Origin of the sequence: Acinetobacter sp. NS-4 (genome assembly GCF_037402435.1) — a bacterium.
Taxonomy (GTDB): domain Bacteria; phylum Pseudomonadota; class Gammaproteobacteria; order Pseudomonadales; family Moraxellaceae; genus Acinetobacter.
On sequence record NZ_JBBEUE010000005.1, the window covers coordinates 115,344 to 212,741 of the forward strand.

Below are 97,398 nucleotides of genomic sequence, written 5' to 3' on the forward strand. Positions count from 1 at the left end.
TGATTGTAGCGCTGGGTGTGTTACTGCCGAGTATTTTCTTGTGTTTGGCGAAATCCTTGCAATATGCCGGTATTGTAAAAACTGAAATCGCCCAGCGTTTATCTGTAGTCTTGTCGCTGTTGGCAGCATTTTTTATTTTTCAGGAACAGTTTAATACCCTGAAAATGGTCGGTATCGGTTTAGGTATTGCAGCAGTGTTGAGTATTCTATTTTCACATCATCAGGCACAGTCGGGTCAATCCGTTGCCACTAGGCAAGGCATGTTTTATTTGGCATTGGTCTGGTGTGGATATGCCTTGATTGATGTGTTATTGAAATACACCACTGGGTTGGGTGTGCAGTTTGCCGTGGCACTGAATTTAATGTTTATCTGTGCCTTTATCTTGTCTTTGAGTTATATCCTCATGACCTTAAAAACAGTGGGCAGTAAAAAAAATATGCTGGCTGGAATGGGGCTGGGAATGTTGAACTTTGCCAATATTGCCCTTTATGTTCAGGCACATATTTTATTAAAAGACACACCTGCAATTGTGTTTGCAGGCATGAATATTCTGGTGGTGCTATTGGGGGCTTTCAGTGGTGTAATACTGTTTAAAGAAAAAGTAAAACCTGCAACTGCATTCGGTCTGGCTTTGGGTTTGGCGAGTGTTATTTGCTTAGCTTATGCCATGTCTGTTTAAGATAACCGGATAGAAAAATGAGTGGGTGCTGAAAAAAATCTTTCGGCTCCGCTATACCCATCAGCAAACCATTGTTATGGCAAGCAGGGCAGGCAGGATAGTGGTGATCTTCTTGTTGATAGAGGTGAATATAACATTGCCGGCAGTGATGGCATTCAAATTTCATTGGCATAGGTATAAACAAAGACATGCTGAACCCTCTTAAAAATTTTAATCGTTATAGGTGGGTATGTAGCAAAAAGCAGACCATAAAATAGTCAGTGCAAAAAAATAAATTAAAAATACAGCGCATCTAAATACGCTATATTTGCAGGTTGTTAAGGCTTATAAAATAAGGGCATTGACTTAATTATGAGCGTTGAAACCGTTGTAAGGTATCTTGCAAATAGTAATGAGCCATAGCGATAGGATGCTTGAATACATCTTGCATTTCAATTGTGCCCTGAAGTTGACCAGGCTGCTGACAATGAGGGCATGTGGGATATGAAGTCAAAATAGCATCTGGGCTGTATTTGTGTATGTAAACCGTTTTACAAGATTTGCATTCAAATTTTATTGGCATTTTAATAGCTGGAGGCATGATCGGGAATTACCGTTTATTATTTTTGGGCAAATATACCGCAATATTGTTGCAAAAATAAGTCCCGGAATGACATAAAAGGGGCTTTTTAGCCCCTTTTATTGTAATTTTTTTTAATCAAAGCTTGGTAAAAATTTCTTCACGACTCAGACGTGATTTGGGTAACTGAGCATTGAAATCACTTTCACTGCGATAACCCAACGTCATAATGACTGATGGAATTAAACCTTTTTCATCTAATTCCAATTCTTGACGGATGATTTGTTCATCAAAGCCACCAATAGGAGTGGCATCTACACCTTCAATACCGGCTGCCAGCAATAATTGGCCTAGTGCAATAAAGGTCTGATTTTCTGCCCAGCGTTGAATATCACCTTTTTCATTACGGTAATAATCCACATAACCGCTACGGCTGTCTTTTTGTCCTTGTTTGGCTTTTTCATCTTTAAAACGGCCGCTGACATCATCGTGGGTGAGTAGGGTATCTAAATGCTGTTCACTGATATCCGCTTTGGTACAGAACAGAATGGTGTGAGAGGAATCTAAGACTTTAGGTGCATTGTAGGCATATTTACCCACTAAAGCCTTGGCAATGCGCTCTTTGGCAACTTGATGATCGGCAATAAAAAAATGCCAGGGTTGAATATTGATAGAGGATGGCGTGAGACGCAGAATTTCCAATAAACGTTCAAATTGCTCCTGTGGAATTTTTTTTGAAGCATCGTATGCTTTGGTGGTGTAACGTGTTTTTGAAACGTTTAACAAATCCATGAGTGACATTTCCACTATTAAATTTTTTATGATTTTACCTGATTCATGGCTGAAATAGCTTAGAAGAATTTTTTGATAACTTATATTTTGGCGTAAAGAATACCAATATTTATTGTAAATTAGAGGAAAAAACTGAATAAAATGAATTATTAATAGCTATATACAATGACAAAATACGAAATCAATATTGGTACTTTTTGCCAAATCACGTTTAATCAAATCAACATGTAGCCATTGGGTGTGGAGTAAGCAAATGATAGATGATACAAACCATTTTAAAAGAAGACTAAAAACCCAACAGCAGATTGGCTTATGGGTCGGTCTGGCAGATGCTTACGGCACTGAAATTGCGGCTAATGCCGGCTATGACTGGTTACTCATTGACGGTGAACATGCACCGAGTGATTTAAGAACCACACTCTCTCAATTGCAAAGTATCGCAGCGTATCCATCACAAGCTGTGGTTCGTCCACCTATTGGCAGTGTGCAGCTGATTAAACAACTTTTGGATATTGGTGCCCAGACTTTACTCATTCCTATGGTGGAAACGGTTGAACAAGCTGAACTGATGGTCAAAGCTGTGCGCTATCCACCAGAGGGTATTCGTGGTGTGGGCGCGGCACTGGCGCGTGCAACACGCTGGAACAGCATTCCTGACTATTATGCAAAGGCTCATGAAAATATTTGTCTGCTGATTCAGATTGAATCTGTAACAGGTCTGGAAAATCTGGATGAAATTCTCAAAGTAGATGGTATTGATGGGGTATTTATTGGTGCAGTAGATTTGTCTGCCACCATGGGCTATCAGGGTAATCCTAACCATCCGGAAGTACAAAAAGCTGTTATTGATGCCATTCAGCGCATACGTGCTTCAGGTAAAGCAGCGGGGATTTTATCTACCCAACATGAAGCTACACAACAGTATCTTGATTTGGGTACCGAGTTTGTTGCGGTGGGTGTAGATACCAGTGTATTGATAAATTCTCTACGCGAGCTTTTAGCGAAATATAAAGATGGAACTGAAGTGGTTAAATCTGAAGGTGGGTATTAATTTTTAATATTTTATATCAGCTTCTAAATTGTACCTGATGGACTCCTACCATTTGTAATTGTAAGGTCAGGAGTTCTGTGTGTTGCTTTGGTTTTGCCTTGAAAAGCATTGCTTGGTAAGACTAAAGGCATTTGTCATTCACAAAGCCTGTTTTACTTTTGGTCAGCTAAATTTTTTCATCGCAGAAACATTACAGCGTAGTTCTCGACAGATTGTGAATGACATAGTCGAGGGATAAAAGTTAATTATGAAAATTTATATTTAATAAGCCCAGGTCTTTAATTCTAATTTTAGAGGCTTTTGTTCAGGGTTAATTTCCAGAATCCGTGCTTCATGTGCACGCCAGTCGCCCAGAACAATTCTTTTTTTATCGCGTAGTTCATGAATGGCAGCACGATGGGTATGTCCATGAATCAATACATCAACATGTTCTAAAGCAACTTTCACAGCAAACTGATTCACATCCATGATGTCATAAGACTTCACTTGCTTGGTTTCTGCGCTTTTTTTACGGAAACCATTGGCCAGTTTTTGCCGAAAGCTTAAAGGCAGGCGTTTTAAAAAACCTAAAAGCAATGGATTGCGAATGATTTTACGGAACTTTTGATATGACACATCATCAGTGCAGAGCAAGTCACCATGTTCTAGGCGATATGTGGTTTGGGATATTTTTAAAATTGCTGGTTCAGTGAGTAATGTGCCATTGAATTGTTTTAGGAATTTTTTACCTAGCGCGAAATCACGGTTGCCGGCCTGAAAATAAACATGATTGCCAGCACGATTGAATTTTTGCAGGGCATGCACGATTTCATCTAGCCAAGGCGCGGTGTAGTCATCGCCAATCCAGGCATTAAACCAGTCACCCAAAATATAGAGCTGGGTATTTCTATCTTTATAACTGTCTAATAAATCCAAAAACCCCCGAACGAGTCGAGGGTGTTCAGGTGACAAATGTAAATCAGAGATAAACAGATAGGTCACTAATTTTCCTTTTTGATAATCCCTCCCGACCTCCCTTTTTTAAAGGGAGGAGACTTTCCGTTTCAAGGGAGTCTAGCTCCCTCCTTTAATAAAGGAGGGATGGGGGAGGATTTAAAAATTATTCAGAAATGATTTTTGCAGATTCGATTACAACGTTTTCTAATGGAACGTCAGCGTGGTAGCCACGGTTACCGGTACGAACGCCTTTAATTTCGTTAACTACGTCAAGACCTTCAGTCACTTTACCAAATACTGCATAGCCCCAGCCTTGAGCATTTTTGCCAGAGTGGTTCAGGAATGCATTATTACCCACGTTAATGAAGAACTGAGCAGATGCAGAATGAGGCGCTTGAGTACGTGCCATTGCAATAGTACCCAAATCGTTAGTTAAGCCGTTATCCGCTTCATTTTCAATCGCGTCACGTGTTGCTTTTTCTTTGAAGTTTTCATCCATGCCACCGCCTTGGATCATGAAACCGTCAATAACACGGTGGAAAATTACGCCATCATAAAAACCGTCACGAACGTATTCCAAGAAGTTTGCAACAGTTTTAGGTGCTTTTTCTGAGTTAAGTTCTAGAACAATGCGTCCTTTATTGGTGTTTAATTCGACTTGAGGAAAACTCATTCTATAATCTCCTGATCATGGACTAAAAAAGCCATGGGTTTTTGGTTGAGAGAAGCATAAGCAAACTGTAAACTACAAGGCAAGCAAAAACGTTATTTTCTTTGTTAAAAATAGAGAAAAGCGTTTTAATTATCCTATTTTATCTTATAGAAGTGATTTATCAACTATGAAGCCGAATGATGTTGTTTCATCCCTGCCAAATAACCCGACAACAAGTACTCAATCTGTCGATGCTGCGCAGCAAGAACAACAGCCGGGCTTAGACTTTGTACGCCAAGTGATTACTGACGATTTGGCAGCAGGCCGTACACAGCAAGTGATTACACGCTTCCCACCGGAACCGAATGGTTATTTACACATTGGTCACGTGAAAGCGATTTGTTTGAACTTTGGTATTGCGCAAGAATTTGATGGCGTATGTAACCTGCGTTTTGACGATACCAACCCGGATGCAGAAGAACAAGAATATGTAGACGGTATTGCCAACGACGTAAAATGGCTCGGTTTTAACTGGAATGGTGAACCGCGCTATGCATCAAGTTATTTCGATCAACTGTACACCTGGGCAGTACAACTGATTGAACAAGGTGATGCTTATGTCGATTTGCAAACCCCTGAAGAAATCAAGTTAAACCGTGGTTCATTTGTAGAACCGGGTAAAAACTCTCCCTTCCGTGAGGCGACTGTAGAAGAAAACCTGGCGCGTTTTGAACAAATGCGTAATGGCGAGCTGGGTGAAGGTCAGGCTGTACTGCGTGCCAAGATTGATATGGCTTCTCCAAATGTGCATATGCGTGACCCGATTATGTATCGCGTACTGCATTCAGAACATCACCAGACTGGTGATAAATGGAAAATGTACCCAATGTATGACTATGCTCATCCATTGTCAGATGCCATTGAAGGTGTGACTCACTCTTTATGTACTTTGGAATTCCAGGATCACCGTCCGTTCTATGACTGGATTGTGGAGAAGGTGAAATCACCAGCAGTTCCGCACCAGTACGAATCGAGCCGTCTAAATGTGGACTACACCATTACCTCTAAACGTAAGCTGCGTAAGCTTGTAGAAGGTGGTTTTGTGAATGGCTGGGATGATCCACGTATGCCAACAGTAGTGGGTATGCGCCGTCGTGGTTTCACACCTGAAGGTTTGCGCGATTTCTGTAAGCGTGTGGGTGTCTCTAAAGTTGATGGCAGTATTGTTGATGTGGCAATGCTGGAATACTGTATCCGTCAGTCTTTGGAAAATACCGCTGCACGTGGTATGGCGGTGTTAAATCCACTGAAAGTGACTTTGACTAACCTGCCTGAAGATATGGATTTGACTCATGCGCGTCATCCAAACATCGACATGGGCGACCGTATTATTCCTTTGACTTCTGAAATTTACATCGACCGTAAAGATTTTGAGGAAGTGCCACCGAAAGGCTTTAAACGTTTAATTCCTGAAGGTGAAGTACGTTTACGTCATGCTTACGTGATCAAGTGCGATGAAGTGATTAAGGATGCTAACGGTGAAGTGGTTGAACTGAAATGTTCAATTGACCCGGAAACTTTAGGTAAAAATCCTGAAGGTCGTAAAGTAAAAGGCGTGGTGCATTGGGTATCTGCAACTAAAGGTATACCGGCTGAAGTTCGTGTTTATGATCGTCTGTTCACTGAATCTGATCCAGAAGTGGGTGATGATTTCTTGGCGAACTTGAACCCGGAGTCTTTAACTGTATTGCAAGCGGTGATTGAACCGGCTTTAGCTGAAGCGAAGCCTGAAGACCGCTTCCAGTTTGAACGTGAAGGTTATTTCGTGGCAGACCAATATGATCACACAGCAGCGAAACCGGTGTTTAACCGTATTCTGGACTTAAAAGACAGCTTTAAGCCTGGAAAATAACATTGTTTATGCTCTAGGATGATTCACTGTTGAGTCAAAAATATTTAGATCAAGCTCAACTTCGGTTGGGCTTTTTCATGACAGCTATTTTATAAACATTGAAGCGACTAGGTTTCATGAGGGGAAATTTGTGATTATTCGAGATAAAAATAATAGCTTTATGCTGTTATTCGCATGGCATGGCACAATTTTACCTAAAGTGATGCCAGCTCTAGCGGTTGTAGTCAGTTTATCGGCACTGTTGGTTTATTTAAGTGCAGCACATTTCCTGACTATGCCAGAAGTTCCTGCGATTGGCTTTACCATCTTCGGTGTGATTCTTTCGATCTTCTTAAGTTTTAGGAATACGGCCTGTTATGATCGCTGGTGGGAAGGGCGCAAACTTTGGGGCACACTGATTGCCAATACGAGGCATATTATTCGTGATAGTCATGTGCTGGAAGATTCTCAACGTCAGATTTTGATGTATCGGGTTATGTTATTTTGCTATCTACTACGCGACCGATTACGTCATCAAGCGCAAGATATTCAACATTTCCGAAATTATGTCAATTTAAACGATATGCAATGGCAGCAATGTGCTGAACATATCAATGCGCCGCAGTATTTACTTGAGATCATACAAAAAGATTTGGTACTGTTTTATAAACAAGGTCAAATCAGCGACATTATCTATAGCACGTTGACTCGACATACGGTTGCCATGGGCGATATTCATGCAGGCTGTGATCGTATTATGACTACGCCATTGCCATTTTCTTATTCAGTCTTATTACATCGGGCAGTTTATTCATTCTGTTTAATTTTGCCGTTCAGTATTGAAGCGAGTTTCGGTATTTGGACACCTGTAATTGTGGCATTAATTGCGTATTTATTTTTAGGTTTGGATGCGCTCAGCGCAGAGTTGGAAGAACCATTTGGACTTCAGGAAAATGATTTACCACTCAATTCGATTGTGCGAAATATTGAACGGGAAATGTTAAGTTCATTAGGGGCTGAAATTCCACCAGTACTTTCAAGCTATAAAGGTAATTTAAGTTAAGTTTAAAAAAATAATTTTTGCCTCTACACGGCGCCGTTCAAGTCTTTAACAATTCAGTGATAGCCATTAATTTCAGATGTGTGCTATCACTAAGAAAAATAAAAAGGAAGACCTCAATGAGCGTAGTCATAGAAACCCAGATGTTAATTCGAAAACCGGTTGAGGAGGTCTTTAATGCCTTTATTGAGCCTGAAATCACCAGCAAGTTTTGGTTTACTTCATCTACCGGCCACTTGATTGAAAACAGAACGGTAGACTGGTATTGGGAAAAGTATGAAGTAACCACCAGTGTGTATATAGAACAGTTGATTAATAATGAACTGATTCAAATTCTCTGGGGAGAACCCAAAAGCACGGTAGACTTTATTTTTGAGAAAATAACTGAACAAGAAACTTATCTGCGCATTCGCAATTATGATATTTCTTTGGACGGTTCCGCCTTAGTTGCTTTCGCGATTGAGCAAACAGCAGGGTTCACCACTGTGCTGGATGGCTGTAAAGCGTATCTGGAATATGGGGCACAGTTAAATCTGGTTAATGATAAGTTCCCGCCTTTTGTTTAAATGAGAGCTAAAAATTTGCAAATATTCGTCATTTTTCAAAGGGGCGAAAATAAAAATTAAATTGTGCAGATTGAGCGTGAAAGCAAATCTATTATTGCTTTCTGGGATTTTGTTGTTTTAACAATAAATAATGTGGAATTCGTTTTTTCGCTTTATCCCGTAACTTTTTCTTGATGTAGAGCACTAAAGCAAAACACGTGGTGGTGAGGGTCAGTAACATGCTGTTCATAAAGCTCATGAGAGAACTGACATAACCAATGGTGGTTAAGCGGTTCATCATGTGAATGACCTGTGGACTACTTTCGATGCCGGTAATTGCCCAGGTACATAAATGTTCGCAATTGTTAATAATCAGATGATACTGGTTTTCTTTCATGCGCGAACGCATACGCCGTACTACCTTGCGACCTCTAAATTTGGGATTGCTATAGTGCTGGACGATGATGGTTTTACCAAAGCTGAACTTTTCCAGTGAGGTGATCTCAATGGGACGTTTCTTGAATAAATGGGCAAAACCTGAATAATGGATGACCCGACCACGACCTGCATAGATGCCGTGATGAGAATATCCAAAGTGTTTAACAATAAGATGTGTCCCTAAAGGAAATCGTATTTTCTGCTGTTGCATGTAGACGTTTAACCAATAAAGTTACAAATATATTTTATTGACATAGTTTACTGCTTCTTTATAAAAGAATCGACTATTTCACTCAACCGATGGTCTTTTATATTAAAACGATAGCGCAGTATAAAATGTTGGAAGTCGTGTAGTGATGGGGAGAAGGTATGAAGAGCAGCGTATTTTTTAAATGTGTAGTTGTTGCTGTGTTCAGCTTTAACTCAATCTGCTATGCACAGATTGAGAGCAGCCATTTTCAGAATGATGTGCTCGATGTCGATATTGTAAAAATAGATCAGCCACAAAACTTGCATTTATTTTTAAATGATCGCCAAACACATCAACCACTGCGTAAATTCAAGGCTGTTGCAAAGCAATTAAAGCCGTGTGAAAAGCTGTTATTTGCCATGAATGCCGGGATGTATCATGCAGACTATTCTGCGGTAGGCTTATATATTGAAGCAGCTCGGCAACAGCAAAAACTCAACATGGTAAAGCAGGCATATGGCAATTTTCATCTGCAACCCAATGGTGTATTGGCCTGGAATCGGTATTACAGCCTGATCGCAAAGACCGAAGATTATCAAAAGCTCAATTTTAATGCCGAATACGCGACGCAATCTGGACCTATGCTGGTGATTGACGGGCAGATTAATCCCCACTTTTTTAAAGATTCAGATTCCTTTAAGATTAGGAACGCCGTCGGGATTAAAGATCAAAGCTTATATTTTGTCATCAGTCGAAATGCAGTCAGTTTTTATCAATTTGCACAGTTTTTTCAACAACAACTTAAAGTGCAACATGCCTTGTATCTGGACGGTTCAATCTCCAGTGCCTATATTCCGCAGTTAAAACGTTCAGATTCATTGTTTAATCTGGGACCGATGGTGGCCTATATCGATCAACAGAACTGTTCTACTTAATAATGAAGTTCGCCAGCCATTAAAACCTGTAGCCAATTTTTAAACCATAGCCTATCGCATGGTTGTTGTTAAATTCACCTGCCTGTGAAGTTTCAGATACCCTGCGAAGGGGAAGATAATAAGTGCCATCTTGTGCAGTTGCATCACCAAGCCAGTAGTATTTGATGCCGCCTGAAATAAAATAGTTGGATTCAGGATTAAACTGTAATCCCAGACCAGTACTGCTGTAGCCTTTAGTAGGATTCAAAATCGATGCGGGATTGCCTGTGCCTGAATCCCAGCCAAGATCAAATGCAGCGGACCATTTCGTGCTCAGTTGTCTTGCAATGCCTAGGGTTACACTCCATTGGTTCTTGTGATAATCATCCAGATTAAAGCCTTCGCTATAACTGCCATTGCTGAGTGTGGTGGTGGAAAGTGCCGATAATGCGCCGAACTGGGTAGGACGTATCACAAAATCTTTCCAGTTGACCCATCGAATGTTCGAGTACAGTAAAGTTCCGCTCATGATACCGGTCTGAAAATCCAGATTGACCGATTGTGGGGTAGAAATTTTGGTTTTAGCATTATCTATCAGAAGTAATGGAGTGCCCAAAACGTTTTCTTCCACATTGATTTTGTGATTAATTCTAGAGTGATAGGTCAATGCGGCTTTTAAGGCTAGTTCGGGAACCTGATAGGCAAAACCGGCTTTCCAGCCGAGCGCAGCGTCTTGTTTAAATTTGGCGTTATAACCATTAAATTCAGCATATACTAGTCCACGTAGTGCAACATGACCTTTTACGGTTTGATAGGCAGGACCCGCATACAGATTAATATTCTTGAAAGGTTGATAACCTAAAATAAAACTCAGATTCTGGCTGTCGACATTGACTTGGGTACCTTGCTGGCTCAGTGCGGTATCGGAAAAACTGCCATTGTCTTTTAATGGATAGTGTAAATCCGAGCCAAATGGCTGATCATAAAGAATACCAAAAGAGAAATTTGGAACGAATTGCAGTTTCAGCGCGGCACTATGGTACTGAAAATTCTGGGCAATATTATCGGTTGTATAATCAGTACTGTCAGAATTAACCAGGTCTGGGCGTGAACCGAGGGTATGACCCGACACTTCAGGATCGGCAGCAGTAATCGTGGCTTCAAAATAATGGCCGGTCTCAAGAAAAGGCAGCACAGACTGTCCTGATTGGTCCATGGCTGCCGCCAGACTATGGCTGGAGATTAGGCTGCATAATATTGCCAGTCTAGGATAATACGGTTGCATATATTTTCCTTTTTAGGCTTATTGTTATTTTTTGCTTTTGTTGTTTTTTATCTTTTATTTTTACTTACTTACTTACTTACTTACTTACTTACTTACTTACTTACTTACTTACTTATCTATTTGTGTTTATACGTTTAGTAGAGCACTTTTAAAATGTGCGGAATAGCAAATTCTGGATGAATTGCGAAAACTATGTTTCGAAGTATTAAATTCTAGAAATATCTGGAAATAAACTGTTTTTATGGACAAATAAAAAAGGCATTTAGTTAACTAAATGCCTTTATTTAGAGGGTTTAGACTCTACTATTGAAGTGGTAGATGCTGTAATTCATTTAACTCTTTACGGCTATAACCTCGTGAAGCTAAAACCTTTCTAATTCCAATGATGACTTTTTCATCTGTCGCTTGAGCTAAAGCCTGGATCAATTGTTCATTCGATTTACAAGAGCAATCATTTTCGACACAAGTGATTTGATTCTTGTGTTCGTTTTGCTGTTGATTAGCAGAAAACAGCTTTTGCCAAAAACTCATAGAGCCTTCATACACAACCTAACATAGATCGAAATATATCCAGTTTTTTGAGGAATACAAGTCTACCAAAGCCATAAAAGGAGCAATTGAACCTTCAATTTTCCGATAGTAATTGAACACTTTAACGATATTATGAGATTTACTATTCAGAATTATTTATAAATGATTCATTTTCAATGAAATAAAAATGAAGCTCAGTTGAGCTTCATTGAGGTAAAAACACATCCAGACTTTACAATGAAATAAATTGTTTAAATCTTTTCCAAGAGTACACCCGATTCGACATGATGAGTGTAGGGGAACTGGTCAAACATCGCAAATCTGGTGATTTTATGTGTCGTTGACAAGGTTTTCAGGTTGTCGTGCAAGGTATCAGGATTACAGGAAATATAAATGATACGTTCAAAGCGTTGAATCAGTTTCAAAGTTTCATCATCAATACCTGCACGTGGCGGATCGACAAATACCGTATCAAAGTCATAACTGGTGATGTCGATTTCTGCTTCCTGCAAGCGACGGAATTCACGTTCCCCATTATAGGCCTCGGTAAATTCTTCAGCTGATAAACGTGCCACCTGAATATTGTCAATCTGGTTCTGTTCAATATTCCACTGCGCCGCATAGACCGATGATTTAGCCAATTCGGTTGCCAGTACGCGATTGAATTTTGTTGATAAAGGCAAGGTAAAGTTACCATTGCCACAGTACAATTCGAGCAAGTCTTTATCGGACTGTTCAGCTGCATTGCATGCCCATTCCAGCATCTTCTGGCAGACTTGTGCATTCGGCTGGGTAAAGCTGCTTTCGATTTGCTTGTATTGATAAGTACGATCGAATACTTGCAATTCTTCAACCACAAACTCATCACTTAATACCAGTTTTTGACCGCGGCTACGACCAATCAATTTGATATTCAGTTTTTCAGCCAGTTGTTTGGCCAATGTTTCCCATTCGGCATCCAGCGGGCAACGATAAATCATTGACACCAGCATTTCGCCTTTTAAAGTCGCCAGAAAATGAACTTCAAATAATCGTTTAGACAATACCGGATTGCTTTTGAGTTCTTGCAGTAAAATCGGCATCAATTGATTAATGCTTTTATCTGCAATCGGGAATTCGTCAATGCGAATCACCTGTTTCTGGTTATCTTCACTGCGTTCAAACATCGCATAGAACATGTCATCTTCAGTATGCCAAATACGGAATTCTGCACGCATACGGAAGTTTTGTTCAGGGGACTGAAATACTTCTAAAGAAGGAGGATTAAATTCGGCAAATTGAGCAGAAATACGTGCAATCTTGGCATCAAGTTGTAACTGATAAGCTGAAGTCATATGCAGTAAAAATCACAAACACATTGAAAACAGGGATGGTAACAAAGTTTGAATCAGATGACTAAACTTATTGCCCATTCAGCGGCAGAAATATTGTTTGTGCTGAAATTTCAGGTCGATCTTCAGATTACTTATTTATAGCCATTTAAGGCTTGCCCCATCAATTCAATAAAGCGTCCCTGAATTTGGGGATTAAATACAAAAAGAAACCAAGTCAACCAGACCAGGGAGAAGTTGACTTGGCAAAGAGGAAACGACAGCTGGATAGTTGTCCAGCGATAAAGCTATTTAAATTTAAGTTGAAGTTGAGCTTTTAATTTAAGGTCATCAGGCTGGCATTACCTCCTGCGGCTGCGGTATTGATACTGATCGCGCGTTCAATTACTAAGCGCTCTAAAGGAATATCGTGATCAAGCGGTTTTAAATGGGTGATGCCGATAATCGCACCTGAACGGTCAGCAATTTGAGTCTGTAAGCGTTGCAATTGGGCTTTGCTTCCATGATGCAGCACGGCATCAAAATCATCTGTTTCGATGTTCTGGATCACGGCAAAACGCTGCGCAATTTCTTTCGGCATTTTAGAAAGATATTTGAGCACAAAAGTATTTTCAGCCAGCACCACTGGTTGACTGCCAACCGCAAAAATTGCCGCCAATTGCTGAATCTGATCCTGTTCCTGCTCTGCCAGAGACAGCACGCGTTTTCTTGGCAACACCACATATTGATTGCTTTCACCGGTCGGGCCTTGCAATTCATAATGATGGCCAGAACAGAATGCAGGGCACGGTGTCAACTGATATTGCGGGAAGGTCAGTTCTGCCCATTGATAAAACACTTCATATAAAGGCTGATGTGCTGGCTGTGTAACCTGTGTCTGAGTCGCAAATGGTTGAGCCAATTTTTTCACAGAGCAGTGCTGCATCAAACGATACAGATAAATTGGGCCGCCGGCTTTAGGACCTGTACCGGACAAGCCTTCACCGCCAAAAGGCTGAACACCGACCACCGCACCGACAATATTGCGGTTGATGTATAAATTGCCGACTTCTGCATGTGCAATCACGGTCTGAATGGTTTCATCAATACGGGTATGTAGTCCCATGGTCAGGCCATAACCTTTGGCATTGACCTGTTCAAGCAGCTGTTCCAGTTGACCGTATTTGTAGCGGATGAGATGTAAAATTGGACCAAATACTTCACGCTGCAAATCGTCCAGATTCGGCAATTCAATCAGGGTAGGCGGAATGAAAGTCCCTTGTGCCAGGCTTTGATCCTGTCCAGGATTCAACATCAGCTGATGTACGGCATGACCTTTAATCCGCATTTGATCAATATGTTTCTGAATATTGCTTTGTGCTTCAAGATCGATCACCGGGCCGATATCGGTTGTTAACAGCAACGGATTGCCTACGCGCAGTTGCTGCATCGCGCCTTTCAGCATATTGATGACACTATCTGCATTATCTTCCTGTACACAGAGTACACGTAAGGCAGAGCAACGTTGCCCGGCGCTATCATAAGCCGAACTCACCACATCCAGAATTACTTGTTCAGTCAATGCGGATGAGTCGACAATCATGGCATTTTGACCACCCGTTTCCGCAATCAGTGGAATAGGCTGACCCGAAGTGCTCAGTCTTTGCGCAAGGGTCTTTTGCAAAATTTTAGCCACATCAGTTGAACCGGTAAACATGATCCCCTGAATACGCGCATCAGAACTTAACTGCGCACCGACTGTTTCACCTTGACCCGGCAGTAGTTGTAACACGTCCTGAGGAATACCAGCTTCCCACAAAATCTGGATTGCTTGTGCGGCAATCAGTGGCGTCTGCTCAGCAGGTTTGGCAATCACGGTATTGCCTGCCACCAACGCCGCAGAAATTTGTCCGGTAAAAATCGCCAAAGGGAAATTCCATGGACTAATACATAGCACCGTGCCCAAGGGTTGAATCACGGCGTCATCATCCAGATCTATCATTTGCGTGGCGTAATAACGCAGGAAATCGATTGCTTCGCGAACTTCGGCAATGGCATTGGCATAGGTTTTGCCACTTTCACGACAGAGTAAAATCATCAATTCTTGCAAATGTGATTGCATGATATCCGCTGCACGCTGTAAGCAAGCGGCACGTGTGTCTTTAGGAGTATTGCTCCATTCAGCTTGTGCATTCACGGCATTATCCAGGGCCTGATTGACCTGATCAACGCTTGCTTCCTGTACCTGACCTACGACATCTAGATGATCAGCAGGATTTACAATAAGAAGTGACTGTGAACTTGCATCAGTTGAGCCATCTTCAAGACCGAGGCTTTTTCCCAAGGCCTCCGTCTGCCATTGATGCTGACTCAGGTTGTGTGCAGTCTGGTTGAGGTCGGTCAGGTCATGATCATTGGCTAAATCCAGACCCGCTGAGTTTGGACGGATATCACCGTATAAATCAGGTGCTAAGGGAATAGCAGGGTGCTTTTGACCCACCTGTGATTTATGGGCTGCATTTTTCAAAATCTCTGCATGCGGATTTTCAATCAGATCTTCAATTTTTAGGCTTTTATCTGCAATACGATTCACGAAAGAGGTATTGGCGCCATTTTCCAGTAAACGTCTTACCAGATAAGCCAGTAAGGTTTCATGATTCCCTACAGGGGCATAGATACGGCACGGCACACCCAGTTTGTTATCTGTTTTATTGCCCACCACCTGTTCATACAGCGGTTCGCCCATGCCATGCAGACACTGGAATTCATATTGACCGTTATAATATTGGTCCGGATTGGCCAGATGGTAAATGGTTGCCAAAGTCTGGGCATTATGTGTCGCGAACTGCGGATAAATCTGTTCTGGCGCAGCCAAAAGTTTTTTGGCGCATGCGATATAAGAAAGGTCAGTATGCACTTTACGGGTAAATACCGGATAGTCGGTCATGCCATCAATCTGAGCTTTCTTGATTTCGCTATCCCAGTAAGCCCCTTTGACCAGACGGATCATCAAGCGTTTGTGACTGCGCTTGGCCAGATCCACCACATAGTCGACCACGTAGAAACAGCGTTTTTGATAGGCCTGAATCACAAAGCCAATGCCTTTCCAGTCAGCAAGACTAGGCTCAAAACACAGACGCTCTAATAATTCTAGGGAAATTTCCAGACGCTCAGATTCTTCGGCATCAATGTTTAAACCAATATTGTAGCGCTTCGCCAGTTCCGCCAATTGCAGCACTTTTGGATAGAGTTCTTCATGCACACGGTCAATCTGCGCACGCTGATAACGTGGATGCAGGGCGGAAAGCTTGATGGAAATGCCTGGGCCATCATAAACATCTTTGTCTTTGGAAGCCTGACCAATGGCATGGATGGCATTGCTATAATCCTGGAAATAACGTTCAGCATCATGTTCGGTCAGCGCGGCTTCACCGAGCATGTCGTAAGAGTAACGGAAGCCTTTATCTTCTAAAGGTTCTGCATGTTCTAGCGCTTCCTGAATGGTTTCACCGGTGACAAACTGTTCGCCCATCATCCGCATGGCGACATCGACAGCTTTACGGATAATCCCGCGACCACTACGTGCTAAAAGACCAGTGAGTATGCTGGACAAACTCTTTTGTTTCGGGGTTTCCATCAGTTTACCAGTCAGCATGAGGCCCCAGGCAGCGGCATTGACAAACATCAAGCTACTTTGCCCAAGGTGTTCTTTCCAGTTGCCCTGATTAATTTTGTCGCGAATCAGCAAGTCACGTGTCGCGCTGTCCGGAATCCGCAGCAAGGCTTCCGCCAGACACATCAGCGCAATACCTTCTTGCGAAGACAAGGAAAATTCTTGCAATAAACCTTGCACAATTCCAGCTTTACCATTCGAGCTTTTACGTTCACGCAGGGTGTGGGCAAGGTTGAACGCCAGGTCATAAATACGCTGATTCAGCTGTTCAGAAATCTGGCTATGTTCAAGCAGGTTTTCAACACACTCGGGTTCAGCACGGCGCCAGGCAGTATTTACCTCAACTTCATAATCATTCTTTTCTTTGAATTCAGTAATATATTCAAAGTGAGGTTTTGCCGGATTGAGGCGGGTTTCTGTATCCATCATATTCATGCCAACGTCCTGTGACTGCCAATATTTTTGTTGAGTGAAATACCTTATATAATTTATGATTACAGAAAGGATGCCAAATAACTCACTATAATTTTTATTCATTTTAGAGAATAATTCAGATGACGAGCCCGATTTTTACCTTGGACAGAACAGATATCAAAATTTTAGATATTCTGCAAAATGATGGACGAATTTCAAATATAAAACTGGCTGAAGCGGTGAATTTGTCCCCGACTGCAGCTTTGGCACGGGTGCAGAAACTGACCAAGGATGGCTATATTTTGGGCTATGAAGCCAAGCTAAATCCTGACATGCTGAATGCCAGTTTCGTGGTCTTTGTCGAGATTTTACTGGACAAAACCACTCCCAATGTTTTGGAAGCATTTTCCGATGCGATCATGCAATATCCTGAAATTGTGGAATGTCACATGATCAGTGGTGGTTTCGATTTTGTGGTGAAAATTCGCTGTGCCAATATGGAAGAGTTCCGCAGAATTTCAGGACAGGTGCTCTGGCAATTGCCTGGGATCAAAGAAACACGCAGTTATCCGGTAATGGAAGTGATTAAAGAAAGTTCGAAAATTCATCTTAAAAATAAAGGGCAAAAATAAAACAAAGGGCATAAGCTACTGCTGTCCCATAATTTAAATTTGATGTTAATACTGAACCAGCATGATGATTTGTTATCTTTAAATATCTGATATTTATATTTTTCACAGCCTTGTCTTTTCTTTAAAGGTTTAAATGGTTTTGTGTAGGCTAAATCCTACTTTTGACAGACCAAAAGTAGGCAAAAGTCTTTATTCCCCATACACGACATCCTGTCATGATGGGGAATGTGTGGCATCCCTGCCACACTCGCGAATCTAATAGATGGACTTTAACTATAGGACAGCAGTGGGGCATAAGCCCCTTATATCGCATTCAAATTTTGATACAACTCATCTGAAATTTATAGTGAATTTTCAGGTTGAGCCGGTATTCCATTTTGCAACTCTGCCATTTCTTTCTTGTACAATTCATCTGCCTGCTCAAAACGCTGAATGACTTCTGGTGAAGGCACTTTTTCTAATAAGCTCACTACCACAATCCCCACAAAGGACAGAATGAAACCGGGAATAATTTCATACAGTCCCGTACTGGCCATAGTGTTCTTCCATAAAATAACCGTCACAGCACCGACAATAATGCCCGTGATTGCGCCGTTTAAGGTCATGCGTTTCCAGAATAAAGACAGGATAATGAGTGGGCCAAATGCAGCACCAAATCCTGCCCATGCATAAGCCACCAGACCGAGCACTTTACTGTTCGGGTTGCTTGCCAGAATAATGGCAAGTACTGCAATCGCCAGTACCATCAAGCGTCCAACCCAAACCAATTCCTTTTGCGAAGCATTTTTGCGCAAGAACGCTTTATACAAATCTTCCGTCAGGGTGCTTGAGCAGACCAAAAGCTGACAGCTCAGGGTACTCATTACCGCAGCCAAAATTGCCGCCAAAATCACGCCTGCAATCCAGGGATTAAACAAAATTTTGGTCAGTTCCATAAATATAGTTTCAGGATTTTGCGAAACTACAGCAGATAATTCAGGATGTTGCTGAAAGTAGGCGATACCGATATAACCTGCACCCATGGCACCGCCTAAACACAAAATCATCCAGCTCATGCCAATACGACGTGCAGCAGGAATGGTCTTTACAGAATCGGCCGCCATAAAACGCACCAGAATATGTGGCTGACCAAAATAGCCTAAGCCCCATGCAAGGGAAGATAGGATGGCGACTGTACTTAAACCTGAAAGCATATTGCTGGCATGCGGACGAGCCGTTTCAATCATGCTTGCAAACTGCTGACTGTGATCACCCAGTGCCAGATAAGCCATAATGGGTGTAAGCAGCAGCGCAAAAATCATCAGTCCTGCCTGGAAAGTATCTGTCCAGCTAATCGCCAGAAAGCCACCGATACAGACATAACTAATTGTTGCAATGGCACTGATCCAAAGGGCAGTAGTATAAGACATGCCAAAAATACTTTCGAATAATCGAGCACCTGCCACCATGCCGGACGCACCATAAATCGAGAAAAACACCAGAATAACCAAAGCCGAAATAATTCGTAGTACACGTTTGCGATCAGCAAAACGACTGGTGAAATAATCCGGCAAGGTTAAAGCATTATTCTGAACTTCGGTATGCACCCTTAAGCGACCTGCAACCAGCAGCCAATTCAGCCATGCGCCAATAATCAGCCCAATGGCAATCCAGGCTTCAGATAAGCCCGAAAGATAAATCGCTCCAGGCAAGCCCATCAGCAGCCAGCCGCTCATATCGGAAGCTCCGGCAGAAAGGGCGGTGACCACGCTGCCCAGACTGCGTCCTCCGAGAATGTAATCTGAAAAGTCGGAGGTGGCTTTATAGGCATACAGTCCTATACCAACCATGGCAATAATATAAAAAATAAATGTGATGAGGGTGGGGTTAAGTTGACTCATGGGCGCATCCTTATGTCCTTATGAATAACATCTTTCCAAGATGAATTTTTGTGCAGGTTCAGTCAGGCGCTGATTCAACCATAAAATTGAAATTACCTTCTGTAACATTTCTAAGGGATTTAATCACGTGTTATGTAGCGGAATGTATTTTCAGATACAATTGATAAAAATTTAATAAAATAAATAACTTATAAGTGTGTAACTTAATGTCATTCATCTTGTGCGAATAATTGTCTACTGTGAATTAGAAATAACGCTCAAAAATTTTTGCGCCTGATTTTTTTAAGGATGAAAATTGGAAGAGGTAAGATAGTTACAAATGCTTACATTCGCTACAGAGTCCATGTATTTAGTTAAAGAGCATTGCCAAATAAATATCTTTTTACAATATTTAAAATAGTGTAAAGCCTTAATATTTTTTCAATTGCACAATTCTAGTGCATACATGTGAGTATATTTAAAGTGACAACAGTTCAACCCGACAATACAAGAATAGAGCGTGATTTATTGGGAGCAAAAGAAGTTCCCGCCGAGTGTTATTATGGCATTCATACGGTAAGGGCTCTGGAGAATTTCCAGATTTCTAATCAGAAAGTTGGAAGCCAGCCGCATTTTATTCGGGCTTTGGCGCAGGTTAAAAAAGCTTCGGCACAAACCAATTTAAAATTTAGCAAAATTTCGGAACAAGTCAGTCAGGTGATTCAGCTGGCATGTAATGAACTCATCGAATTTCCAGAAAAATGGAGTGAGGCTTTTCCATTAGATGTGTATCAGGGCGGAGCTGGAACATCTATTAATATGAATACCAATGAGGTATTGGCCAATATTGCCTTAGAGCATTTAGGTTTTCATAAGGGGCAATATGAACATATTCATCCCAATGATCATGTCAATAAATCCCAATCCACCAATGACGTATATCCAACCGCGTTACGCTTGGCGACCTATTATAGTCTGGATGATTTATTGCTTCAGATGCAAAAATTGATTGATACGCTGCATATCAAGGTTGTTGAGTTTCAGTTTGTTTTAAAAATGGGACGTACCCAATTACAAGATGCAGTTCCCATGACGTTGGGGCAAGAGTTCCGGGCTTTTGCAACTTTGTTAAAAGAAGATATCCGTTTAATTCAGCGTACCCGTGAGCTTTTACTGGAAGTGAATCTGGGGGCTACAGCTATTGGAACAGGAGTGAATACCCCTAAAGGTTATGCGCATGAAGCGATTCAATCTTTAAATAAAATTACCGGGCTGAATTTAATGGGGGCGGAAGACTATGTTGAAGCCACCAGCGATTGCGGTGTATTTATTATTTTATCCAGTGCGCTGAAACGTCTGGCAGTGAAACTTTCAAAAATATGTAATGACTTACGTTTACTAAGCTCGGGGCCGCGTACCGGTTTGGCGGAAATTCGGTTACCTGAATTGCAAGCCGGCTCATCCATTATGCCAGCCAAAATTAATCCGGTGATTCCTGAAGTGGTGAATCAGATCGCCTATAAAGTGATTGGCAATGATTTAACCGTGACCATGGCTGCTGAAGCAGGCCAATTACAGCTTAATGTCATGGAACCGGTGATTGCTGTTTCAATTAATGAATCGATTGAATTACTGACCCGAGCCATTAAAAGTTTGGATACTAAATGTATAAAAGGCATCCAAGCCAATGAGCAGGCGTGCCATGACGCCGTGATGCGTAGCGTGGGCATTGTGACTTTACTCGATCCAATTTTAGGGCATGCCAAATGCGATGAAATTGGCAAGCAATGTATTGTGGAAAATAAAACCATTCAACAGGTGGTTTTAGAGCAGGCATTGCTAACTCAAGAGCAGTTAGATGAAATCTTTGCTTTCAGTAATCTGGTTTCAGAAGTGACAACACCACATGAACTATTGTCACAGGTGAGTTAATACAGAAGATGTAGCTTCTATTATCTATTCCTTTAAAGGAGTAGCAGTTAAATCGCTACTCTTTAATGAAAAATAGGGGTGAAGATGGTGCAGCTCAGGGTTAAAATGGTTGGAATTTTTTCTATGTACCATGCCCATGCTAAATAAACTTGCCGGACTATTTACAGGTTCAGGACTGTTTAAAAGTTCAAACCCTTCTCCTGAACAATTGTTTCTCCAAGAAAACAATATCCAGTTCGATCAGGAGCAGGGCTATATTGTTGATGGAATAGTGGTCAATCAATTGTCAGAACGCTTGGCTTATTTCTCTAATCGCAAACTAAATAACTTTGACGATTTAAAAGCCTTGTATTTTACCGCTATTCTCATCAATGAAAAAATTGATCTGGAAATCGCTAATCAGCGCTTTGTAGCCCGATTAGGCAATAACGAAGAAAACCTGTTGCAGTTGAAACAAATCATCAAAAAGCTGAATGATTACTATCGTAATTTTCTGCGCGAAAAATAATGCGATAGATGCTTGTACATTCGGCATCCAAAAGGATTTGGATGCCAGCATGAGCTGCATATAAAAATAACTCAACCAAGAAAAAACCCATGTTAAGATACAGCTCATGTCATTTAGACCAAAAGCTATATACATGTTCCAACAAGAAATTTCTCAACTGAATCTGCCACAATTAAAAGCAGGCGAAAAACGCTGGGTCGGTAATTTACAAGGCTCATCTGCCGCGTTATTGTTCAAAAAAATTGCCACGCAAAGCAAGCAATTATTCATTATTGTTGCCAGAAATAATCAGCATTTGGGACAGTTGGAAAGTGAACTGGAATTTTATGGCATAAAACCGACCATTTTCCCGGATTGGGAAATTTTGCCTTATGACCGTTTATCTCCACATCAGGATATTGTGTCAGAACGCCTTTCCATTTTGTCAAATATGCCACAGCAGGGCGTATTGCTGCTTTCTGCATCGACTCTGGCACAGCGTGTTGCACCGACCTCATGGATATTGGGCGAACATTTTGATATTAAAGTCGGGCAAAAATTTGAACTGGAACAACAAAAATTGCGTTTAATCCAGGCAGGTTATCATCTGGTCGATAGTGTATATGACCATGGTGAATTCGCTGTGCGCGGCAGCATCATGGATATTTATGCATCCGGTCAAAGTGCACCAATTCGTATTGATCTGTTTGATGATGAAATTGAAAGCTTAAAGTTTTTTGATCCTGAAACGCAAAGAACCACTCAAACGCTGCAACAGTTTTCGGTTTTACCCGCCAAGGAATTTCCCCTTAAAGAAGGACGCGCAACGTTCCGTGATCGTTATGCAGAAAGTTTTCCTCAGGCAAATCCGAAGAAAAATCCAATCTATCAAGATGTTTTAGAAGGCATTGCATCGCCGGGTCTAGAGTTCTATTTCCCTTTATTCTTTAGTAAGCAGGCCATGGATACGCAAAGTACGCTGATGGCATACTTACCCAAGAATGGCATTGTCATTACAGATAAGCATCTGGATGAAGGTTTAACCAGTTTTTGGAAGGATGTGGTTCGCCGTTATGAAGATCGCCGTCATAATGTCGATCATCCTATCTTGCCGCCAGAAGATATTTTCCTGCAGCCGAATCAGGTTTTAGAGCAGCTGAACCAGTTCGCCAGAATCATCGCCTCAGCTGAAGAATTTGTCGAAAAAACCGGTGTGATTAATTTCAACACGGAAACTCCTCCGCGTTTACCGGTGGACCCAAAACAGGAAAAACCATTTTCAGCGGTTAAAAAGTATATTGATGTGGCCAATCATCCGGTACTGTTGGTGGCTGAAAGTGCAGGCCGTCGTGAAACGCTCAAAGATGCCTTGCGTCCAGCGCTGGGGGACATTCCCAATGTTGAAAACTACGCGCAATTTAGAAGCTCTTTACATGCAATAGCCATTACCAGTGCACCACTGGATCGTGGTCTGGTCATTCCGAATCAGCTCACCGTCATCTCGGAAAACCAGCTTTATGAACATCGTGTGGTACAGCGCCGCCGTAAGCGTCAACAAGAAGTATCTGAAGAATTCCTGATTCGCAGTTTAACAGAACTGAGTATCGGTGCACCGGTGGTGCATATTGATTATGGTGTGGGACGTTATGCAGGCTTGGTCACTTTAAGCATTGATGATCAGGAGCATGAGTTTTTACAGCTTGATTATGCTGATGCGGCCAAGGTGTATGTGCCGGTCACCAATCTGCATTTAATCAGCCGTTATAGTGGCGGTGATCCGGATTTAGCGCCTTTGCATAAACTGGGTACCGATGCCTGGAACAAGGCAAAACGTAAAGCGCTGGAACAGATTCATGATGTTGCCGCTGAACTGTTGCATATTCAGGCACGCCGTCATGCCAAACCTGGCTTTAGTTTTGAGCTGGAGCAAAGTCCTTATATGCAATTTTCCAGTGGTTTTGCCTATGAGGAAACTCTGGATCAGGCCAATGCGATTGAAGCAACGCTGCACGATATGCAGCTGGCCAAACCGATGGATCGTTTGGTATGTGGCGATGTAGGCTTTGGTAAGACCGAAGTAGCGATGCGAGCTGCATTTTTAGCGGTACAAAACAACAAGCAGGTGGCGGTTCTGGTTCCGACGACTTTGCTGGCACAGCAGCACTATGAATCCTTTAGAGATCGTTTTGCCGACTGGCCGATTCGTATTGAAGTGCTTTCACGCTTTGGTTCAAGCAAATCACATAGCAAAACCATTGAAGACCTGGCTGAAGGTAAAGTGGATATTGTGATTGGTACGCATAAAATTTTGCAGGAAAGTATCCAGTTTAAAAACCTAGGCTTGATGATTGTCGATGAAGAGCATCGTTTTGGCGTACGGGATAAAGAACGTATAAAAGCTATGCGTGCAGATGTCGATATGCTGACCCTGACGGCTACGCCAATCCCGCGTACTTTAAATATGGCTTTTAGCGGGATGCGTGATCTGTCGATTATCGCCACACCGCCAGCACGCCGTTTGGCTGTGAAAACCTTTGTGCAGGAACAGACCAATGAATCTATTAAAGAAGCAATTCTGCGTGAATTGCTGCGTGGTGGGCAGGTTTATTTCTTGCATAATGAAGTCGACAGTATTGAAAGAGCGGCGGAAAATATTCGCGAGCTGGTGCCTGAAGCGCGGGTAGCGGTTGCCCATGGACAAATGCGTGAACGTGAACTGGAGCAGGTGATGCAGCAGTTCTATCACAAGGAATACAATGTTCTGGTCTGTTCAACCATTATTGAAACCGGAATTGATGTACCCAATGCCAATACCATCTTGATTGAACGTGCCGACAAATTAGGCCTTGCACAGTTACACCAGTTGCGTGGTCGTGTGGGACGCTCTCATCATCAGGCTTATGCTTATCTGTTAGTGCCTTCACTCAAAGGCTTAAAAGGTGATGCAGAAAAACGTCTGGATGCGATTCAGCGTGCATCGAATTTAGGTGCCGGTTTCATGCTGGCGACGGAAGATCTGGAAATTCGTGGTGCGGGTGAGCTTTTAGGCGAGCAGCAAAGTGGTTCCATGCAGGCGATTGGTTATAGCCTGTATATGGAAATGCTGGAAAAGGCGACCAAAGCCATTCAAAAAGGCAAAACTCCGAATTTCGATGCACCATTGTCCTTAATTGCGGAAATCAATCTGCATATGCCGGCGCTGATTCCAGATGAGTATCTGGGAGATGTGCATCAGCGTTTACTGTTCTATAAACGTATCAGTAATACCGATACTCAGGAAAAACTCGACAATATCCGCATGGAACTGATCGACCGGTTTGGTGTGCCACCTCAGCCAGTGAAACAGTTATTTGCTGTGCATCAAATTAGGTTAAAGGCAGAGCAGCTGGGCATTACCAAAGTTGATATCAGTTCGCATGGTGGTCATATTGAATTTTCACCCGATACGCCAGTACAGGCCATCAGCATTATTCAGATGATGCAAAAACATCCGACTTTTTTCCGTATGGATGGCGGACAACGTTTAAAAGTGATGGTGATGCTGGAAGATTATCAAAAACGTATCCAGTTCATTGTCGATTTACTGGATAATTTATTAAAAGAAATTCGCTGATCTGCTGCAGGGTGCATAAATATTATGCACTCATTTTTAAAATTGCCCGGATTTGAATCATTCTAGTCATGAAGCACTTGATTTTTTAAAGAAATTTATTAAATTCAAGCGTGTTAGCATGTTCAGTGCAAATAGTGGTTTATTTGTAATGAAACCCATTGCATAGAATATTCACGTCCCATTGTATGTGATAGTATTAGCCATCATTCTAATTTTGCATAATTTATAAAGATATGTTTAGTTTGCATCCACAACTTGCTCAAGATACTTTTTTTGTAGGCGACTTTCCACTGTCAACATGTCGTTTAATGAATGATATGCAATTTCCGTGGCTCATCTTGATTCCACGCGTACCTGGTGTAAGCGAATTATATGAATTAAGTCAGGCCGACCAGGAACAATTCCTGCGTGAATCTAGCTGGTTATCCAGTCAGCTTGCACGTGTATTCCGCGCAGACAAGATGAATGTTGCGGCACTAGGAAACATGGTTCCGCAATTGCATTTTCATCATGTGGTTCGCTACCAAAATGACGTGGCTTGGCCAAAACCAGTTTGGGGTACACCCGCAGTTCCTTATACCAATGAAGTTCTTGCGCATATGCGTCAAACCTTGATGCTTGCATTACGCGGTCAGGGTGACATGCCATTTGATTGGCGCATGGATTAATTTCTGGTCATCGAAAAAGCCATAGTATGGAATTTATGGTGTAAAGGCTTGGATCAGGAGGAATTGAGTGTCATTAGACGACTGGATTAGAAAAGAACAAAGACAATTTGAATATTTTCATCGTTTGATGGGATATATGATGTTGTCTTTGCTGATGATTGTCTATCATTACACGGCATCTGACACTCAATACCAGATTTATATTCCTTTTTTTCTGTTGGTTATTTTTCTGGTCACGCCGAAATTATCGACCTGGTTACAGTATCGTTATAATTCCAATATAAAACGCAGTGTCTTATTTATTACTGATGTTATTGTTATTTCAGTTATTTTATCTGCTATTCATTTAAACCTGGTTCTGACTTTTATTTCACTGTTTGTCATTTTATATACGGCAATCACTAACAAGATTTCTTTTTTAGTGGTCTCATTGGCAAGTTTAATCGGAATAGCAAATTTTTATCTGTGTAATATTCTGATTTTTGGTTTTGGTGAGTATTTTGAACAAACCACCGGTGAATTAACTGTACTTGGCTTTATTTGTTTAATTACTTTTTTCGGTGTTGGCAGTTTTTACCAAAGCAGCCAGATTCAACATATCAGTAATCGCAAATCCTATTATTATGATCAAATGAATCGTTATATGGAGTTTGCCAACCAGCTTAGCCGCTATGCACCTGTGCAGTTGTGGCAGTCGATTATGAAAGGGGAATCGGAAGCCAAAATTGAATATAAACGAAAAAAAATGACTATTTTCTTTTCAGATATTCAAGGTTTTACCGAACTTTCAGAAACGCTGATTCCTGATGATTTAGCATTCTTGCTGAATGACTATCTCAGTCATATGACGGAAATTGCCAAGCAGTATGAAGCGACAGTCGACAAGTTTATGGGTGATGCCATTCTGATTTTCTTTGGTGATCCAATCTCGCAAGGTGCCGAACAAGATGCAAAAACTTGTCTGGACATGGCGATTGACATGCGTCAGCAAATGAAACTGCTCAGAGAGCGCTGGATTAAAATGGGTTATCCGGCCTTGCATATTCGTATGGGGATCAGTACCGGATATTGTCACGTGGGTAACTATGGTGCGGCGCATCGTATGGCTTATACCATTGTTGGCCGGGATGCCAATTTGGCAGCACGATTACAAAGTGCGGCAGCGGTAGATGAAATTTTGATTTCAGATGAAACCTATAATTTAATCAAAAATGATTATTTATGTGCGCCTAAAGCACCAATCAGACTTAAGGGTATTCAAGGTCCAGTCAAGACTTGGCAGGTCATGGAAAAATATACTTCGCGTAAATCAGATTATCAGCGCTGGTTTGATTATGAATATAAAGGCTTTCATTTATTGCTGAATCTGGATGAAGTGCAAAATTATGAATATCCAGAGCTGATCCAGGTATTGGAAAAAATGATTAAGCGCATTGAAAAACAGCAAAAAATGACCAATTCAGAAGGGATTGTAAAGCTGAGTCTGGAAGATGTAGTGGAAGATCGGAAAGACCAGCAGTATCACTAGAAATATTTATTTAGCCTCAGCTTAAATATAAAAAACCACGCTATTGCGTGGTTTTTTCATCTCTAAATCAATTAATTATTTTCAGAAGCATGGTTAATTGTATATTTGGGAATTTCAACTTCCAGGTCTTCATCGACAATTTTAACTTGGCATGAAAGACGGGAATCCGGCTCCAAGCCCCAGGCGCGATCAAGTAAATCTGCTTCGACATCCGTCATTTCTTCCAGACTGTCAAATCCTTTACGAACAACAACATGACAAGTGGTACATGCACAAGACATATCACATGCATGTTCAATCTTGATGCCATTTTTTAGCAGGCTTTCGCACAGGTTGGCATCCTGTTCAACTTCAAACTCAGCACCATTAGGGCAAATTTGCGCATGTGGAAGAACTTTAATACGTGGCATAATTTTTTCCTATTTATTTGTCCGAGTTTGACCAGTCATCAAGTTTAGTGCCTTTCAATGCTGCATCAATATGTTGATTCATGCGTGCAGCTGCAAAAGCGTCACTGTGTATTTTAAGCTGTTCTACAGCCTGTTCAATAGCTTTGACATCTGTAGTTTCGAGTTGAACTTCAAGCTGAGCTTTGGTTTGTTGTAACTGTGCCAGCTGATCTGCAGATAACAGTTGGGCATCCACTTTTAGGGCTTGTTCCAGTGCTTCAAGTTCACGTTTTGCTTCAACCTTGGTTTCTTGCACATGACGAAGATTTTTATCTTCTTCAGCGTATTTGAAACCATCAATCAGTAAGCGTTCTGTATCGGCATCCGATAAACCGTAGGATGGCTTAATGTCAATTTGTGCATGTACACCCGAAGTGGTTTCTTTGGCAGCAACAGTCAGCAAGCCATCGGCATCCACCTGGAAGGTGACTTCAATACGTGCCTGACCAGCAGTCATCGGTGGAATACCATGCAAGACAAAACGGCCCAAGCTGCGGCAATGCTCTACCAAGTCACGTTCACCTTGTACCACGTGAATCAGCATGGCAGTTTGACCATCTTGATAAGTGGTAAATTCCTGACGTCGTGCTACCGGAATGGCAGTATTACGTGAAATTAAACGTTCCACCAAACCACCCATGGTTTCAAGACCAAGCGAAAGAGGGGTTACGTCCAATAATAAAGAACCATCTTTGGAGTTGCCAATCAGTTGATTGGCTGTAATTGATGCACCAATTGCAACTACTTCATCTGGATTAATCGTACAAAGCGGTTCTTGATTAAATACATCACGCACGGCTTTTTGCACGGCATAAGAACGGGTTGAACCACCGACTAGAACGACATTTTTAATATCGTCTAGTTCAAGTTTGGCATCACGCATCACGCGTTTGCAGACACTGATAGTTTTATCTAATGCAACTTTGATGATCACTTCAAAGGTTGCACGATCTAGCGTTAAGCTTTGATCCAAAATTTTCAATTCAACCGATTCAGCATCAGACAGCGCTTCTTTGGCTTTACGTGCTGAAACAATGAAATGCGCATATTCGGCATCATCTAAAGTTTCAACATTGAGCTGTTTTTTAGCCCATTTCACAATTAAACGATCTAGGTCATCACCACCTAGTGCGGTATGACCACCGGTAGCCAGAACCTCAAATACGCCTTGCGAGAAACGCAGAATAGAAACGTCGAAAGTACCGCCACCTAGGTCATAAATCACATAGTTTTGATTATGTGCCAGATTGGTTTCCTGATCTAAACCATAAGCCACAGCCGCAGCCGTCGGCTCATTGAGCAAACGTAAAACGTTTAAACCGGCCAGTTGAGCCGCATCACGGGTTGCCTGACGTTGTGCTTCATCAAAATAAGCCGGTACTGTAATGACAGCACCATTGACCGGATTATTTAAGCTGCTTTCTGCACGGTCTTTCAGCTGTTTTAAAATTTCAGCTGAAATTTCTACCGGGGTTTTACGACCTTGAGCCGTTTCAAAAGCGGGCATTTCATTTGCTTCACCCACGAGTGTGTAGGGGTGCTGGAATTTAATGTCGGCAGCCGAGCGACCCATAAAACGCTTTACCGAAACAATGGTGTTTTTAGGATCTGTAGTAATAAAAGATTTGGCTTCATCGCCATAATGGGTATTGTTATGACTATAGTGCACAATAGAGGGAAGTAACACGCGACCTTGTTGGTCGTTGAGTACTTTGGCTTTACCTGAAAGTACTGTGGCAACCAATGAATGCGTTGTACCTAAGTCAATACCAATTGCGATGCGATGTTCATGCGGTGCACTTGATTGACCGGGTTCTGCAATTTGCAAGAGAGCCATTGTGTTACATCCTTAGAACTAAAAATTAAAAAATAAAATCAAAACGAATTAAAAATCATCATCTAAATCAAAGCTGTCATCATCAAGGAAACGATCTTCAGCTTTGTCGATGTCAGCCAATACCTTGACAAAGAAACGCAATTTACGCACGGTATCGCGAGCTTCGCCCCAGTCTTCATCTTCATAGTCAATTTTAAATTCACGGACTAAACCGTCAATCCATTGCTGAACTTCGTGCTTTAAGGAAACCAGATCCTCAGCCGATGCAGCTTCATCCAGCTGTTCACGAATTTCCAGTGCAGACTGTAAAAATTCGAAATCCCCAATTGATTGATCCAGATGATAATCTTGTTTTTTCAGACTCAAGAGATAAGCAGCGCGGCTATCAACATTGGATAAAGCCTTGAATGCCTGATTGATCTCGCTCGATTTAATCAGCGCCTGATCTTTGTCTTCGGCTTTATCTGGATGATATTGTTGCTGCAACTTTAAAAATTCATTTTTTAAAGCGGCCAAATCAATATCGAGTGCTACAGGGAGGTTGAACAACTCAAAATGATTCATGGGAGATTGGATCCGCGCGATAGATATGCAAAAATTGACTGCTTAAATGCAATTAAAACAGTGCATTTTACACTGTTTTAATCACCAAAAGAGAGGGGGTTGGGTGTTTAAACGGTGAAAGATTCACCACAGCCACATTCGCCTTTTTTATTCGGGTTGTTAAATTCGAAGCCTTCATTGAGACCGTTTTTCACGTAGTCCATCTCCATACCTTCAAGATAAACCAGGCTTTTCGGGTCAACAAAAACTTTAACGCCAAACTGCTCAAACATCTGGTCATGTGTATCGACTTCATCGACGAATTCGAGTACATAGGCCAAACCAGAACAGCCGGAAGTTTTCACCCCAACGCGAATGCCTTCACCCTTACCGCGATTCTTTAGGTAATTGCTGATATGAGTTGCAGCATTTTCAGTTAAATGGATCATGAAAACTCCGTTAATCTTTTATCAAAAACTTGAAACACTTAAGCTTTTGTTTTTTTGCTGCGATAGTCTTCAACAGCAGCTTTAATCGCATCTTCAGCAAGTACAGAACAGTGTACTTTTACTGGAGGTAGAGCCAGTTCGGTCGCAATGTCGATGTTCTTGATGGCTTGTGCTTCATCAAGGGTTTTGCCTTTTAACCACTCGGTTACAAGTGAGCTAGAAGCAATAGCTGAACCACAACCATAAGTTTTGAAACGTGCTTCTTCAATTACACCTTCATCATTCACTTGAATCTGAAGACGCATTACATCACCACAAGCTGGTGCACCGACCATACCTGTACCAACATTTTCAGCATTTTTGTCTAAAACACCAACATTACGAGGGTTTTCGTAATGATCAATTACTTTTTCGCTATAAGCCATGATGCTTCTCCAAACCTCGGGGTCAGCCTTAAGATTCTTAAAATTAATATGGGGGTGAAATTACGTTTATCAACGAGATAGCTTTAAATTTTAAAGCTATCTCCAGACAATGAATTAGTGTTCAGCCCATTCAACAGTTGAAAGGTCGATACCTTCTTTGTACATATCCCAAAGCGGAGAAAGTTCACGCAATTTCTCAACAGCAGCTTTAGTCACTTCAAGAACGTGATCGATATCTTCTTCAGTGGTGTATTTGCCGAAGCTGAAACGGATCGAGCTGTGTGCAAGTTCATCAGAAAGACCTAAGGCACGAAGTACATAAGACGGCTCAAGTGTTGCAGAGGTACATGCTGAACCCGAAGATACCGCAGCATCTTTTAATGCCATCATCAATGATTCACCTTCAACAAAGTTGAAGCTCACGTTGAGATAGTTTGCAACGTTTTGAGTAGGGTGACCATTTAGGAATACTTGTTCCAGGCCTTGTAAACCGTTCCATAATTTGTCACGGAGTACGCGAATACGTTTTTGTTCAGATTCAAGGTTTTTGCCTGCAAGTTCAAAAGCTTCGCCCATACCTACGATTTGGTGAGTTGCAAGCGTACCGGAGCGCATGCCGCGTTCATGACCGCCACCATGCATTTGAGCTTTAAGACGGACACGTGGTGAACGACGTACGAATAATGCACCAATACCTTTAGGGCCATAAATTTTATGAGCAGAGAAGCTCATTAAATCTACTTTTAAAGTTGAAAGATCAATTTCTACTTTACCTGCAGCTTGAGCAGCATCAACATGGAAGAAAATTTTGTTGGCGCGAGTAATTTCACCAATTGCAGCAACGTCAGTCACAGTACCAATTTCGTTGTTCACCATCATTAAGGAAACAAGAATAGTATCTGGACGAATAGCTGCCTGAACCATCTCAGGGGTAATTAAACCTGTTTGAGGAAGGGGTTCAAGATAAGTAATTTCGAAACCTTCTGCTTCTAATTCACGACAAGTATCTAAAATTGCTTTATGTTCAATTTTACTTGTAATGATGTGTTTGCCTTTAGAGGCATAAAACTGAGCCACACCTTTAAGCGCCAGGTTATCAGATTCTGTTGCACCTGAAGTCCAGACAATCTCGCGTGGATCTGCTTTGACCAAGTTCGCAACTTGTTCACGTGCATATTCTACTTTTTCTTCAGCCTGCCAACCGTAAGCATGAGAACGAGATGCAGCATTACCGAAAGTACCGTCAAACGTTAGGCATTCCATCATGCGTTCTGCAACTTGAGGGTCTACAGGAGTGGTTGCTGCATAATCAAGATAAATCGGACGTTTCATGTCAAATACCTGTAACCGATAAAAAGGCTGAATCAAAAGATGCTGTATTTTGGCGGATTGCAACGGTTTGTACGTTGTCTCGTGCTACTAGATCAGCAAGGGAGATTTTTGCTAGATAATCGGCAATGTGGTGGGAGAGTTCTTGCCATAAATCGTGAGTCAAGCACATTGCACCATTTTGGCAGTTACCTTTATGGTCACAACGGGTCGCATCAACTGTTTCGTTTACAGCTTCAATAATTTCTAATACTGTGATTTCTTCAGCGTTACGAGCCAGGTGATAACCACCGTTGGCACCACGAACACTAGAAACTAAGCCGTGGCGCTTGAGTTTCGCAAATAACTGCTCAAGATAGGCAACAGAAATAGTTTGACGAGCTGCAATTTCAGCAAGCGTGATCGTTTGTTCAGTTGGCTGCAAAGCTAAATCAAGTAGAGCAGTCACTGCGTAACGACCGCGAGTAGTAAGACGCATGATTCGATACACATATTAAGACTAGATGTGTTGATTTTATGAATCCTGACTAAAATAGTCAAGTTTTTTATTGGGCTTTCATTTTTTTTGTTTTATAAGAAAATTAGATATTTATGCAATCCACCAATTATACACTAATAACGCAACTAATAGCACGATAGTTAGACTAAAAGCCATATTGATTCTTTTCTGTTTTTGTTGAATACGACGAATGCGATTCTTATATTGTTTAACTTCTACCTCTAAAGTATTGATCTTTGAACGTTGCTGATCAATTTTTTCTAATAGGGGCACAATGCGCTTTTTGGAGGCAATAACATCTTGCCCATCAATAGGTTCGCTGAGCCATTGTTTCCAGTCCGATAAAACTTTGGGAAAACTAAAAAGAAGGGTTAAATCGCGAAACTCATCTTTAAGGGTGATGTCACCATCAATGCGCATTTTTTTAATACTGCGGCGATTGGCAAAGACAAAAACTTTAATCAAATCTGTAAGTGTAGTGCGAACATCCAGATCGACCATTTTCTCGGGAGCTTTGGTGTCAAACAATACGCCATGTTCCGTGAAAACCACATAAAAATCAAAATAAGGTAAATAGCTATTAATTTTAATGGAAATTTTTTGGTCTATAAATTTTTTAGCCTGCAAGCCAACGACCCGATCATGTTTTAAGATGAAGGTAAAGATTGTCTCCAAAACAATCATAGTCATTGTGAGCAACAAATGCGGTTGATTTTGACCTTGTTGCGATTCACTCATAAAACTTAATCCTTACCTGAAAGGAGCATCCGATGCTCGAAAATCTGTTCAGGGCTTATCACAAATATATTAATCTTGCTTTGTAGAACAGTTTAGCAAATCGATCAAGTGTTTAATTTGCTATTATAGCTGTATTTTTTAAGTAATTATATTTAAGTTGTATGGAAAATAAGCAGGAGATGGTGTGAATGGATAAATCGACAAAAGATCAAGAGATTGATCAACAAAAAAATGAAAATGCTGATAAAACAAAGAATAAAGCACGTTCAGGTCGTAAATCGGCTTTGGATTTTCGTAAATATACTCAACAAATATGGCTTGCTGGTTTGGGGGCTTTTTCGCGTGCGGAAGAAGAAGGGAATAAATTATTTGACTCTTTAGTCAAGGTGGGGGAAGAACTGGAATCCAAAACCACAGAAATTGCCGATCAAACTGTAGAAAAGGTTTCGGAAAAAGCCAAAGAGTCGGTGAGTGACACTAAAGATAAAGTAGAAAAATTATTGGATCATAGCGTGAACCATTCTTTAAACAGAATTGGTCTGGTGACGGTTAAAGATATTCAACATCTAGAAACCCTCATATTACAACTACATAGCAAGGTCGATTTTTTGATCGAAGAAAATAAGATTTTAAAAGCGCAAATTGTAAAAAAATGAAACATTTTTGCTTTTTCTGCATTTTTCAACAATTTTTTTCGCAAATATTTTGCAGAAAAGCATATTCAGAGTATTGCGTTTTGCCCCAAAGCATTGATATAAAGGTGCTATGGAATCCTTAGACCTTAAATAAACGATATTAAGAGGACATAATCTTCATGAATAAATCAGAATTAATCGATGCAATTGCAGAGAAAGGGGGATTGTCTAAGACTGATGCAGGTAAAGCCTTAGATGCAACAATTGCTTCAATTACTGAAGCACTTAAATCTGGTGATACTGTTACACTTGTTGGTTTTGGTACATTCAACGTTAAAGAGCGTGCGGCACGTACAGGTCGTAACCCGCAAACTGGCGCAGCTTTAGAAATTAAAGCAAGCAAAGTACCAAGCTTTAAAGCAGGTAAAGGTTTAAAAGATTCTGTAGCTTAATCTTTTTTGATGCCGATAAACGCGCCCTAGAAGGCGCGTTTTTTATTAATAATGCCGATTACAGTTTGAACTCATTCATTCACAGCAGGTTTTCAGGTAAAATCCCCCACAAATAAAATATTGGAATACTTATGGAATCTTTTCGTAAAGTTATTAAAGGTTGGTTGGGCAAAGCTTTGCTCATTTTGTTTTTGACCCCTTTAGCACTTGTAGGTATTGAAGGATATTTTAGTGGTGGAAAGTCAGAAGACACGGCAAAATTGGTTAATGGCCAAGAAATTTCTAAAAAAGAATTAGAATCATTGACCAAAACATTTAAAGACCAATACTTGGCTTATGCCAATGGCGACGAAACTTTATTGAATCAATCTTTCATTGAAAATAAAGCGATGGATAGCCTGGTTGCTCGTACCTTGTTATTGCAACAGGCCGAAGAGTTGGGTATTTCTTTGAGTGATGCACAAATTGAACAGATGGTTGCTCAACAACCGAGCTTTCAGGAAAACGGTAAATTTTCTGAAGCCTTGTACTCAAATTATTTACGTTCAGTGGGTATGACCAGTCAGGCTTTGATTGCAAACTTGCGTAAAGATCATGCCCTTAAAATGTTGACTTCAACATTTATGGACTATGCATTGGTGAGCAAGCTTGATATTCAGCAAATTGCCAACTTGCAGACTGAACAGCGTACTTTACATCTAGCGAGCATTAAGCTGGATGAGTACAAGAAAAATGTAAATGTAACAGCACAAGATATTGCAGCCTACTACAACAAGCATCAAAAAGCCTTTAAACAAGTAGCAAGTGTAGATGTTGACTATGTGGTGTTAACGCCTGCCAATGTGGCTCCTGCGAATACGCAAGTGACAGATGCCGAATTGCAACAAGCTTATGCTGCCTTTGTCGATTCGCAAAAGCAAAATGCCAAGCCACTGGTAAAACATATTTTAATTACTGCAGACACCCGTTCAGATGCTGAAGCGAAAAAATTAGCGACCAATGTTGCTGCGAAAATTAAAGCAGGCATGTCCTTTGCTCAAGCTGCAGCACAATATTCGGATGATACCGAATCTAAAGCTAAGGGTGGTGTGGTAGAAGCTTATGCAAAAGGCGTGTTTGGTGATGCATTTGATTTAACAGTTGCTTCTTTAAAATCAGCACAGGTTTCAGCGCCAGTTAAAACCCAGTATGGTTATCATTTAATTGAAACAGAAGCAGCGGTAGTGAAGTTGCCTTCATTTGAAACTGAAAAACCACGCTTGCTGGCCGAGTTGCAAAAGAGTAAAGCTGCCAATTCATTCTCTGATGCGGTAAATGGCCTGAATGAAATGGTGGTGGGTAGCGATGCACTGGATGTGGTGGCCCAAGAAGTTAAAGGGGTAAGCGTTCAGTCTGTAAAAGGTATGACTTTAGCTACTCAGCATTCTGTACTGAGCGATGCTAATGTTAAAGTTAAGCTGTTTAATGATGATGTGAAAAATGGTGACCGCAATGCGTCTAGCAGCATCCAGATGGCAAATGGTAATACCGTTTGGGTGAAAGTGCGTAATTATCATGCGGCTGGGGTGCAAACTTTGGCTGAAGCAACACCAGGTGTAAAAGCGAAACTCATCGAACAGAAAGCATTAAATGCAGCGAAAGCGAAAATCCAGGCTGCGCTTGATGGCTTTAAATCACAACCTGCGGCAACAGTAGCGGCGAAAAGTGAAATTGCGTTTGAAAGTGCAGGTGTTTTTGCACGTTCACAAGGTTTGAAACGTGAAATTGAACGTGCAGCATTTAGCGTTCCAGCACCGAAAGCAGGCATGTGGTCGGTCACAACTGCTGCATTGCCAAATGAGTTGGTGGTGGTTGCTGTATCGAATGTCAACAAAATGGCTTCCAGTGCTTTAAGTGATGAGCAGTTAAATGAATTGTCCAAGTTGTACCAGCAACTTCGCGGTCAACAAGAACTGGATGATTACACGCAATATCTAAAATCACATGCAAAAATTAAATAATCTGCTGTAAAGAAAAAACCTGCGTTAACGCAGGTTTTTTTATGGCTGAATTAAAGCTTATTCGGCACGGATTTTAAGCTCATAGCCTGAATATTTGCGGATATTAATGACACCTGTATCTAAAATCAGATACTGTCCTTTAATGCCTTGTAACTTGCCGCGAATAGTAGGAGTTTTGTCGAGATTATGCGATTTGATTTTTTCTGGATATTGTTCAACCGGATAAACAAACTCACGTGGCAGCTCATCTTCCATCACTTCAATGGTTTCGTTAAATTCCAGATTCTGGCTAAATTCATCACGTATGGTCTGAATTTTCGGTGCAAATTCTTCAATCAGCTGTTCACGCACCTCAATCAAATTCAGCGGTTCAGCTTCGCCTTTGAGCAGTTTACGCCAATCGGTCTTATCGGCCACTTGAGTTCCAAACATAATTTCCAGTTGACCTGAAAGACGGCGGGAGCCAACTTTCATAATCGGTAAGGCTTGAGTTGCGCCCTGATCCAGCCAACGCGTTGGCATTTGTCCCATACGGGTAATTCCGACTTTTAATGCACTGGAATTGGCCAGATAGACAATATGCGGCTGGAAGCACACCTCATGGGCAAAGCTGTCTTCACGGCAAGTACCGAGGTGATAATGACAGGTTTCCGGTTTCATAATACACATGTCACAAGATGCTTTGGTTTTAAAACATTTAAAGCAGTGACCCTGTGAAAAAGATTTGTTGGTTTTGCTACCACAAGATATGCAATAGATATTGCCGGTCCATTCGATCTCGATTTCCTGGCCTAAATTGAATGGCAGGTCAACTTCTGAGCGATCTAGAATAAATTTATATTCAACATTTGCCTTGTGTGTATGTTGATCAGTTACACTAAGGTCCTTAAGACCTGCATGCATTTTATGGCAAATGCCTTGTAGTTCCATACAGAATACTCTCTTCAATAATAAGGATGCAGTTATGGCTGAACAGAATGTCATCACTTCTATGCTAGACGATTTATCTAAAGAACAGCCTATTCAAACTGCATTATGTATTGGTCAAAATCTGGATCAATACAACAATAATCAATCAATTCAATGGCACTATTTTAACGTAACTGAGTTTTTAAATCTGCCTTTTGCCCGGCGATATGACCTGGGTTTTGTGGTGATGGACTCACAAGAGTTGGTCGCACTTTCTGATGTGCGGAAGTCGCAACTGTTGGTGAAACTGCGTGATTTAATGGCAAAACGGATTGTAGTAGTTAGCAGATTGCAAGATGAGAAATTATTGCGTTCTTTGGGCTTTACTCAACTGATTGACAAAACCCAACATGATAGCGATTTTGCTTTGTGGCAATTCAATATTTTAACTTATAAACATGTACCGGACTGGTTTAATTCCAAGTTTTGGGCAAACCCGGAAAACTGGAATAAATTTCGTTGGTAATTTATTGATTTATATAAATATATATAATTTAAAAACTTAACAATTCATATTTAGTGATTGCTTTAAAAGCGTCGTATTCTTTTATTAAGCTCATAAAAGGATAATGCAATGACTAATCTGAGCAATATCGTTGAAATATTCGCTAAACAGGCTTTGGGCGGAAAGCAGCAACAATCTCAGCAAGGTGGCTTAGGTGATATTTTAGGTTCGGTATTTGGACAAATGAGTGGTAATAATACTCAGCACAATCAACAAGGCCAACAAAATACGCAAAACCAGCAGCGGCAACAAGGCGGATTGGGTGGAATTCTGGGAGCAGTGCTGGGCCATTTAAGTGGTCAACAGAACCAGCAACATAAACAAACTCAGCAACGCAGTAATGTCGGATCAAGTAATACCAAAACCTTATTAATAGCCGTGCTTCCCCCCTTGGTACTTGCCTGGATTCAGAAGCAGGGTGGCATTCAGGGAGCATTGGATAAATTAAAAGGTATGGGGCTAAGCAGTCAGGTGGATGACTGGGTCTCTACAGGACCGGGTGAAAATGCCAGTGTAGATCAGCAGCAAGTTCAAGGGCTGTTTGATGAGCAGGAAGTAGAGCAGGTCGCACAAGAAACCCAGGTGCCTACGCAGGATATTTATGGCGCTATTTCCAAAGTGTTGCCGCAAATTATCGATTCCCTCACCCCGCAAGGTGAACAGACCAATAAACAGGAAGCCAATGCTGATATTCAGCAGGTGATGAACCTGGTTTCTGGTTTTCTGAAACGCTAAGATTTTTAAACCAGTTGAGTAAATAATTCAGCTGGTTTTTTATCATTTTAAATAAAATAGCAGGTAGTAATTGAGTATTATTGATGATTGTCCATGCTAAATAAACTATTGGATTTAGATATTTTTTTAGCGATATAGTGGGACTTTTTTAAGCGAATTAAAATAATTTGCGATTGAAATTCCAGTTCACCAAATTCAGGCTCGACCTGTACATAATGTAGTTGTCCAAAACTGTCCCGTACCCGTGCCTGTGCGGAAAATCCCGGACGGGCATTACCGCTGGAAATGGTCGCCAAACGTCCTAGCAGACTGACCTGTTGTTTGGTAAGCGTTGGCTTGATGACCTGGTCAAGACAATGAATCATAAATACAGTGAAAAACACCGCAATGATCAGTGCAGGGATAATCAGGTAATAAGCAGGCAGGAATTTTTGCTGCTGTGAAAATACGCAAAGTTGCAGAAAATAGCCTGAAAAACTGAAGTTCATCAGTAGAAACACCACAATCAGTGTCTTGGAAAATTTAACATTGAGAAACGGTGAGTCGGTGAGTTTTTTAGGTGAAAGTGCTTTTAGAAATTGAGTCGGACGAATATTGAAGTAATAGCCAATGGTTTCTACCATGCTGAGTAAAATTAAAGCCAATAAACTTAAATGAAACGGGATTAAGTTATAGTCTTGCAGAAACTCAAGCATGGCAAATTCCATTGGGTTTATTCTTCTTTCAGGTAAATTCCACCATCAGAATGCACGGTAATTTCAACTTTTTCAAGTGATTGCCCTTGGCATGGACCAGAAATACATTCGCCGCTTTCAACCAGGAACAATGCACCATGGGTAGAGCATTCAATATATTCCTGATCACGGTCTAGAAACTGGTTTTCCAGGAATTCCAGTTCAACTTGTAAATGCGGGCAGAGATTCTGATAAGCATAAAATGAACCATCACGCTGAGTAATGAAAATAGTATCACCATTCGGCGTTTCGTATGAACGTGCTTCACGTTCAGGAATCTCTTCCGTCATGGCAATTTTAATCATTATGCACATTCCTTCTGGAAGTTGTTTAATAATTCTGCGTAATGTTCGACGCTCAGGCGCGGACCAAATTGTGAAACCACTTCACTTGAAATCAGGATTGCCAATTCGGCAGCCGCTTTCAGGCTTAGTCCAATATTTAATGCATACAAGAATGCACCGGCAAATGCATCGCCTGCACCATTGGCATCAACTGCTGTTACTTTACGCCCTGGAACTTTTAAGGTCTGTTCAGAATCGGAAATTAAAGCGCCTTCTGCAGATAATGTAATGACAGTGTATGTGCTTTTTAATTGCAATTTAGCCAATGCTGCTTCAATTGAGTCGGTTTCTGTATACATTAATGCTTCATGCTGATTGCATAACAATAAATCAACGCCATCATCAATTAACTCATCCAAACCTTGACGTGCATATTGCACCATGGCTGGATCAGATAAAGTTAGTGCAATTTTTACCCCATGCGCTTTTGCAATTTCACGTGTCTGTTTAACGGCAAGTCTTGCTGAGTCACTGGTAGATAAATAGCCTTCAATATACAGCCATTTTGCAGTTTTTAACGGTTCAAAATCGATTTGTGTTTCACTCAGTTCAGCGGTAATACCAAGGTAAGTTTGCATGGTACGTTCAGAATCCGGACTCACCAGAACCATACATGTTCCGGTCACACCTTCACTGACGGATTGTTCTGCAGTTTGAATGCCGGCATCATTTAAGCCTTTCAGGTAAATTTGACCAAGTTCGTCGTTACCCACGCGGCAAGCATAAAATGCTGTGTTGCCCAAGGCACTAAATGCAACGGTGGTATTTGCAGCAGATCCGCCTGATGCTTGACCTTTGTATACTTGCGTTTCTTTTAAATTATTATATAAATTTGCTTGTGTTTCACCATCAGTCAACTGCATAGTGCCTTTTTGCAAATTTTGTTGAATCAGGAAATCGTCAGAGACTTTAAATTCTTGGTCGATTAATGCATTACCAATTGCAAAAAGATCAACAGTTGTCATGTCTTTCATTCACATTTCAAAATAAAACGCTAAGTTTACACCAATGCTCATGATTGCTGTAGATTGATGAATAAAATTCAATATATGACTGATGCTCGTACAAAATGCACTATAGGAAAAGATTAGGAAGGTTCGATGAATATCACGATTGCAAAAGCTGAACAATTACCTGCACAAATCACAGAATTAGCCAAGCAAGCTCAGAAAGAAGGATTCCAGCTTATTGATCAACTGATTGAAGAGTATGAAAGTGGCAAAAACAGGTTTGATCAACCTGGGGAATTTCTTCTTTTTGTTTATGATGATGAGAAACTGATCGCCTGTGGTGGTTTAAATCAGCAGTGGAACGAAAACGAAATTGATGCCCGTATTGGTCGTGTACGTCGTTTTTATGTCTTGCCTAAATATCGTAAGCATGGCGTGGGCAAGCAATTGTTACAACAGCTGGAAAAAGAGGCGCGTGCCAACTTTTCAGCACTGTGCCTGAATACCGACACCAAAAATGCGGCACATTTCTATCAAAAGCAAAACTATGTGTTTGTAGAAAATCATCCCAATTATAGTTATTTTAAATATTTGATCTAGTGACAGCATTTGAGCCAAAAAAGTACCATCAGCACTTCGATGGTACTTTTTTTTATTCGCAATCCCACAAAATAAGCTTGAGTTTTAATTTTCGGTTAAGTCTTGCAGAGAATGATGATGAAATGACCATTAGATTATCAGTTCCTCATGAAACAGCTTGAATTACAACAACATCTGATAAAAGTTCCTGCAATAACGGCACTATTCTGGTTGACCAAGATTTTTGCCACAACTTTTGGTGAAACAGGCGGAGATGCGCTGTCTATGTCGCTGAATCTGGGGTATTTGCTCAGTACCTTTATTTTTGCCGCGCTATTTATTCTATTGCTATTTTTTCAAATACGGGCAAAGGCTTATCATCCGTATTTGTATTGGTTCACTATTATTGCCAGTACCACCGTGGGCACAACCCTGGCAGATTTTGTCGATCGATCCTTAGGGATCGGCTATGCAGGTGGCACGAGTATATTACTCGCTCTGGTGTGTGTGTCTTTATTTATCTGGTATAGGGTAGAGGGAAGTATCTCACCCCATACAGTCAATTATCCTCGTGCAGAAATTTTCTATTGGCTCACCATTACATTTTCCCAAACCTTGGGTACGGCTTTAGGCGACTGGTCGGCAGATAGCATGGGCTTGGGTTATAGTGGCGGTATTGCAGTTTTTGTCACACTCATCTTAGTGATTCTATTGCTGTACTTATTTAGCACAATTTCACGAACATTCTTATTCTGGAGTGCCTTTGTACTCACTCGTCCCTTGGGTGCAGTAGTGGGTGATTTTCTGGATAAACCTATTGCCTCGGGTGGTCTGGATTTAAGCCGCTTTGCCGCTTCAGGGGTGATACTTATTGCAATATTGTTGTGTATTCGCTTTAGCCATCAATCTGCTGCCAAAATGGACTTAAAGATATAGCCATCTGCGCTGAGATTTAAAAAATAGCCATTCGTGGCTATTTTTTTTGTTGTGTAAATAGAGCCTGTTTTCAAAAAAGCGCCAGCATAAACTTGACTGAAATGCTTGGAATTTCGTAAAGCTGTGAATCCAAATAGCGCAATATTCAGGTATAATCAAAACCATCTTATAAATATGTAAATGTCGGAGATCACATGACTGTAGATGTCACTGAAACCATTTCTCAAACTGTTCATCCTGCGTTTCAGTTGATACGTCAACACCATGTTGAGGCCTTAGATATTCGGGTGTCTGAATATAAGCATAAAGTCACTGGTGCCATACATTATCATCTGGCCAGTGATCTGGATGAAAATGTCTTTCTGGTTGCGTTCCGTACCCAACCGATGGATTCAAAGGGTGAAGCGCACATTTTAGAACATACTGCACTCTGCGGTTCGGAAAAATTCCCTGTTCGTGATCCATTTTTCCTGATGATCCGTCGTTCATTGAACACGTTTATGAACGCGTTTACCTCGGCGGACTGGACAGCCTATCCTTTTGCCACGCAAAATAAAAAAGACTTTCAAAATTTACTGGAAGTGTATTTGGATGCTGCTTTTGCCGCGAATTTAAATGAACTGGATTTTGCCCAGGAAGGGATTCGTATTGAGCTGGAAGATGGTCAGCCGGTATATAAAGGCGTGGTGTTTAATGAAATGAAAGGGGCGATGAGTTCGCCTTCAGATCAGCTGTATCATCAATTGGCACATCATTTATTCCCGCACACCACTTATCATTACAATTCAGGTGGCGATCCTAAAGATATTCCAGATTTAACTTACTCAGAGTTAGTTAATTTCTATAAATCACATTACCATCCAAGTAATGCGGTATTTATGACCTTTGGTAATGAATCTGTCTATTACTTGCAGGAACAGTTTGAAACTTTGGCTTTATCCAAATTCGAAAAAGGCCAAACTCTGCATTCCACTCCGGAAACTCGCTTAACAGCGCCAATTGAAGTGACTGAGACCTATGCGGTAGATGCAGAAGACCTGAAGGATAAAACCTATCACGTGATTTCATGGTTATTGCCCCAAGCCAGCGATATCAAATTGCGCTTAGGAATGCGTTTGGTGGAAGGTATTTTACTAGAAGATTCGGCTTCGCCTTTGCGCCATTATCTGGAAACCTGTGGTTATGCCCAGTCGACCGGTCCAATTATGGGTGTAGACGATTCCAACTTTGAAATGACTTTCTATTGTGGTGTACAGGGTTCAAATCCTGAACATGCTCAAGAATTTAAAGAAGGTGTATTTAAGATTCTTGAAGATGTGGCCTCTAAACCCGTAGATGCTGAAATGGTTGATGCCATTTTGCATCAGATTGAATTGCATCAGCGTGAAATCAATGGCGATGGTATGCCATATGGTTTAAGCCTGATTCTGAATGGTTTGAGCAGTGCGATTCATCATAGTGATCCGGTGCAGGTTTGGGATGTGGATAGTGCGATTGAGCAAGTCAAGGAGGAGCTCAAAGACCCAATGTGGTTATCCAACCTGATTAAACAATATCTGTTGGATAATCCGCACCGTGTACAAATGACTTTAGTGCCGGATGCAACTAAATCTGCCAAGGAAGCCGAAGCGGAAAAAGCACGTTTGGCAGCGATTGGTGCCCAGCTGACAGAAGAACAGAAAGCTGCCATTATTCAGCAGACTGAAGCACTCAAAGTCCGTCAGGATACTCCGGATGATTTGAACCTGTTACCGAAAGTGGGACTGGAAGATGTACCGGTAGACCTGCATATTGTACAAGGTCAATTGCGTGAAATTATCAGCAATAATCTGGATACACCGTTGAATTTGTATCATGCTGGAACCAATGGTCTTTACTATCAGCAAGTGACCATCAAAATTCCAGACCAGGTGGTGCACTCGCCATATTTTAACCTGCTCTCTATTTTGTTGGGTGAAGTGGGTGCAGGCGAGTATGGTTATCTTGAACTGCAACAACTGCAAACCGCCGTGAGCGGTGGCGTGGGGATGGGGGCATCACTGCGTTCAAAAATTGATGATAAAAATAAAATTAGCGCATGGCTAACTTTGACCACCAAATCATTGGTGAATAATTTTGAAGCCATCCGTTTGTTGAAGCTGGCATTTGAACAACTGCGTTTTGATGAAAAAGACCGCATTATTGAGTTGCTGCAACAACGTAAAACACGTTGGAATTCACGTATTTCGGGTTCAGGTCATAGCTATGCCATGCAAATTGCAGGGCGTAATCATAGTGCCTTGGCACAACGTGATTATCACAATACCGGTTTGGGAGCATTGAACTGGCTAGGTGATCTGGTCACTAAAATTGAAAAAGATGAAGCCGCTTATGATGCCTTAATTGCAGAGCTAAAAGCCATTCATCGTCTGCTTTTACAGGCACCAAAACAATTCTTGCTGGTGTGTGAAGAACATCACTCTGATCGTTTAATTGAAGAAGTTCAAGAGGTTTGGGACAAGCTTGCGGTTGATCAAACAGCTGTAGAATTAACACCCATTGTCACAGAAAATAGCAATCATGACGAAGCTTGGTTAATTCAAGCCAATGTTCAATTCTGTGCAGCTGCATATCCTGCGGTAGAAGTGTCTCATCCCGATGCTGCTCCGCTCATGATCTTGGCGGCTTATTTACGCAATGGCTTCTTGCACAGTGCGATTCGTGAAAAAGGTGGCGCTTACGGTGGTGGGGCTAGTTATGACGGCAATGCATGTTCATTCCGTTTCTATAGCTATCGCGATCCGCGTCTGGCAGAAACCTTTAAAGATTTTGAAGCCAGTATCCAGTGGTTGTTGAATAGCGAACACAAACCGCATCAACTCGAAGAAGCTATTTTGGGGTTAGTTGCAAGCATGGATAAACCGGGCTCTCCAGCAGGAGAAGCGATTAGTGCTTGCTATGCATTACTGCATGCACGTACACCGGCTGTTCGTAAGCAATTACGTGCGCGTTTACTTGTTGTGACACTGGATGATCTAAAACGGGTAGCAGAACAATATCTGGTTCAGCAAACACCAGTAAAAGCTGTGGTGGCACCAGTAGCGAAGCGCGATGCCTTGATTGAACTTGGCTTCAATATTCAACAAGTGAATTAAAAGATAGGGGTGGTTGATATTTCATCAAATGGCTTGCGCTAAAAACAGGACACGGCTTAGTTTCTAGCGCAAGGGACGAGCATTTTTTACTTTTATTTCATTACCAAGCAGTTGTTTAGAATGACTAAACATCCTGCTCCGTAGCTTATATTTGCTAAAAAATTGGCATGGTCACAAACCATGATGAAAAGTTTTTACAGCCCCACGTTTGAGGTAAAACCCTATGGCGTTTAAAACGCTGGAACGCATACCTTTGCAACTGAGCATGATCATGCTCAGTTCTTTGTATGTGACGAATATTCATGCACAAACCCCACAATCTTTAATTACACCTGCAAGTCCCGAAGCATGCGTGGCATTAGAATCCAATGCGGATCGTTTGGCCTGTTATGACACTTTGTTCAAGGTGCCTGAGGCTGAAAAAACTGCACTGGTGTCTGAACGTCAGGCAGCCAATCAAATTGCACCTGCACCGACTGAACCGGAAACGATAAAAGAAAAAATCAGTCATAGCGTGAGTAACATATTTGCTGTTGAGGGACCAAAAATCGATCCCAATACGTCCTTGCTGGACAAGCGTTGGGAGCTGGCACCTGAAAGTAAGCTTGGAACCTGGAATATTCGTGCCCACCAGCCGGTTTATTTACTGCCGGGATTCTGGACTTCTGACAAAAATGAACGTCCTTCCAGTCCGAATGTAAATAACACTGTGACAGCAGATCAAGAACAAAACCTGAAATCCATGGAATCCAAGTTTCAGCTGTCTTTAAAAACCAAAGCAGTTGAAAACCTGTTTGGTGATAATGGCGATATCTGGTTGGGTTATACCCAGTCATCACACTGGCAGGTTTATAATGCAGATGCCTCGCGTCCTTTTCGTGAAACCAATTATGAACCTGAAGCCAGTCTGGTTTTTCGTACCAATTATGAAATTTTGGGCTTAAATGCACGCCTGCTTGGTGTAACCTTTAACCACCAGTCCAACGGTCGTGCTGATCCTTTATCGCGTAGCTGGAACCGGGTCATATTTAATGTTGGACTTGAGCGTGATAACTTCGCACTGATGTTGCGTCCCTGGTATCGCATTGAAGAAAATGCCAAAGATGACAACAACCCGGATATTAAAAACTATATTGGCCGTGGTGATTTAACCGCATTTTACCGCAAGAATGATCATGAATTTTCACTGATGCTACGTCACTCGCTAAAAGGTGGCGATGATGCACACGGCGCTATGCAGTTTGATTGGGCATTCCCGATTAGCGGTAAATTGCGTGGTCATTTTCAATTATTTGATGGCTACGGTGAAAGTCTGATTGATTATAACCATCGTGCCACTTATGTCGGTTTAGGCGTGTCCTTGATGAATTGGTATTAAAATTTATCCATGAATGATAAAAAACCACTCTTTATGAGTGGTTTTTTATTGAATCGGGTTTAACCAATTTGAATATCTGCCGGTGGATGTTTTAAACGGCTTTTTTTCGGGGTAGCAATCAGGTAGGCCAGAGTCAGTGGCCCCAAACGACCCGCAAACATCAGTAAGATTAAAGCAAACAGACTTGCTGGTTGTAATTCACTGGTAATGCCACGTGATAATCCTACCGTACAGGTGGCAGAAACTGCTTCGAAGAGTAAATCCAGGAAGTTTTTGCTTGGCTCCAGAATAAGAAGCGTAAATAATCCTAAAAATATCAGTATGGCAGTAATGGAAACCACGGCTAAGGCTTTAAATGAGGTGGTTTTAGAAACTGAGTGATTGAATACGGTTAATTCTTCTGAGCGTCGTAAAAAAGTGATCACACTTAATACCACGATAATAAAAGTACCCACCTTAATACCGCCAGCCGTGCTGAGTGAACCGCCACCAATAAACATCAGGATCATGGTGACTAAGGTGGAAGCATCGGTCATGTTCGCCATCTCCAGGCTGTTAAAACCAGATGAGCGCGGAACGGTAGCATGGAACCAGGCATTTAGGGCTTGATCGCCCAGACTCATATTCGCCAGGGTTAGGGGGTTATTGGCTTCCAGTACCCAAATCACAATAAAGGCAAACAGGTTCAAACCTGCAATGGTAGAGAGTATTAATTTGCTATTGGCACTTAATTTTTTCCAGCGACGAGAGCGCTGGATATCCATCAGTACTACAAAGCCAATTCCACCAATAATGTAGAGCATGCTAATGGTAAAGGTAATCAGGTGCTGGTCTGCAAAACTCATTAAACTGTTTGGGAAAAGCGAGAAACCACCATTATTAAAAGCCGAAACACTGTAAAAGGCGGCATAAAAGAACGCGTGGGCCAGATCGTATTCTGGCATCCAGGCAATGGTTAAAATCAATGTGCCAATCGCCTCAAAAAACAGGGAATATAACAGCACCCCTTTAATAGTGAATGACACTTTGGCCAGGCTGGTTTGACCAATGGTTTCCTGCGCCATCATTTGCTGTTTGAGCCTGATATTGGAGGAAAGACTCAGTGCAGCCAGTATGGCAAAGGTCATAAAACCCAAGCCGCCGCTTTGCAATAACAGCATAATGACGATCTTGCCAAAGGTGGTATAGGCTTCTCCGACATTGACCACAGACAGCCCGGTAATGGTCACGGCAGAAGTTGAAGTGAACAGGGCATTCAGCCAGCTTAATTCACCATGATGTGAAATCGGGAGTTTGAGCAATAAAGTTCCGACAACGATAAAGCTCAAGAAACCCAGAGCCAGTAAACTGGGTGGGCTTAGATTGACCGTATTAGGATTTTTATTTTGCGCTTGATTCATATTTTATTTAAACCGGGCAGACAGTTTTCTTAAGGGTTCAATTTCCCCTTCCACGACTAAGATATCACCTTCTTGCATGATTAAATTAGGATCAACGCTATATGAAACTTGCTTGCCGCGTTTGTGCAGAATAGTTTTAATTTCAGGAACATGACTCATAAGCTGATGAAAGCGTTCTCCCTGTTGACTCTTTTTAATTTCAATTTTAACGATGAAATGATTGTCTTCTAAACCCATATAACGACTGACCATCGGGTAGCTTAATGACTGGGCAACCCGATTACCCATATCTTCTTCAGGATGAATGATTTTATCCACGCCAAGATGGGTCAAAATCATGTGATGGGCTTGCGATTTGGCCTTAGCCCAAATTTTATTAATCCCCATATTTTTTAGATGTAAAACACATAAGATACTGGCTTCAATGTCTTCGCCAATAGCTACCACCACAGCTTCACAGTTTTGAATATTCAGTTCTTTGAGCACATGTTCATCTGTGGCATCGGCAATGACTGCATGAGTCAGCTGATCAGAAATGGTTTCTACATATTTTTTATTGCTGTCTATACCAATTACATCATGGTTTAAAATGGCTAATTTAGTTGCGACGGTTGCACCAAAACTACCCAAACCAATCACTGCAAACTGTGCCATGTGTTTTTAATCCTAATTCGTTTTCAATTTTTACATCATATTTCAACGACTATGATGCCACTAAATTTTAGAGTTTGCGTGTTAAACTTTAGCTTAAGTATTGAATAACGTCATTCAACTGAATTCTAAACAGGGAATGATTAGCTCAAGATTATAAAATAGTCCATGTACAGCTTTCGATTGATGTGATTTGTCTAACTATTTTTTAATAACGAGAGTTAAATGCAAAAAAATAGCCTGTATGAATACAGGCTATTTCAGGTAATGCTAAAAAATTATTTCAAGAAGCGTTGATAACCCAGGTTATTGGTAATTTCCGCATATGGATAAGTAATACTTTCCAATGTTTCAATTAAACCATCCGGATTCTGTTTCGCGTCGCTTGCTTCCAAGCCAACCAGAACACGACCTTCAGCCGCACCATGGTTACGGTAATGGAATAGGGTAATGTTATGCGTTGGTCCTAAACGTTCAAGGAAGGTTAATAATGCCCCTGGACGTTCCGGGAATTCCACACGGAACAGGCGTTCATTTTCGATATCTGCATGACCACCGACCAGATAACGAATATGCAGTTTTGCAACTTCATCATCAGACAAGTCATCTACGTCATACTGAATTTTTAAGGTTTCATAAATGTCATGACGCTCTTTTTCGCCACCTTTTAAGCTAATGCCGACAAACACTTGTGCGGCACTAGAAGTGCTGGCACGGTAGTTAAATTCGGTGATGTTACGGCCTTGCAGGGCGCGGCAGAAGTTCAGGAATGAACCTTTTTCTTCCGGAATGGTGACTGCAAAAATGGCTTCTTTACGTTCACCAAGTTCTGTACGTTCAGCAATATAACGCAGGCGGTCAAAGTTCATGTTGGCACCACAAACAATCGACACCATGTTTTTATTTTCTAAGCCATGTTCAGCAACATATTTCTTGATTCCTGCAAGTGCCATGGCACCAGAAGGTTCAACAATGCTGCGGCATTCGTCATAGGTATCTTTAATCGCAGCACAGATTTCGTCTGTGTTGACCAAGACTACATCACGCTCAACAATTGGGCCGGAGTTATCCGATTTTTGTAATTGGATCACTTCAAACGGTTTTGCACCAATTTGAGCGACCGCAGTACCATCAGCAAATAAACCTACAGAAGGTAAAATTACACGTTCATTGGCTTCAAAAGCAGCTTTCAAACAGGCAGATTCATCATATTCCACAGGAATAACTTTCACATGTGGAGCAACATCACCCAGATAAGCAGCAACCCCAGCAATTAAACCGCCACCGCCTACGGCAACGAATACATACTCCACATCACGCCATTGACGCAAAATTTCATTGGCTATGGTGCCTTGACCGGCCATCACCAGTTCATCATCGTATGGCGGAATAAAAGTCATGCCTTCATCTTGCGCACACTGAATTGCATATTTATTGGCAACGTCAAAAGAGTCGCCGTGTAATACCACTTCACCGCCTAGACGTTTTACAGCCTGAACCTTAATGTCTGGTGTAGTTTTCGGCATCACAATAATGGCGCGAATTCCCAGTTTTTTACCAGATAGAGCCACGCCTTGAGCATGGTTACCCGCTGAAGCCGTAATAACGCCACGTTGCAACTGAGATTTCGGTAATTGACTAATACGGTTATAGGCACCGCGTAGCTTGAAGGAAAAGACAGGTTGTAGATCTTCGCGTTTAAAGCGAATGTTATTATTTAGTTTTTCACTAATTCGTGGCGCTGCTTCGAGTGGGGTTTCGATTGCAACGTCATACACCGTTGCCTGTAATATTTGTCGAACCAAACGAGACAGCATGTTAATTTTCCATCTAACAGTTTAAAATAGGCCTTTATTGTAACAAACCCCTGTACATTTGGGCTGTTTAATCAGCAACAAATGTCAAAAAATAGTTGAGCCAAGTTATGAGTCTGTATGCTACCCAAGATGAAAAGAAACAAGCTGCTGCAAAAGCTGCTTTAAAACACTTGCCTAAAGGCGGTATTTTGGGTGTAGGTACAGGAAGTACAGTAAACTTCCTCATCGAATTATTGCCAGAATTACAATTAGAAGCTGCAGTGGCAAGTTCTGAAGCCACTGCGCAGCGTCTGAAAAAGTTAGGTGTTGAAGTGGTCGACATGAACTCTGTAGGCGGCTTAGATGCCTATGTGGATGGTGCGGATGAAATTGACCGTCATATGCACATGATCAAAGGTGGCGGTGCTGCACTGACTCGTGAAAAAATTGTCGCTTCAATTGCGAAAAAATTCGTTTGTATCGTCGATGATTCTAAATGGGTAGAACAATTGGGTCATGATTTCCCATTGCCTGTAGAAGTCATTCCAATGGCGCGTTCTGCTGTAGCCCGTAAAATTGTTTCTTTAGGTGGTGATCCGGTTTACCGTGAAGGCGTGGTAACAGATAACGGCAATGTAATTTTAGATGTGCATAATCTGAATATCTTGAATGCGCTGGAACTTGAAAAAACTATTAATGACATTCCAGGTGTGGTGTGTAACGGTATCTTCGCGATTAATAAAGCCGATATCGCTGTAGTTGCAACTGATAATGGCATTGAAGAACGTACTGCAGTTTAATCTATATGAACTTTTTATGTAAATTGAGTTTCGATTTATATTTTAATTTCTAATGGAAGTTCCCTTTCCTTTGAAAGGAGAGGGTTAGGGAGAGGATTTATATGAAGAATGCCCTCATCCTAACCTTCTACCTGAGGGAGAAGGAACTTTTCAATATTAATTTCACTACCATTATTGAATATTTAGAATTCCTTTAAAGCATTCTCTTAGAAAATGTGAGATGTGAAGTTCCGTTAGGAGGGGGAATTTAAATTATAAAATTATAGATAAATGACCTCAAACTTACCCAAAATTCAAATCACTCGAAAATTACGCGCAACACGCTTGAGACTGCGCGTAGAGCCGACACAAATTAAATTAACTGTGCCGCAGTTTTGCACACAGCGCCAAGTTCAAGACTTCTTAAAACAATCAGAACAATGGATGATTGAAACATGGCAGAAGCAGCAGGAAAAAACAGGGCAGATTGATAAAAGCTTACCCACCAAATTGAAGCTTTTTAATTTGGATCAACCTTTACAGATTATTTATCGAACTCAAAAGCAGTCATTTATTTTTGATGATGAAAACTTACAACTTTTGATTAGTGATCGCCAGCCTGAACAATATCTAAAAATTTTTGTGATTGCTTATGCCAAACAGCATTTACCTGTTTATTTAGATCAGACTAGCCAAGCATGTAATCTGAGTTTTGGTAAATGTACGATTCGCCAGCCAAGAACTCGCTGGGGCAGTTGTTCTGCCAGACATGACATTATGTTGAATAGTGGTTTGGTACTATTTCCTGAAAATATTACCCGTTATGTGTGTGTACATGAATTGGCCCATACCAAACATTTTGATCACAGTCCGCATTTCTGGGCGGAAGTTCAGAAACATGATGCAAATTTTCAACAGCATCGGAAAATGCTGAAAACAACGCCAATGCCTTGGTGGTGGGGTGTTATCTGAGGTGTTTTTTTCTTTGATGCAAAATTTAATGCAAAACACGATAACTTCTGATTAAGCAAAATATTATAAAAATGAGTATCAAAAAGAAAAAATATTCAACTGAGAATGCTTCAGCAAGATAGAGTTTGTAATGAAGAATAATACAAAGAATTATGATAACCGCAATGATATAAAGCATAGTGGTGTTTTTTTTGGATATATATTGATGATTTTAAATGAATTTAATGGTATTGCAAGTTCAGAAGTATTTTGAGGTATGGATGGTTTAAGATTAAAATAATAAGCGATAAATTTGAATATTTATCAAGTACAGTCACAATTTAAATAAAAATTTAATCTATATCAAAACAGTTCAGAAAACCAAAACTTCCTGTCATACTACGCAGTTACGAAATGAAAACTTTAGATTTGAGGTAGTGATCGTGATTACTGTTGGTATTGTCGGTGGTACAGGTTATACAGGCGTTGAATTGTTGCGTCTTTTACTACGACACCCAAATGTGCAGGTTAATGTACTGACATCACGTACTGAAAATGGTCGCCGTGTAGATGACATGTTCCCAAGCTTACGCGGTCATACCGATCTTCAATATTCAGATTTAAACATCGATGAACTGAAAAAATGCGACGTGGTATTCTTTGCAACGCCTCATGGTGTGGCAATGAAACATGCGGCAGAACTGGTTGCAGCAAATACTAAAGTCATCGATCTGGCAGCAGATTTCCGCTTGCAAAACTTAGAACAGTTTGAAAAATGGTATGGTCTTGAACATGCCTGCCCAGATATTTTAAAAGATTCCGTTTACGGTCTGTCAGAACTGAACCGTGACAAAATTAAAAATGCCAAGGTGATTGGTAACCCGGGTTGCTATCCAACAACTGTACAGCTCGGCCTTGCTCCATTATTCAAACAGGCTGAAGCTTTGGTTAAACCGGAAAGCATTATTATTGATGCTAAATCGGGTGTTTCGGGTGCAGGTCGTAAAGCCAGCCTGGGCATGATTTATTCTGAAAATGCCGACAACTTTAAGGCTTATGGCGTTGCAGGTCACCGTCATCATCCTGAAATTGTAGAAGCCCTGGAAAATATTTCCGGTCAAAAAGATGTATTTAATCACATCGTCTTTGTACCGCATTTAGTGCCAATGATTCGTGGCATGCTCAGCACCATCTATGTCGATTTAACCGATGCGGGTGATGCTGTGGACTTGCAAAGCCTGTATGAACAGTTCTATGCCAATGAACAGTTTGTGGATGTCATGCCAGCCAACAGCTCGCCAGAAACACGTTCTGTGCGTGGTGCAAACCAGCTTCGTATTGCGCTATATAAACCGCAACCGAAAAAATTGATTGTGTTATCTGTACAGGATAATCTGGTGAAAGGTGCAGCAGGACAGGCAGTACAAAATATGAACCTGATGTTTGGATTTGCAGAAAATGCAGGCCTTGCAGGAATTGGTTTATTACCATAAAAAACGTTTTTCAGCTTCACACACATTTGGATTTGGATTTAAATGTGTGTTTTGAATGAATCAAAATAAGAGATGACGATGCCGAATTCTGACTCAAATACTCCGTCACAACTGTCCTTGCTCAGTAAAAAGCCTTTTTTAAAGGGTAATTTACCGCTAGGAATTAGTGCTGCCATTCTTGTTCTGGGAAGTGGTTTGCTGGGCTATTCAGTTGGGCATCGGCAAGGTTTGACTGTGGTAGGCTATGAAGCGGATGCAGAACAACTGGTAGAAGTTGTGCAAAAGCAAAAGACGAGTTTGCAAACACTGAATAAGAACTTGAATTTGGCTGTGCAGGAACGTGATGTTGCAGTCAGTAATTCAAATGATTTATTTACTGCATTAAATCAGGCACGGGAAGATAAAACCCAGTCTGAAGGTTTAAGTGCAATTTACCGTGAAGTATTGCGTCAGCGTGGCGGTTTAAGCCTGACTATACAGAATATCGGTATTAAACCCTTACCTGAAAATGCTTATGAATATCAACTTGATCTGGTGCAAATCAGTCCAAATAGACGTGGTATTTCCGGAACTGTAGAGTTGCGTTTAATTCAAGGTACTGAAGTTTTGGTTGTTCCTATGGAAGACAAGAACTTTAATTTTGAAGATTATGAACGTTTAACCGGACGTTGGACCATGCCTAAAGGCTTTACACCACAATTTATTGAAGTTCGTTTAACTGGCGCTACAAGCACACCGGTAATTAAGCGTTTTAGTTGGGGTCGTGGTAAACCTATAGAGAGTCAATCGGCATTTATTTCTGAAATCCCTCAAGCAGAAGCAAATGCGCAATAAATGTGAATTAAAAATCCTATGCGAATGAATAAGCGTCAAAATTGTTTAAATACCATCAAAAATTCTTTTCATCAATCAGGATATGTCGATTGGCATATTAGTCCACGCTTAGGAAATGACTTGCAGGATGAATCTGAAGGGGATATTGCTGTGCAAACAGCACCCCCTGAGTTAAAGCGTCCCCCCCCTGTATGCTGTTGTTTTAATGAATGACGATTACACCCCTATGGATTTTGTAATTGAAATTTTACAACAATACTTTGCTTTGAATCTTGACCAAGCCACACAAGTAATGCTAACTGTACATTATGAAGGGAAAGGTGTTGCAGGCGTTTATCCACGAGACATTGCGGAAACGAAAGCGAACCAAGTCAATAATTATGCTCGGTCTCAAGGTCATCCATTACTTTGTCAGATTGAGCCAAAAGATTAAGGGGATTACATGCTCAGTCGTCAATTAGAAGTATCTTTACGTTTGGCTGTTAGCATGGCTCGTCAAAAGAGACATGAGTTTCTCACGGTTGAACATTTATTGTTGGCTTTACTTGATAATGACTCTGCTGTAAATGCGCTAAAAGCGTGTGGAGCAGATATCATCGTGCTCCGTAAAGAGCTAGAAGAATACGTTGAACAACACACCCCTAAACTGGCCGAACATAGTGATCAGGCACCCCATCCGACTGAAAGCTTTGATCGCATTCTGCAACGTGCAATTTTCCATGTGCAATCAAGCGGTGGTGATCGTACGGTAGAAGGTGCAGATATTTTGGTTGCAATGTATTCTGAACGGGATTCTTTTGCGGTTTATTTACTTAAACGTCACCAGATTAATCGTTTAACATTAACTCAATATTTATCGCATGGTACCCGTAAAGAAGACGTACCTGCTGAAGAAGAAGTGGAAGAGTTGGATGGAGAAACATCAAGTTCGTCAAATGCAGGTCCACTGGATTTATACACCACCAATTTGAATGCAGAAGCCCAAAAAGGGAAAACCGATCCTTTGATCGGGCGTGAAAAAGAAATTGAACGTACCGCACAAATTCTATGCCGTCGCCGTAAAAATAATCCTTTGCTGGTTGGTGATCCGGGGGTTGGTAAAACCTCGATTGCAGAAGGACTGGCTTGGCTGATTGTTAATGGTAAAGCACCGAAGCCATTAGCCCATGCAGAAATATATAGTCTGGATATTGGAGCTCTGGTTGCAGGAACCAAGTACCGTGGTGACTTTGAAAAACGCTTGAAACAACTATTGAATGCGTTGAAAAAGAAACCGGAAGCTGTGCTGTTTATTGATGAAATTCACATGATTATTGGGGCTGGTTCAAGCATGGGCAGTACCATGGATGCATCAAATTTAATTAAACCGGCTTTATCGAATGGTTCGTTACGTTGTATCGGTTCAACCACGTTCCAAGAGTATCGCCAAGTTTTTGAAAAAGATCATGCCTTGTCACGTCGTTTTCAAAAAATTGATGTCAATGAGCCTTCAATTTCTGAAACCATTGATATTTTACGTGGCTTGAAATCGAAATTTGAAGATTTTCATCATGTCAAATATGATGATAAAGCACTGGTTTCAGCGGTAGAGCTATCAGCCAAGTTTATTAATGACCGTTTCTTGCCAGATAAAGCAATTGATGTAATTGATGAAGCAGGTGCTCAGCGCCATTTGAAAGCCGAGCAAGACGATACGTTAATCACGGTTGAAAATATTGAAGATATCATCTCCAAGATTGCCCGTATTCCACCGAAAACAGTATCGAAAGATGATAAAACAGTGCTTTCAAATCTGGAACGTGATCTTAAACGTGTGGTCTTCGGTCAGGATGAGGCAATTGAAGCCTTGGGCTCTGCAATTAAATTGTCGCGTGCAGGGCTAAAATCACCGGATAAACCGGTGGGTAGCTTTGTCTTTGCAGGTCCTACCGGTGTGGGTAAAACTGAAGTGACCAAGCAGTTGGCAAAACTGTTGGGTGTGGAACTGGTTCGTTTCGATATGTCGGAATATATGGAGCGTCATGCCGTTTCACGTTTAATTGGTGCACCTCCAGGTTATGTCGGTTTTGATCAAGGCGGGCTACTCACAGATGCGATTCATAAGAACCCACATTGCGTATTGCTATTGGATGAAATAGAAAAAGCACATCCAGATGTGTTTAATTTGTTATTGCAAATTATGGATCATGGCGCATTGACCGATAATAATGGTCGCAAGTCAGATTTCCGCAATGTGGTTCTGGTTCTTACCACCAATATTGGGGCTGAAAGTATTTCACGCGCCAGCATTGGCTTTAGGGAGCAGGACAACAGCAATGATAACCAGGAAGCTATGAAAAAAGCATTCTCTCCAGAATTCCGTAACCGTCTGGATGGTGTGATTCAATTCAAGGCATTGCCAACGACAGTCATTGAAAATGTGGTTGATAAATTCCTGACTGAACTTCAAGCACAGCTTGATGAGAAGAAAGTGATTCTGGAAGTGGATAAGAGTGCACGTGAATGGATGGCTGAAAATGGCTATGACCGTTTGATGGGTGCTCGTCCAATGCAACGTCTGATTCAGGAACACTTGAAGAAGCCACTTGCCGAGATGATTCTATTTGGTGAGCTTGCAGAACATGGTGGTAATGTCGCAGTATCTGTGAAGAAAGAAAATGGTAAAGCAGTAGGGCTTAAACTGGAAGTTTTTGAAGATCAGACTGCTGAACCAGCTTAATCAAACTTAATTAATCAAATAACCCGTGTTCACACGGGTTATTTTGTTTTTTATTTTCATTCTGACATTTTCCTAAAGATAGAAAAACTGACCAATTAAAAATTATGGATATCCAGCTTAATAAAGTTATCACCACATTTTTATTATTCTTAGTCTCTGCTGTGATGGAAATTTTAGGCTGCTATTTCCCTTATCTGATTCTGAATCAAGGGAAATCCCAGTGGTTATGGTTGCCTACTGCTCTGGCATTGGCGGTGTTTGTCTGGTTGCTGACTTTGCATCCTGCCGCATCAGGTCGAATTTATGCAGCTTATGGCGGTATTTATATTTTTACTGCTTTAATGTGGCTACGTTTCGTTGACCATGTAACTTTGACACGTTGGGATATGTTAGGGGGATTAGTCGTCATACTTGGTGCGATGATTATTATTTTACAGCCGCAAGGTTTGATACGTTAGTGCATGAATATATTCACTACTAACGTATCCAATTATGCTGTTAGAAAGTACATTCACTATTTTTGATTTTAAAGTCATAACTTTGACTTTCAGCTGAAAGTTTTAGCTCAACCTTATATGGATTGACCCGCTGAAATTCATTTTCAAACAACAAATTACAACTTTGCAGGATATTTTTTCTAATCAGCTTTTTGACTTCTTTTTCACCCACATCTTGTGCAAACTGGGAAAAATCAGCTGTGGTGATAATACCTTCAATTTCTACTTTATTCGCACTCATTTTGTATTTTTCCATCAGCATGTTTTGATCAATCTGGAAAGGCAGCGTGCGTGAGTCTTCATCACTAATCACATCTAAAATTTCATCGAGTGCTTTACTGTTTTGGATTTTAAATGAGTTGTCTAAAATCTGTTTCTTAACTAAATATTGATCAAGTTCTGTGGCTTTGGCTTGAGCTGTATGGAGCATGAAAAAAGTACTTAAACATATAAATATTTTTTTTAAAGGCATCGTTATAATCACTTAAAAAGTTTATGGCTTAAATTAAACTTTTTATACGCATAAAAAAAGCACCCGAAGGTGCTTTTTTAGAAAACTTTAGTCTGAAAACTTAATCTTTCTTTAAATTTTCATTGATCAAGAATTCGACCAGCGCTTTTTGCGCATGCAGGCGGTTTTCAGCTTCATCCCAGACCACAGCATTTTTGTGGTCTAGCATGTTTTCTGAAATCTCTTCGCCACGGTGAGCAGGCAAGCAGTGCATGAACAGGCAATCAGGATGTGCTAAATCCATTAAACGCTCATTCACCTGATAATCAGCAAAGGCTTTTTCACGGATTTTTTGCTCTTCTTCCTGGCCCATGCTTGCCCAAACGTCAGTCACGATTAAGTCAGCATTCACGGCTGCATCTTCAGCAGAATCCACAAGTTCTACGCAATGGGCAAATTCAGACAAGAATTTTGCTTGTGGTTCATAGCCTTTGGGGGCAGCAATTTTGAGTTTAAAGCCCCACATGTGTGCAGCTTCAATATAAGAGTTGCACATGTTATTGCCGTCACCAATCCAGGCCACGGTTTTTCCTTCAACTGAACCACGGTGTTCAATAAAAGTTTGCATGTCAGCTAAAAGCTGGCAAGGGTGATGATCATCAGTCAAGGCATTAATTACCGGAACTTTTGAATAAGAAGCAAAACGTTCCACGATGTCATGGCCAAAAGTACGGATCATAACAATATCAAGCATGCTTGAAATCACACGTGCCGAATCTTCTACAGGTTCACCACGACCCAATTGCGAGTCACGTGATGATAGGAAAATTGCGCTACCACCAAACTGGCTCATACCTGCTTCAAACGAAACACGCGTACGGGTGCTCGATTTTTCAAAAATCATGCCCATGACTTTGCCAACAAAAGGTTGGAAAACTTCGTTGTTATGTTGCTTACGTTTGAGTTCAATCGCGCGTTGCAAAATTTGATTCAGTTCTAAAGTCGATAAATCGCGTAAAGTTAGAAAATGACGTAGAGCCATGGTTACTCCACAATAATTGCTGAATAGAAAAAAACAACAATTAGTTGTTGGTTGGTTAAATGGAAAGGGAATCGATTAATATACTATATGCAGGGAGAATTGCAAAAAAACTAGACCTGTTGATGGCCTTCCAGAAAACGATCTACGCAATAAGTGATGTAATTGATGGTTTCCTGATCATTTTCACGGATCGGAACACCCATGAGCACGCACCATTCAATATTGCGGATAATTCCAAAATACAGTTGAGCAGAATAAATCGGTTGTTTACATTTAATAATGCCGATTTCATCGGCTTTGGTTAGAGCATTGGCTATGGCCATTTGAATATGCTTTGGACCCTGTTCATGAATGTATAGAGCAAGTTGTGGACTGCGCTGTGTCTGTTCAATGATTAAGCGAAGGAAGGCTGCATTCTCTGGAAGCATTAAATGTTGCTTAACATTCATCAGGGTCTGAATTAAATAGGCACGAAGATCGTCTTTGCCGTGTTCAAAAGGTATGCAGATATCTTTAAAAAACAGTTCACGGCGATAATCACAGATTGCGGTAAATAGACCTTCTTTATTGCCAAAAAATTTGTAGATTGAAGCTTTGGAACCACCGGCATGATTGACAATATCATCTAAGGACACGGCATCGTAACCATGTTTCAGAAATAGCTCGTTGGCACTGAGTAAAAGCGCCAGACATCGTTCATGACCACGTTTTGTTTGTGGTGTATCACGAGCGAGCGGTTCTAATTGAGCGAGTTCTTGCATATGGCGTATTAGTGTCAACAATCAAAAAAATTAATTCAATTGCAATCATAGCAAAAATATGTACACATTTCTTGAAATAACGGCTTTGTCTTATTTAGAAACAATTATGAAGAAACGAAATATTACTATAGTTTTGGTGAATATTTGACTAAAGTTATAGAGTAAAGATTCTAAATAGTCATGGCCAAACAGGGGTTTATGGATATACTCAAACTTCGATAAATAAAGTGAAACTGTGGAAAGGAAGATGACACAACAAATGTCTGCAGGCTTAAGATTTAGACAAGCACTGGAAGTGGAAAAGCCATTACAAATTATCGGCACAGTGAATGCCTATGCAGCCATGATGGCGAAAGAAGTGGGTTATAAAGCCATTTATGTATCGGGCGCAGGAGTTGCCAACTATTCTTATGGCTTGCCTGACTTGGGTATGACCAGTTTAGATAACGTATTAGAAGATGTGCGTCGTATTACCGAACGTGTAGATACGCCATTACTGGTAGATATTGATACAGGATGGGGCGGTGCATTTAATATCGCACGTACTGTGAAGCAGATGATTGCAGCAGGTGCTGCAGCTGTACATATTGAAGATCAGGTGGCACAAAAACGCTGTGGACACCGTCCGAACAAGGAAATTGTAACCCAACAAGAAATGGTCGATCGTATTAAAGCTGCGGTAGATGCCAAAACTGATTCAAACTTTGTAGTGATGGCGCGTACTGATGCCTTACAAAAAGAAGGTCTGCAAGCCGTGATTGACCGTGCATGTGCATGTGTTGAAGCGGGTGCAGATGCCATTTTTGCAGAAGCGATGACAGATATCACCATGTACAGAACAGTGTGTGATGCGGTGGGTGTTCCTGTATTGGCCAATATCACCGAATTTGGTGATACACCTTATTACACAGTGGATGAGTTGGGTGAACAAGGCATTCGCATGGTGCTTTATCCACTCTCTGCTACGCGTGCAATGCAGAAAGCAGCTTTGGAAGTGATGCGTTCTATTCGTGAAAATGGTACGCAAGTTAACGTATTGGATAAGATGCAACAGCGTAAAGAACTTTACGAATTCCTGGATTATCATACGTTTGAAAATACTCTGGATAAACTGTTTAAATAAATAATTCAAAAAGGAGAATTAAAATGGCTGAAGGAAAAGTACTGACAGGTGCAGGATTGCGCGGACAGGTTGCAGGTAAAACCGCACTTTCGACAGTAGGTAAGAGCGGCGCAGGTTTAACCTATCGTGGTTATGATGTGCAAGATTTGGCGGAGAACTGCCAGTTTGAAGAAGTTGCTTACCTGATTTTCTTTGGTGAATTGCCAACGACTGAACAGCTTGCAGCTTATAAGGCGAAGCTGAAATCGCTTCGTGCATTGCCTCAAGCATTGAAAGAAGTATTGGAACGTATTCCAGCAGATTCACATCCGATGGATGTGATGCGTACTGGCGTTTCCATGCTGGGCAACCTGGAAACAGAAAAGTCTTTTGCTGAGCAGCAAGATGTTGCGGATCGTATTTTAGCGACCTTACCTGCGATCATTTGCTATTGGTATCGTTTTAGCCATGATGGCGTGCGTATTGAAGAAAATACCGATGATGATTCTATCGGTGCGCAATTCCTGCATTTACTTCGTGGTGAAAAACCAAATGAATTGCATGAACAGGTGATGAATGTATCATTAATTCTTTATGCAGAGCATGAATTCAACGCATCAACATTTACGGCACGTGTATGTGCTTCAACATTGTCTGATATGCACTCATGCATTACCGGTGCGATTGGTTCACTGCGTGGTCCATTACACGGTGGTGCTAATGAAGCTGCTATGGAAATGATTGAAAACTGGACTTCTGCCGACGAAGCTGAACGTGAAATGCTGGGCAAGCTTGAACGTAAAGAAAAGATCATGGGCTTTGGTCATGCCATCTACAAAGACAATGATCCTCGTAATGGCATCATCAAAATCTGGTCTGAACGTTTGGCGAAAGATGTGGGTGATACGGTACTGTATCCGGTATCAGTACGCTGTGAAGAAGTGATGTGGCGCGAGAAGAAATTATTCTGTAATGCTGACTTCTTCCATGCTTCTGCTTATCACTTTATGGGTATTGCAACCAAACTGTTTACGCCAATCTTCGTGATGTCGCGTGTAACAGGTTGGGCTGCGCATGTAATGGAACAGCGCGCGGATAACCGTATTATTCGTCCAAGTGCGGATTATACCGGTCCTGAACTACGTAAAGTGGTTCCAATTGCCGAGCGTAGTTCTGCTGCTTAAGTCTGATAGTGTTGAATCAAAAATAAAGCCTCATTAGAGGCTTTATTTTTTTGCAGTCAATAACACCGGATCTTCAATGCTATAACCAGTTTCATAAGGCAGGCCCAGATATTTAACCACTGCTAAAATTTTCTGTTGCTGAGGAACTTTGTAGGCTTGAGAGATGTTTAATCCATAGCGGTAATCAATTGCTTGGTGGATCTGGCTTTTAAAGTTTTTACTGCTGAGCTGGTATTTATAAGTATATTTAGGAATATATTGTTTAGGGTCATACCATGACTGTTGTTTTGAGGTGGTTTTATTTAACACCTGAATCTTGATGCTCGATTTGGGTATAGGCGCGAGGGGATTAAGCCGCTTTTTAATTTTCGCTATTTCCTTATCGAACTGCCGACTATCTTGGTCATAATCAATTTTCTTGGTTTTAGGATTGATATACAGTGAACTCACCTGAATCAGTTTTTCAGGCTGTTTGTTGTTTTTTAATTGATAATAATAGAGTTGTGGCAGGCGACCACGACCATCCAGATAATGTTTAAGCAGATAAACTTTTTGTTCTTTGCCTTCATACCCCAGAACTTCAATATTTTGAGGGCCGCCTACGGTTGCAAAACAGGTGCAGGGCAGTAGTATGAGGCTAAATGCGAAAGTTTTAATGTTAAACATTATTAAATTCCCTGAATGAGTTTGGTTATTTCATCTGCAATATATTGGGTTAAAACAGCCAGCCGTTGTAACGGTGTTCCATCAATAAAATAATGAAAGTTATGAATTTTATTTAGGTATAAAATTGAGGTGAAAAATGTGCCTTCAGGTTTGCTTTCTGTTGCGCTACCACCAGGTTTGAGTAAACCGGTACAAGCAACAATAATATCGGCTTGAGTAAAGAGATTTTTTCCTTGCCTTGCCATTGCCTCAGTAACTTCGGCTGATTCGGCCGTATATTTTTCAATAAGTTCAGCATCAATATTCAATATATTAATCTTGATAGAGGGATCATAACTGACCAGTCCGCCAAGCAAAATTTCTGCACCGCTGTTCTTGCAAATAGAAAATTGACTGGAAAGATAGCCTGAGCTTGCGCTTTCAATAAAGGCAATTTTTAATTGATTGAGCTCAAGTAAGGCACAACATTTTTTTATCATGTTTTTACATTATTAATAAATATTCATTTATTTTAGCTTAAACTGAGTAAATTAAAATGATTATATGATTCATATTATTTTTTGTATATGTGATGTGGTTAACTATTGGGTTTGTTTTTAATTAAAACAAAAAGTTAATTTCAAATTATCTTTTATAAAACAATTTAAAAAATACATTATAAAATGTTATAATGTTTTGATTGATATTTTTGAGGAATTGATTTGTGGATATTTTGAAATTCATTAAAAGTTTTAATAATGTAAATACGTACTTATTAATATCAATCTTGATTTTAATATTTTTTGTTGTGTATTTTTATTATATTAAACCGGTTTAATGGATTGTGGGGGGTAATCATAATTTTATTTATTATGTTGGTTGATATCTATAAAATAATAAAAACCCAGTGATTTTACTGGGTTTTTATATATAAATAAAATTTAGTTTTCAAGTGCAGGAGTTGCAGCCGCAATGGCAGCAGCAACGGCATCATCTTCAGATTGTGCTTCATTATTAGATTTAGCTGATGCTTCTGAAGTCGGCTTTGGTTCGGCTTTCGGAGCTTCAGTTTTAGGGGCTGCTTCAGTAGCCGGCTTTTGTTGCGGTGCGTCACGTACTTCACGACGAATTTCAGTCGTGGTATTTGCTGTTTCCTGACGTTCAACTTCTACCTGTGTTGGAATTTGGGTTTCGTTATTTTCAACAGCTTCTAAAGGTTCTGCTTGTGCAGGTTGATCCAATTGTTCAGTTTGTTGAGTTGTTTCAACCTGTTCTTGCTCATCTTCCTTTGGTGTTTCTTTTTTTACACACGCTGTTAAAAGTAAACCTGCTGCAATGGCACCACAAAGTAAAAGTTTCTTATTCATAATCGCACAAAATAAAGCATTAATTGGATGTTGCCATTATAACAGCAATTACGAATATGAAAATCCTATGAAGTTACTCTAATTTTTTATCGGAAATGCTGATAGAATAACCAATTGTTTATTGTTCTATGAATTGATGCGGAATGACTTTGCTTTATTGGTACAGAGTAAAGTAAAATCGCACAACATTGTAGGCCAATTTAGGCTCCATTGTACGAGAAACTTAATGACCCATTTTATTTTCGTTACTGGTGGTGTTGTATCATCACTAGGTAAAGGTATTTCAGCTGCATCTGTGGCTGCGCTTTTAGAAGCCCGTGGTTTAAAAGTGACCATGGTCAAAATGGATCCATACATTAATGTCGATCCAGGGACGATGAGTCCGTTCCAACACGGTGAAGTTTTTGTCACAGAGGATGGTGCGGAAACTGACTTGGACTTGGGTTATTACGAACGTTTCTTACGTCGTGCGAAAATGACCAAATTGAATAACTTCACATCAGGTCGTGTTTATCAGGATGTTTTAAATAAAGAACGCCGTGGTGACTATCTGGGTGGTACTGTTCAGGTTATTCCACATATTACTGATAATATTAAAGAACGTGTGCTTCGCGCTGGCGAAGGTTATGATGTTGCCATTGTTGAAATTGGCGGCACAGTAGGTGACATTGAATCTCTCCCATTCATGGAATCTGTACGTCAGTTAATGGTAGAACTTGGTCATAAACGCACGATGCTTATGCATTTGACCTTACTTCCATACATCAAGTCAGCAGCAGAGCTCAAAACCAAGCCTACCCAACACTCTGTAAAAGAGCTGTTGTCTATTGGTATTCAACCAGACATCCTGATCTGCCGTACCGAACATGATGTTGATGCCGATACCACTCGCAAAATTGCGTTATTTACCAACGTTGAAGCGCGTGCAGTTGTGGTATGTAAAGATGCCCGTTCTATTTATCAAATCCCGCGTACCTTCTATGAACAAAACGTTGATGATTTAATCTGTGAACGTTTTGGCTATAACGACCTTCCAGAAGCAGACCTTTCTGACTGGGATCATGTTGTAGACGCGTTATTGAACCCTGAATACACTGTGCGTGTTGCAATGGTTGGTAAATACGTTGAGCTTCCAGATGCATATAAATCTGTAAACGAAGCACTTTTACACGCTGGTATTAAAAACCGTGTGAAAGTTCAAATCGACTATGTCAATGCTGAAGAACTTGAAAGCCAAGATGTAAGCGAAGTATTGAAAGATGCTGATGCAATCCTGGTTCCGGGTGGTTTTGGTGAACGTGGTACTGAAGGCAAAATGCAAGCGATTAAATTCGCACGTGAAAACGGTGTGCCATTCTTGGGTATCTGTTTAGGTATGCAGTTGGCTGTAATCGAATACGCACGTAATGTTGCAGGTATTCCTGATGCTACTTCTACTGAATTTAACCGTTCTACTAAATCACCTTTAATTGGTTTGATTACTGAATGGTTAGATGAACGTGGTGAAGTTCAACAACGTAATGTTGATTCAGACCTTGGCGGTACCATGCGTCTGGGTGCTCAAAAATCTGAACTGGTTGTGGGTACTAAAACTTGTGACGTGTACGGTTCAGCAGAAATCATTGAACGTCACCGTCACCGTTACGAAATGAACAACCGCTATATTCCAGTGCTTGAAGAAAAAGGCATGAAGATTTCAGGTTATTCACCAGTACAACATTTGGTAGAAACAGTTGAAATTCCTCAACATCCTTGGTTTATTGCTGTACAATTCCATCCGGAATTTACAAGTTCACCACGTGATGGGCACCCATTATTTGCCAGCTTTATTGATGCTGCGAAAAAACAGTACCAAAAAACCAAATAATGGCTGGGCAAGACTAAACTAGGAAAGTTTAAATGTCGCAATTAAAACCACAAGAAATTGTACGTTTAGGCGATATACAAATGGCAAATCACTTGCCATTTGTATTATTCGGCGGAATGAATGTACTTGAGTCAAAAGACCTCGCTTTTGAAATTGCAGAAACTTATGTAGATATCTGCAAACGTTTGGACATTCCTTACGTGTTTAAAGCAAGTTTTGATAAGGCCAACCGTTCAAGTTTGAACTCTTTCCGTGGCCCAGGCCTGGAAAAAGGGATTGAATGGTTAGCAGACATTAAAAAACACTTTAATGTACCCATCATTACCGATGTGCATGAGCCATATCAGGCTGCTCCTGTGGCAGAAGTTGCTGACATTATTCAGTTGCCTGCATTTTTAAGTCGACAGACTGATCTGGTTGAAGCAATGGCAAAAACAGATGCCATTATCAACATCAAAAAAGCACAATTCCTTGCACCGCATGAAATGCGTCATATCATGAACAAGTGTTTGGAAGCGGGTAATGATAAATTGATTTTATGTGAGCGCGGCTCAGCATTTGGTTACAACAATCTTGTTGTCGATATGCTTGGCTTTGACACCATGAAACAAATGAATGTCCCAGTGTTCTTTGATGTCACCCATGCGCTACAAACCCCAGGTGGGCGTGAAGACTCTGCTGGCGGTCGTCGTGCGCAGATTGCCACATTGGCACGTGCAGGTATGGCAACTGGTTTGGCTGGTTTGTTCTTAGAAGGACATCCAGATCCGGACAAAGCCAAATGTGATGGTCCATGTGCATTACGTATGTCACAACTTGAGCCATTCTTGGCGCAATTGAAAGAATTAGATACTTTGGTGAAAGGCTTTCAAAAGCTCGACACACACTAAACTCAATTTACATTGATGCGTCTTTTTGACGCATCATCTTTATTAATCAACTGAGGAATTGTTCATGAGCCAAATCGTTGACATTCGTGCACGTGAAATTTTGGACTCTCGTGGTAACCCTACCATCGAAGCTGACGTAATCTTAGCCTCTGGCGTAGTAGGCCGTGCATGTGCACCATCTGGTGCTTCAACTGGTTCTCGTGAAGCTTTAGAACTTCGTGATGGCGATAAAGCACGTTATTTAGGTAAAGGTGTTAAAACTGCGGTTAACAACGTAAACACTGTAATCCGTGATGCTTTGCTTGGTAAATCTGTATTCGAACAAAAAGACATCGATAACACGATGATTGCTTTAGACGGTACTGAAAACAAAGAAAAACTAGGTGCTAACGCAACTTTAGCGGTGTCTTTGGCTGCTGCACGTGCTGCTGCTGATGAAAAGAAAATTCCTCTTTTCCAATACATCGCAGACCTTCGCAACAACTCAATCTTGACTATGCCTGTACCAATGATGAACATCATCAATGGTGGTTCACATGCAGACAACAACGTTGATATTCAAGAGTTTATGATTGAGCCTGTAGGTTTCACTTCATTTGCTGAAGCGTTACGTGCCGGTGCTGAAATCTTCCATTCTTTGAAATCAGTATTAAACAAAAAAGGTTTAAACACTGCTGTGGGTGATGAAGGTGGTTTCGCGCCAAACCTTCGTTCTAACGAAGAAGCGATCACTGTAATTCTTGAAGCAATTGGTCAAACTGGCTACAAAGCAGGTTCTGACATCATGCTTGCGCTTGACTGTGCATCTTCAGAATTCTACAAAAATGGTCAATACATTCTTGCGGGCGAAGGCAACAAGGCTTTCACAAGCAACGAATTCTCTGACTATTTAGCTGGTTTAGTAAAACAATACCCAATTATCTCTATTGAAGATGGTTTGGATGAGTCGGACTGGGAAGGTTGGTCTTACCTGACTTCAATCTTGGGCGATAAAATCCAGTTGGTTGGTGATGACTTGTTCGTTACAAATCCTAAGATTTTACAACGCGGTATTAATGAGAAAGTGGCTAACTCTATTCTTATTAAATACAACCAAATCGGTACTTTGACTGAAACTTTAGATGCAATCTACCTTGCGAAAGCAAATGGTTACTCTACAGTGATTTCACACCGTTCTGGTGAAACTGAAGATTCAACTATTGCGGATCTTGCAGTAGGTACTGGCGCTGGTCAAATCAAGACTGGTTCACTTTGCCGTTCTGACCGTGTAGCGAAATATAACCAATTACTTCGTATTGAAGAATTGACTAATGCTGCTTATCGCGGTAAAGCTGAGTTCAAAGGTTTGAACTAAGCGACTGAATGCCATTTATGTTAAATGTATTCGACTCTTTAATGAGTAAAGTATTATTGGGCCTTGCGATCATTTTGATCGCAGGGTTTCAGTACTTGTTTTGGTTTGGTGAAGGTGGTTACCATGACCATCAGAAGCTGGCACAAAAAATTCAACAACAAACAGAATTAAATACCGAACTCAAAGAACGTAATCGAGTTCTGGCTGCAGAAGTCTATGACTTGAAAAATGGTATTGAAGCCATTGAAGAGCATGCACGTTTAGATTTGGGCTTGATCAAGCCACATGAAACTTTTGTGCAAATGAGCACCATTGGTACTCACTATAAACCGATTTATATTGATCCAAATGCCAAAGTTGATTTAAGAACAAATGAGAATGACACTGGAGCACCAGTCGAAGATGAACCCTAAAATATGGGCAGTCATTCCTGCTGCTGGTTCCGGAAGTCGTTTTTCTAAAACAGAACTTAAACAATACCAAGTCATTCAAGATCGAACCGTACTTGAACATACCGTTGCGCGTCTGAATCAGTTGCCTTTGGCAGGTTATGTTCTTGCTATTGGGGCACAGGATGATGTTGCAAAAACCTTAACATTTTCAAATCCTGAAAAGGCTCATTTTTGTTCGGGCGGTGCAGAGCGGGTCAATTCGGTTCTCAATGCCTTAAGCTATCTTGGCGCATTTGCAGCTGAAGAGGATTGGGTATTTGTACATGATGCCGCACGTCCATGTGTGACTCAAGATTGTCTGAACCGTTTGGTTAATACCGCTATTCAGGAAAATTGCAGTGCAATTTTGGCCATTCCTGTGCGTGATACTTTGAAATATGTTGCACATGAAAATGCGATTGATAAGACGGTTAGTCGCAATCATTTATGGCAAGCACAAACTCCTCAAATCTCCCGATTAGGCATTTTGAAGTATGCGATTGAAAACGCATTGCAGGATGGCATGACCATTACTGACGAAGCTAGTGCTCTGGAGTATATAGGTGAGCAGGTGAAAGTAGTACAGGGGCGATCAGATAATATCAAGATTACCTATGCTGATGATCTGGAACTGGCAAAACTGATTTTAATGGCGCAAAAATAAAATAAAAATGGCTACAGATGTATAATCTGAATAACTTTAATTTTATAATTTCTTACCTCATCCACACGTTCAAATATTTCAAATGATACCATCACCCCAGTATCGTTTTTTACGTCACTCATTACGTGATGGTAGAAGCATCAAACATGACTCATCCCGATGGACTAGATTGCATTTAGATCCATGGTTGCTTTCTTTTTTAATATTGAATGCAGCTTTGGGGTTGATGGTGGTTTATAGTGCGACAATGCAAGATAACAGCATGGTGATTCGCCAAGCCACAAGTTTTGCTGTGGGCTTCATCCTCATGTTTTTATGTGCCCAAGTTCCTCCCAAAGTTTATCAGGCTGCAAGTCCCTATTTTTATATCATCTCACTGGTACTGCTGATGCTGGTTTTGGTGATTGGGGATACCCGTTTGGGAGCAAAACGCTGGCTGACCATTCCCGGTATTGGCAGTATGCAGCCGAGTGAGTTGATGAAGTTTTCCATGCCGCTGATGATGGCATGGTATTTTTCGCGTCGTGCATTCCCGCCCAAGTTTGGTAATATCGTGATTGGGTTAATCTTGATGATGATTCCCTTTGTTTTGGTGGCTTTGCAGCCCGATTTGAATATTGGCTTAATTATTCCGGGTATTTTTGCTTTATTCCTGTGTGGAATGTCATGGCGTTTAATTTTAGCTGCATTGACTGCCTTGGCAGTGGCAGCACCAGTATTATGGATGTTTGTATTACAAGCCTATCAAAAGAAACGTGTGCTGACTTTATTTGATCCGGAGTCTGATGCACTGGGGGCGGGCTGGAATATCATTCAGTCTAAAATTGCCATTGGTTCTGGCGGCTTAACCGGTAAAGGGTATTTAACTGGAACACAGTCGCATTTGGGTTATTTACCTGAACATCATACCGATTTTATTATGTCGACCTATGCTGAAGAATATGGCTTTGTAGGTGTATTTTTATTATTCAGCCTTTTTGCAGCTATTATTATTCGTTGTCTCATGATCGGGCTGAACAGTTTTCATAACTTTGGCCGTTTGTTTGCAGGTTCGATTGGTCTGACTTTCTTTTTCTTTGTCTTTTTAAATTCAGGCATGGCTAGCGGTATTTTACCTGTGACTGGAGATCCATTGCCATTGATGAGTTATGGCGGTTCGGCAGTGATTGCTTTACTGGCCAGTATGGGTATTGTGATGTCGATTCATACACATCGTTGATGATGAAATAAACCGGATTTGATATCCGGTTTTTTATTGGGGGATATAAATGGATTTATTTGAACAATCTCTGAGAATGGTTAATGAATTAAATCAAGAGTTATCCCAGTCTGAATTTGTAGATGGCGGGATGCGTTTAAATTTGGTATATCAATGTTGCGATATATCGATTGAACATGGATTAGCAGTTAAAACATTGTTAGAAGCTGAACTGTTTACATCAGCTCTTGCATTGTTTCGTACACAATTTGAATCTTTGGTACGTGCTTATTGGATATTATTTGCAGCAACGGATGAGCAAGTGAATGAGTTGGGTATGATGAATTCAATAGAGCAGTTCACTTTAAAAGAACATAAAAGTATTAGCCGTTTTACTGCAACACCAATGATTGAAGCTTTGAAGGGAATTCAGGAAATAAAGCATATTGTTGAGCAACTCGAAGAGTTCAAGTTGTTCTCTTTAGATTATCTCAATTCAATTGTACATAGCGGGAAGCAAACATTTTTGCGTCATACATTTGGCTTGAGTAATGAACACAAAAAAATGGTCATTAAGCAATCTAATAATTTAACGATGATGGTTGCACAAATTTATTTAAAGCATACTTTGCCTGATCGTCAAAAGCTTATTCAGGTTTTTATTCAAAAGTATCGTGAATGTTTTATGTTACCTGAAGATATATCAGAAGAAGAACGACAAAAGATTTTAGCGCGTTATAAATAGACATAAAAAAGCCCTCAATTGAGGGCTTTTTAAATTTCGAGAATATATTAGGTGAGGAACCAGGTGTAATAACCCCAGATCATCAACGGCCATGCGATATATGGGCTAAACAGCCATTTCCACAGCCAGAACTTAGGCAGAAATCCTACTCCGTAAATAAATCCACCTGAAATGCCAATCATGATCATCATTAATGCGCTATGGTTATAGTGACCATTGGCATCTAGCATGAGTGCAGGGTGAATCAATAGCACCGTAGCAAGTGGCAATGCCATCAAAAACGAAATGGCCATTACAAATTTATTTGGCTTGCTTTCTTCTGCTGTCATTGCGATTTCTGTCATGGTTTATTCCTCATCTAAATCTTGATGATGTTCGATATAAAGGGCACTTAATACGCCTGCAAAGCACGCCATTAAAATCCCGAGAATCCAAGCAAAATACCACATATTGAATAACTCCTAGTTTTTCTAACACAGCCTTAGTAGAGGCTGTGTGAATTTTCTTGAACGTGTTTGTTGGTAATAACGCCCCACATTTTGTAGTAACACCAGGTGGTGTAGCACAAAATGATGGGCACAAAAATACACGCTGCAACAGTCATTACAGTTAGTGTATTTTTACTTGATACCGCATCCCACATGGTCAAGCTGGCAACAGGGTTGATGCTTGAAGGCATAAGGAATGGGAACAATGCAAAACCAGCAGTTAAAATAGCACCAATTACAGCAAGTGATGAACCAAGGAAGCTTAAACCGGCTTTAGCTTTACCTGCAGCAAGCACCACAATTAATCCACCTAAAATACCAGCAATAGGTGCAATTTTAGTGATTGGATATGTAGTGTAGTTATTCATCCAGCCGTGGTTGGCATTGGTAATGACTTCTTTGGCAAGCGGGTTTGCAACACCATTGGTATTAAATGGTTGAGCTAGGCTATAACCTTCAATACCACCGAAGTATAACCATGCGCCAGCACCCAGGAAGCAGACTAGGAACACTACACCCATCAACTGAGTTGCTTTAGCAGAACGTGCACGTAAGTCACCATCTGTACGAAGCATCAACCAGGCACCACCATGCGCGCACAGCATAGATAGGCTGACCAAACCACAAACAATGGCAAACGGATTAAGCAGTGCAAAGAAGCTGCCAGTATAAGTTGAACGTACTGTTTCATCTAAAGTGAAGGGTACGCCTAAGAACATATTACCGAAGGCAACACCGAACACTAAAGCAGGAACTGCACCACCAACAGCTAAACCCCAATCCCAGGAGGTACGCCATTTTTTATTTTCAAGTTTTGAGCGGTAGTCAAAACCAACTGGACGTAAGAACAGGGCAAAGAGAACTAGGAGTAATGCCCAGTACATTCCAGAGAATGCTGTTGCATAGACCATTGGCCATGCTGCAAACAGTGCACCACCTGCAGTAATGAACCAGACCTGGTTACCGTCCCAGTGTGGAGCAATCGTATTGATTGCGGCACGACGTTCTTCATCGTTTTTGCCCACGAATGGCATGATTGCCATGGAGCCCATATCGAAGCCATCAGTGAGGGCAAAGCCAATCAGTAGTACACCAACCAGAACCCACCAGATGATTTTGAGTAATTCATATTCGATCATGATTGAGCCTCCGCAGCAGCGTGGTTTTGATCATCAGCTTTTTCAAAATGGTATTTGCCAGTATGTAAAGAACTTGGGCCTAAGCGAGCAAATTTAATCATCAAGTACATTTCGATAATCAGAAGTACTGTATAGAATGCTGCAAGTGCTAAGATTGAACCCCAAATATCACCAGTACTTAAGCTTGAAGCAGAAAGATGTGTAGGTAAAACCTCACCAATGGTCCACGGTTGACGGCCACCTTCAGCCACATACCAGCCAGTTTGTGTAGCAATCCAAGGCAGTGGAAGACCGTAAAGTGCAAATTTAAGTAACCATGGTTTGTTTTCTGCATTGCGTTTAGCTACTGCATAAGTTGCAAGGACGAATAGCAACAACATTAAGAAACCAGAAGCCACCATCGCACGGAACGAGAAGAACAGGGCAGTTACGTTAGGAACAGTATCCTTGGTTGCTGCTTTGATTTGCTCTTCAGAAGCATCTACTACATTTGGTGTATATTTTTTAAGAAGTAAGCCGTAACCCAAGTCTTTTTGATTTTCTTTGAAAGAAGCCATCAGCGCTGGTGAGCGATCGCCTGCACGAAGTTTTTCAAGTTCGCTATATGCAATCATACCGTTACGGATACGAAGCTCATGTTGAACCATCAGGTCTTTTAGGCCAGTCACTTCTTTATTAAGAGAACGAGTGGCAATAATACCCATCACATATGGAATTTTGATGGCGTAATCAGTGCGTTGTTCTTCCCGATTTGGAATACCAAACAAGGTAAATGGTGCAGGTGCTGGGTGAGTTTCCCATTCTGCTTCAATTGCAGCTAATTTGGTTTTTTGCACATCGCCAAGTTCATAACCTGATTCATCACCAAGCAGAATCACTGAAAGAGTAGAAGCTAAACCAAAGATTGCAGCGATCGCGAAAGAACGGCGTGCAAAAGGAACATCGCGTTTTTTGAGCAAGTAGAAACTGGAAATCGCTAAAACGAAAACTGCACCAGTCACATAACCTGAAGATACGGTGTGGACAAATTTAACCTGAGCCACCGGGTTGAAAATCAGTGCGCCGAAGTCAACCAGTTCCATACGCATGGTTTCAAAGTTGAATGCTGCACCGACAGGGTTTTGCATCCAGCCATTGGCAACTAAAATCCAAAGTGCCGACATATTGGAACCGAGTGCAACCAGCCAGGTCACGCCTAAATGCTGAACTTTAGAAAGTCGATCCCAGCCGAAGAAGAATAGACCAATAAAAGTCGATTCCAAGAAAAACGCCATTAATCCTTCAATAGCCAGTGGTGCACCGAAAATATCACCCACGTAGTGTGAGTAATACGCCCAGTTTGTACCAAACTGGAACTCCATGGTTAAGCCTGTAGTTACCCCTAAGGCAAAGTTAATACCAAAAAGTTTTCCCCAGAATTTGGTCATGTCTTTATAAATTTCTTTACCGGAAATCACATAAGTGGTTTCCATAATGGCAAGAATAAAAGCCAGACCAAGAGTGAGAGGTACAAATATAAAGTGATACAACGCGGTCATTGCAAATTGGAACCGCGAGAGATCGACCACGCTTTCAGAAATCATCAACGTGTCTCCTTGATTGGGGAAGGATTGCCAGCAATATGCTCGGCAACTTGATTGTCAAAATTTTGAGGAATGGTAGGGGCGTCGAACCAGATATGTTTAATCGTTAGCAAGAGGGCAACCTTAATTATTAAAATGATTGCGATCTCACGAACTAATCTTTGATTGAAATCTTTGGGTATTAAGCTCATGCACATAAGCCTATTTTTTAAAACATAATGTGTATTATTAAACAAAAAATAACTAAAAATAAATAGATTGAACAATTAAAATAAAAATATATTATTTTTAATTTTAAAAACAATAACATATATCTTTGTTGTGTTAAAAATTATACTAATTTTTTGTCATTATAAAGTTGACTAAAACACTGCGTATTTAATTTTTAATTCTGACTAAAATACTTATATACTTTTAAATCCAACTAAAACACTTGTATCTTTTTAGGAGATATAACCAATTAACTGATAATGGTTCTTGTTTAAATTTCCATTTAATATGTTCTGTGTAAATTCAATTAAACATCTTGACTTATAAAATGTAGGATAGATGGGAGAAGAAGTGAAGATTCTTGCATCAAAAAAAAGACCACACGAATGTGGTCTTTTTAATAGCTGGTTTAAGTAGATGAAGAGGGCTTAGAAATTATATTCCATACCCAGGCCAATCACAGTTTTCTTATCGTCTTTTGTTAACCAGTCACGTTTCTGTTGAGCAACTACGCCATAGAAACGTGCTTGTTTATTAAGATTATAGTCAACACCTACGCCATATTGGTCGATTTGACGGTCAGATTTACTATCTACAGAAGTATTGGCAGATAGATATTCAGCCTTTAATTTCCATGGTGTAGATGGAATCGCATAAGCGGTAGTAATACCGTAAGCATCTTCTTGTAAACCTTTATAAGAGGTGATTGTGGTAACAGGAGGAGTGCCACTTGTGCTTGATGTTGTTACCGTATCGTCAGTTGGTTGAGCAGTTTGCCATAGAGCACCTAAAACCAGACCGTTTACACCAGCTTTGCTTAAATCAACAGAACCAGTTACACGAACTGCATCTGAATATATACCTGTTAGGCTATAAGCGTTGTATTTGCCTGCCACACCAAAGTTACCCGCGATTGCTGCAGCCACACCATAGTCTTTGTTTTCATAGCTAAGTGAAGTTGAAATGCCATCACCAAAACCACTGCGTTTGCCTTTTTGACCTTTACTGTCATTGTTGGTCGCTGAATCTTCACCTTGCTGCGCCATAATATTGAATTGCAGGCCGCCAAGTAACTTTTTATCAGTTTCAAAACCGATTGCGTTATTTAAACGATCTTCACCATATAGCATGCTGGTCATGTCAAGGTGGTTGTGATCGTTAAAAATATCTTGGTTATTGCCTGCAGCAGTTTTGAAGTAAGAATCGTAGTTACCCGCTTTTAATGTACCGATATCGGCAAATTTAAGACCCAAGAAGCGGTTACGCATTCCCCAGTCTTTATCTTTATTACCATCAGTTGAAACTTCCCATTCAGCTAAATACACTGCCGACATCTTGTCAGTTAATTTTTCTTCGCCTTTTACCCCTAAACGTGAAGCATTAGAGTTTATTTCTGTAACGTTTTTGCCATCAAATTTACTGTTGTCAACTTGGTCTAAGGTAACATTTAATTTACCGTACAAAGTTGGCGCTGCTTGTGCTGCACTCATCCCCATAGCCGCTACAACAGCAGCGAGAAGCAATTTTTTCATTGAGATTTCTCCAAAAAACGGTTCTAAATGGCATTCGCCTTACTTAACACTTCTTTTTAGTTTGCTTAAGTACAAAAAGTTACAGAAGCTCACCAACTTGCTATGCAGTATCTGCAAACTTTATGACAGGGAGGTGAAAGCTATATGACAGTTTTATGACGATGGAAATTACTTTAATTAATATTTTTTATTATTTTTCAGTTATTTAATTTTTATTTAAAATCCATGAGATAAAGTTGGATAATCCCAGATATAAAAAATGGAGCATAGGCTCCATTTTTGACAAGTTAAAATTCTAGTGAATTTTAAAGTTCAGCTTTAATTCTTTCCGCTAATGCTTGGATTTTTTCTTGATCACCCATGTGTAAAGCATGTTTGCCCAATTCATGAACCGAACTTGGAATGAGGTGGAAATGTACATGCGGAACCGTTTGACCCGCAGATGCACCTGACAGCTGCATGAGTACAATCCCTTGAACATCAAGTGCTATTTTCATCGCTTGGGCAACTTTTTGCACAATTTGAATTGTGTAAGCAGCAGCGTCAGGCGGTAGATCTAGCAATGTTATCGCAGGTGTTTTAGGGATGACCAGCGTGTGACCTTCAGCTTGTGGCATGATGTCCATGAAAGCCAGAACCTGGTCATCTTCGTACACTTTAATTGCAGGAAGTTCATTACGAATAATTCGTGCAAAAATATTCTGATCATCGTAAAGCATGTCTAATCCTTGAAGTGATTGGGTACTGTAGTTATTTACAGTTCAATTCTTTCTGACGATCTTTGATGGCGTCAAGTCGTTGTTGCTCTTTTTCTGAAAATTTTGGTTTAGTTGTATAGCAATTGTCATTGCCAAACTTCGCCTTGGCTTCAGGATCTTTAAAGCAAAAACCTTTAGATGCATAAATGACATCATGGTCATTTTTCAATTTTTGACATTCTTGCTCGGCCGTCGCGGCAAATGCCGTTGCCCCAAAAAAAGTTGCAAAACTAGCCAACATTGCAACAGTAAACTTAATCATGAGGGTTTCCTCTAATGGAATATTGTGTAGAACACTTCTACACAATATTAGGTTTCTTTATTATTATTCAATGGCGAGTTATTACTCAAGTGTAATTTTACTCCAGGATTCATACATTTTCACAGCGCTAGAAAAGTCACTGTCTTTTTCTGCTAAATTGCTGGCTGCCTGAATCAGACTTTGGGTTAAGGCAATCACGGGTGCAGAAAGTTTAGCTTCACGAATCAGATCCAGAGCAATTCCTGTATCTTTAGCCAATAACGGCAGGGCGAAGGTCAGTGGAAATTCGCGGTTTAAAACGCGTTGTGGCAATACAGTTTCAGTCACGCCACTTTTACCACTCGATGCATTAATGCAGTCTAAAGCTTCATTTAGGTTGACGCCATGGGCTTTTAATGTCGTAAAGCCTTCTGCAGCAGAACAAAGATTTACCGCCAATAACATATTGTTTACCGCTTTAACCGCGAAACCTGCACCTGATTCACCGACATGTTTAATCAGTTGGCCAAAGGCTTGAATTGCGGGCAGGGCTTTTTTAAAAGCACTGGCTTCACCGCCAATCATTACCGTCAAGCTGCCTTTTTCAGCACCAATGGTTTGACCACTAACTGGTGCATCCAGAAAGTCTACATTAAGTGCTTTTAAATGCTGGCTCAGTTTTTTTGCTGATGCGGGTACACCACTGGTGCAATCGACCCATATAGCACCAGGTTTGATGTTGATATTTGCAATCAGGTTTTCGACTTCTTTACTGGTTGGCAAACATGAAAAAATGACATCTGCCTGTACAGCTTGCTCAAGTTCTACAGCTTGGGTGCCATATTCAGTTGCATGTTGCTTGGCTTTTTCGAAATTGCGGTTCCATACATACACCGTATCGAAATGTTGAGGTAAATGGGCTGCCATACGGTAACCCATTGCGCCTAAGCCGATAAATGCAACTGACTGAATCATGATGTATCCCTTATATTTTGCTCGATCTCTGTTTTAGCCAGGTAGTCATAAATGGCCAGAACTCGTTGGCACTGGACTGGCTTGACATTAAGCCCAAATGACCACCCGGGATGAGAGTAAACGTGACATCCTGGCTATTTGTCAATTCAATTAAGGGCTTAACTGCCTCTTTAGATACGATCTGGTCGCTACGACCCGCACCTACCAATAAAGAGCAGTCTATATTTTTTAATTCGATATTCTTATCTTGTAATGTAATAACGCCGTTTTTTAGCGGGTTTTGTAGCCAGACATTAAAAATCATGTCCTGATTGATGCCACCTGGGTAGTCAATCATCCGGTTCAGAAAATTGCCCATGGTGGCATGTTCATATAAGGCTTGCGGATTATCCAGGTTTGCTAAAAGCTGCTTTTGGCTCTGAATCCATCCTATAGGATCAATCATTTTAAAACCCAGTGAATTGAGTATACCGGGGCTATGAATCAGATGCTTGGGTACGGTTCCTGAGTAAATTTTGTTTTGCAAGGCTTTATTTTTGGCAATCAGTTGATTGACCTTTTGAAAAAGTTTGCCGGTACGACCCGAGGCATGACTGTCTACAGGACTGCCCAATACAATTAAATTTTTAACGTGGCTCGGTTTTTGCAATGCGCAATACAGCATGACAAATACACCGGCCATACTCCAGCCATGCAGTGAAATTTGATCACTATGCGAGTGAGTTCGGATCTGGTCTATACAATGCGGAATCGCATCGTCAATAAATGACATGAAATTGAGAAAGCGATCTTTATAGTTATATCGACCCCATTCCAGCAGATAGACATCAAAGCCACTATGTTGAAAATGCTTGACCAGAGAGCGGTAAGGATAAAGGTCATAAATAGCCATGTTGATTGCAAGAGGTGCAACAAAAACCAGTGGTTCTTTATATTGTTTATCGGGTGAGGCGTAATAGCGCACCCGGGTTTTCTTGTATTCGCCAATCACTTCATATGCGGTGGTTTGTGACAAAACCAGTGAGCCTGAATCAAACAAGCGGGTAGATAAGTTTTTGAGTTTGCTTTTATGTTGCGCAATTTTATTTTTAACTTGAATCATTGCTGGGCATACTGACATCTGAGTGGATTGATCGAAGTGTAGGCGATATTTATGCATTATACCTTGACCTTAAATGCCATAGGCGCTCAAAATGTTGGCAATTATTAGCAACGGCAGTCCACAGGACTGGGTAGAGAAGATGAGCCAACAAGACGACATTGAATACCAATTAGACACTTTAGCCATTCGTACAGGTCATACACGCAGTTTTGAAGGTGAACACGGCGAGCCGATCTTCCTGACTTCATCATTCGTCTATGAAAATGCCGCAGAAGCCGCAGCTAAATTTTCAGGTCAGGAACCTGGCAATATCTATTCGCGCTTTACCAATCCTACTGTTGCAATGTTTGAAAAACGTCTTGCGGCTTTGGAAGGAGCTGAACGTGCAGTGGCAACCAGTTCTGGTATGGCAGCAATCATGGCTGTGGCAATGTCATACTTGAAATTGGGTGCTCATGTGATCTGTTCACGTGCTGTGTTTGGTTCAACGGTTTCCCTGTTTGAAAAATATGTGGCTAAATTTGGTGTAAGTGTCGATTTTGTCGATTTAACCGATCTTGATGCATGGAAAAATGCCATCAAACCTGAAACCAAATTGCTGTTTGTTGAATCTCCATCCAACCCATTAGCTGAAGTGGCGGATATTCAGGCCTTGGCCGATATTGCCCACGCCAATGGTGCATTGCTGGCAATTGACAACAGCTTCTGTACTCCTGTTTTACAGCGACCTATTCAATTTGGTGCGGACTTAGTCATTTACTCGGCAACCAAATATCTGGATGGTCAAGGACGTGCTTTGGGTGGTGCTGTGGTGGGTAATCATAAACTGCTTGAAGAAGTATTTGGTTATGTGCGTACTACTGGTCCATCTATGAGTCCATTCAATGCCTGGGTGTTCTTGAAAGGCCTGGAAACTTTACGTTTACGTATGAAAGCGCATTCAGAAGGCGCACAAAAGCTGGCTGAATTCCTAAATCAGCACGACAAAGTCGAAAAAGTATATTACGCTGGTTTGCCTTCACATGTCGGTCATGAACTTGCAGCTAAACAACAAAGCGGCTTTGGCGGGATTGTGTCATTTGAAGTGAAAGGTGGCCGTGAAGGGGCTTGGAAAGTGGTCGACAACACCCAATTTATTTCAATTACTGGTAACCTGGGTGATGCCAAATCCACCATTACCCATCCAGCAACCACTACTCACGGTAAGCTTTCACCTGAAGCCAAAGAAGCTGCAGGTATTCGTGAAGGTTTAATTCGTGTATCTGTTGGTTTAGAAGATATTGATGATATTATTCGCGACATTGGTCGTGGTTTAGATTTAATCTAATTTATAAACATTAATTTAGTAATTGATTGTTCGGAGAATTTTATGAACATTAATATGTTGATGCAGCAAGCACAGCGCATGCAGAAAGATGTTGAAAACAACATGAAAAAAGCCAAAGAACAGCTTGCACAAACTGAAGTCCAGGCTGAAGCAGGCGGTGGCTTGGTTAAAGTGACCATGACTTGCCGCAATGTGGTGAAACGTATCGAAATCAGCCCTGAATTGCTTCAAGATGATGCCGACATGATTGAAGATTTAATCGCAGCTGCAATGAATGATGCGGCACGTCAGGCTGAAGCCATTTCTGAAGAAAAAATGAAAGCGGCTAATTCTGGTATGGGCTTGCCACCAGGCCTTGCTGGTTTATTCTAAGGAATACGCCCAGTGTTTAGTGATCGATTTGATCAACTGGTTCAAGCTTTACGTATTTTGCCAAGTGTTGGGCCGAAATCGGCTCAGCGCATGGCATTGCATCTGATCATGAAAAACCGTGAAGGTGCAGTCGGCTTGGCACATGCTTTGAATGAAGCCACGACCTATATTCATGAATGTAGTGTTTGTCATTCACTGACAGAAAATGAAGTGTGTGACATTTGCCTGTCGCATGAGCGCGATGATCAGCTACTCTGTGTGGTGGAATCACCTGCGGATGTCATGGCGATTGAGCAAAGTGGCAGTTTTCGTGGCAAGTACCATGTACTGGGTGGGCATTTGTCGCCGCTGGATGGTATTGGCCCTGAAGAAATCGGGATTCCTTATCTGATTCAGCGCCTAAGTCAGGGTACTGTTTCTGAAGTGATATTGGCAACCAATGCTACTGTAGAAGGTCAGGCGACAGCACATTATCTGGTTGAAGCCACCAAGCATTTGCCTGTACAGATGACCCGGATAGCTCAAGGTGTTCCTCAAGGAGGAGAGCTTGAATATGTCGATAGTCATACCTTAAGTCAGGCGGTGCATAATCGTATGCGTATGAAATAAGTACTTAGGTGCTTATTTTATCATTTAAGATATGAAACAAGACTTAAGTAACATTTATTTGAATTTAATTTAAACTTATACAAAAAATATATAAAAAATGGTTGCCTTTTTAAAAAAATACTTATAAATAGAGAATATACGGACCAAATGTAAATTTAGTTATATCTAAATTTTATATATAGGTTAAAATACATTTAAGAGAATCTGGTTTTTAGACTCGGTAATATGTTTCAGTTTATTCAGCAACAAAAAGATTTAGACAATATTTTGCACTTGATGGGGCAAACATCCGTTTATGGATTGGATACCGAATTCATCAAGGTCGATACCCTGTGGCCAAAATTGGGTGTATTTCAAATCAATGTTGCCGATCAGGTGTTTTTGCTGGATGGCACAAGTCTGGATTTGTCGTTATTCTGGACAAAACTGTTTGATGCTCAGCAGAATATCTTCCATGCCTGCAGTGAAGATATCGATTTAATCTATCATTATTCACAGCAAAAAAGCTTAAGAAATGTTTTTGATACCCAGGTCGGTATGTCTTTTTTAGGGCATGGGCTACAGATGAGCTATCAAAATGCATTAAAGCACATGCTGGATGTCGAAATTGATAAAGACCAGACCCGATCTGACTGGTTGGCACGTCCGTTAAGCTCGGAGCAACTGACCTATGCGGCTAATGATGTACTGTATCTGATGAACCTGTCTAATAAAATTCAGCAGCAATTAAGCGATAAATATTTACTGGATTTTGCACTGGAAGATTGCCGTCACCTGACTCATGAAATTGGTCAGGAAACGCCTGTAGAGTTGCTTTATCACGATATTGGCAATTATCGTCATTCGCGCCGTCAATTGATGCAGTTACAGCAACTGGCTGTATGGCGTGAGCAGATGGTCAAGGCCCTGAATTATCCGCGCAGCTTTATCCTGAAAAATTCTACCCTGATTGATCTGGTGGAAAAAAATCCGCGTAATCAGTTCCAGTTGTCCAGCATTAAAGATATCCGTCAAAATATTGTGCGTGAATATGGTAAAACCATTCTGGATTTACTTAAATTCTTGCCTGAACAGGCGGAATGGCCACTGCGTATGGCACGTCCAATTCGTCACTCATCCAAAGAGATTGGTGAAAAAGTGGATAATGTCATTCAGGCTGTGGTTCAGGAAACCACAGTACCTAAAGAAGTATTGATGCGTAAAAAATGGCTGAATGCACTGTATCAGCATGTGGTCTTTCATAATAATGAGCAGGATTTACCTGCTTATCTGCTCGGTTGGCGTTATGATTTACTGACCAAGCCATTGATTGAAGTTCTGCATGCAGATGAAAATTATCTGTCTACCCAAATGAAAGTGATAGATTAATTTTTAGCCATTCTGTTTAAAGAATTAACATTTATATACAATCACGACTGATGCGTTAATAATCATTAATGTATCAGTCTTTTTTTTGCTGTATGCTTTGTCCTGAGTTTTATGAGTACTGTTCCAACTATGCAATGTTCAATTTTTAAATCTAGCAAAAAAGATGAAATGTATCTTTACATCGCCCGTCCAGAAGCCACTGAACATGAAGCTGAGGCAATCAATCCGCTAGAAGTTTTACCGGAAGCGATGCGCGTTGCATTTGGTCGTGCAACTTTTGTTATGGATTTAGAGTTATCTGAAGGTCGTAAATTGGCACGTGTAAATGTGTTGCATGTGATCGACTCTATTGAAACTAAAGGCTTCTTTATTCAAGTACCTCCAGAAGGATTAATCAATCCAAATGCCGTTGCACCTGAAGGGCTTCGTGGCGCTTAATGGTTAATCAGGAGTTGTAAGATGAATGGTTTTCTTTCACTACTAGATTCAATTCCTGAAGATAGTATTGCTGTCACGGTTTATCTTGTAGGCAGTCTGATTATTCTATGGGCCTGGTATGCCATTGCAAAACGTTTGCCTAAACCTTTAGGTGGGATGACCTGGCTCATCGGCTTTGCTATTTTACTGACACCCACAGTTTCTGAAGGAAATAATGCTGCTATTGCTCCAGCTATTTTCGGCTTGCTGTTCGGTGTGCTCACCAAAGAAAAGACGCTGATTTGGTCAAATGCCTCTCTGATCTTGTTTGTGCTCGGAGTAGGTTTGGTCATTGGCGCCTTATGGTCAAAATACACTGCCAACAAGGCAAAATTCGAATTAAACAAAAATAGTTCACCGCTTTAAGTAAAACAATAAGGTTAGATCATGTCTGTTGATACCCAACAATTTATCGGTACAGATCAGTACATTGCGACTGATAGTTTAAAACTTGCTGTCAAAGCTGCACGTCGTTTGCAAAAGCCACTTCTGGTTAAAGGTGAACCAGGAACCGGTAAAACGCTACTTGCTGAACAAGTGGCGGAAAGCTTGGGGCTGAAGCTGCTCACCTGGCACATCAAGTCAACTACGAAAGCACAGCAAGGCTTGTATGAATACGATGCTGTATCGCGTTTGCGTGATAGCCAGTTAGGCGATGATCGTATTTATGACATTAAAAACTACATTAAGCCTGGAAAATTGTGGGAAGCTTTCACCAGTGAACAACGCTGTGTGTTGTTGATTGATGAAATTGACAAGGCAGATATCGAGTTTCCGAATGACTTGTTGCATGAACTCGACAAAATGTCGTTTTTTGTTTATGAGACCGGTGAAACCATCACCGCGACACAACGTCCGATCGTGATTATTACTTCAAATAATGAAAAGGAATTGCCGGATGCATTCTTGCGCCGCTGTTTCTTCCATTATATTGAATTCCCTGATGAAGCGACCATGCGCCAGATTATCGATGTGCATTTTCCGCAAGTTTCCGCAACTTTAGTGAATGAAGCCTTGCAGGTTTTCTTTAAACTGCGTCAGATTCCGGGTTTAAAGAAACCACCATCCACTTCTGAACTGATTGACTGGTTAAGCCTGCTGATGGCAGATGACATGCCAGAAGATATTTTGCGCAAGCATGACAAATCCAAGGCGATTCCACCCCTGTATGGTGCCCTGATCAAAAACGAGCAAGATGTACAGTTGCTTGAACGTTTAGCCTTTATGTCGCGTCGTTAAGGAGACATCGCCATGTTTGTGCGATTGTTTTATACCTTAAGAAAATACGGCGTACCGGTTTCAACGCGTGAACTGATTGATCTGAATGAAGCAGTTGCTTCTGGTCTGGTTTTTGCCAATCAGGACGAGTTCTATCAACTGGCTAAAACGGTCATGATCAAAGATGAGCGTTTCTTTGACAAGTTTGATCGTGCCATGAAGGACTACTTTGATGGCATCTCTACTTTTGATCTGGATGATTTGCTCAATCAGGTACATAAACTGCCGAAAGACTGGTTCGACCTCGAGCTTTTAGAAAAGCATCTTACTCCAGAACAACGTGAAGAGCTGAAAAAAGCAGGCTCGCTGGAAGAACTGATGAAGATGCTGGAAGAGCGTCTTCGTGAGCAGCACAAGAAGCATCAGGGTGGTAACAAGATGATTGGTACTGGTGGCACATCGCCATTTGGTGCCTATGGCGATCATCCTGAAGGTGTGCGTATTGGTGGGCCGGGCCGTAAACGTTCTGCAGTCAAGGTTTGGGAACAGCGTAAATACCAAAACCTGGATGATGAACAGATTTTAGGTACACGGCAAATGCAAATGGCACTCCGCCGTTTACGCAAGTTTGCCCGTCAGGGCGCTGCTGAAGAACTGGATATTAACGGGACCATTCGTGAAACGGCCAAGCAGGGCATTTTAGATGTACAGCTGGTTCCGGAACGTCGCAATCGTATTAAAGTGCTGATGTTGTTCGATGTTGGTGGGTCGATGGACTCGTATATCGCCGAATGTGAAAAACTGTTCAGCGCGGCCAAAACCGAATTTAAAACTTTAGAATATTTTTATTTTCATAACTGTTTGTATGACTATGTCTGGAAAGACAATATCCGCCGTTCTAATACCCGCATGAATACTTGGGATTTATTCAATACTTATGGGCGCGACTATCGGGTAATTGTGGTAGGGGATGCCAGTATGGCACCTTATGAGTTGAACTCGGTGGGTGGTTCTGTTGAATATATGAATGATGAAGCAGGTAATGTCTGGTTACAGCGTTTACGTCAACATTTTGAAAAGACGGCTTGGCTTAATCCAGAACAAGACAGTTATTGGCATTACACCCATACCATTGGTCAAATTAAACAGATTTTTGAAGATCATATGTATCCCATGACCTTAAAGGGTGTGGAAGATATGACAAAATATTTGGCTCGTTAAACGTATTGAAATCAAATGCGTTCTTTTTAAATGAAGGAATTGAAAATGGATCATCAAATTAATGGCATCCCATTACCCAATGAAGAAGGTTTCTTTGGACAATACGGTGGTCAGTTTATTCCACCTCATTTAAAAGAAGCGATGGACGAAATCAATGTGGCGTATGAGCAAATCCGCCATACTGCTGAATTTCAAAATGAATTGGCTGATTTATTTACCAATTATGTCGGTCGTCCAAGTCCACTGTTTCATGCCAAACGTCTGTCCGATCAATTGGGTGGAGCACAAATCTACCTGAAACGCGAAGATTTAAACCATACCGGTGCACATAAGATTAACCATTGTTTAGGCGAAGCTTTACTTGCTAAATATATGGGTAAGAAAAAAGTAATTGCTGAAACGGGTGCAGGTCAGCATGGTGTGGCACTTGCAACCGCGTGTGCCTTGGTGGGTATTCCATGTGAAATTCATATGGGTCAAGTGGATATTGAAAAAGAACATCCCAATGTAGTGAAGATGAAGATTTTGGGTGCGACCCTGATTTCAGTTACACGTGGCACCGCTACCCTAAAAGATGCCGTGGACAGTGCCTTTGAAGAATACTTAAAAGATCCGAAAAACTTCATCTATGCGATTGGTTCAGTGGTAGGTCCACATCCATTCCCGAAAATGGTGCGTGACTTTCAGTCTATTATTGGTGATGAAATCAAGGTTCAAACCCAGGATCGTTTTGGATCAAATCCTGATTATGTGGTTGCATGCGTTGGCGGTGGTTCCAATGCGATGGGCGCTTTTACAGCATTCTTAAATGATCAAGACGTTAAACTTGTAGGTGTAGAACCTGCAGGACATGGCTTGGATACTAATATGCATTCGGCAACCTTGACTCTGGGTAAACCAAGCCAGCTTCATGGTATGGCCTGTTATGTGCTTGAAGATGAGCAAGGTGAGCCTTTACCGGTACACTCGATTGCTTCAGGTCTGGATTATCCGGGCGTGGGTCCACAGCATAGCTTGCTAAAAGACTTGGGCCGTGTGGAATATACCACTGCGACAGACCAAGAGTGTCTGGATGCCTTTATGACTCTTTCACGTGTAGAGGGAATTGTGCCTGCACTGGAAAGTTCACATGCTGTGGCATGGGCTTTACGTGAAGCACCAAAAATGGCCAAAGATGTGAAAATTGTCGTGAATCTATCGGGTCGTGGTGATAAAGACTCAGACTATGTGGCTGCAAAATTGGGTTTGAATTAATTATAAAAATCTCTCTAGTGCCATATATGGCTTATCTTTTAAAAGAGGATGGTTAAAAGTCTCCCTTTATTAAAGGGAGATTTAGAGGGATTAAAAAAAAACCTCTCGACATGAGAGGTTTTTTTAGGCATTAAATCTTAACTCGCAATATATTGTTGTAACTGATCAATGAGTTTGCGCTGATCATCCATTACAGCTTTTACCAAATCACCAATCGAGATTAACCCTACCAGTTTTGCATTTTCAACTACAGGAAGATGACGTAAATGACGATCAGTCATTAAACTTAAACAGTCTTCAACACTGGTGGACTTAGTCACGGTCAGTACTTTAGCAGTCATGATTTCACCGACTGTCGTTTCTTTAGAGGTCCGTTCCATCAACGTCACTTTACGCATGTAATCACGTTCAGACAGAATACCAACCACTTTTTCTTGGTCAGTCACGACCAGTGCACCAATGCTTTTAGCTGCCATAAGTGAAATTGCTTCAAGTACCGTCGATTCAGGACTAATAGTAAAAATCGTTTTCTCAATTTTGTCCTGAATAACTTGTGCTACATTGGTCATTTATTATCATCCTTTTTGTTATTCATTTGACATTAAACTTAGCGCGAAATAAGAAAAATGCAAATACTTTTCCGGTCATAAATAAAAATTTACATTTCCCTATTTTTCATTATTGCTGTTGGCAGAAAACATTAAGCCGGTTGCACAGAATCAGAAAAAAAGAAATGCCGCATTTGTTGAGTGGTCAATTTAAATTTCCGACTCGACGAATGACAGAGTGCAGGGGTTACATTTAAGCGAGTTAAGGTCGGCAGCAAGGATTCCTGAAAATCCTTTGGCGTAATTTTACGCGGTGTATAATTTGGCCAGTGCAACTGTGCATATTTCTGTGCCTGAATGCCGTTCAGCCAAAATGGAAAAATGTAATCTTCATGGTCGGCCATCATGGCCCAGCCTTGTTGATGATAGAGTCCCCAAAGAACACCGCAGTACATCATTGATTTTAAAATCGTGATTTTAAAAAATAAGTCTTTAGGAACCAGTTGTAATGAGTTAATTCGATTCATACCAGAGACATGTAGTGAATGCAGCAGTTATTGTAAGAAATTTAAATGAAAGTTCTGTGTAAGCTTTGAGAAACAATGTAAATAAATATGTATTTAAAAATAAAAGGGATTAAAAAACGCCACCTTGGTGACGTTTGATTAGGCTTGCATCGTGGCCAGTTTCTGCCAGTATTGTGCTTTGAGCGAGTCACGTTCTACCCGGAAGCCTTGATAGTAAAGTTCTGCTAAAAATAAAGCGGCTTTACCATGCCCGGCACGAGCGACTTCTTCCAATTTTTGAACTGCATCTGAAAAATTCATTTGAGATTGAATGGTATTCACGGCATCTGCATATGCATGTTCTAGATCTTGAGGAGAGAGTTGTTGAATCATATTAAACTCCTTATTGTAATTATGATTGCTAGTAAGACGATTAAATTTGTCTTGATACTAATTTAACTAAGTATTGTTAAAGTAATATTACATTGAACTCAGATTGTCAAACAATATATGTGGGCTATAGCATTAAAATCAAGGTTACATGATTAAACAATATACAAAATAATTTTTGCTTAGTATCTTAGTAGAGGAATTTGAAAATATAAGGAGAATAACATGACAAAAACATTAGACGGTTTCACCTTTGATTTGCCTCCTACTCCAGATCAAATCATTGAACTCGCGCATCAGCATCGTAGAAATTTGGATGAAGCCATTTTCCATCAGGAAATTCATCTGGGTAATTTTTGCTTGGCACAGCGTAAAAGGGTTTATGATTTTACTCGCCAGCTCGATGTGCAACAGCGTGAGGATTTTTACAGCCTCTATAATGGTGAATTGCTGCGCATAGCGGATGATGATGAACTGCATCCTGTGCATGCGGAAAGAGGGGTGGGTGTATTTGCAATTGCCTTGGTCATGGGGATTATTGCTCTGGTGCTTTATTATGCGGTCATCAGGAATGTAGTTGGTTACTAGATCATTTTGATTTGCTCAATTTCTGTTACAAATGCGGCGGAATTGAGCAAATCTGCTTGTACTTCTGCATGCCGCATCCTACACTACCTTGAGTTCGAGGTAGGTTATGCATATTGCTTTACAAAAAATTGTTCAATTAAAATCTCAAATAAAGCTGGAAGATATTTATAACGGATTTATCGCTACAATCATCGTCATTATCCTGAGTCTTGCTTTGATTGCTCTGCATCGCCCCATTTCGGTTCAACAATTTGAAAATGTTGTGAAACTTTCAGCTCAAGCCAATTATCCAGATACTCAAGAAATGGCTTTGCTGCTGATGCAGCAACCTCAGATTCCTTATGCCCACTATTTTAAATTGATGCAGGCGCATCAGTTGGAGATGACACAGGCGCATCAGTTACCGCCTCTGCAACCGGAGCAATAATGGTTTCAGGGTTCTGCTTAATTGCAGGTGTATTTTTGGGAGTTTGCGGATTCAGGTCTTGTTTTAGTACTGCTTCCAATGCGGCTTTATCTAATTTCTCATTCACTATAATGATGGTAAGACGTTCAGGATGTAGATGTTTTTGAATGGCATTCTGTACATCTTGTGCAGTAATTTTTTCTAATAATTTTGGATAGTGACTCAAGTAGTCTGCCGGCTGGTTGTAAAATCCTATAGAACCTAACTGGGCATTAATATTGGCATTGCTACTATAATTATTCGGAAAGGCACGTAACATGCCTGCTTTGGTTTCTTCCAGCTGTTTCCGGTCAATCGGTTGTTGGACAAAATTGACCAAAGCCTGATGGGCGACTTGCAGGCTATCGAGTAGCTGGTCTTGTCGGGTAGAGTAGCTGAAGCTAAAGGTTCCTGGAGCCTGGCTAAATGAAAATGAACTATAAGCCCCATAACTCAAACCGCGCTTAACCCGTAGTTCTTTCATCAAGATGGAGTTGAAGCCACTTCCACCAAACATTTGATTGGCAACTTCCAGGGCCAGGCGGTCCGGATCGAAGCGTGAAGGGCCTAATTGACCCATCATTACATGTGCCTGACTGGAATTAAATTTAATGTAGCGGATATCAAAACTTGATTTATCGACGGGTTGAGCCAAGGGTTTGGCTTTTTCACCTTGTTTCATATTCCCGGCAATATGTTCAGAAAGTTGTTGTGCCTGTTTGGTACTGAGTTGACCTGTAATGGCAATGTTCAGGTTCTGTGCCACCAAAAATTGATCACTAAATTGTCTTAATTGTGCTGGTGTGATTTTGCTGATACTGCGCTGAGTTCCGCTAATCGGTTCGGCATAGGCATGTTTCCCATATAAAGCCCGATAAAACAGAACACTCATCATCCGGCTTGGGCTTTCCTGAATTTGCTTTTGTCCGACTTGCGTGTTGCTTAATACCAGACTGATACTGGATTTTTCAAAGCTGGCATGCTTCAAAAGCTCCATCATCATCGCCAAGGCGGGTTCAAGCTTTTGAGGATCAGATAATACCCGTAATTTTACAATAAACATGTCCCGATACGCTTGGGCACTAAATCGCGCTCCCACACTTTCAAAAGCATTGGCAATTTCATTGGCCGTATAGTTTTCTGTGCCTTCATCAATCAGTTTTGCCGCCATATTGGCAATGCCGTATAAGCCGGGTGCAATTTCTTCATCTCGGGCAGAGCCGGCATTAAATGTCAGCTGAATATCAACCATTGGCAAATCTGCTGATTCTACAAAGAGCGTGCGAACTTTATATTTATTTTTCAGCTCATGCACATAGGGTGCATAAAATTGTCTTTGTTGATTGGGAATTTTTAAGCTTTGTAAAAGTGGAATAGATTTGAGCTGTGTTGGATTGTCATCTGGAATGGTACCTAAATCTACATCAGCGATTGCTGCTTGACACCCGATCATGGTACTGAAAATAAGAAAAGGAGGCAGCTTGATCATGGCAAATTCCACTATTGGGCTTTATTTTCAGGCGAAAGGTATAAGGTGCTCAGATTGTCCCGGCTAAAATAAACATTCGCCACGCGCTGAATGTCCTGTGGGCTGACGGTTTCAAAATGTTTTGGTAATTCATCCATCAAGCGAAAACTTAAACCATTGATTTCCAGATTGCCCATCATCCGGATTTGCCCGGCAATGTCATCTTGGCTATAGACTAAATTGGAAACATATTTCGCTGTCACGCGATTGACTTCTTCGGGTTTAATCAACTCTGTTTTTAACAGCTCAATTTCAGCCTGAATAGCTTTTTCAGCCTCTTGCAAACTCACGTCTTCCGCGGGCAAGGCCGAAATACTCACCAAGCTGTCTCCGTGACTATAAGGGTCATAGGACACACTGACTGCGGTCAATATTTTTTTATCGCGCACCAGCCGATCTTGCAGTCGTGAAGAAATTCCACTGTCCAAAATGTTTTTGATAATGGTTAATGCATAAGCATCTTGTGGATTTTTTGCTGTAGGTAGTGAACGCACGTTCCAGGCCATAAACAGATTCGGCACTTTAACCGGCAGATTCAGTTCCATATGACGATAACCAACATGATCAAACTCTAATACGTCATTACGTGGCGGGGTTTTTCGGGCAGGAATATCGGCAAAATACTTTTGCACTTGCAGTAAGGCATTTTCAGCGTTTACATCGCCGACAATAATCAAGATGGCATTATTCGGGCTATACCAGTCGCGATACCATTTTTTGACATCTTCCAGCTGAATGTTTTGCAGGTTTTTCATGTATCCAATCACCGGCTGGCGATAATGGCTGGTTGGATAAGTAATCCATTTAAAACGTTCAAAAGCCAGTGCTGTCGGGTTGTCATCGGTACGCAAGCGCCGTTCTTCCATCACCACTTTAATTTCCGGTTCAAAATCTTGTTGGCGTAACAACAAGTTGCTCATGCGGTCTGCTTCAAGTTCCAAAGCCATCGGTAAATAGGTTTTGGGATAGAGCTGATAATAATTGGTGTAATTGGTAAAAGTCGAAGCATTGACTCTGCCACCATACATACGGCTTAAGCGGGTAAACTCGTCATTGGGAACTTTTTGTGTGCCTTTAAACATCATATGTTCCAGTACATGTGAGATCCCTAATAGATTCCCCGATTCATCACTACTGCCCACGCGATACCAGATTTGCGTCATCACCATGGGAGAACGGTGGTCTTCCCGGATAATCACTTTTAAACCATTCTTCAGTGTAGTTTCAAAGGTGGTACGTGCCAGTTCACTCCGCGTTTCTGCCTGCGTCAAATCGCTTTGCAGCGTAAGCAATACCAAGCTGATCGTTAACATATACTTTTTAGAAAAAGTCAGCTTTGGAAAAAGTGAGAGGTAACTTTTGAGCACAAGACTTACCCAAGTGATGAATTAAATTTATAAATATTTTTTCAGAAACTCCAATTTGAAAGCAAGCTTAAGTTGTTGGTTTTTGGTGTGTTCAATGTCTACTGGGAAATGCGCGACAAAACTATGCTAGAATTCTTGTTTTTTAACGCAATGCTTTTCAAGGATTCGGCATGCAACAGCAATCTAATGGGCAAAATAAATTTTTGATTGATGCTGATATCGGGGATGACGATGTCACTTTACCGAATTTACCCGCGGTAAATATCCCTATTGTTGAAACTCAAAATGAACAAGTTACTGTTTCTGCGCCTGTAGCCACAGAAACAGAGCAAGATGAGACATCTAAAGGCGGCTTTTTTAGCCGCATGAAAGTCGGGTTGACCAAAACCCGTAAAAACCTTGCCGATGGTATGGTTAATATTCTCATTGGTGGTAAAGAAATCGATGATGAATTGCTGGAAGAAGTTGAAGAGCAATTACTGGTTGCTGATATTGGTGTTGAAGCCACTAAAACCATTATTGCCAATTTGACCGAGCGTACTGAACGTGGCGATTTGATCTATTCGCACTCACTTTACAAAGCGCTACAAGAAGAATTGGTGGCTTTGCTGGCACCGCGTGTCAAACCTTTACATATTGACCCCAACAAAAATCCATTTGTAATTTTGGTGGTAGGTGTAAATGGTGTAGGTAAAACCACAACCATTGGTAAACTGGCAAAACGCTTGCAGGGTGAAGGTAAAAAAGTCATGTTGGCCGCGGGGGATACTTTCCGTGCAGCAGCCACTGAACAGCTTCAGATTTGGGGTGAGCGCAATAATATTTCAGTTGTCGCACAGGGTCATGGTGCAGACAGTGCTTCTGTGATCTTTGATGCTTTTGAAAGTGCACGTGCCAAAGGTGTAGATGTCCTGATTGCTGATACTGCAGGACGTTTACATAATAAAAGTAATTTAATGCAGGAACTCACCAAAGTAAAACGAGTGATGCAAAAAATTGATGCCACAGCACCGCATGAAATTATGTTGGTGGTCGATGCAGGCACAGGTCAAAATGCAATTAATCAAGTTGAAATGTTTGACGAAGCTGTAGGTTTGACAGGACTAACCATTACCAAACTGGATGGTACCGCTAAAGGTGGGGTGTTATTTAACATTGCAAGCCGTACCCATGTGCCTATTCGCTTTATTGGTGTGGGCGAGAAAATTGATGATTTACGTCCGTTCTCGGCAAAATCATTTGTTGCCGCGTTATTTGAAACTGAAAAGTAAAATGCGTGATATTTCACACAAACTCCGCTAAATGCGGAGTTTGTTGCTTTTGCGATAATTGTTTGATTTAAAAAACGACATTCAAAAATATCTAATTCAAAGAACTCTCAATAAAACCGCTAGAATATTAAAAATATTATAAGCTTAGCATTTGTATTGGGGAGTACTGCTGTGGCGTTATTAGATAAAATTGGTCAGGTTCTAACGGCAGATATCACCAAAGAATTGAAATTTAAAAAAAGAACCACAGATGAGATTCATGAATTAACTTTTGTCGATCATTTAAAAAAGCGTCGCAGTATTTATGTGCTGGGGAAGAAGGTTCATTTTAGCCAGGCTTACTTGACCCAGCTTATTCAGGAAGCAGTAAAAAGTTGTCCGTCTGCGTTAAATTCTCAAAGTTCTAGAATTATGGTTTTATTTGGTGATTCCCATGAGCAATTTTGGCAAATTGTCAAAGAAGTACAACGCAAATTAGTTGCCGTACATGTATTTTCCGGTGCGGAAATGAAGATAGAGCAATGTATGGCAGGATATGGAACCGTACTGTTCTATGAGGATCAGAACATCATACAAAAATTGCAAAAGAAAATTCCTTTTAATGCCGATGATTTTCCAATCTGGTCAGAACAGACATCGGGTATGGCGCAATATGCAGTATGGACAGCCTTAGCTGATTCTGGTATTGGTGCTTGTTTGCAACATTACAATCCGAGTATTGATACGGCAGTTTCGGAACATTTTCATATTGATGAATCCTGGTTGTTACGGGCACAACTGGTATTCGGTTCTATAGAGCAAGAAGCAGATATCAAACAGGAACCTCAGAACGCTGAACGATTTAGAATTTTGAATTAATCTCATCGCTGTATCAATTAAGCACTTTTAATGGGTGCTTTTTTATTTTATATCAGTTGAAATTAGCTATGAAACTGTTCCATAAATAAAACACAATGTCACTTTTTTAATTGTGGAATAATTCTAAAATTAACATAAGATCAATATATTCTAATTACGCTTATTAAAATTCAAAGAAGGTGAAACCATGTCATTTTTAGCCCATATGAAACAACGCCGTACTATTTATGCAATTGGTCAAAATGTTCCGATCACAGCAGATAAAATAGAAGAAATCATTAAAGATGCAGTGCGTAATAGCCCCTCTGCTTTCAATTCACAAACTTCACGTGTCGTGACTCTATATGGTGAATCGCATGCGAAATTCTGGAGTATTGTGCGCGAAACGTTACGTAAAATGGTGCCAGAAGGTGCATTTGAAAATACCAATGCAAAAATTAACAGTTTTGCAGCAGGATATGGCACGGTATTGTTTTTTGAAGACCAAGATGCGGTAAAGTCGCTTCAAGAACAATTTCCCTTATATGCTGAACATTTTCCGGCATGGTCAGAGCATTCCACTGGAATTGCACAATTTGCCGTATGGTCATCATTGGCAGAACAGCATATTGGTGCCTCATTGCAGCATTACAATCCTGTAATTGATGATGAAGTGGCAGCTACTTTCGATATTCCTAAAAACTGGAAATTACGTGCTGAACTGGTGTTTGGTTCAATTGAAGCATCAGCGGGAGAAAAAACATTTCTTGATGATAGTATGCGTTTCAAAAGATTTGACTGATGAATGTTTCCTTTAAGTGAAGTTAAGAGAGTGCTAAAACAGCACTCTTTTTATTGCTAAAGCGAATTGCAGATAAATCAGTTAAGTTGCAAAGCTTATCTCAACAAAGTCTTGAAAATACAGCTGTATTGAAAATAGCTTTGTCATAAAATTGTCATTTGTTAATTGCATAGTGCAATATATTTTTAATATTCAAAGAAGAGATAGTGGGATGAGCTTAAAATTAACTTTTGCTGCAGCTGCATTGATGGTAAGTGTAAGTGGTGCTGCATTTTCGGCAGTCACTATTTCAGCTCCAGAAGAAATTAAAATACTAGCGGTGAATGATCAGGAAGTTAATTCCGGATTATTTCGTGCCAAGAACAATCAATATAAAGTCGATGCAGGGATTAGTAATATCAGTGTGCGTTACACCCAGTATTTTGAACATTTGAATGGTGAACACGATATTGTGAAATCTGGTGTTGTGACTATTAAAACACCAGATTTAAAAGATGGTACAGAATATCGACTAGACTTGGTCAATGCACCAGCAAATTTTGAAGCGGCCAAAAAATATGCTGAACAACCCATTGTGGCACTGTTTGATAAAAATAATCAGATAGTGGTTCAACAAGCGGGTGCAAACACAGAGCAAAAACCTTGGCTGGGACAGGGTATATTTTCAAAAACTACAGATTTAACTCAAAAGAAAACAGCTTTGGAGAATCAGCCTGCCCCTGTATATACACAAATGGCAGTTCAACCTAAAGTAGCGGCGGTTGCCTCTAGTGAGTCAGGAGCTTTAGCAATCACTGGCGATCAGCAACTGATTCAATTATGGCAAAAAGCAAATAAGGCAGAACGTCAGAAGTTTATGTCATGGCTAGCAGAGCATTCCAATTAATAAATTTAAATAAAACCAGCATAAAGCTGGTTTTATTATTTTGAGAGGGAAGATTAAAAATAAAAATGGTCGAGATGATCTAAAAAATGAATGTTGCAATGTGTAAAAAACACTCAAAACAACCTTTAAATATGCTAAAAATATCTTTCCGGGTTAAAAAACAAACACTCGAATGCAAAATTATAGAAAATTCTATAATAGGGGTTGTGTTGGTTTAAAAACTCTATAGAATACGCTGCATCCCGACGCGATACAGCAAACGAACTTAGCTGAAC

At 40.8% G+C, this 97,398-nt stretch carries 96 protein-coding genes and 1 pseudogene (1 of these 97 cut by a window edge); 52 read left to right on the plus strand and 45 right to left on the minus strand.

Annotated features, from left to right (window positions below; genetic code table 11):
- Positions 1-680: the 3' portion of a DMT family transporter gene (locus WAE57_RS05835; RefSeq protein WP_337709073.1), read on the plus strand. Its footprint begins 187 nt before the window's first position; only the last 680 of its 867 coding nucleotides appear in the window; its start codon lies off the left edge, out of view; it ends in the stop codon at positions 678-680.
- 697 nt (positions 681-1,377) lie between these two features.
- Here the strand turns inward: WAE57_RS05835 and nfsB are convergent.
- On the minus strand, positions 1,378-2,031 hold the full coding sequence (nfsB, locus tag WAE57_RS05840) for an oxygen-insensitive NAD(P)H nitroreductase (protein WP_337709075.1): 654 nt from the start codon (positions 2,029-2,031) through the stop codon (positions 1,378-1,380).
- A gap of 253 nt (positions 2,032-2,284) precedes the next feature.
- On the opposite strand from nfsB, the gene hpaI reads away from it, so the two are divergent.
- On the plus strand, positions 2,285-3,082 hold the full coding sequence (hpaI, locus tag WAE57_RS05845) for a 4-hydroxy-2-oxoheptanedioate aldolase (RefSeq protein ID WP_337709077.1): 798 nt from the start codon (positions 2,285-2,287) through the stop codon (positions 3,080-3,082).
- 261 nt (positions 3,083-3,343) lie between these two features.
- Here hpaI and WAE57_RS05850 read toward each other — a convergent pair whose 3' ends face one another.
- A complete protein-coding gene (locus WAE57_RS05850; RefSeq protein ID WP_337709079.1) occupies positions 3,344-4,063 on the minus strand; it encodes a UDP-2,3-diacylglucosamine diphosphatase in 720 nt (239 codons plus the stop codon).
- Between the two features lie 118 nt (positions 4,064-4,181).
- The gene (locus WAE57_RS05855) at positions 4,182-4,691 is read right to left on the minus strand and encodes a peptidylprolyl isomerase (RefSeq protein WP_067665756.1); all 510 of its coding nucleotides are present in this window, start codon (positions 4,689-4,691) and stop codon (positions 4,182-4,184) included.
- A gap of 166 nt (positions 4,692-4,857) precedes the next feature.
- Here WAE57_RS05855 and WAE57_RS05860 point away from each other — a divergent pair, with 166 nt between their 5' ends.
- From WAE57_RS05860 to WAE57_RS05870, 3 genes are all read left to right on the plus strand, one after another.
- On the plus strand, positions 4,858-6,582 hold the full coding sequence (locus WAE57_RS05860; protein ID WP_337709085.1) for a glutamine--tRNA ligase/YqeY domain fusion protein: 1,725 nt from the start codon (positions 4,858-4,860) through the stop codon (positions 6,580-6,582).
- A gap of 130 nt (positions 6,583-6,712) precedes the next feature.
- On the plus strand, positions 6,713-7,624 hold the full coding sequence (locus WAE57_RS05865) for a bestrophin family protein (RefSeq protein WP_337709087.1): 912 nt from the start codon (positions 6,713-6,715) through the stop codon (positions 7,622-7,624).
- A 116-nt stretch (positions 7,625-7,740) separates the two neighbouring features.
- Entirely contained in the window at positions 7,741-8,187 is a 447-nt protein-coding gene (locus WAE57_RS05870) for an SRPBCC domain-containing protein (protein ID WP_337709089.1), read from the plus strand.
- Positions 8,188-8,278: 91 nt separating this feature from the next.
- Here WAE57_RS05870 and WAE57_RS05875 read toward each other — a convergent pair whose 3' ends face one another.
- Entirely contained in the window at positions 8,279-8,815 is a 537-nt protein-coding gene (locus WAE57_RS05875) for a lecithin retinol acyltransferase family protein (RefSeq protein ID WP_337709091.1), read from the minus strand.
- 158 nt (positions 8,816-8,973) lie between these two features.
- Here WAE57_RS05875 and WAE57_RS05880 point away from each other — a divergent pair, with 158 nt between their 5' ends.
- The gene (locus tag WAE57_RS05880; RefSeq protein ID WP_337709093.1) at positions 8,974-9,729 is read left to right on the plus strand and encodes a phosphodiester glycosidase family protein; all 756 of its coding nucleotides are present in this window, start codon (positions 8,974-8,976) and stop codon (positions 9,727-9,729) included.
- A gap of 19 nt (positions 9,730-9,748) precedes the next feature.
- Here the strand turns inward: WAE57_RS05880 and WAE57_RS05885 are convergent, their stop codons facing one another.
- From WAE57_RS05885 to putA, 4 genes are all read right to left on the minus strand, one after another.
- Complete coding sequence (locus tag WAE57_RS05885; RefSeq protein WP_337709095.1) at positions 9,749-10,993, minus strand: transporter; 1,245 nt, start codon at positions 10,991-10,993, stop codon at positions 9,749-9,751.
- Positions 10,994-11,296: 303 nt separating this feature from the next.
- Positions 11,297-11,524: a hypothetical protein gene (locus WAE57_RS05890; RefSeq protein WP_301434638.1), complete on the minus strand. Its 228-nt coding sequence runs from the start codon at positions 11,522-11,524 to the stop codon at positions 11,297-11,299.
- Between the two features lie 251 nt (positions 11,525-11,775).
- Positions 11,776-12,858: a tRNA (uridine(54)-C5)-methyltransferase TrmA gene (gene trmA, locus WAE57_RS05895; RefSeq protein ID WP_337709100.1), complete on the minus strand. Its 1,083-nt coding sequence runs from the start codon at positions 12,856-12,858 to the stop codon at positions 11,776-11,778.
- Between the two features lie 313 nt (positions 12,859-13,171).
- Complete coding sequence (gene putA, locus WAE57_RS05900; RefSeq protein ID WP_337709103.1) at positions 13,172-16,942, minus strand: trifunctional transcriptional regulator/proline dehydrogenase/L-glutamate gamma-semialdehyde dehydrogenase; 3,771 nt, start codon at positions 16,940-16,942, stop codon at positions 13,172-13,174.
- Between the two features lie 119 nt (positions 16,943-17,061).
- Between putA and WAE57_RS05905 the strand changes: the two genes are divergently transcribed.
- A complete protein-coding gene (locus WAE57_RS05905) occupies positions 17,062-17,553 on the plus strand; it encodes an Lrp/AsnC ligand binding domain-containing protein (RefSeq protein WP_337709105.1) in 492 nt (163 codons plus the stop codon).
- Positions 17,554-17,894: 341 nt separating this feature from the next.
- Here WAE57_RS05905 and putP read toward each other — a convergent pair whose 3' ends face one another.
- Entirely contained in the window at positions 17,895-19,433 is a 1,539-nt protein-coding gene (putP, locus tag WAE57_RS05910) for a sodium/proline symporter PutP (RefSeq protein ID WP_337709107.1), read from the minus strand.
- A 462-nt stretch (positions 19,434-19,895) separates the two neighbouring features.
- Between putP and aspA the strand changes: the two genes are divergently transcribed.
- The 5 genes from aspA (at position 19,896) to WAE57_RS05935 (ending at position 27,640) form a co-directional block, all read left to right on the plus strand.
- Positions 19,896-21,344, plus strand: a complete 1,449-nt coding sequence (aspA, locus tag WAE57_RS05915) for an aspartate ammonia-lyase (protein WP_337709109.1) — start codon at positions 19,896-19,898, stop codon at positions 21,342-21,344.
- Positions 21,345-21,480: 136 nt separating this feature from the next.
- A complete protein-coding gene (locus tag WAE57_RS05920; RefSeq protein WP_337709111.1) occupies positions 21,481-21,852 on the plus strand; it encodes a hypothetical protein in 372 nt (123 codons plus the stop codon).
- 133 nt (positions 21,853-21,985) lie between these two features.
- On the plus strand, positions 21,986-25,444 hold the full coding sequence (mfd, locus tag WAE57_RS05925) for a transcription-repair coupling factor (RefSeq protein ID WP_337709113.1): 3,459 nt from the start codon (positions 21,986-21,988) through the stop codon (positions 25,442-25,444).
- A 233-nt stretch (positions 25,445-25,677) separates the two neighbouring features.
- A complete protein-coding gene (locus WAE57_RS05930; protein WP_086174268.1) occupies positions 25,678-26,112 on the plus strand; it encodes an HIT family protein in 435 nt (144 codons plus the stop codon).
- A gap of 67 nt (positions 26,113-26,179) precedes the next feature.
- Entirely contained in the window at positions 26,180-27,640 is a 1,461-nt protein-coding gene (locus WAE57_RS05935; RefSeq protein ID WP_337709116.1) for an adenylate/guanylate cyclase domain-containing protein, read from the plus strand.
- Positions 27,641-27,711: 71 nt separating this feature from the next.
- Here WAE57_RS05935 and fdx read toward each other — a convergent pair whose 3' ends face one another.
- The 8 genes from fdx to WAE57_RS05975 all read right to left on the minus strand — a co-directional run bounded on the left by fdx (position 27,712) and on the right by WAE57_RS05975 (position 33,909).
- A complete protein-coding gene (gene fdx, locus WAE57_RS05940) occupies positions 27,712-28,050 on the minus strand; it encodes an ISC system 2Fe-2S type ferredoxin (RefSeq protein ID WP_237786440.1) in 339 nt (112 codons plus the stop codon).
- Between the two features lie 13 nt (positions 28,051-28,063).
- Positions 28,064-29,926 (minus strand): Fe-S protein assembly chaperone HscA, encoded by a 1,863-nt coding sequence (gene hscA, locus WAE57_RS05945; RefSeq protein ID WP_337709120.1) that lies wholly within the window; start codon positions 29,924-29,926, stop codon positions 28,064-28,066.
- A gap of 48 nt (positions 29,927-29,974) precedes the next feature.
- The gene (gene hscB, locus WAE57_RS05950; RefSeq protein ID WP_086174264.1) at positions 29,975-30,490 is read right to left on the minus strand and encodes a Fe-S protein assembly co-chaperone HscB; all 516 of its coding nucleotides are present in this window, start codon (positions 30,488-30,490) and stop codon (positions 29,975-29,977) included.
- A 107-nt stretch (positions 30,491-30,597) separates the two neighbouring features.
- The gene (iscA, locus tag WAE57_RS05955) at positions 30,598-30,918 is read right to left on the minus strand and encodes an iron-sulfur cluster assembly protein IscA (protein ID WP_086196349.1); all 321 of its coding nucleotides are present in this window, start codon (positions 30,916-30,918) and stop codon (positions 30,598-30,600) included.
- A gap of 38 nt (positions 30,919-30,956) precedes the next feature.
- Positions 30,957-31,343 (minus strand): Fe-S cluster assembly scaffold IscU, encoded by a 387-nt coding sequence (gene iscU, locus WAE57_RS05960; protein WP_086174262.1) that lies wholly within the window; start codon positions 31,341-31,343, stop codon positions 30,957-30,959.
- Positions 31,344-31,457: 114 nt separating this feature from the next.
- Positions 31,458-32,675: an IscS subfamily cysteine desulfurase gene (locus tag WAE57_RS05965; RefSeq protein WP_237786437.1), complete on the minus strand. Its 1,218-nt coding sequence runs from the start codon at positions 32,673-32,675 to the stop codon at positions 31,458-31,460.
- A gap of 1 nt (position 32,676) precedes the next feature.
- On the minus strand, positions 32,677-33,150 hold the full coding sequence (locus WAE57_RS05970; RefSeq protein WP_337709128.1) for an Rrf2 family transcriptional regulator: 474 nt from the start codon (positions 33,148-33,150) through the stop codon (positions 32,677-32,679).
- Between the two features lie 111 nt (positions 33,151-33,261).
- Positions 33,262-33,909 (minus strand): hypothetical protein, encoded by a 648-nt coding sequence (locus WAE57_RS05975; protein ID WP_337709129.1) that lies wholly within the window; start codon positions 33,907-33,909, stop codon positions 33,262-33,264.
- Positions 33,910-34,097: 188 nt separating this feature from the next.
- On the opposite strand from WAE57_RS05975, the gene WAE57_RS05980 reads away from it, so the two are divergent.
- From WAE57_RS05980 to WAE57_RS05990, 3 genes are all read left to right on the plus strand, one after another.
- On the plus strand, positions 34,098-34,565 hold the full coding sequence (locus WAE57_RS05980; RefSeq protein ID WP_237786435.1) for a phasin family protein: 468 nt from the start codon (positions 34,098-34,100) through the stop codon (positions 34,563-34,565).
- A 158-nt stretch (positions 34,566-34,723) separates the two neighbouring features.
- On the plus strand, positions 34,724-34,996 hold the full coding sequence (locus WAE57_RS05985; protein ID WP_004651791.1) for an HU family DNA-binding protein: 273 nt from the start codon (positions 34,724-34,726) through the stop codon (positions 34,994-34,996).
- A 131-nt stretch (positions 34,997-35,127) separates the two neighbouring features.
- On the plus strand, positions 35,128-36,996 hold the full coding sequence (locus WAE57_RS05990) for a SurA N-terminal domain-containing protein (RefSeq protein ID WP_337709140.1): 1,869 nt from the start codon (positions 35,128-35,130) through the stop codon (positions 36,994-36,996).
- Between the two features lie 57 nt (positions 36,997-37,053).
- On the opposite strand, the gene WAE57_RS05995 is transcribed toward WAE57_RS05990, so the two are convergent.
- Complete coding sequence (locus WAE57_RS05995; RefSeq protein ID WP_337709142.1) at positions 37,054-37,926, minus strand: DUF2797 domain-containing protein; 873 nt, start codon at positions 37,924-37,926, stop codon at positions 37,054-37,056.
- Between the two features lie 34 nt (positions 37,927-37,960).
- On the opposite strand from WAE57_RS05995, the gene WAE57_RS06000 reads away from it, so the two are divergent.
- Positions 37,961-38,431: a DUF6231 family protein gene (locus WAE57_RS06000; RefSeq protein WP_337709144.1), complete on the plus strand. Its 471-nt coding sequence runs from the start codon at positions 37,961-37,963 to the stop codon at positions 38,429-38,431.
- A gap of 108 nt (positions 38,432-38,539) precedes the next feature.
- On the plus strand, positions 38,540-39,205 hold the full coding sequence (locus tag WAE57_RS06005; protein ID WP_337709147.1) for a YidB family protein: 666 nt from the start codon (positions 38,540-38,542) through the stop codon (positions 39,203-39,205).
- A gap of 77 nt (positions 39,206-39,282) precedes the next feature.
- Here WAE57_RS06005 and WAE57_RS06010 read toward each other — a convergent pair whose 3' ends face one another.
- The 3 genes from WAE57_RS06010 to WAE57_RS06020 are packed head-to-tail and all read right to left on the minus strand — an operon-like array spanning position 39,283 to position 41,248.
- The gene (locus tag WAE57_RS06010) at positions 39,283-39,900 is read right to left on the minus strand and encodes an OB-fold-containig protein (protein WP_337709149.1); all 618 of its coding nucleotides are present in this window, start codon (positions 39,898-39,900) and stop codon (positions 39,283-39,285) included.
- Between the two features lie 17 nt (positions 39,901-39,917).
- Entirely contained in the window at positions 39,918-40,229 is a 312-nt protein-coding gene (locus WAE57_RS06015; protein WP_171262901.1) for a Rieske (2Fe-2S) protein, read from the minus strand.
- A gap of 14 nt (positions 40,230-40,243) precedes the next feature.
- Positions 40,244-41,248 carry an adenosine kinase gene (locus WAE57_RS06020; RefSeq protein WP_337709310.1) on the minus strand — a complete coding sequence of 335 codons (1,005 nt, stop codon included), beginning with the start codon at positions 41,246-41,248 and terminating at the stop codon, positions 40,244-40,246.
- A 135-nt stretch (positions 41,249-41,383) separates the two neighbouring features.
- Between WAE57_RS06020 and WAE57_RS06025 the strand changes: the two genes are divergently transcribed.
- The 4 genes from WAE57_RS06025 (at position 41,384) to WAE57_RS06040 (ending at position 47,260) form a co-directional block, all read left to right on the plus strand.
- Positions 41,384-41,833 carry a GNAT family N-acetyltransferase gene (locus WAE57_RS06025; protein WP_086174252.1) on the plus strand — a complete coding sequence of 150 codons (450 nt, stop codon included), beginning with the start codon at positions 41,384-41,386 and terminating at the stop codon, positions 41,831-41,833.
- A gap of 147 nt (positions 41,834-41,980) precedes the next feature.
- Positions 41,981-42,748 carry a hypothetical protein gene (locus WAE57_RS06030; RefSeq protein WP_337709152.1) on the plus strand — a complete coding sequence of 256 codons (768 nt, stop codon included), beginning with the start codon at positions 41,981-41,983 and terminating at the stop codon, positions 42,746-42,748.
- A 194-nt stretch (positions 42,749-42,942) separates the two neighbouring features.
- Positions 42,943-45,882 carry an insulinase family protein gene (locus tag WAE57_RS06035; protein WP_337709154.1) on the plus strand — a complete coding sequence of 980 codons (2,940 nt, stop codon included), beginning with the start codon at positions 42,943-42,945 and terminating at the stop codon, positions 45,880-45,882.
- 223 nt (positions 45,883-46,105) lie between these two features.
- The gene (locus WAE57_RS06040; RefSeq protein WP_337709156.1) at positions 46,106-47,260 is read left to right on the plus strand and encodes a phospholipase A; all 1,155 of its coding nucleotides are present in this window, start codon (positions 46,106-46,108) and stop codon (positions 47,258-47,260) included.
- Positions 47,261-47,319: 59 nt separating this feature from the next.
- On the opposite strand, the gene WAE57_RS06045 is transcribed toward WAE57_RS06040, so the two are convergent.
- The 3 genes from WAE57_RS06045 to ilvA all read right to left on the minus strand — a co-directional run bounded on the left by WAE57_RS06045 (position 47,320) and on the right by ilvA (position 51,128).
- On the minus strand, positions 47,320-48,660 hold the full coding sequence (locus WAE57_RS06045; RefSeq protein ID WP_237786426.1) for a potassium transporter TrkG: 1,341 nt from the start codon (positions 48,658-48,660) through the stop codon (positions 47,320-47,322).
- Positions 48,661-48,663: 3 nt separating this feature from the next.
- Complete coding sequence (locus tag WAE57_RS06050) at positions 48,664-49,314, minus strand: TrkA family potassium uptake protein (protein WP_337709161.1); 651 nt, start codon at positions 49,312-49,314, stop codon at positions 48,664-48,666.
- A gap of 275 nt (positions 49,315-49,589) precedes the next feature.
- Positions 49,590-51,128 carry a threonine ammonia-lyase, biosynthetic gene (gene ilvA / locus WAE57_RS06055; RefSeq protein WP_086174246.1) on the minus strand — a complete coding sequence of 513 codons (1,539 nt, stop codon included), beginning with the start codon at positions 51,126-51,128 and terminating at the stop codon, positions 49,590-49,592.
- Between the two features lie 107 nt (positions 51,129-51,235).
- Between ilvA and rpiA the strand changes: the two genes are divergently transcribed.
- The 7 genes and pseudogenes from rpiA (at position 51,236) to WAE57_RS06090 (ending at position 58,341) form a co-directional block, all read left to right on the plus strand.
- The gene (gene rpiA / locus WAE57_RS06060) at positions 51,236-51,907 is read left to right on the plus strand and encodes a ribose-5-phosphate isomerase RpiA (protein WP_337709165.1); all 672 of its coding nucleotides are present in this window, start codon (positions 51,236-51,238) and stop codon (positions 51,905-51,907) included.
- A gap of 270 nt (positions 51,908-52,177) precedes the next feature.
- Positions 52,178-52,858 (plus strand): SprT family zinc-dependent metalloprotease, encoded by a 681-nt coding sequence (locus WAE57_RS06065; RefSeq protein WP_337709167.1) that lies wholly within the window; start codon positions 52,178-52,180, stop codon positions 52,856-52,858.
- A gap of 416 nt (positions 52,859-53,274) precedes the next feature.
- Positions 53,275-54,330, plus strand: a complete 1,056-nt coding sequence (argC, locus tag WAE57_RS06070) for an N-acetyl-gamma-glutamyl-phosphate reductase (RefSeq protein WP_237786421.1) — start codon at positions 53,275-53,277, stop codon at positions 54,328-54,330.
- A 78-nt stretch (positions 54,331-54,408) separates the two neighbouring features.
- On the plus strand, positions 54,409-55,164 hold the full coding sequence (locus WAE57_RS06075) for a DUF6776 family protein (protein WP_237786420.1): 756 nt from the start codon (positions 54,409-54,411) through the stop codon (positions 55,162-55,164).
- 24 nt (positions 55,165-55,188) lie between these two features.
- A pseudogene (gene clpS, locus WAE57_RS06080) lies at positions 55,189-55,597 on the plus strand (ATP-dependent Clp protease adapter ClpS).
- Positions 55,598-55,606: 9 nt separating this feature from the next.
- Positions 55,607-57,883 (plus strand): ATP-dependent Clp protease ATP-binding subunit ClpA, encoded by a 2,277-nt coding sequence (clpA, locus tag WAE57_RS06085; protein WP_337709170.1) that lies wholly within the window; start codon positions 55,607-55,609, stop codon positions 57,881-57,883.
- A 104-nt stretch (positions 57,884-57,987) separates the two neighbouring features.
- A complete protein-coding gene (locus tag WAE57_RS06090) occupies positions 57,988-58,341 on the plus strand; it encodes a YnfA family protein (protein WP_337709174.1) in 354 nt (117 codons plus the stop codon).
- Between the two features lie 40 nt (positions 58,342-58,381).
- Here WAE57_RS06090 and WAE57_RS06095 read toward each other — a convergent pair whose 3' ends face one another.
- From WAE57_RS06095 to WAE57_RS06105, 3 genes are all read right to left on the minus strand, one after another.
- Entirely contained in the window at positions 58,382-58,810 is a 429-nt protein-coding gene (locus WAE57_RS06095) for a hypothetical protein (protein WP_337709176.1), read from the minus strand.
- A gap of 142 nt (positions 58,811-58,952) precedes the next feature.
- Positions 58,953-59,873 carry an ornithine carbamoyltransferase gene (gene argF, locus WAE57_RS06100; protein WP_237786418.1) on the minus strand — a complete coding sequence of 307 codons (921 nt, stop codon included), beginning with the start codon at positions 59,871-59,873 and terminating at the stop codon, positions 58,953-58,955.
- 110 nt (positions 59,874-59,983) lie between these two features.
- A complete protein-coding gene (locus tag WAE57_RS06105) occupies positions 59,984-60,634 on the minus strand; it encodes a TetR/AcrR family transcriptional regulator (RefSeq protein WP_301433455.1) in 651 nt (216 codons plus the stop codon).
- Between the two features lie 247 nt (positions 60,635-60,881).
- On the opposite strand from WAE57_RS06105, the gene prpB reads away from it, so the two are divergent.
- Both prpB and prpC read left to right on the plus strand, forming a co-directional pair.
- A complete protein-coding gene (gene prpB / locus WAE57_RS06110) occupies positions 60,882-61,757 on the plus strand; it encodes a methylisocitrate lyase (RefSeq protein WP_086174234.1) in 876 nt (291 codons plus the stop codon).
- A 23-nt stretch (positions 61,758-61,780) separates the two neighbouring features.
- Positions 61,781-62,920 (plus strand): 2-methylcitrate synthase, encoded by a 1,140-nt coding sequence (prpC, locus tag WAE57_RS06115; RefSeq protein ID WP_337709181.1) that lies wholly within the window; start codon positions 61,781-61,783, stop codon positions 62,918-62,920.
- Positions 62,921-62,962: 42 nt separating this feature from the next.
- Here the strand turns inward: prpC and WAE57_RS06120 are convergent, their stop codons facing one another.
- The 3 genes from WAE57_RS06120 to WAE57_RS06130 form a co-directional block, all read right to left on the minus strand.
- The gene (locus WAE57_RS06120; RefSeq protein WP_237786415.1) at positions 62,963-63,586 is read right to left on the minus strand and encodes an aminotransferase; all 624 of its coding nucleotides are present in this window, start codon (positions 63,584-63,586) and stop codon (positions 62,963-62,965) included.
- Between the two features lie 2 nt (positions 63,587-63,588).
- Positions 63,589-64,065 (minus strand): CinA family protein, encoded by a 477-nt coding sequence (locus WAE57_RS06125; protein WP_337709185.1) that lies wholly within the window; start codon positions 64,063-64,065, stop codon positions 63,589-63,591.
- A gap of 441 nt (positions 64,066-64,506) precedes the next feature.
- Positions 64,507-64,932 (minus strand): internalin, encoded by a 426-nt coding sequence (locus tag WAE57_RS06130; RefSeq protein ID WP_337709187.1) that lies wholly within the window; start codon positions 64,930-64,932, stop codon positions 64,507-64,509.
- 226 nt (positions 64,933-65,158) lie between these two features.
- Here WAE57_RS06130 and WAE57_RS06135 point away from each other — a divergent pair, with 226 nt between their 5' ends.
- The 7 genes from WAE57_RS06135 to WAE57_RS06165 all read left to right on the plus strand — a co-directional run bounded on the left by WAE57_RS06135 (position 65,159) and on the right by WAE57_RS06165 (position 72,081).
- Positions 65,159-66,799, plus strand: a complete 1,641-nt coding sequence (locus tag WAE57_RS06135) for a CTP synthase (protein ID WP_086174229.1) — start codon at positions 65,159-65,161, stop codon at positions 66,797-66,799.
- A 32-nt stretch (positions 66,800-66,831) separates the two neighbouring features.
- A complete protein-coding gene (gene kdsA, locus WAE57_RS06140; protein WP_337709190.1) occupies positions 66,832-67,689 on the plus strand; it encodes a 3-deoxy-8-phosphooctulonate synthase in 858 nt (285 codons plus the stop codon).
- A gap of 64 nt (positions 67,690-67,753) precedes the next feature.
- Entirely contained in the window at positions 67,754-69,043 is a 1,290-nt protein-coding gene (eno, locus tag WAE57_RS06145) for a phosphopyruvate hydratase (RefSeq protein WP_086197812.1), read from the plus strand.
- Positions 69,044-69,060: 17 nt separating this feature from the next.
- Complete coding sequence (gene ftsB, locus WAE57_RS06150; RefSeq protein WP_086174226.1) at positions 69,061-69,456, plus strand: cell division protein FtsB; 396 nt, start codon at positions 69,061-69,063, stop codon at positions 69,454-69,456.
- Complete coding sequence (gene ispD / locus WAE57_RS06155) at positions 69,422-70,138, plus strand: 2-C-methyl-D-erythritol 4-phosphate cytidylyltransferase (RefSeq protein ID WP_337709193.1); 717 nt, start codon at positions 69,422-69,424, stop codon at positions 70,136-70,138. The genes ftsB and ispD overlap by 35 nt, the downstream gene beginning before the upstream one ends.
- An 82-nt stretch (positions 70,139-70,220) precedes the next feature.
- Positions 70,221-71,357, plus strand: coding sequence for a rod shape-determining protein RodA (gene rodA, locus WAE57_RS06160; protein WP_337709195.1), 1,137 nt, complete (start codon positions 70,221-70,223; stop codon positions 71,355-71,357).
- 49 nt (positions 71,358-71,406) lie between these two features.
- Positions 71,407-72,081, plus strand: coding sequence for a hypothetical protein (locus WAE57_RS06165; protein ID WP_337709197.1), 675 nt, complete (start codon positions 71,407-71,409; stop codon positions 72,079-72,081).
- 47 nt (positions 72,082-72,128) lie between these two features.
- Here WAE57_RS06165 and WAE57_RS06170 read toward each other — a convergent pair whose 3' ends face one another.
- The 10 genes from WAE57_RS06170 to WAE57_RS06215 all read right to left on the minus strand — a co-directional run bounded on the left by WAE57_RS06170 (position 72,129) and on the right by WAE57_RS06215 (position 80,109).
- Complete coding sequence (locus WAE57_RS06170) at positions 72,129-72,425, minus strand: cyd operon YbgE family protein (protein WP_131214359.1); 297 nt, start codon at positions 72,423-72,425, stop codon at positions 72,129-72,131.
- A gap of 3 nt (positions 72,426-72,428) precedes the next feature.
- Complete coding sequence (cydX, locus tag WAE57_RS06175) at positions 72,429-72,530, minus strand: cytochrome bd-I oxidase subunit CydX (protein ID WP_002120988.1); 102 nt, start codon at positions 72,528-72,530, stop codon at positions 72,429-72,431.
- A gap of 32 nt (positions 72,531-72,562) precedes the next feature.
- Complete coding sequence (gene cydB, locus WAE57_RS06180) at positions 72,563-73,708, minus strand: cytochrome d ubiquinol oxidase subunit II (RefSeq protein ID WP_086174221.1); 1,146 nt, start codon at positions 73,706-73,708, stop codon at positions 72,563-72,565.
- The gene (locus WAE57_RS06185) at positions 73,705-75,291 is read right to left on the minus strand and encodes a cytochrome ubiquinol oxidase subunit I (protein ID WP_086174220.1); all 1,587 of its coding nucleotides are present in this window, start codon (positions 75,289-75,291) and stop codon (positions 73,705-73,707) included. The genes cydB and WAE57_RS06185 overlap by 4 nt, the downstream gene beginning before the upstream one ends.
- The gene (cydP, locus tag WAE57_RS06190) at positions 75,291-75,482 is read right to left on the minus strand and encodes a cytochrome oxidase putative small subunit CydP (protein ID WP_086174219.1); all 192 of its coding nucleotides are present in this window, start codon (positions 75,480-75,482) and stop codon (positions 75,291-75,293) included. The genes WAE57_RS06185 and cydP overlap by 1 nt, the downstream gene beginning before the upstream one ends.
- A gap of 447 nt (positions 75,483-75,929) precedes the next feature.
- The gene (locus WAE57_RS06195; protein WP_337709251.1) at positions 75,930-77,033 is read right to left on the minus strand and encodes a porin; all 1,104 of its coding nucleotides are present in this window, start codon (positions 77,031-77,033) and stop codon (positions 75,930-75,932) included.
- 305 nt (positions 77,034-77,338) lie between these two features.
- Positions 77,339-77,752 carry an HIT family protein gene (locus WAE57_RS06200; protein ID WP_237786408.1) on the minus strand — a complete coding sequence of 138 codons (414 nt, stop codon included), beginning with the start codon at positions 77,750-77,752 and terminating at the stop codon, positions 77,339-77,341.
- Positions 77,753-77,783: 31 nt separating this feature from the next.
- Positions 77,784-78,053, minus strand: coding sequence for a YARHG domain-containing protein (locus WAE57_RS06205; protein ID WP_337709254.1), 270 nt, complete (start codon positions 78,051-78,053; stop codon positions 77,784-77,786).
- A gap of 81 nt (positions 78,054-78,134) precedes the next feature.
- On the minus strand, positions 78,135-79,007 hold the full coding sequence (locus WAE57_RS06210; protein ID WP_337709256.1) for an NAD(P)-dependent oxidoreductase: 873 nt from the start codon (positions 79,005-79,007) through the stop codon (positions 78,135-78,137).
- Positions 79,008-79,017: 10 nt separating this feature from the next.
- The gene (locus WAE57_RS06215) at positions 79,018-80,109 is read right to left on the minus strand and encodes an alpha/beta fold hydrolase (RefSeq protein WP_337709313.1); all 1,092 of its coding nucleotides are present in this window, start codon (positions 80,107-80,109) and stop codon (positions 79,018-79,020) included.
- A gap of 139 nt (positions 80,110-80,248) precedes the next feature.
- Here WAE57_RS06215 and WAE57_RS06220 point away from each other — a divergent pair, with 139 nt between their 5' ends.
- From WAE57_RS06220 to trpB, 9 genes are all read left to right on the plus strand, one after another.
- Positions 80,249-81,436, plus strand: coding sequence for an O-succinylhomoserine sulfhydrylase (locus WAE57_RS06220; RefSeq protein ID WP_337709315.1), 1,188 nt, complete (start codon positions 80,249-80,251; stop codon positions 81,434-81,436).
- A 42-nt stretch (positions 81,437-81,478) separates the two neighbouring features.
- Positions 81,479-81,808 (plus strand): YbaB/EbfC family nucleoid-associated protein, encoded by a 330-nt coding sequence (locus WAE57_RS06225; protein ID WP_086197792.1) that lies wholly within the window; start codon positions 81,479-81,481, stop codon positions 81,806-81,808.
- Positions 81,809-81,820: 12 nt separating this feature from the next.
- A complete protein-coding gene (gene recR / locus WAE57_RS06230) occupies positions 81,821-82,417 on the plus strand; it encodes a recombination mediator RecR (RefSeq protein ID WP_086174212.1) in 597 nt (198 codons plus the stop codon).
- 225 nt (positions 82,418-82,642) lie between these two features.
- Positions 82,643-83,785, plus strand: a complete 1,143-nt coding sequence (locus tag WAE57_RS06235; RefSeq protein ID WP_337709259.1) for an HRDC domain-containing protein — start codon at positions 82,643-82,645, stop codon at positions 83,783-83,785.
- A gap of 129 nt (positions 83,786-83,914) precedes the next feature.
- Positions 83,915-84,223, plus strand: coding sequence for a YcgL domain-containing protein (locus tag WAE57_RS06240; RefSeq protein WP_086174210.1), 309 nt, complete (start codon positions 83,915-83,917; stop codon positions 84,221-84,223).
- A 21-nt stretch (positions 84,224-84,244) separates the two neighbouring features.
- Entirely contained in the window at positions 84,245-84,628 is a 384-nt protein-coding gene (locus WAE57_RS06245; RefSeq protein ID WP_086174209.1) for a hypothetical protein, read from the plus strand.
- A gap of 21 nt (positions 84,629-84,649) precedes the next feature.
- Entirely contained in the window at positions 84,650-85,501 is an 852-nt protein-coding gene (locus WAE57_RS06250; RefSeq protein ID WP_337709262.1) for a MoxR family ATPase, read from the plus strand.
- Positions 85,502-85,513: 12 nt separating this feature from the next.
- Positions 85,514-86,701 (plus strand): VWA domain-containing protein, encoded by a 1,188-nt coding sequence (locus WAE57_RS06255; protein WP_337709264.1) that lies wholly within the window; start codon positions 85,514-85,516, stop codon positions 86,699-86,701.
- Positions 86,702-86,746: 45 nt separating this feature from the next.
- On the plus strand, positions 86,747-87,955 hold the full coding sequence (gene trpB, locus WAE57_RS06260) for a tryptophan synthase subunit beta (protein ID WP_337709266.1): 1,209 nt from the start codon (positions 86,747-86,749) through the stop codon (positions 87,953-87,955).
- A 137-nt stretch (positions 87,956-88,092) separates the two neighbouring features.
- On the opposite strand, the gene WAE57_RS06265 is transcribed toward trpB, so the two are convergent.
- The 3 genes from WAE57_RS06265 to WAE57_RS06275 form a co-directional block, all read right to left on the minus strand.
- On the minus strand, positions 88,093-88,524 hold the full coding sequence (locus WAE57_RS06265; protein ID WP_337709268.1) for a CBS domain-containing protein: 432 nt from the start codon (positions 88,522-88,524) through the stop codon (positions 88,093-88,095).
- Between the two features lie 131 nt (positions 88,525-88,655).
- Entirely contained in the window at positions 88,656-89,030 is a 375-nt protein-coding gene (locus WAE57_RS06270) for a DUF2750 domain-containing protein (protein WP_086174204.1), read from the minus strand.
- Positions 89,031-89,168: 138 nt separating this feature from the next.
- A complete protein-coding gene (locus WAE57_RS06275; protein ID WP_086174203.1) occupies positions 89,169-89,402 on the minus strand; it encodes a hypothetical protein in 234 nt (77 codons plus the stop codon).
- Between the two features lie 222 nt (positions 89,403-89,624).
- Between WAE57_RS06275 and WAE57_RS06280 the strand changes: the two genes are divergently transcribed.
- Complete coding sequence (locus WAE57_RS06280) at positions 89,625-89,987, plus strand: hypothetical protein (protein WP_086174202.1); 363 nt, start codon at positions 89,625-89,627, stop codon at positions 89,985-89,987.
- A gap of 106 nt (positions 89,988-90,093) precedes the next feature.
- Positions 90,094-90,414 (plus strand): hypothetical protein, encoded by a 321-nt coding sequence (locus WAE57_RS06285; RefSeq protein WP_337709274.1) that lies wholly within the window; start codon positions 90,094-90,096, stop codon positions 90,412-90,414.
- Here the strand turns inward: WAE57_RS06285 and WAE57_RS06290 are convergent.
- Both WAE57_RS06290 and WAE57_RS06295 read right to left on the minus strand, forming a co-directional pair.
- On the minus strand, positions 90,341-91,921 hold the full coding sequence (locus tag WAE57_RS06290) for a pitrilysin family protein (RefSeq protein WP_337709276.1): 1,581 nt from the start codon (positions 91,919-91,921) through the stop codon (positions 90,341-90,343). The genes WAE57_RS06285 and WAE57_RS06290 overlap by 74 nt on opposite strands.
- Positions 91,922-91,932: 11 nt before the next feature.
- Positions 91,933-93,273, minus strand: coding sequence for a pitrilysin family protein (locus WAE57_RS06295; RefSeq protein WP_337709278.1), 1,341 nt, complete (start codon positions 93,271-93,273; stop codon positions 91,933-91,935).
- A 224-nt stretch (positions 93,274-93,497) separates the two neighbouring features.
- On the opposite strand from WAE57_RS06295, the gene ftsY reads away from it, so the two are divergent.
- From ftsY to WAE57_RS06315, 4 genes are all read left to right on the plus strand, one after another.
- Positions 93,498-94,598: a signal recognition particle-docking protein FtsY gene (ftsY, locus tag WAE57_RS06300; protein ID WP_337709280.1), complete on the plus strand. Its 1,101-nt coding sequence runs from the start codon at positions 93,498-93,500 to the stop codon at positions 94,596-94,598.
- Positions 94,599-94,769: 171 nt separating this feature from the next.
- Positions 94,770-95,456, plus strand: a complete 687-nt coding sequence (locus tag WAE57_RS06305; protein WP_337709282.1) for a nitroreductase family protein — start codon at positions 94,770-94,772, stop codon at positions 95,454-95,456.
- 187 nt (positions 95,457-95,643) lie between these two features.
- The gene (locus tag WAE57_RS06310; protein ID WP_337709284.1) at positions 95,644-96,237 is read left to right on the plus strand and encodes a nitroreductase family protein; all 594 of its coding nucleotides are present in this window, start codon (positions 95,644-95,646) and stop codon (positions 96,235-96,237) included.
- A gap of 211 nt (positions 96,238-96,448) precedes the next feature.
- Complete coding sequence (locus WAE57_RS06315) at positions 96,449-97,123, plus strand: DUF2057 family protein (protein ID WP_237786394.1); 675 nt, start codon at positions 96,449-96,451, stop codon at positions 97,121-97,123.
- The last annotated feature ends 275 nt before the right edge of the window (positions 97,124-97,398 follow it).

Coding starts and splice junctions, on each gene's coding strand:
- eno (WP_086197812.1), top strand. CDS start 67,754: ATGAGCCAAATCGTTGACATTCGTGCACGTGAAATTTTGGACTCTCGT.
- WAE57_RS06255 (WP_337709264.1), top strand. CDS start 85,514: ATGTTTGTGCGATTGTTTTATACCTTAAGAAAATACGGCGTACCGGTT.
- WAE57_RS06200 (WP_237786408.1), bottom strand. CDS start 77,752: ATGCTTTACGATGATCAGAATATTTTTGCACGAATTATTCGTAATGAA.
- kdsA (WP_337709190.1), top strand. CDS start 66,832: ATGTCGCAATTAAAACCACAAGAAATTGTACGTTTAGGCGATATACAA.
- WAE57_RS05890 (WP_301434638.1), bottom strand. CDS start 11,524: ATGAGTTTTTGGCAAAAGCTGTTTTCTGCTAATCAACAGCAAAACGAA.
- WAE57_RS06270 (WP_086174204.1), bottom strand. CDS start 89,030: ATGAATCGAATTAACTCATTACAACTGGTTCCTAAAGACTTATTTTTT.
- hscA (WP_337709120.1), bottom strand. CDS start 29,926: ATGGCTCTCTTGCAAATTGCAGAACCCGGTCAATCAAGTGCACCGCAT.
- WAE57_RS06130 (WP_337709187.1), bottom strand. CDS start 64,932: ATGAATAAGAAACTTTTACTTTGTGGTGCCATTGCAGCAGGTTTACTT.
- WAE57_RS06235 (WP_337709259.1), top strand. CDS start 82,643: ATGTTTCAGTTTATTCAGCAACAAAAAGATTTAGACAATATTTTGCAC.
- WAE57_RS06065 (WP_337709167.1), top strand. CDS start 52,178: ATGACCTCAAACTTACCCAAAATTCAAATCACTCGAAAATTACGCGCA.
- WAE57_RS06290 (WP_337709276.1), bottom strand. CDS start 91,921: ATGATCAAGCTGCCTCCTTTTCTTATTTTCAGTACCATGATCGGGTGT.
- WAE57_RS06285 (WP_337709274.1), top strand. CDS start 90,094: ATGCATATTGCTTTACAAAAAATTGTTCAATTAAAATCTCAAATAAAG.
- rodA (WP_337709195.1), top strand. CDS start 70,221: ATGATACCATCACCCCAGTATCGTTTTTTACGTCACTCATTACGTGAT.
- WAE57_RS06275 (WP_086174203.1), bottom strand. CDS start 89,402: ATGATTCAACAACTCTCTCCTCAAGATCTAGAACATGCATATGCAGAT.
- WAE57_RS05870 (WP_337709089.1), top strand. CDS start 7,741: ATGAGCGTAGTCATAGAAACCCAGATGTTAATTCGAAAACCGGTTGAG.
- WAE57_RS05920 (WP_337709111.1), top strand. CDS start 21,481: ATGCTAAATAAACTTGCCGGACTATTTACAGGTTCAGGACTGTTTAAA.
- cydP (WP_086174219.1), bottom strand. CDS start 75,482: ATGAGCTTAATACCCAAAGATTTCAATCAAAGATTAGTTCGTGAGATC.
- WAE57_RS06105 (WP_301433455.1), bottom strand. CDS start 60,634: ATGCAAGAACTCGCTCAATTAGAACCGCTCGCTCGTGATACACCACAA.
- trmA (WP_337709100.1), bottom strand. CDS start 12,858: ATGACTTCAGCTTATCAGTTACAACTTGATGCCAAGATTGCACGTATT.
- ftsY (WP_337709280.1), top strand. CDS start 93,498: ATGCAACAGCAATCTAATGGGCAAAATAAATTTTTGATTGATGCTGAT.
- WAE57_RS06215 (WP_337709313.1), bottom strand. CDS start 80,109: ATGATTCAAGTTAAAAATAAAATTGCGCAACATAAAAGCAAACTCAAA.
- WAE57_RS06050 (WP_337709161.1), bottom strand. CDS start 49,314: ATGGCACAGTTTGCAGTGATTGGTTTGGGTAGTTTTGGTGCAACCGTC.
- WAE57_RS06040 (WP_337709156.1), top strand. CDS start 46,106: ATGGCGTTTAAAACGCTGGAACGCATACCTTTGCAACTGAGCATGATC.
- WAE57_RS05860 (WP_337709085.1), top strand. CDS start 4,858: ATGAAGCCGAATGATGTTGTTTCATCCCTGCCAAATAACCCGACAACA.
- WAE57_RS05990 (WP_337709140.1), top strand. CDS start 35,128: ATGGAATCTTTTCGTAAAGTTATTAAAGGTTGGTTGGGCAAAGCTTTG.
- WAE57_RS06220 (WP_337709315.1), top strand. CDS start 80,249: ATGAGCCAACAAGACGACATTGAATACCAATTAGACACTTTAGCCATT.
- WAE57_RS06295 (WP_337709278.1), bottom strand. CDS start 93,273: ATGTTAACGATCAGCTTGGTATTGCTTACGCTGCAAAGCGATTTGACG.
- WAE57_RS06025 (WP_086174252.1), top strand. CDS start 41,384: ATGAATATCACGATTGCAAAAGCTGAACAATTACCTGCACAAATCACA.
- clpA (WP_337709170.1), top strand. CDS start 55,607: ATGCTCAGTCGTCAATTAGAAGTATCTTTACGTTTGGCTGTTAGCATG.
- WAE57_RS06225 (WP_086197792.1), top strand. CDS start 81,479: ATGAACATTAATATGTTGATGCAGCAAGCACAGCGCATGCAGAAAGAT.
- WAE57_RS06015 (WP_171262901.1), bottom strand. CDS start 40,229: ATGACGGAAGAGATTCCTGAACGTGAAGCACGTTCATACGAAACGCCG.
- WAE57_RS05855 (WP_067665756.1), bottom strand. CDS start 4,691: ATGAGTTTTCCTCAAGTCGAATTAAACACCAATAAAGGACGCATTGTT.
- WAE57_RS06250 (WP_337709262.1), top strand. CDS start 84,650: ATGTCTGTTGATACCCAACAATTTATCGGTACAGATCAGTACATTGCG.
- WAE57_RS05985 (WP_004651791.1), top strand. CDS start 34,724: ATGAATAAATCAGAATTAATCGATGCAATTGCAGAGAAAGGGGGATTG.
- WAE57_RS06245 (WP_086174209.1), top strand. CDS start 84,245: ATGAATGGTTTTCTTTCACTACTAGATTCAATTCCTGAAGATAGTATT.
- mfd (WP_337709113.1), top strand. CDS start 21,986: ATGTTCCAACAAGAAATTTCTCAACTGAATCTGCCACAATTAAAAGCA.
- ilvA (WP_086174246.1), bottom strand. CDS start 51,128: ATGCTGTCTCGTTTGGTTCGACAAATATTACAGGCAACGGTGTATGAC.
- ftsB (WP_086174226.1), top strand. CDS start 69,061: ATGTTAAATGTATTCGACTCTTTAATGAGTAAAGTATTATTGGGCCTT.
- nfsB (WP_337709075.1), bottom strand. CDS start 2,031: ATGGATTTGTTAAACGTTTCAAAAACACGTTACACCACCAAAGCATAC.
- WAE57_RS06185 (WP_086174220.1), bottom strand. CDS start 75,291: ATGATTTCTGAAAGCGTGGTCGATCTCTCGCGGTTCCAATTTGCAATG.
- WAE57_RS06170 (WP_131214359.1), bottom strand. CDS start 72,425: ATGACAGAAATCGCAATGACAGCAGAAGAAAGCAAGCCAAATAAATTT.
- WAE57_RS06090 (WP_337709174.1), top strand. CDS start 57,988: ATGGATATCCAGCTTAATAAAGTTATCACCACATTTTTATTATTCTTA.
- fdx (WP_237786440.1), bottom strand. CDS start 28,050: ATGCCACGTATTAAAGTTCTTCCACATGCGCAAATTTGCCCTAATGGT.
- WAE57_RS06195 (WP_337709251.1), bottom strand. CDS start 77,033: ATGAAAAAATTGCTTCTCGCTGCTGTTGTAGCGGCTATGGGGATGAGT.
- iscA (WP_086196349.1), bottom strand. CDS start 30,918: ATGATCCATTTAACTGAAAATGCTGCAACTCATATCAGCAATTACCTA.
- WAE57_RS06165 (WP_337709197.1), top strand. CDS start 71,407: ATGGATTTATTTGAACAATCTCTGAGAATGGTTAATGAATTAAATCAA.
- WAE57_RS05970 (WP_337709128.1), bottom strand. CDS start 33,150: ATGCGTCTTACTACTCGCGGTCGTTACGCAGTGACTGCTCTACTTGAT.
- WAE57_RS05975 (WP_337709129.1), bottom strand. CDS start 33,909: ATGAGTGAATCGCAACAAGGTCAAAATCAACCGCATTTGTTGCTCACA.
- WAE57_RS06315 (WP_237786394.1), top strand. CDS start 96,449: ATGAGCTTAAAATTAACTTTTGCTGCAGCTGCATTGATGGTAAGTGTA.
- WAE57_RS05880 (WP_337709093.1), top strand. CDS start 8,974: ATGAAGAGCAGCGTATTTTTTAAATGTGTAGTTGTTGCTGTGTTCAGC.
- iscU (WP_086174262.1), bottom strand. CDS start 31,343: ATGGCTTATAGCGAAAAAGTAATTGATCATTACGAAAACCCTCGTAAT.
- prpB (WP_086174234.1), top strand. CDS start 60,882: ATGACACAACAAATGTCTGCAGGCTTAAGATTTAGACAAGCACTGGAA.
- WAE57_RS06265 (WP_337709268.1), bottom strand. CDS start 88,524: ATGACCAATGTAGCACAAGTTATTCAGGACAAAATTGAGAAAACGATT.
- WAE57_RS06010 (WP_337709149.1), bottom strand. CDS start 39,900: ATGCTTGAGTTTCTGCAAGACTATAACTTAATCCCGTTTCATTTAAGT.
- putP (WP_337709107.1), bottom strand. CDS start 19,433: ATGAGTCAACTTAACCCCACCCTCATCACATTTATTTTTTATATTATT.
- WAE57_RS06135 (WP_086174229.1), top strand. CDS start 65,159: ATGACCCATTTTATTTTCGTTACTGGTGGTGTTGTATCATCACTAGGT.
- WAE57_RS06210 (WP_337709256.1), bottom strand. CDS start 79,007: ATGATTCAGTCAGTTGCATTTATCGGCTTAGGCGCAATGGGTTACCGT.
- WAE57_RS06280 (WP_086174202.1), top strand. CDS start 89,625: ATGACAAAAACATTAGACGGTTTCACCTTTGATTTGCCTCCTACTCCA.
- WAE57_RS06000 (WP_337709144.1), top strand. CDS start 37,961: ATGGCTGAACAGAATGTCATCACTTCTATGCTAGACGATTTATCTAAA.
- WAE57_RS06310 (WP_337709284.1), top strand. CDS start 95,644: ATGTCATTTTTAGCCCATATGAAACAACGCCGTACTATTTATGCAATT.
- WAE57_RS06205 (WP_337709254.1), bottom strand. CDS start 78,053: ATGATTAAGTTTACTGTTGCAATGTTGGCTAGTTTTGCAACTTTTTTT.
- putA (WP_337709103.1), bottom strand. CDS start 16,942: ATGAATATGATGGATACAGAAACCCGCCTCAATCCGGCAAAACCTCAC.
- hscB (WP_086174264.1), bottom strand. CDS start 30,490: ATGAATCATTTTGAGTTGTTCAACCTCCCTGTAGCACTCGATATTGAT.
- WAE57_RS05930 (WP_086174268.1), top strand. CDS start 25,678: ATGTTTAGTTTGCATCCACAACTTGCTCAAGATACTTTTTTTGTAGGC.
- ispD (WP_337709193.1), top strand. CDS start 69,422: ATGACACTGGAGCACCAGTCGAAGATGAACCCTAAAATATGGGCAGTC.
- WAE57_RS06120 (WP_237786415.1), bottom strand. CDS start 63,586: ATGTTTAACATTAAAACTTTCGCATTTAGCCTCATACTACTGCCCTGC.
- WAE57_RS06045 (WP_237786426.1), bottom strand. CDS start 48,660: ATGAATCAAGCGCAAAATAAAAATCCTAATACGGTCAATCTAAGCCCA.
- cydX (WP_002120988.1), bottom strand. CDS start 72,530: ATGTGGTATTTTGCTTGGATTCTCGGGATTTTAATGGCGTGCTTTGCA.
- rpiA (WP_337709165.1), top strand. CDS start 51,236: ATGAGTCTGTATGCTACCCAAGATGAAAAGAAACAAGCTGCTGCAAAA.
- WAE57_RS06095 (WP_337709176.1), bottom strand. CDS start 58,810: ATGCTCCATACAGCTCAAGCCAAAGCCACAGAACTTGATCAATATTTA.
- WAE57_RS06125 (WP_337709185.1), bottom strand. CDS start 64,065: ATGATAAAAAAATGTTGTGCCTTACTTGAGCTCAATCAATTAAAAATT.
- WAE57_RS06005 (WP_337709147.1), top strand. CDS start 38,540: ATGACTAATCTGAGCAATATCGTTGAAATATTCGCTAAACAGGCTTTG.
- WAE57_RS05905 (WP_337709105.1), top strand. CDS start 17,062: ATGACGAGCCCGATTTTTACCTTGGACAGAACAGATATCAAAATTTTA.
- WAE57_RS06075 (WP_237786420.1), top strand. CDS start 54,409: ATGCCGAATTCTGACTCAAATACTCCGTCACAACTGTCCTTGCTCAGT.
- hpaI (WP_337709077.1), top strand. CDS start 2,285: ATGATAGATGATACAAACCATTTTAAAAGAAGACTAAAAACCCAACAG.
- trpB (WP_337709266.1), top strand. CDS start 86,747: ATGGATCATCAAATTAATGGCATCCCATTACCCAATGAAGAAGGTTTC.
- prpC (WP_337709181.1), top strand. CDS start 61,781: ATGGCTGAAGGAAAAGTACTGACAGGTGCAGGATTGCGCGGACAGGTT.
- WAE57_RS06020 (WP_337709310.1), bottom strand. CDS start 41,248: ATGACAACTGTTGATCTTTTTGCAATTGGTAATGCATTAATCGACCAA.
- WAE57_RS06035 (WP_337709154.1), top strand. CDS start 42,943: ATGACTGTAGATGTCACTGAAACCATTTCTCAAACTGTTCATCCTGCG.
- WAE57_RS06030 (WP_337709152.1), top strand. CDS start 41,981: ATGAAACAGCTTGAATTACAACAACATCTGATAAAAGTTCCTGCAATA.
- WAE57_RS05885 (WP_337709095.1), bottom strand. CDS start 10,993: ATGCAACCGTATTATCCTAGACTGGCAATATTATGCAGCCTAATCTCC.
- WAE57_RS05875 (WP_337709091.1), bottom strand. CDS start 8,815: ATGCAACAGCAGAAAATACGATTTCCTTTAGGGACACATCTTATTGTT.
- WAE57_RS05980 (WP_237786435.1), top strand. CDS start 34,098: ATGGATAAATCGACAAAAGATCAAGAGATTGATCAACAAAAAAATGAA.
- WAE57_RS05965 (WP_237786437.1), bottom strand. CDS start 32,675: ATGAAACGTCCGATTTATCTTGATTATGCAGCAACCACTCCTGTAGAC.
- cydB (WP_086174221.1), bottom strand. CDS start 73,708: ATGATCGAATATGAATTACTCAAAATCATCTGGTGGGTTCTGGTTGGT.
- argF (WP_237786418.1), bottom strand. CDS start 59,873: ATGGCTCTACGTCATTTTCTAACTTTACGCGATTTATCGACTTTAGAA.
- WAE57_RS05995 (WP_337709142.1), bottom strand. CDS start 37,926: ATGGAACTACAAGGCATTTGCCATAAAATGCATGCAGGTCTTAAGGAC.
- WAE57_RS06240 (WP_086174210.1), top strand. CDS start 83,915: ATGCAATGTTCAATTTTTAAATCTAGCAAAAAAGATGAAATGTATCTT.